Genomic DNA, 115,343 nt, shown 5'->3' on the forward strand with positions numbered 1-115,343 from the left:
TTACATGGATTTACTGACATATCACCTTCACGGCTATTTTCACCAATGATCAAGCCTCCATAAACCTGCACACCTGGACTTACAAATAACACACCTCGTTGTTGTAAGTTATCTAAAGCATAACCAGTTGTGCTACCTGGCTCCATTGAAACAATAGCACCTTTAGTACGGGTCGGAATATCACCTTTATATGGTTGATAACCAGAAAAATGACAATTAAACAAACCAGTTCCTCGTGTATCGGTTAAAAATTGGCTACGAAATCCGAGTAATCCACGAGATGGCACTTCAAACTCCATACGTAAACGGTTATTTTTAAGCGGCTCCATATGCTTTAATTCAGCTTTCTTTCTGCCTAACTTTTCCATTACGACACCTTGATGATCATTATCTACTTCGATCATTACAAATTCTACAGGCTCATGCTTGGTGCCATCAATAGTTTTATAAATCACTTCTGGTGCAGAAAGTTGAAACTCAAAGCCTTCACGACGCATATTTTCAAATAAAATACCAAGATGCAGCTGACCTCGCCCAGATACTTTAAATGTTTCTGGTGAATCAGTTGGTTCTACGCGTAATGCCACGTTTGTTTTTAATTCTTTTTCTAAACGTTCCTTAATTTGACGAGACGTCAATAAAGAACCATCTTTTCCGCTAAATGGTGAATCGTTAACTGATAGAAATACTGATAATGTCGGTTCATCAATTGATACATAATCACACGGAGTCGGGTTTTCCGGCATACAAATAGTAGAACCAATCATAACCGGATCATTAAATCCAGTTACTGCTACAATATTACCATATTCTGCGGTTTCTACTTCTTTTTTGCTTAAACCATCAAATACATACATTTTGGTAATTTTTGTTGGTCTGCCAATTTTGCCATCTCTGCAACATACAATTTGTTGGCCAACTGATAATGAACCACTAAATATTCTACCAATTGCAATAGTTCCCAAAAAATCTGAATAATCGAGGTTGGTTACCAATAATTGCAAATATTCTGCACGGGGTTTTGGTGCTGGTACTTGCTTGATAATGGCATCCAATAAAGGAGACATATCGCCACTCATCAGAGTAGAATCTTGATTTACAAAGCCTAATTTAGCCGAACCATATAAAATAGGGAATTCTAGTTGGCTTTCATCAGTTGCATAATCTAAAAATAAGTCATTAATTTCATTTTCTACGCGATCAATTTCTGCATCGGGACGGTCAATCTTATTAATAAGAACTAAAGGCTTAAGATTTAATTCCAAAGCTTTACGGAGTACAAATCGGGTACCAGGCAATACACCTTCTGCCGCATCAACTAAAAGCAAGAAGCCTTCAACCATCTGCAGAGTACGTTCTACTTCGCCACCAAAGTCAGTATGCCCCGGTGTATCAACAATGTTGATCCGGTGATCATTATAAGCAATACCAGTTTGTTTGGCTAAAATCGTAATCCCACGTTCTTTTTCCAAATCATTTGAATCCATCACTCGATCAGCAGATGCATCAAATTGCATTCCTGCTTGCTTTAAAAGCTTATCTACCAGTGTGGTTTTTCCATGATCAACATGGGCAATAATGGCTATATTTCGTATTTTTTCTGACATAATCCCTATCCAATGTTTTATAAAAGTTTTCTATTTGTAAAATTACCCTTGTTCTTAGCTTATCAATTCTTTTCTAAAAGTCTAGCAAAATATTTCGTGATAGTCACCCCAAAAATGAGCATAAATTAAAACCTTATTTACAGATAGAAATGGTATTTGATATACTTAAAAAAGAGAAAAGGAGCTTAAAAATGAAAAAAATCATGAGCCTAATTCCTATTTTGCTCGGGCTAATCTTGTTCAATACTGCTATTTTGAACATCCAGGCTCAAGAAAGAAGTCCCCAAACCTATAAGCAAGTGAAAGAAAAGATTCTTGACTATAAAGATACGTTTGCAAATGATATAGCAACATTTGCAGTTCATGTACTTACAGTACTCCCCCCGCTTACTGATAGCCAAAAAAAATCGTTGAAAAATATACAGAGCCTTCTTGGTGAGCTTGCCACAATGAATTGGGAAAAAGAATATAAAGATATTCAAAGAATCCCGCAAACCTTGCAAGGCTCAGGAACTTTAAAAGAATTAACTAAAAAATTAGATAAATTAGAGGAACAAAAAGAAGAGTTATACATCGATTGGTCATCAAAAATTGCAGTTAAATACCCTGCCGCGCAATTAGTTGAACAATTGATTTCAGGAAAAATTCCTGAGCAAGAAAAAATCACCCTCAATTTAAATGAGCTCCATTCTTTTTTTAATGAACTCAATAAAGAACAAAAAAGGATAGAAAAACAACTATCAGAGATAAGCAAAAAGCTAGGAAAATTAGCAAAAAAAGAGCTGGTATCACAACCAAGAATAATAGAAATTTATAATGAACTAACTCAAAACCAGGAAAATTTGATTCGTGAAATTTTTGAAAATGATTTGCAGAGCAAATTATATTATGATTATTCATTATGGCAATCAATTTTCAAAACAATTATTGAAAAAGTAAACAAGGCTATTTCTATTCCCAAGGCTCAAGAAGCATCCTCAAAAATCTATGAACAAGCACGAGAAAAAATCCTTAATTACAAAGAGAAGTTCGCGAATGATATCGCTATACTTGCAAGCCATGTACGTGAGGTGCTTCCACCACTCACCAATCAACAAAAGCAAAGCTTAGAAAATATCGGCCATCTTCTTAATGAGCTTGCCGAAACAAACTGGAAAAAAATATATCGAGAAGAAACTCAACAAAGACCACCGCAAAAGAAGGGCGAAAGTTTTGAAGAATTATTTGAAAAAATGAAAAAATTAAAAATAAAAAAAATAAAAGTTTATGATTGGTCAAATCAAATTGCCAAAAAATATCCTGCTGCACAATTAGTTGAACAATTGATTTCAGGAAAAATACCTAATCAAGAAAAAATCACTATCAATTTAAATGAACTTCGCTCTTTTTTTAATGAACTTAACAAAGAACAGAAGCTCATTGAACAGCAAATTTTTGAAATTGAAAAAAAGCAGAGTGAAATTAGAAAAAAACAACTTACAACAAAACCGAGAATATCTGTGATACTTTGGGACATAGACCAAAATATGACATCTTTAACTAATGAAGTTTTTGAAAATGACTTACAAAACAAGCTTTATTATAACTTTGCTTTATGGCAATCAATGTATAAAGCTATATTAGAACAAGCTAAGAAACATATCCCATTCTAAAAAAAATAAGAGCTAATCAAAACTTTTAAGAATTGATCAGCTCTTATAAATTTACTTATGCCAAATTATTTAAAATTCAGGCGCATAATATGGTAATAACGCCATCACGCGTGCTTTTTTAATTACATGCGAAAGCGCACGTTGATGACGCGCACAAACGCCAGATATACGCGAAGGTAAAATTTTACCTCGCTCAGTTAAAAAGCTTTTTAACACTGGTACATTTTTATAATCCAACACAGTTTCTACTTGTTTCGCTCCACAAAAGCGGCAATGCTTACGAGGTGCAAAAGATAATCTACGTGCTTTTTTACGTAATAAACGACTGCTAATTTTTAATTTTGATGTTCTTTTTTTTACCATTTTATTCCTCAGTTTCTTCTAAATCTGCGTCATTTTCATCATCTTCTTCTACTGATTTGGCAACCTTGGGCATTGGCGCTTCTAACGTACCAGTTGTTTTAAGTAATCCTTCCATTTTGTTTTCTCTTAAAAAAGTATCGACATCTTGTGAAGGAATATCTTCGAGAGATTCAGGTTTGTAATATGTTAGTGATTGATCCATATCAAGACGAGAATTCATAAAACGCATGATCATTTGAGGATATTTAACCGTAAACAATGAATGAATATCCTTAGTTAATTCATCAACATTATTAAGATTAGTTTCAAAACGAGTTAAAAAATAGACACCGTATTCATTATTTTGAACAGGATAGGCAAGTCTGTATTTACCCCATCGTTCAAAAGAAGTTATTGAACCGCCACTTTTCTTTACTAAGCGTTCAAACTCATTTTCTAACGCAGATGTTTCATCCGCGGTAATTTCGGGAATGGATAAAATAAGGGTTTCGTAACGAACCATAAAAAGAACTCCTACTAATTGGAAATGCTTTAAAGCATTATAAAACATTGGTTTTATTTAGTTATCTAAAAAAACACCCTAGAAATGGGCATTCTTAAAAAGAATATAACAAAAAAAAAGCTTTTCTGCTAGCTTGAAAAAAAAATAGCCGCTCATAAGAGCGGCTTAATTTAATTTTTAGATCAATTTTTGGTGACGTTGAATAACACGGCCAATAATTCTGAAATGATCTTTGCCACGAACTAACGCAACTGGTGCTTGTTTATGATTAACCGATTCTAAGACTATGAAGTCTTCAGTATAAGTCACTTGCATAATCGCACGAGTAGCCGTATCGTTGCCATATTCAACAGCCGCAATATCTCCTGAACGCGTCCATGTTTCTGGTGAAATAATTAACAAATCACCTTTTACAAAAATCGGCGCCATAAGATTATTATCAACTGAAAAAGAAAACATTGCATTATCTGTGGTATTTAAGATTGGTACGAACTCATCTTTATGTCCGCTTGTAATTTGCATAAGTTGATTATTATAAGGAGATGGGTTAGCAGGAATTTCTCCAACAACCGGAATAATTTGTACTTTCAACTCAACATCAGATTTTTCTGGCATGCTTACATTACTGTCTATGTTATCAGTACGCTGCTTGCGTTGTGCAAAAAGATCAACTGGATTTACTTCAAAAGCGTTAGCTAGCTTTCTTAATGAATCTTCATTCCAGCGCCTGGTTCCATTTTTTATATGCGTTAAGTAACTCTCGGACATCCCAGTCTTTTCTGCTAAGACTTTTGTGGTCCATCCTTTTTCCCTGAGCAACTCTTTAACACGCAATTCTGTCAAGGAAGACATAATGAGCTCCTCTTACTAATTTGTATTAAATGTGATAGTATGGTTATACAACTATAATTAATTCTAATTGTACACACTTAAATATTCTTGTCAAATGGAAAAGAAAACCCCATGCCCACGATAAAATACAAGCAGCGCTTCAACAAAGATTTTTTTGAAACTCAAAATTGGCAAGAAAATCAATTAGTCTGTGGTATTGATGAGGTTGGACGTGGCTGTTTAGCCGGTCCTGTTGTGACGGCCGCCGTTATTTTATTTCCTAATAAGAAAAGTCGCTTACTTAAAGATTCCAAATTACTTGACCAAGAAGAACGTGAAAAAGGCTTTGCATGGATTCGTAAAAATGCATGGTTTTCATATGGCATTATAAATCATAGAGATATTGATACATATAATATTTATCATGCAACGCTTCGTGCGATGAAGAGAACCTTAATGCAATTATTTGCTCACTGCCCCAATCTGCCTCAAAAAATTTTAGTTGATGCAATGCCCGTTAATCTTGAAAAAACAGCGTATAGCAATTTAGAAGTTATCTATTTTCCATTTGGCGAACGCAAATCAAGTTCGATTGCTGCTGCTTCAATTGTTGCAAAAAACATTCGTGATGAAATTATGCGCAAACTCGATCCAGTATTTCCGCACTATAAATTTGCGCGCCATAAAGGATATAGCACCAAGGTTCATCAACAAGCAATAAGAGAACACGGTCATTCAATTATTCATCGTCTGCGCTTTTTAGATAATAAGTACTGGCTTTCGGATGAACAAGCTACGCTGCCTTTTGAAAAAAATGATGAACATACATTAAAAATAGAATAAATTATTAATTAAGGATTTTCTCGTGCAAACAAAATCTTTTGCTGAGGTTATTGAAAGTTCATTAACTGGTTGGCTCGCACAAAGTTGGGAGTGGAATAATTTCCCTGCATTTGGCTCATTAGTGGTTATTGAACAAAAAAAAAGAATGCTATTCGGCATTGTTCATCAAATTCAAACTGGCTCCATGGATCCGGTTCGTTACCCATTTGCTTATCAAAAAAGCGAAGAAGAATTGCTGCTGGAACAACCACAAATTTTTGAATTTTTAAAAACTACGTTTTCTTGCCTTATTATTGGGTATCGAGAACGTGGTAATATTATTTATCAATTAGCTCCTGAGCCACCTAAAATTCACTCATTTATCACTTTACTCCAAAAAGATTTATATAAAGAGTTTTTTAGCACACATAAATATCTCCATCTCCTTTTTAGTCTTTCTAATCAATTATTTAGTCTTGATGAATTATTACTCGCTATCCTCAAGCAATTAAAAGATCATCAGATACTGAATGAAGATTATCTTGAGGAATTAATTGATCAATTTTGTTTATTAAATGGTAACGACTATAGACGGCTCAAGCTGCTGCTACAAAGAATCGAACAAATCCATTCTTCTTAATAAAGCACTTGGCATTAAAAAAATAGAAAAAAACTGATATACTATAAAAAATTAACCTTTTTTTAGAAAATAATTACCATGTTTAATATTTTAAAAAATACATTTGGCACTATTTTTTCTCAGTTTAATAAGATTCAAGGGCTATTTTCTCGCACTTCCATTGATGAAAAAACAATGCAAGAGTTGGAGCAACTATTAATTGAAGCAGATACGGGCATTCAAACGACCCGTGTTATTTTAACCAATCTTAAAGAAAAATTTCGCCAAGGCATTATTAAACAAGGTGAGGATTTAAAAAAAGCACTCGAACTAGAACTTGTTAATCTATTAAAGCCATTTACTCATTCTGAAAATCGTATTTATTTATTAGTTGGTATTAATGGCAGTGGCAAAACCACCGGTGCAGCAAAACTAGCCTATCAATACCAGCAACAAGGAAAAAAAGTTTTATTAGTAGCTGGTGATACATTCCGTGCTGCGGCAAGTGATCAACTTAAACAATGGGCAGAAAAAGTTGGCGTTAATATTGTATGTGGCAAAGAAAATCAAGATCCGGGATCTGTTGTGTTTGCTGGCTGCGAACAATTTAAAAAAGATAATTATGATATTCTTATTATTGACACCGCTGGGCGCTTACAAACAAAAATTAATTTAATGCATGAGCTTGCTAAGATTAAAAAAATTATTCTCAAGCAATTTCCTACTGAACCGATCACTACCCTGCTCACGCTTGATGCAATGCTCGGGCAAAATTCACTCGAGCAAGCAAAAGTTTTCCACGATTGCACTAAAATTAATGGCATTGTGTTATCTAAAATGGATGGCACTGGAAAAGGTGGCATTGTTTTTGCAATTAATGAAACGCTCCAAATTCCAGTAGCATATATCGCTCATGGTGAAAAAAAAGAAGATCTCAAACAATTTAACCCTCCTGAATATGTGCAGCAATTAATTGCCGAATAAATTTATTTTTTTTCTAATTTCTGTTTGTTTTGTGGAGCACTATTTTTTTCATTTTCTTGTTTTGATTGTGTCGCCTGTGCCGCTTGCTGCTCTTTAATTATCTGTTCATGACGTCTTGCTTGCTGTAATTGATAATTTTTTTTACTCCAACCACTCATTGCACATAAATTATTCAAGCAAAGGATTACACAAAAAACTAAGTTTTTTTTCATACAACTTCTCCATACATTTTATTTTTCTTTATCGGCTCTCAAAAAATTGTTAGGTTTAATGTAATCAAAAATCCTTAGAGATTAGAAGTATATATGAAATATAATGTTATTATTCTCATACAAGAAATCGCCGACCAACTCAAACATATTTATGAAGACGTTGTTGAGCAACAGCAAGTAGCCTGGTGGTTATTACAAGCAGTTACTCAAAAAACAAAAGTACAATTAATTGCCCAAGAAACCGTAGATTTAACCGAAATACAAGAAGCAACATTAAAAAAATGGATTCAGGAACATAGTCAAGATTTAAAACCATTACAATATATTCTTGGCTCAGTTCCTTTTTGCAATCTTGAAATTTTGGTAGAGCCACCAGTACTAATACCGCGCCCTGAAACTGAAGAGTGGTGTTGTGAGCTCATTGAACAATTAAAACAACTTCCTGATAAAAATATAATGATTCTTGATTTATGTAGTGGTTCAGGATGCATTGCATTGGCATTAGCAAAAGCATTACCACAAGCAACAGTAATTGGTACTGATATTTCAGAGCATGCTTTAGCTTTAGCGCAAAAAAATGCGCAGCATAATAAGCTTTTAAATATTAAATTTTTGCATTCAGATATTTATGATAAAATTCCTCAAGAATATAAATTTGATTTAATTGTAAGTAATCCACCTTATATTGCGCCCGAGGAATGGCAAAATCTTTCACCGATGGTTAAAAAATGGGAAGAAAAAATAGCATTAGTGGCCGATGATCAAGGACTTACAATAATCAGAAAAATTATTGATAATGCACATAATTGGTTACGACAAAATCCTGCTTTAACTTCTTTAAAAATTCCACAACTCATCATTGAAATAGGCTACAAACAAGGACAAGTAGTAAAAAGCTATATGGAAAATGCAACATTCAAAAATGTACAAATTAAAAAAGATTTATCAGGAAAAGACCGAATTGTTACCGGAAGGCTATAATAAATGTTTTCTTTGCGTGAAAAACGTAAGCATATTATTTCAGTCCATCTTAATCAAAACCATCTAGCATGCTATTGGCTTGAAAAATTAAAACAAAATCAATTTGAAGTAAGAGCCTATCAAGCAACAATATTGAAACGATTTGAATTTAAAAATCTAATTACTTTCAATAGTTTATTTATTAAAAGTACACTACAAAATTTTATTAAAAAGCATAATTTAAAAAAATCGGATGCTGTACTTTCTTTAGGTGGTCCCGGTTTTATTGAACAAATTATTAATCTTGGCACCGAAATACCACAAATATATCATCTTAATTGCGCAAAGAATGTTCCTATTTTTTGGGATTATCAACCAATGAGCTATGTAAAACAATCGAATAAAACCTATTATTATTGTTGTGCAATTACCAAAGAATTACTTTTCCAACAACAATTAATCGCATTAATGGTACCGATTACTTACACTAAAATACTTTCTCAACGTATATCTTTATTACACGCATGCAATTATTTTTTCCCTGATCAGCTGGCTCATGCAGTGATAAACAATCACGCTTCATTGCAAAATAGTATTCGTTATTGTATTGATCAATGGGATGTTGAATCACATATCATTAACTTTACTTCTTCACTCATACAATATAAACAGCAATTATTTGAAGCAATTGGCGCTTATTTGGCAGGAATTTCAGCATATGAAAGAATTTAATTTAATAAAGACGCTTTCTCCGCAAAAAAAACAGCGTTTAATATACTGGCTCTACCTGACAATTATTGCTTTTGTTTTAATATTTAGCTTAATAACAATCTATGCTATACATGGCATATATAGCTTATGGCAATATAAAACAAAATATAGAAATTTAAAAAACACCATTGCATATGAACAAACACTTTTAAATGAAATTAAATCTTTTAATGATCAACATAGTATTCTTAAAAAAAAATTAGCAAAAATAGATAAATTTTTACACAAACCGGCAAATCCTTGCCATTATTTGCAAATAATTTCTTCTTTAATTCCAGAAGAAGTTGCATTAACAACATATAAACAAGAAAAAAAATCCATGCAGCTTGAAGGACATGCTTTTGGTATGCAACAAGTAATTGCATTTTCACAAGCACTAAAAACTACTGATGTTTTTGATAAAATTCAATTAACTTCATTAACACATCAAGCTTCAAATAAGTCTACTCATGCCCCATTACGATTTGTTATTAAAGGAACTATTAAAAAGAATTTCATTCTTTCTTAATTTATAAATTGAGTAACGCCAAGACTTAAAAAGCCATGAGCATTACTTCTTAAAATATTAATCTAATATAAACTGTTAGATTTTTTATGTTCTGCTTCCAAATCATTCTGATTAAAAATATTCTTAATTTGTATAAATTCAATTTTGCAGCCGTAATTATCTGTAGTTTTAGTTGACATTTTATTAATTTTAAATTCTTCATCAACCCAATCATTTAGTGAACTACATTTTTTCCAATCGTTTTTAAGTTGAATATTATGTAATTCTTTTAAATCATTTTCATTTTTAATATGAGAAGCCTTAAAACCAATAAAGGGGATTACCTCTGGCAATTTATGATTTTTTTTATATCTTAAAAACATATCTAAATCTAATTTTATGTCTGAGATATTAATTGAACATTCACTATTTTCGCTACCTTTAATGTCTAAATTAGCAACACAACTATTCGCAACATGAGCAGGGTATTCACGATATAATTTGGTCAAAATTTCCGGCAGAAATATTAAAGTATCTGCTATTTCCGGATGACCGGTTCTTCTTATATCAGAATGTCCTGGATCCTTTCCATTTATTTTTGTTTTTAAACCAATAATGATCGCATTATCTTGTCGCTCAAAATAATTATCAATGCAAAGATGGTAAAGATATTTATTCATAATCATAAAAGAAGTTCCTATTGCCACACTTTTAATTAGTTTTGATTTAATTGATTCTGAAGAATTGTTAATCAAAGGATATGCTACTTGGCCAATTTCAGTTAAAGCGAATAATTTAAGCATCCATTCTGGATACCTTCCGAGCGGCTCTACTGCATCACCTTCTGAATAAAAATGAATAAGCTGTTTAAAATTTTTGGGGCCATATTTTTTTCCCTCGAGGCCTCTTATTGGACATGCTAGATGAATTATCATATCAATTGGTAGCAATAATTTTTGAGAAAGATTATTAATAACATTACAACCATGACTATGACTGATAAATGAGGTTTTTGTATCAATTTCATAATTTTCTTCTAAATATTTTTTGAGAAAATCAGCTGCATTTATACGTTCCTGATCAGATAATTCTCCACTCCAAAGAAATGATATTAAGTCTACGGTTTTTTTATGAGCAAAAGCATACCAGGTTGCAAATCGTTTAATATCAAGATAATTTTGTTTTTCTTTATCTTTAAATTCTCTCTCTTTAAAATATTGTGTTGATTCAGTACCCCAAGTACCATGCGTTACCACAATAACCGCTTTATTTTTATTATCTACATTATTAAAAGGTCGAAACTCATCTATTTTTCTGATACGCTTTTTATCTAATGAAGAAAATTCATTTCCAGAAATTGATTCATCCATTATATTAATCCAAATACCAGCATGATTTAAAGAATCTGGCCTTAAAAAATCATTTTCCATTCCATTTAACTGAACTATAGACCCCAAAGACAAAAGTAAAAACCATAACTTTTTCATAATTCATTCCTAATAAAAATTTTTAAGTTTTAATTTTTTACATAAATATATACTTAAAACATACTAGCTTCCAAATAGAAATAAGACAAGCAAATATTGATCTACTATGAAAAATCTCTTTACATTACTTTTAAAAAATGATCACAAAATTTGTAAAAATTACTTATTAGAATTCAAAAAAACAACATGATAAGATTATAATTTTTTGTAAAATGTAATTCATGTTATTCTATTATTTGGAATATCTTAAATTTTTTTAATTCGATTTTAGGTCATGCAAAAAATAAAACAGTTACCATTACATGAAGCACAAAAAATAGCGGCTGGTGAAGTTGTTGAACGCCCTGCAAATGCTATCAAAGAATTGATAGAAAATAGTATTGATGCACAAGCGCAACAAGTTCAAATTTATATTGAAAATGGTGGTCAATCATTAATTCGTGTGGTGGATAATGGATATGGCATGTCATCCAAAGATGCCCAAATTTGTTTTGATCATCATGCGACAAGCAAAATTAATACTGTAGAAGATTTATTAACACTGCAAAGCTTTGGTTTTCGTGGAGAAGCGCTTGCGAGTATTGCAGCAGTTAGTACCATTTGCCTGATCACCAAAGAAAAAAATACGTTGTTTGGCACGCAAGTTAACCGTGACGCACAAACAATCGTTGATATTAAAGAAGTTTCGTGCGCAGAAGGTACTGATATCACTATCAAAAATTTATTTTATAATGTACCGGCACGTAAAAAATTTTTAAAAACCGTTCCAACAGAAGTGCGTCAAATTACTCAATTATTCCAAGCCTTTTGTTTTGATTATCCTACTATTCATTTTTCATTGTATTCAGAAAATAAACTTGTTTATAATTGCCCTCCCGTTAAAACATTATTAGAACGAGTTTTTCAATTTTGGGATAGACAAGAAGCTGAACATATGATCAGTTTAGATTCCGCTGAAAATAAAGAGATCAACATATCAGGCATCATATCCAACCATCAATCGTTCCGATATGATAGATATCATCAATTTTTCTTTGTAAATCAGCGCTGGATAAAAAATCATCAACTTGCAAAAGCACTCCTTAAAGGCTACTTAAATGTTATTCCACAAAATCGATACCCCGCTGCCGTTATTTCTATTCAGATAAATAGTGCAGAAGTTGACATTAATATTCATCCAAGAAAACAAGAAGTACAATTTTTACATCCACGCATTATTGAGCAATTGATACAAAAAACGGTAAAACAAACCTTAGAAAATCATTTATCCCAGCACATACAAAAACCGGTTACATTTTCTTCAACACAAGAAAATGAACACAACTATTCTGTTGATCAACCATTCAAGCCCGCAACATTAAGGAATAATGAATTCATTCCTTCTTTCAGCTCATCGGCTATTGAGTTTGAATCTTTATCCATACCAGAACCAATAACGTATAGCGGCCAAGATAAGGAAATAAAACCGGCTCATAAAACTGATGAGAATCTTACTATTACGGTAGAAAAGCCATCGCCACTTTCTATGCAGAATATTCAATTGCTTGGACAATTGAAAAAAACTTATATTTTGGCGCAAGATAAAGATGGCTTATTTATTATTGATCAACATGCCGCTCATGAACGTATTTTATATGAACAATTTCGCACCCGTTTCAACGCGCTTGAAACTATTAATTTAATAACACCGCATATTGTTAGCCTCTCAGAAGATGAATATCAAACGATCCATCCCCATCTTGAACATATTGGTGAATATGGATTAGCACTCGAGCCGTTCGGCAATAAACAATTAATTATCCAATCAACTCTTGGGTATCTTAAAAAGGTTTCGTTTGAAACATTAATAAAAGAAATTATTAGTTTAATAAAAGAATATGCGCAATTACCACACGAAGAATTTCATAAAATGTTACATGAAAAAATACATGCGCAAATGGCATGCAAAGCAGCCGTAAAAGCGGGTGACACTTTATCAAACGAACAAATGCAACAATTGCTCAATGATTTATATGAAACAAAAAACCGGTTTGCATGCCCTCATGGCAGACCAACCGGCTGGCTTTTAACTACATATGAAATAGAAAAAAAATTCAAACGGAAGCTATAAACTAAACTTCCTGTTCGGGATGTTGTTGTATTAATAATGTGCGATATACATATGCATAGGCTAATGCAAAGAATGGAAAAGCAAATAAAACAAACCCCATGTGGAATGGTTGCGTAATTATGACCAATAAAAGAATTAATGCAAACAAATGCCAACGTATATTGCGTGTAAGCTTTGCACTTTTTTTAAATGATTCAATAATACCTGCATTTTGATCAACAATAAATAAGTGATAAAATCCAAAAACAATAGCAAAATAAATACCAGGAACTATAAATAAAAGTAATCCTAGAATGGTTCCCAACATATAAAGTAATGCAGCGATCGCATCTTTGAAAATTAAGTTATAGCAAGAAAAAAGCGTACTTACTTGATTTGGCTTATTATCATAAAAATTTAATGCTATTTTGCTCCATCCTAATGCTAAATAGCGATACGTTAAATAAAGAATAAGGACCAAAATAAAACTTGCAGCAGGCGCTTGCCAAGTTATATTTTGAAAGAATATTTTTTTTATTACTTCTTGATTTATTTCATTTTCTTGAAAAACGGCTTTAATTTTATCCAAAAAAAGAAGACTACTAACTATTAATGCAATAAAAAAACTTCCTATTAATGCCCCAAAGGCACTAAATTCTATTAAAATAAAATAACCAAAACGCTCAAACAACGTAAAAATACTAAACTTCAATGTTTCTAAATTTGAAAATCTTTTATTATTCACAATTATGTCCTTAATATTGCATTGTTCTTTTCCAGTTGTATTGATTTCATTATACGTATTATACAATCTGAAAACAAGCTTTTAATACCAAAAGCGATTACGTATTTGATTAATAAACATAATAAGTGGTGGTTCCCCACGCAACCGTAAACCATAATTAATCATGCCAAGCGCAATGAGCATTAGTATCACACGCGCTAATAACTCTCCGGCAGAAAGTACGAGCAAAATAATACCGCCAATAAGAAATAATAATCCCTGAAATTGATGTTGACGCATATCAATTCCTTTCTGTTTTAAATAACTCATAAGCATGCGACCTTTACATATTCAATTTTCCAATATACAATAAAATATCAATATCTAGCAGTAGATATAAAATAGAGGAAAAATATTAGAAAATTAACGGCTATTTCTATTTTATTCTGTTTTTTTGTTTCATACAATCATGTATATCAACCAAATTATCAAAATTTTTTTGATTCGCTATTGCAAAAAAACTATAATCAAACTAATTTGCCGCAAAAAAAGCCCTCTTTTAATAATGCAATGTTTTTGCAAAACACTAAAAAAAATAGCCGCTTAAGAAAAGCTTTCTCTGAAGATTATGAAAAGCAAAATAAATTATTAGCCACTATTATTGAATCAATTTTAAATCCTGACGATAAAAGAACAATTGCTGATTTTTCTGATCAACTTAAATCTTGCAGCCAAATTTATAAAAAATACCCCTCTCTAGGAAAAATTATTAAAAAACAACTTGAAGTACCAAGTTTTAAAAGTTTCATGAGCGAATTTAATAATTTATCAAAAAATGATATGCCAGAAAAAATTTATACAAAAACAGAAGTCATAGAAAGAAAACTTGATCATTGTAGCTGTTGGGAAAAAATACAATTTGTGCATACCATTTCACAAAAGTTTAAATAGCCTCTTTTTGAGCTCATCTAATTTTACACAATATTTGATTCATCAAAGCTCTTGTAAAAAACTTCTATACATAATAAAATTTATTTTATTAACAATAATTTTATAAAAAAATAGATAAATTCTAGATTTTTTTTCATTAATCAATTAAAGTTGCTAAACAACATGTAAATTCTTAACGAGGAGTTTTTAAAACCATGGCTTATAGTGTTAAATCTAAAAAAAGTGGCAAAACCTATTATCTGCATACAAAAGAAGTAGAACTTGCTGGTGGTCGTAAGCAAAGAATTTATTATTTTGCCGGCGCTGAGAGTAAAAATACTCTTGATGCAATACCTGAAGGTTATGAGGTTATGGAAAATAAACGTACCGGCCTTCCAATGTTACGCAAGAAAAAGTAAATTGCCGGAATTTATTTTTTAAAATAATTTCTCAAAAAAAATAAGTATTTGTTTTGCATTTCTCTGCGCATAGCAAGGAATATAAAACAAATACTTATTTTTTTGTGTTTATTTTCTATCTTCTGCGACCACGACGTTTCTCGTCGCCTCTTCCTTTTCTTCCTCGTTCATCTCTTCTTCGTTCACCTTTAAACTTATCCGGTCTTGGACGAGTAGGTTTTTTTCTTTTCTCACGATACACATCTTCAACTAAGTAAACCTTATGAGATTCGGTCGAAATTGGTGTTGATTGCATTGCACCTATACAATCTCGTAAACGATTTTCAGGAATTGAAATAAATGTTTTTTCTTTTAATACCCGAACTTTGGTCACTTCTTGTGGAAGTACTTTGCAAACTTGATATAGATAATTACGCACTATGTCTTCATCAAGGCCTGATTGTTGACCTAATTCCATACAAATTTCTTGTGGACCTACATCGGCGCTCACCCGTTTTAAATCTTCATGAATAATATCTTTGAAAAATTTATCTTCTAATGCTACCGCTAAAGAATTTTTTACTTCATCTTCGCTAAACGAATTTATGAGTTCTTTTACTACTTCATGTACACGTGATAATTTGCTATCTGGCTTCTTTGATTGCTCAATAAAATCTGATACCGCTCCCATTTTGGCATTAATAATTGCATCCAATGGTGGCACCGGCACTTCTTGTAAATTAGTACGAGCAATTTTTTCTAACCTACGAATTTTATGAAGTTCAGATCCCGAAACAAATACAATTGCTATTCCTTCCTTTCCAGCACGTCCGGTTCTGCCAATCCGATGAATATAGCTTTCCATTTCATCGGGAATAGAATAGTTAATAACATGGGTAAGATCTGAAACATCAATACCACGTGCAGCTACATCAGTTGCAATTAAAATATTAAAATCTTTATTTTTAAAGCCCTTGATCACTTGATTACGTAACGCTTGCCGCATATCACCATGTAAACAATTAGCTTTAAATCCTTTACTTGCTAATTCTTCCATAACTTGATTGGTAAGATCTTTAGTACGACAAAAAACAATACCATAAAAATCAGGTGCGGCTTCGATAAACCGAGCAAGTGCTTCCGTGCGTTGCCGCATAGGTACTACACAATAATATTGTTTAACTTGTGGCGCTAAAATATCTTTTTCTGCAGCTCTTACTGATAATACATCTTTCATGTGTGATTTGATAAGTTGTTTAATACCAGGCAAAACCGTAGCAGAAAATAACCAAATATTTCGATTTTTTGGCGCATATTCTAAAACACTATTAATTTCTTCTTTAAAGCCCATATCAAGCATGATATCAGCCTCATCAAGCACTAATACTTTAAGTGAGGAGAGCGTTAGTGTCTTGCGCCGTAGGTGATCATTAAGCCGCCCGGGCGTACCAACAATAATTTGAGCACCACGTTTGATATTAGTGATTTGACGATTTATGGGCATCCCGCCATAAATTGGCTCAATTATTATATTCGTATTACGAGAAACATCTTTTAAGCTTTCATAAATTTGTAATACCAGTTCACGGGTCGGTGCTATTATCAATCCCTGCACCGCTTTTAATGATGGATCAATGACTTGCAGCAATGGAATGCCAAATGCCAATGTTTTACCAGTACCAGTCTGTGCTTGTGCATGGACATCCTGTTTTGGATCTTCAAGTAGTTTCGGAATAACTTTTGCTTGAACTTCGGTTGGCTTGGTAAACCCAAGCATCTCTAAAGATTTTTGAATTGCGGGCAATAAGGGAAAATCAGAAAATGTGTTCACAAAAATCCTTTCATATGATAATTTTCTTTTAGTATATCAATTAAGCAAAATAACGCTCAATAATCATAAAAAAAACCACAAATTTGGTTAAATTAATAATTTATAGCAACCCTTTTTTATTTTACTTACCTCAATTTTATTACAAAAATATATTTTGAAACAAGAAACAGCTTTTAGATATCAAAAATTTTTTTAGCAAAAACTAAAAAAATCACTTAAAACACAGAGGTAATATTTAACCAAACAGAATAAATTTTTGCATCAAAGCGTTTTGATCTACCGATTGAAAATCCAGCTCCAAAAATAAATGGTTTTTTTAAAGACAAAATATGCTTACTTACTAAATTTATACGAGCATATGCATTGTGGCGCACAAATCCTGGAGTTTTAATAGTTTGCGTGCTAAAAATTATTGCTTGATTGGTAAAAAAAGTAGGATTATAACCTGCCTCAATAATTGTCCTTCTTTTCCTGTATTGAATTGCCCCCAGCAAATCAGTTACATTTCCTGGTTGTACCCGCGCATCTGCCGGTAAAATTGGTTGAAAATTGCGCGAAAAAAAATGAATAAATCTATTTTGAAAAATTATACCTAATGATTTTTTTAATGAATTGATAATACTATAAGAAATTTCTGATCCAACACCAACACCAAAAAAACGTGTTCCCACGAGTGTGCCAAAATTTTCGAACGGCTCAACTTTTCTTCTAGTAGGAGACCCAACTAATCCATAAAGAACGCCTTGCGTATCTTTTGTTAAAAACTTATTAAATCCACCAGTTACTACCACATCATCAAATCCCGTTCGAGAAATTGAAAATGTAGGAATTCCTTTTGCTTTTGCCCGTTCATTTTCAATCCCAGTCGTTGCTTCAAGCCAAAAAGATCTTGATGGAATAAAACGAATATTGAATAATGAACCAACTGATAATCTTTTTTGATTAATATTAATATTAGAAACGCTATCAATAATACTGTTATCTTGTTTTTGTATAATTGGTACTACACTGGCAGCCCATAAAGGCCCTTTGATATTCATTTTTTCAACTATATTAGCTGGCGCAAATGTTCTGCGAATGCGCATATTATAAACCAGCGTTATCGCATCAAGTTGATTAAAAAAGATGATAAAATGTGTAAGCAACAGAAATTTACGCATTATACTGCTCTTTTAAAAGCTTTTTAGTGTAATTTTTTATAAGCAAAAATTATAATGCAGTAGAAAATAATTCAATCATGGCTTCATTAAAAGCGGGAATATCATCTGGTTTGCGACTTGTTACGAGATTATCATCAACGACAACTTCTCTATCAACCCATTGTGCACCAGCATTCATAAGATCGGTACGAATAGAAGGCCAAGAAGTAACCGTCTTTCCTTGTACCGCATTCGCATCAATAAGCGTCCAAGGCCCATGACAAATTGCGGCAATAGGCTTACCCGCTTTTGCGATTCGAATAATAAAATCTATTGCTTGCGGCACCATGCGCAACTTATCAGGATTCATTACACCACCTGGCAATAATAAAGTATCGTAATCTTCAGGATTTGCTTTTTCAATTGATAAATCAACGGGATATTCATCAGACCATTGACCATGCTTCCAAGCCTTAACTTTATTTTTTTGCGGAGAAATTAATATCGTTTGTGCACCAGCCTCATTTAAAGCTTTTCTTGGTTGAACTAATTCCGATTCTTCAAATCCATCAGCAACTAAAATCGCGACTTTCAGATTTTCTAAGTTCTTTGCCATAACCCAATCTCCTTTTTTTGTTTGGTTATAGCATGCGAATAGCTCATAATACAATACAAGAAAAAATCTTAAGAATTAAAATAAGGATTTCGTCGTAATTGATTTTGATAACCTACTGACCCAAATTCATAGCTTGGTACTTCAGCAAATGATTGTTGATTTCCTGAAAGTTGCTGTAATGGTTGTGGCCGATTATCAAAGGTTTGATGATATTGAGGAAATCTATTGTTTCTCTTTTCATTATCATTTGATTGTTGTTTTTTTTCTTTAATAAAAGATGGTAAAATACTATAAATTAAACTTTCATTAAGTCTATACATTGAAAGAGATTTTTGCTTCTCTAATTCTTGTTCTATCTTCTCTTTTAATTCTTCTTCTGTTTCATTAGTTGTGAAACGTGAAAAATCTATTAATCTTGATAGATTGGGATTATTATTTAGTTTCTCATTTAATAGTTTATCTCTACATTTTTCTATTAATACATTACAGTCAGCAGCACTAAAACCTTCAGTTAATGCTACAAGTTTTTCAATATTTAATTTGCCTATATCTAAATCAACTCTTTTGAGTTTTTCTTCCAAAATTATCCAGCGTTTTTCTGGATCAGGATTATTTATTTTTATTTTTGTATCAAATCTACCCGTACGAATAAATGCATGATCGATTTTATCTTTTTTATTGGTTGCAATAATCACTGTTGTATTTTTTAATTTCTCTATGCCATCCAGTCTTGTTAACAAAGTATTTAAAGCTTCTTGAGTTCCACCATTTTGTAAATGCTCAGCACCATTTCTGTTTTGAGTCAGCACTTCTGCTTCATCAATAAAAATAATTGCATGTTTATATATCTTAGCTTGTTGTTTTGCTTCTTCAAAACAGGCATTTATATTCTTTGCGGTCTCACCTACATATTTTGCTACCGTTTTAGCTATGGAAATCTCCACTATAGGAATGTTACATAACTCTGCCAAAATTCGTATCGATAATGTTTTACCATTTCCTGGAGGGCCATATAACATCATTCCTTTTTCAATGTTTGCACAAACCTGTTCATTTTTTTTTCTAATAATATTGCAAGCAAAATTTTCAAATTCGGCAGGAATATCTCCATAATAGCCATTACTAGTAAATGCAAAATTAATTAACTTTTGTGTTTTTGAAAAACCGTCTGGCTCCTTCAAGCTTTTTACGATCTCTTTATAAATTTTAGTTTCTGGCTTAAGTTTAGTAAGTTGAAAATCATCTTTTTTTGAAAAATAACTCTTTATCTGAGAACCCGTATTGGCAAAAAGAGAAAATGCTCCTAAACATTGAGCTGCTATCATAATACCTTGATAAGTATAAGAATATATGCTGCTTGGGCTTTCATACATTCCTTGTACAAAACCGCCGCAAAGCTTTACGATGTCCAATCCTAATTCTTTTCCACCAGGTGTTTGCGTAAAATAGCCAGCTAACAAACCAGCACAGAGTATTTTTTTATAATTATTTGTGGTCCATCTGCCGGTAGCACATATTTTTTCAGTAACCGTAGTAATTTTTTTTCTCAAATTAAATGGGCTGGCATGAAGATTAGAGTTAATTGGCAAAACAATTAATATTGATAAAATTATTTTTATTGTATTTATTTTCAAGTTAGCAACCTCTATTTATAAAATTCTATTAAGTAAGAGCAATACTTTTATTATATTTTTTTTGCCTAATTTGTCAATGCTATGCCCATAAAATTTCAATATGAAAATAATATAAAAAAATATAATCTTAACTGAATTTTACATGATCAAATAAATAATAAAAACGCAATCTATTAGGTTTTTATTGCAACAAGAAAACTAAATGCGACAGGGCTTATTAAAAACACCCATGATATAGCCACTTATTGCACAAATCGCCAAATGTAGTATAATTTCCATATAATTAATTTTCTATATTACTATGGAGGAATTTCCAATGAAAGTTATACGTTATATTGTTTTATTAACATTATTATTCCAGAACACACCAAAAACAGAATGCTCTTTTTTAGAATCATTAAGCCAATCAGATAATAGTTATTTTGTGCCTGCACTTGTTGTTGGCGGTTTAGCTACTGCAGTTGTTGGTGGTGAATTCTTGGCTAAGAGGTATAATAACTCACAAGTTAATGCTGAACTTTCTCAAAAAGTTACCAAACTTAACATGGAATCTATACAGTTGCAAACAGCATCAAATATTATTAATAATCCGCAAAATTCAGAAACTGAAATTGCAAAAACATACAATCAGCTAGATTATCGTAACGCGAAAAACCAATTAGCTGAGTTACCAACTTTCAAAGAACCACAAAAAATAATTGCCCCTAAAATCGAAGTGGTTGAAAAAAAAGGATGGTTTAGCGGCTTAAGAAGTTTCTTTAAGAATAAACTAACTATTAAAGAAACTGATCCTAGAAAACAAGCACTCTTTGATTTGAAAGATAAGATCAATAATTATAACAATGATTTTAATAACAAGATTAAATTAATAAAAGACTATAGCCAAATGGCTCGTTTAAATAATGATTTTTATGGACTTTATTCTAAGCATACAAATTCAGTGGCTACTTTTGTAAATGAAAATAATAAAGCAAGCAACAATTTAAACTATCCTTTATTATATAATCAACAGCAACAACCACAAAAAGATGAATCTTTAGTATTATCAAATGGGGTAACCAATCAATTATTAAATGAATTAGATTGTTGTTACGATACATACCCCTATGTAGAAGGCGCTGAAAAATTTAATAATGAAATTGATCGGGTAAATAATGCATTATATGGTAATCCAAGAGTTATTGATCATACCTTTCCAAAAAATCCAGCACAATCAACAATAATTGAGAAAATTAAAGAAGGCTTAAATTATTTTAATCGAATGCTTCTTGGTTTAAAAAGTAACCATATCTATTCTAAGCAACTGGAAGCATTTGATAAAGAAAAACAAATAAAAGAACAGCTCGAACTAGAAAAACGTAGAGTACAAGCAGAAGAAGAAAAAGTACGTTTAGAACGAAAAATAGCAGAGTCGCAAATAAAAAAAGACCGAGAAGAAAGATTGCTAGCAGAAAGTAAGAATGAAGCATTAAGAGAAAAACATGGCCTTGGAATTCAATGGTCTGGTTTTTTTAGCTAACATAAAATGAGGGAGGCTTTAAAAGCCTCCCTTTAAATTTTAAAACTCACTACAACAAAAGCAGCTTAATAATAATATTTTATCGGCCCCGCGCCAGAACGTTTATCCCAATAATGCATTTTATATTCCATGCCTGAAGAATTTTCTGGATTACCTTCAATTACATATAAACTACCAGTATCGCTTAATGGATCTAACTTAATCCACCAACTACGGGTTGTAATGCCTTCTAGATCTATACCAATTTTTGGATAGCGCATTGCTTCTTGTTGAGAAACTATTTTATGTTCACCTGGCATTATTTTAACTGTTTTAATAGGGCTATCAATTTCTTGCGCAAATTTTAGAATAACAGCATTTGTTGGATCATCATTATAAAAAATATGTGCGGTATCGGTGTTTGCTTTAGAAATTATCTCTTTTACACCGCGTTCATCAATTGCCATTAAACTGCATAGACTAAATATTAATAATAAAATACTCAAAAATTTTTTCATAGTTTACAACCTCACACTAATCTATTTTTTCTTTGATGGAACTTTCGCTCCCTCTTTTCGGGCTTCGGAAAGGCCAATGGCAATTGCTTGTTTTCTACTTTTAACCTGTTCTCCACTTTTGCCACTTTCTAATTCACCTTTTTTATATTTTCGCATGGCTTTTTCAACACTTTCTTCTGCTTTTTTTCCATATTTTTTATTATTCTTTTTTTTAGCCATTTTTATCCTTCCAAGTGTTTAAAGATTAAAAAAAGGGAGTGCCTATAAGACACTCCCTATAAATTTCAAAAAAAGAGGTTACTCGTCATTACCTTCTTCGGCTTTACCTTTACCTTCTTTTTTTTGCTGACCAGCTTGGCCTTGCTGAGTTTGACCCCATTTTTGACCTTGTTGCTGTTGTTGACCTTTACCGGCTTCTTTTTGGAAACCTTGCTTTTTTTCTTGGCCTTGTTGTTGACCTTTTTTGAATTCAGCCATGGTTTTCTCCTTTTTTAATTAAAAAGTGATTCTTCTTTAACACTAATAGTAACTTATTTTCATATAAGAAAACAATAATTATCATTGTTTTTCACGCAATAATATGGCTATTATAAAACTATAGACAAAGAATAAAGGGATTAATTATGAAAAAATATGTATTATTTTTACTTGTTTTTAGCAGTTTTTTGTTTATAAATGCACAAAATGACTTTGTATTAGAAGAAGAGGAGCAAACGTATCAAATAGCAGTGCCTTGCCAATGTTATTGCTCAGATGTATGTGGGCCAAGAGATGTAAAACTAACCGACACTCCATTCATAAATGAAGAAACTGGTGTTTGCTTTTGTGCGCCAAGAGATCAAGCTAATTATTATCGCAATGGCTGTCATTTAAAATTAAATAAAGATTTTGAAAACAGCTGCTGCTCAAAATAGCTTAGGGATGATGGGGCGGTGTAAAAAAGAAATGTCTTACTACTGAAATAACCAAGGAAATAACAAAAATAAAAAATAAAATTTGTAAAACTAATATAATACCGGCCCCTGCTATAAAACCGCCAAATCCCAGAATACCCGTTATTAAAGCAAGTATCAGAAAAGCCAAAATAATATTCAACATATACTTTTCTCCGATTTAATATTAATACTCATACATTAGATTTATTTGGAATATAGCGATTGAGTTATCTATTTTGCAATAATTTAAATTTTTTGAGAAAAAAAGTTTTTTAAACAATTATGTAATGGCCAAAAAATTAACAACGGCACACTGATCATCAGAATGGCAAGCCATGCTAATGATGGCATCCATTGCCAATTATCTATTTCTGGCATAAAAACCCAATTTATATTTTTATGAGAATTGCTAAATAAATATGTTAAAAGCAATACAATCCAAAATAAAATAGTTGAAAATACTAGAGATTGTTTATGGTAACCCCATTTTAAAAGATACCAAATCCAGAGTATTGGCATCACAAGATGAAATAAAGAAAGAATTTTTAAAAATAATGGCAAAGCCGGATCAAACATATAATGAGCAATGCCAAAAATACTATATCCAGTTAATAGTTGTAAAAAAAAATCAACATTCCATGTTATCTCTACCGGCATAACAGCAAGAACCGCAATGCTTATTAATAAAGAAGATTCAAACCAAAGTGCAAATAGGGTTATGAATAAGCCAATATCAGATAGCCACAAAAAATTCTGTAATCCATAATACTGCCAATAAACGGGAACCAAGATCATCATGAAAAAAGTAAATAAAATTTTAATAATACTTGAAGCTTTGGTTTGATCCATTATATAGCTCTTTGATATTTTATAAGTTATACATTTTCCTATTCATAAACCCTTCTTAATCTCAATCCAAAAAGTTGTAACAATAATTATTATTACTATTTCTATCCATAAAGATAATGGTAACCATGTTGTATGTAAGTATGGATAAAAATATGGCACTGATGTTATAAAAATTGAAAATGCAATCATGCTACCACACCATAATAAGCCAAAATAATCAGTAAAGAACTCTTTCCCGATGAGAGGCTTTTTTCTTTGCTTCAAATTCAGTGCTAACAAAATATGCCCTATCAACCAAGCAACAAATGCAGCCGTTTGTGCGGTAATTAAGCTATAAAATAAATAAAAATGTATATAAATAAATAGAATACCAATCGCTAGAGCGATTCCATCTTTCATAATATTGAGCACGAGGGGTAACCCAAGAAAATCTTTTATTTTTTGCATAGGTTTTTGCATAATATCAGGCTCTGCTGGCTGCGTGACAAAAATAGTTGAGGAAGCTAAATCCATTAAAAGTTCAATCAATATAATCTGAATAGGAACGAAAGGAAATGGGATACCAAATATAAGCGGCACAATAAAGATAAAAAGCAATATACTTTTTGCGGATAAATAATAAGAAAGTCCTTTTTTAAAATTATCAAGAGCTCTTCTACCAATTGCAACAGCATCGGGAATATGAATATAATTATCATCAGTTAAAACAAGGTCCGAAACTTCTTTTGCAAGATCAGTACCAATCTGCCCCATTGCAATGCCAACTTGTGCAGTTTTTAATGCCGGCGTATCGTTAACGCCATCGCCAATAACTGCAACAATTTCTTCATGCTTTTGCAATATTTTGACTAAACGGACTTTTTGTGAAGGCGTCATACGCGCAAAAATGCGTGATCGATTTGCTTGCTGTGTCAGCTCCTTATCATTCATTTTTTCAAGTTGATTGCCACTAATAACTTCACCTGATATACCAATTTCGCGTGCTATGTTTTGAGCAGTTGCTGCATGATCTCCAGTAACAATAAATGTAATCACTCCCGCTTGTGTTAAAGTATTAATTGCTTCTTTTACACCAGGTCTTACCGGGTCATGCAATATCGCTAAAGCCAAAAATTGCACTTCATGAAGCTTTGTTATATTTTTTTCTGTTGATTTTAAAAAAGCATATGCTACTACTCTTTTACCTAAACTTGCTTCTTGTGTTACAAGTTTTTCAAATTTTTGTTTTTGTTCAGCAGACAAGGTTGAGCTATTAATTAAGACTTCTGGGCTTCCAGCAATTGCATGTATTGTTTGTTCATTATATTGATATATTAAATCACGCCACGGTTTTTTATCTGAAAATCCAATAAAATTTATTTGATTATACTCTTTTTTTATAGATGAAAATGATTTTAATATTTCAATTACCGCCTTATCAGTTGGATCATTGGAATATTCAGGAATCGCCAATGCTATTTTTTCTTGTAAATCTGCGGGCAATTGTTTCGTTTCATTTTCATCAGCAAGAATAAATTTTTCTACTGACATTTTATTTTCAGTAATAGTTCCTGTTTTATCGCTTATTACCATCGTAATTTGTCCAATAATTTCAACCCCACGCAAACGCTTTACAATAACTTGTTTTTTTGCCAACGTAAATGCTGCAAATGCCAAAGCCATTGTTATAATAATAGGCGGTTGGCCAGGAACCATTAAAAAAGTAAGCGCTAACCAAGTAATAACCATTGCATGAAAATCAAACCCTCTTAAAAATCCAATAGTCGGTATTAATACACTTATAAAAAGTGCAAAAATCGCTAAAATTTTTGCTAATTTGGTCATTGATTCTTGCAACAATGTTTTTTCTTTTTGTGCTTGTTGTACCTCGCGCGCAATTTTTCCAAATTCACTCTTTTGGCCAACTGCCATTACAATTGCTTTTGCTTGGCCATGCAATACCGTAGTGCCAGAAAAAACACAATTAATACGATCAGCTAAAGAGATATCTGGATCAAGTTTAATTTCAGCATTTTTTTCAACAGGAAGAGATTCTCCGGTCAATGAAGCTTCATTAACAATAAGGCCATATGCCTCCAAAAGTCGTGCATCGGCTGGAATAAGAGATCCTTCAATTAAAATTAAAATATCGCCTACTACTACCTGCTCCATTTTTATTTGATGTTCTTTTCCATCACGTAGAACAGCTGTAGTTGGTGAAGTAAGTTCTTGAAGCTGTTTCATAATACGATCTGCGCGAAATTTATTAATTAATTCAACTACTATATAAGCGATAACAATAAATATCATGGTAATCGCTTCACCATACTTACCAAAAAATAAAGAGAGGGCTGCTATACTTAAGAGCAAAATCATCATTGGTTCTTTAATACCCTCGATAATTAATGATGCAATTGTCTTTTTTTCATACTCAGCAAAAGTATTGATCCCCCATTTCAATCGATTTTCTGCTATTTGTTTATTAGTTAAACCAATAGCAGGATCAACTGATAACGTATCAAGAAGCTTTTCTTTAGGAATGCTCCACCATGATAATTCTTGGATATTTAAATTTTTCATAAATTAATCTTTCTTTATTACATAACAATATTAATTATATTTAGGCTTTTATAACAATAATATTGATAGAATCATTAATTTAGCCGTACGCTAATAAATAGGGATATTTTAAAAAAGGGGTTTTTTATGAATAAGAAATTACTTATTTTTTTATTATTATTAGGAAAAATAATGACTGCTGAAGAATCAAATAAAAAATTAGAAATCGCAACTTTTGCCGGTGGTTGTTTTTGGTGCATGGAACCACCTTTTGAAAAGTTAGATGGTGTAAAAAGTGTGATATCCGGTTATATGGGTGGCACCGGAGCAAATCCTACTTATCAAGATTATGCACAAAAAGGGCACATTGAAGTTGTACAAATTACTTATGATCCTGAAAAAGTATCTTATGATACCTTGCTTGATGTTTTTTGGCGCCAAATAGACCCGACCGATTCAGCTGGTCAATTTGTAGACCAGGGTCCTCAATATCGTTCCGCTATTTTTTATCATAATGATGAACAAAAACAAAAAGCAGAAGCTTCAAAAGAACAATTGCAAAAGTCTGATCGATTTTCAAAACCAATTGTAACTGAAATTATTCCGGTAACAACATTTTATAAAGCAGAAGACTACCATCAGGACTATTACAAAAATTATCCATGGAAATATAAATGGTACCGTTCACGTTCTGGTCGTGATACGTTTTTAAACACAAAGTGGGCAAAAAATATGATCAATTCAAATCCTCATAATAATCCAAACTCTAACAAAAAGTATAGTAAGCCTTCTGATGAAGAATTACGTAAACGATTAACTCCTTTACAATATCAAGTTACTCAGCAAGATGGTACGGAAAAACCTTTTGCTAATAAATACTGGGATAATAAAAAACCAGGTATTTATGTAGATATTGTTTCTGGCGAACCTTTATTTAGTTCATTAGATAAGTATGAATCTCATACCGGTTGGCCAAGTTTTACTAAACCGCTTGAACCAGGAAATATAATTGAAAAAGAAGATCGTGGTTGGTTTACCACTCGTATTGAAGTCCGCAGCAAACATGGTGATTCCCATTTAGGACATGTATTTAAAGATGGACCCGCTCCTACAGGATTACGCTATTGTATTAATTCAGCGGCATTGCGTTTTATTCCAGTCGAAGATTTGCAAAAAGAAGATTATGCACAATATAAAAATCTTTTTGAATAAACTACTCGTAATACTATCCAATTTAAATTATAATAAGTTCGCTATTTACAATCGAGCATTTAATCGTGTAAATCTACTTTCTGGCGACGGATGAGTTCCATCGAATGTATTTTGCCAATCAAGCTCAGGTTTATTTTTATAAAGGTTAATCATATTGGTGAAAAATTGCATACCACCCTTTATTACCTCTTTGTTATATACTGCATCATCTGCATTATACTCTTGTGCCTTACATAATTTTCCAAAAGTTAATTGCCCGATAAGGCTTAATACAAAAAAACTAATTAATTTATGATATTTAAACTCCGATTGATTTTTTAATGATTCATAAAGAACAGATTGACTGATCGCTATAAAAATTGATGCTATTAATCTCTTTTTAAGATCTGTATTTTTTAAATGAGAAGATTCATGTTGCAAAATAAAGCGCAAAATATTCAAAGTTTTTTGATCAACTTCAGTTAAATTTTCTTTATTAAATAGTTCTTCTAATAAAACATAATACTCTTGAGAAATAACAATGTTATTGTTTCGAACCACAAAGGCGAGCTCCTGATTGCTTAATCCAAAATGATAACTACTTCCAACATAAAAATTTATTTTTTCATCAGTAATTTCAGCGCAAGTTTCTTTAAAAAAAGCCAACATTTTTTCGTGTTCTATTTTTTTAAAATTTTTCAAAATATTATCTGTATTTAAATATAAATTAAGCGTCAAGCAGGGTTCCGTAAAAATCATTGCATGAGGTAAAACATTTAAGCTTTTGCTATAAAAAGTATCTAATAATGATGCTTTTGCACTACCGATGATTAATAAAATTGAAATAAAAAGTTTTTTCATAATTTTCCTGATAATTTTCACTTAAATAATATCGGCTGATAAAGACCGAGGTTTTAGAAATTTCATATAATCCTAATTTTATCTCAATATTTGTTAATGTCCATGCTTTAGGAATTCTTAAATTTTTATAAAAGCTTGAATTTTTTCTGCTACATACTTTGTATTAACAACCCGCAATTTATGGAAAAATAGAAATAATAATATGCGAATTTATCATAAAATTATATCGAAAATATATTTAATCTAAAGTTTGGAACTTGATAAGTCTATTTCAATAAATTAATCTCTTTGACTAAAAAGGAATTTTTATGAAAATAATTGATATCAGCTGGCCGGTCCATGAAGGAATGCCTGAATATGGCGGCCGCAAACTGTGTACTTTTACTTCTTATGGTAATGAAACTCATAAAATAATATGTTTTGATACCGACACTGAAAAAACTGCCAAATTAATAAGTAAAAATTTATATATTTATGAACCTCAATTAGAAGATTTACTATTTAACTCTTTGTGCAGCAAAAATATAAGTTTTACTCATAATTTCAATCATGCAATGGATTCTGAAATATTTTTTATTTGTGTACCTACGCCAACCAATTTAAATGGTGATTGTGATTGCTCTTATCTTTATTCGGCTTTTAATACTGCATTTTAAATTGGTAAAATTTAAATAAATAAGAGGAAAAAGGATGACAATAAAAAAAATAATTTTTATCTTTGCCATAAAATTATCACTATCTAATACCATCTGTCCACTCAATTCTGAAGAAGCACAAAAAATTGGTATGTTAATTTGGCAAAATGAAGCCTCTGGTCGCACTGATTTGTTAGTATTTTGGAATCAACATGAATCGTTCCCATCATTAGGGATAGGGAACTGTATTTGGTATCCAGAGGGCCAAGAAGCCTCTTACACTCAACAATTTCCTGCCTTATGCGATTATTTACAAAAACATGATATTCAATTACCTAAATGGCTAGAAAAAGCAAAACTTACTGGAGCACCATGGAAATCGCGCGATGAATTTTTACAAGATCAACGGCGGACTGAAGAATTACGCCTTTTACTATCTTCAACAATCGACCTACAAACAAATTTTATGATTAAAAGGTTGGATGAACAATGGCCCTTAATCTTGCAGGTGATCCCTAATGAAAAAAAAGAACAAATTGAATATTTTTTCCAATTAATGAAAACTTCCCCTCTTGGATCTTACGCGCTTATTGATTATCTCAACTTCAAAGGAAGTGGCTTAAACCCCCGTGAATCAATTAATGAACAAGGTTGGGGATTATTACAGGTACTGCTTGGTATACCTAGCGAAGCAACACAAGAAAATATTTCCCAAGCATTTGCGGTATCGGCAGCAAAAATATTATTAAAACGCATAGAAAATTCTGCACCCGAATACCCCTTAATTAAATTTCTCCATGGATGGATAAAACGTGTTAGCACATATACCAATCCAAATAGTTTTGACAACAATAAACTTTAAAAATTTTGCTTAACAAGAAATCCTTTCTTTTGAGGAAATAATGTTCATCCATAAATTAATCATTGAGATAATTAAAGAAATTTTCTTATTCTAAAACTAGAAAAATATAAGGGAGTCTTCATGTTAAAAAAATTTTTTGAAATATTTTTATTGATTAGTTTATTTACAAATTATATTTCTTGCACAAACAAATCAATTCCTTATCTTAAAGGCAAAAGCTCATGGGCTGAAAAAACGCTCAAATCGCTATCATTGCGTGAAAAAATAGGACAACTTTTTATAGTGGCAGCCGCTTCAAATTTTAGTCAACCTACTGAAATGTTAGCAAGTGCAATGAGAAAATGTCCTTATAATATGGATCCCAATCATGTTGAAAAAATGATTAAAGAACAAAAAGTTGGCGGTTTAATTTTTTTATTTAAAAGTGATCCTAAAACACAAAAATCTTTTATTGAACGATATCAAGAAAAATCAAAACTTCCTCTTATCATTGCACAAGATAGCGAATGGGGATTGAGCATGCGTCTTGATGCTGATCCAAAACAAGTAGTACGCTATCCTCGCAATATGACACTTGGTGCTTTAGTTGATGAACAATTAGTATATGATATGGGCTATGAAGTCGGCAAACAATGCGCTGCTCTTGGAGTGCATATAAATCTTGCTCCCGTTGTTGATGTAAATAATAATCCCAAAAATCCGGTTATTCATGATCGTTCATTTGGTGATGATCCTGAACGAGTCTCTCGATTAGCTATTTTATACGCTAAAGGCTTACAAGATGCTGGCGTCATTGCATTTGCAAAACATTTTCCAGGACATGGTGATACCGATGTTGATTCTCACCTAGATTTACCAGTAATCAAACATGATAAAACAAGACTCAATGAAATTGAGCTTCAACCATTCAAAAAAATTATTCAGGAAGGAATTGGCGGTATCATGAGTGCTCACTTATCAGTACCTGCTTTTGATAGCACTCCTAATTTGGCCTCTACTCTTTCTTATCCAATTATTACCGAAGAATTAAAAAATAATCTTGATTTTCATGGTTTAGTAGCAACTGATGGTTTAGGCATGGATGCAATTGCAAAACATTTCAAACCAGGAGAAATAGAATTTAAAGCGTATTTAGCCGGTAATGATATTTTGCTTTGCCCTCTTGATGTACCACGCGCTGTTGAGCTTATTGAGCAAGCTATTAAAAATGGCCAATTAAGTGAAGAAGATCTTAATCAACGAGTTTTGAAAGTACTAAAAGCTAAAGAATGGGCCTTTGACAAACAAAAAAATTTTAAAAAAAATAATGAGATTAAAAGTCTTGATTTATATCTAGTTCGTAAAAAAGCTTATGATTTACAAAGCAAATTATATCATAATGCTATTACTCTTGCTAAAAACAACGCAAATCAATCATTTGATTCTTTCATGCTTAAAAATAGCCACATCATCCAAATAGGAACATTGCCCGATAATAGATTTGCTGAAACGTTGAAAAATTATAATTGCATTGTACATAACTATTCTGCCATGCTCGATAATAAAGAACTGGAAACCTGTCTAAAAAATATAAAAGAAAAAAATAAAATAATTATTGGTGTTTGTGAAATGAATAAATTTGCCCAACAAAAATTTGGCATATCTTCTAATACCGTTTCACTTATTAGTAAACTAAAAGAGATAGGTAAAACGGTGACAGTATTAATTTTTGGAACACCATATAGCTTACCATATTTTAAGGCAGCAGATAATTTGCTTGTTGCCTATGAAGACGCTCCAACAGCGCAAGAAGCTATGGTAAATATTTTATGTGGTCAAATGCAGGCGATGGGCAAATTACCAGTGCAAGTTATATAAAACTTTTGCTTATAATATTGCTAGCGAGTCATTCTTTATTAAAAAAAAATTAAAAATTTCGCATTCCTTGTAAATCAATATATATTTTTTCTATCTTGGTAAAAATATGTAAATTTATCTTTAAAAAGTGAGTAAAAAATGAGATATGATTTATTTTCAGTAAAACAAATCAAAGAAAATGCTCCTTGGTACTTTGTCTTAGGAATAGGACTTATAGTTTTAGGTATTCTTGCATTCTTTTATTCTTTTCTTGCCACAATCTTTTCAGTTGTTTACTTAGGGGTAATGTTAATAGCTGCAAGTGCTTTTGAAGGTTTCAAAGCATTCACTATGAATAAATGGAAAGATTTATTTTTACATCTTTTTCTTGGTATTCTTTATTTTGCAACCGGTTTTTTTATAATTGCCAGACCAATTTTGAATGCCGTAACTTTAACCTTATTACTTGCAATATTTTTTATAGTGGTGGGCATATCACGCATTATTTTTTCGATTATTTACGAGGCGCCTCATAGAGGATTAACCTTATTTAACGGCATAATAACGTTAATTTTAGGAATTCTAATTTGGCTTCAGTGGCCTTATTCTGGTCTTTGGGTAATTGGTATGTTTTTAGGTATAGATCTCATTTTTACTGGTATAATGTGGGTCAGATTATCAACTATGGGTAAAATGATGCATATTGATGATCAAAATATTTAAAGCTCGGTAATTTCAACTTCAGTACCAATTTCATCTAAATTTGCTTTCATTTCTTGAGCAAGCTCAAGCGGCATACCATAATAAAGCGTTGCTGGAAGCGCCGATTCAATTTTTTCTTTAGCTTCAATTAAACTTAAATCAATATAATCTCTGATTATTTTAATATTTTTTATTTTTTTAGGGCCAACTGAAATAATTTTAACTACACATTTTTTTTCTGGTTGTGCATAAATCTTTTGAAGTTTTTTTTCTTGCTCAATTTTTTCTTGCTTAAAATATAATCCTAAACAAAAAAGAGCTATTCCGATTATTCCCGCAATTAATAAAATAAAGGCTACTATTTTTAGCACAAAAATAAAAATATGTATCATAAGAAAATTTCCACTATTGTTACGTACAAATATAAAATGTTTACTTTTCTATATACTAGGATTAGATTAATTTTATCATTCTTTTTTTATAATTCAATAAATCTTAAGAAAAATTACAAATGAGTATTGCGATCTCAACTCTATCACCACTTGCATTTGAATCATACATTCAAAAAAATATTATTATTCATAATTACTATCAAACAAATGCAGGTATTTTAAAAGTCTTTTCTATTAATGAAGAAATTTATAAAGCAGAATTTTGTGATGTGCCAGATCATTTATCAATAAAAAACATCACATTACTTGAAAGTTTTAATCTTTTATTAGTTGGTACCAATTTTCAAATCAAAGTATGGAAAGCTCTTTTACAAACTTCTGAAAACAAAACTATCAGCTATCAAGAACTTGCAACTATAATTGACCATCCTAACTCATGGCGTGCAGTTGCCAATGTAATGGCACACAATAAAATTGCTTTTTTTATTCCATGTCACAAAGTTATTCGTAAAAATGGTAGCCTCGGTGGCTATAAATGGGGTTTAGAAAGAAAAAAACTTTTATTAGCCGTTAAATAAAAAACCAACACTTGCTTTTTTCATTTCATAAATTGATTAATAACCGGGCATTGCGCAAGCTTTTCTTTACCATCGCAAAATTCAATAATTTCACCATTCTCAATATAATAAATCCGATCCAATAATTTATTTGCAAAATGCATATCCTGTGTTGAAAGACCAATAGTCAACCCCTGCTTTGATAATCTTTTTAAAATAGTAATTAGTAAATCAGTGTTAAACGGATCAAGAGATGCCGTTGGTTCATCAAGCAAAAGCACTTGTGGATTTAAACATAAACCACGAGCAATAGCCACCCGTTGTTGTTGCCCTCCAGAAAGCTCAAAAGGATATTTATCAATAAATTCATGCATATCAAATTCTTTTAATTGTTCTAATGCTCGTTTATGAGCATCTGTAAAAGAAATACCATATACAAGCAATGGATCAACACAATTTTGCAAAACCGTTAAATGGGGAAAAAGATTAAAATCTTGAAAAATATATCCAATTTTTTCTGCCCGCTGGCTTGGTGTTAAAATATTTAATTCTTTGTTATTAATAAAAATCTCACCTTCTATTTTTGGTATTAAGCCAATTAATGATTTTAAGAGAGTTGTTTTACCGGCACCACTTTTGCCAATAAACGTTGTTATGCGGCCTGGCAATAATAAACAGGAAATTTTTTTCAATAATATTTGGCTTTTTATACGTACAAAAAGTTTATTAACGATAATCATGATTAACCTTTATTTCGATATATATCAAAATAAGTTGTAAAATCGCTGAAAATAATAAATATATACAGGCAATTGCTAAGTAAACTGGCAATGGATTTAACTCTCTTGAGATTATATTCATGCCAGTTCGTGTTAATTCAGTAACTCCAATTGTTGCAAGTAAAGAGGTACTTTTGAGTAGTTGCTCAAGCTCTCCAAATAATGGTGGTAATACATTGCGCATTACTTGAGGCATTATAATACGGTATAATGTTGCATGCATCGAATATCCTAACACAAAACAAGCATCCCATTGGCCTCGCGAAATAGTATTTATTCCTGCACGTGTAATTTCAACAATATAACCGCTTGAACAAAATGCCAATGCAATTGTTGCAGCAATAAAACCAGAAATATTAATGCCAATCAATGATGGTAATATAAAATAGGCAATCAAAATTTGAACATATGCTGGAATACCTTTTGCAATAAAGACATATCCTTTTATTACCATAGAAATTCCTAATAAACCAATCTGACGACAACTGATTATTCCTAATAAGGTTCCTAATGAAAAACTTATGCAACCTGCCATAACCCATGATGCAAAAGTAATGGCAGTTCCTTTAATTAATAAGGGAATATATCCAATGAAATTCATATGACATCCCATTTTTCTTCATATTGTTTAATAATACCGTCACGCTTGAGCTCATTAATCGCTTTTTTTATTTGTTTGATTAAAAAATTATTTTCTTTTTTGATTGCAATACCTATTCCTTGCTCCTGCTCTTCTTTATTAAGATTGACATTCAGCATTTGTATTTGTGAGTATCTATTTTTAAATTTTTTTGCTATTGCTGGTTCAACCAAAGCAGCATCTGCCTTGTGATACTGAATGCTTAGCAAAGCATCATCTATTTGTTCTATTGGTTTTTTAATAATGAAAGCATATTTACTTAAAACTGCATCCTGGCTTGAATTTGGCTCAACGCAAATTGTCATTCCGCGCATATCATTAATACATGTAATGCCTGCAGGAATATTTTCCCAGAATAAAAGAGGATATGAAGTTATTAGTTTTTCTTGATAGTTAATAAGAACAACTTTTTTGAGGCGATCTGGTGTAATTGATAATCCCCACATAATCGCATCAATACTGCCTTGATTTAAAGCCATAAAAAGTCCAGTCATTGAACCCAAATCTTTGAGTATTAATTTTTTACCCAATTTTTGTGTAAGTAATTTTGCAACATCAATATCAAAACCTTCATATTCTCCTTGCTCATTAATACTAACAAAAGGCGCATATCCTGCTGTAGTACCAACGATAAAAACATTATCTTGTATTTGAGCGTCATTACGATACAAGAAATAAGCTCCAATAAAACTAAATAATAGGAGCATGCTTAAAGCTATTTTAAAATTCATGTAAAACCCTTTTTAGCATTTTCTAAAAAAATGCATAATATTAAAAATCAAATAATTAGTTACTTAATAAATAATCATTCAATTAAATATAATGGTGCTGAGAAAAACCATTATATCTACCTATTTAAAGGGATATAATCCGTAAAAAATAAAAATAAAAAATATATTAATGAGAATGATGATGAAGATGAGAAAGGAAATGAGAAAAAATAAGAGTAGATACTTTAGATTGTATCAGATTAAATTTTTGACTAAGGATACTGAAAAAATTCATTTGGATAGGTATCATATTTAACTCCTTTAGATACAACTACCATAAATAGTAATATTATATATTAGTATACCCATTAATAATCCTAATTGTCAACTCATGCTTTCTTAATAAGAAATATTTTTCAGGGCAATATTCACTTATAGTTCCAAACAACTTACCAACCACCTACTTGTTCATATAATGCTTTGGTAAAACCTACAAATAATGGTTTCCAATATTTTTTTTGTTTTCTTTGTTGCACCCATGCAGGGTTATACCAATTTTCATTATAGAGTTTAGATCTATTTTCTAAATAATCTTTCGCTTGAGGCGTAAACTTTATTTGAAATGTATTAACTTTATGAAAAATGATCGCTTTTTCTTGATATTCATTTTCAAGATCTCGACCAATATAATCTAACTTGGTATCTGGCAATCCAATTTTATTATCAGCCACTTTAATAAAGTTCCCAGCATCAGGGTCAATCCATTGTAATTTTTTTGCTAATCGCATGAACTCTTTAAGTTCTTTTAAAGTTATATTTTTTTTACTATCAGCTAAAAACTCTGAAACAATATAATGTTTCCCATTTGGTGCTTGATAACTATATTGCTTTGGCACTACTAACCTTTTACAGTTTAATTCATTAATAGCAGCAGAAAATCGTTGTCCGCCTTTAATTCTTGGATAATCTTCATTTGATGCTTTTATGATCCAATCAGAAAGCCAATTGAAATGATTCACTGATTGTTTTACTTTGTTGAGCTCATAGATATGCTCATCAAGAATATTTTTTATTTCTTGTGGTAATGATGCATTACAATCATATTGTTTGAGCGAATTTTGCCATGGCCAACTATACATATTTAAAAAACTTAACAAACATAAAGAAAAATAATACTTCACAAAAGTCCTTTATACCGTTCTAGTTAAACCAAAATAGCTTTTTTATTGATTTGATCTTGATAAATTATCTCGCCTATCGGCCAAAGTAAAGTAATTAATAAAAAGTATGCTGCTATTTGTGTCTTATCTTTAAGTACATAAATAGCAAATGCTTCTGCAAATTTATACAAAAAATATAAGTTCACGAATGGAATAATCAATAACCATGCGGTAGGAATTTGGGCACCTAGCTTATTTAACTCAATTTTAGTAGCTACTAACCAATATATTGGATAGATACCAAGTGTTATGAGTATTAGTATAATCATTTGCCATAAGTTTCTGGATGTCATTATAAATCTCCTAAAAATATTAACTTATTTATTCTTAATACTAATTTCTATTCAATATTATCAATAAAAATTAATAATTCAGCGTTTTTATATATTTAAGAAGTAAAAAAAATGTATTTAACTTGTTTTAAAATTAAGCTTTTTGTTATAATTTTTTATTATGAGTTTATTTGTCAAAAATGGTATTATTATTCCTGATAATGAAATCGAAATAACTACTAGCCGAGCCGGTGGGCCTGGCGGGCAGCATGTTAATAAAACAAGCTCAAAAGTAACCTTACGTTGGAATGTTAAAGCAACTACCGCATTAACTGATGAACAAAAAAATCGCGTACTTAATAACTTGCAATCACAATTAACTACCGAAGGTGACCTAATTATTCATAGCCGTACATCGCGCAGCCAACAACAAAATAAAAAAGATGCTCTCACTCGGCTTGCGCAAGAAATACGCAAAGCGTTATATATTCCTAAAAAGCGCAAAAAAACTCGTATACCAAAATCAGTACAAGAAGCACGACTAAAAGAAAAAACAAAAAAAAGTGAATTGAAGAAATTAAGAAGTAAAAAAGTTTTTGATTAAATATTTTTTGATCATATCTTTATGAATGTGTGATCTTATATCGATAATTTTCAAAATTATAATTCTTTGAATCCATTTGCATTAAATGCCACCTTTAGTAATGGCATTTAATGAATTATTTTTAAACTAAAAAAAATTTTTAAATATTTATTTCATTTCAGAAAGTTGCTTACGACATTCGCCTAATACTTCTTGTCGCTTTTTTTTGCATTCTTCAGAAGAAAAAACCAATGAGTCTGAAGATCCAAGAAATTGACCAGTTGTTTGTTTTTTCTGAACCCAATCTACTTGTTGAGAAAATATTTTTCTTATTTCTTCTTTTTTCAATTTTTGATTCATTTCATTCAATTTTGGATTCTCACAACCTCTAATCATTATCTTATCCATTGCAGCAGTAACAGATAAAGCATCACATGCGGCATCCTGTGTTACTCGAATTTTGAATCTTACAAGCCATTTAAATGCTGTTTTCAATTTATTTGCTTCCAATGCATCTTCCATCATGAATACCATTGGCTCAGGGTTTCCACTTTTAGCTGCATTAACTATAGGCTTATTTGATTCTGACTTTAAAAATACTGGATCATTTTCCATTGATTGCAAAGAAGAAAAAATACAAAATAATCCTAATAGATTTAGAAAACTATTTTTATTCATGCTTGTCCCTTGTTGGTAATAAATTAATTTTTAACTATTGTATCTTTTTATTAAACTTTACACAAATTATTCTGGAAAATAGAAAAGCTCTTCGTTTTGATTAAATTTTTTTGCTACAAGCAATGAGTACTTTTTAAATTTCTTTGCCATTACAATGGCTTTTAAGAATTTTAGTTTTGAAGATCAAATGCTTTAATAATTTCATCAGCATGATTATTGACATCAATATTACGTAAAATAGTAATAACTTTCCCTTTATCAATAAGCACCGTAATGCGCTTGGTATAAAGAGTAGAATATACGCCATATACCTTAATTACTGCGCATGTCGGATCACTGAGTAATGTAAATGGCAAATGATGTTTTTCTTTAAATGCAGCGTGGCTTTTAACTGATTCATGGTTAATGCCAAACAACTGAATATTATTTTTTTGTAATAATCTATAACCTTGCGAAAGACTACATACTTGCTTAGTACAATAATAAGAGTTATCCAGTGGATAAAAAAATAAAACAACTTTTTGATTATTAAAATCTGACAGCGTATAAGTTTTACCATCATCTCCCGTTAAAGTAAATGCTGGCGCAGGATCTCCCGGTCTAAGTTTTGATTTTTTTGACCGAGCAGAAAGATGAACAGTTGCTACACACAAAAAAGCTATTGTAAGCAACATAAGAGAATTTTTTAAGTAAATCATAGAAAATCCTTTATTTTCATCATAAATCAAATACCATTATGTCCATTTAGCAGATTACTTAAAATCAGCTAAAATCATATATCTTATACTTTGATTATCCGCATGTGCGTAATTGAAAGAAAGATACCATTTTTATAGTAGTAATACATACTAAAGGACATAAAGAGATATTGGAATTAAGTGAGAAGGCAGGTTGCCAGTCAATATAAAGACCAACTTCATTTAATTACAGTTTAGCAACTTTTTTATAAAAGTCAAGCCTGCAATGTAGGTCTAAAAAGCGTAGAAAGCTCAACACAACTTGTTTTTCACAATTATTTAATTTTTAATCAAACATCTTCTAGTCAATTGAACTAATTTTTGTCCATTTTTGATTTCATTTGCTTGCTCATTATTGCAAACGCCAACAAACGATATTTCGCGGATTTTAATTTTGCAACCAAGTTTGCAATAGCTCTCTTTTAAATTGTTCAGCTTGTCCACAGCTCCATGTATACAAAACAGGAAACCCCCAAACAATTTAAATTTTTGATCTAGACATATATTCAAAAAAAAGAGACTTCCTAAGAAAACCCTTGCAATCGCAAGTAACAATATATTTCACTTATTGCATAAAATTATAGGTAAATAGTATGCAATTAAATTGTTATATGCTTATGTTGACTGCCCTCTTTTTTAAATTCCTTTATGGAGTACAATCAAATAATCTATTAGAACAGCCAGCATTACGCAATATCAGACAGGTAACTTTTCCTTCTATGGGCTTTGAAAAAGCAGGAGAATCTTATTTTTCTCCAGATGGAAAAATATTACTATTTCAGGCTGTTCCCAAAGGTAAAACTGGATATCAAATTTATAGTATTGATATTAATAAGAAAAAACCTCGTTTAATAAGCACTGGCAAAGGAGCATGCACTTGTGCTTTTTTTAGACCGGATGGTAAAAAAATAATATTTGCATCTAATCATGAAGCACCTGATGATTTTGAGAATGAACAAAAAATTTCTGGGTATCAAAGAGAGGGAAAAAAGTATCTTTGGGAATTTACCCCTTATATGAATATTTATGAGGCGAACCCGGATAGTTCAGATTTAAAAGCGCTCACCTATGGCCCTGCATATAAAGCAGAATGTGCTTATTCGAGAGATGGTTCACATATAGTATTTGCAAGCAATATTTCAGGAAATATGAATCTTTATATCATGCGATCAGATGGTTCTAATATACACCAAGTTACTTTTACTGATACCGGCTATAATGGTGGTCCATTCTTTTCACCTGATAATAGTAAAATTTTATTTCGGGCTGATTATGAAAAAAAACATTACTTACAAATCTATTCTATAGATTACAAAAACGGTAACATCGAGCAATTAACTAATAATGGTGCAATTAATTGGGCGCCTTTTTGGCATCCTAATGGAAAAGTTATTGTTTTTACTACTTCTTTGCATGGTCATCACCAATACGAACTTTATTTACTAAATATTGAAACCAATAGTACACATCGTTTAACTTATAATGCAAGTTTTGATGGATTGGCAAGCTTTAATAAAGAAGGCACACAAATAACATGGACTTCAAAAAGAGGATCCGATCAGACGTGCCAGATTTTTATAGCTGACTTTGAAATGCCAGAAAAATTATGTATTTCATAAATAAATACGAAAAATATATGAAAAAATTATTTTTAATTGTTCTTTTTATCACCCAAATATACGCAGGTCCTAATCAAACTGATACCGTAACATCCGTATTAGTGAATACAGTACTCCCTTTTAAAATAACTATTGAATTGACTGATTTTCAGATACCGGATGGTATACAATCAATGGCAGTGGGACAAGATGGATATAACTATCTTTTTATAACCGGCCGCACCAATGGTTTGCATGGCTTTGCTAATAGTGATGATTTTCCTCCCTCAAAACAAAACACAACCGTTTTTGTGGTAAATACCAATACAAGAACAGTATTCTGCCGTTCACTGTTCGATCGATCAGGATTATCGCAACATCAAATCGACTTACTTTCTGTAGTAAGCGCGCAATCATATCAATCAGGCAATACCTTATACATCACGGGTGGTTATGGAATAGATACCCAATCAGGTATGTTCTCCACTAAAGATACGTTAACCGCAATTAATATCCCAGGTCTTATCAATTGGGTAACACAACCTAATTGTTGTTCTTGTGCATCAGCTTATATTCGCCAAATTTCTAATCCAGTTTTTCAGGTAACCGGAGGCGAAATGGTTCAATATGGCCAATGCCCAACATTGCTCATATTTGGCCAAAATTTTATAGGAAATTATGATACATCAGCTAATGGCATTTATACCAAACAAGTACGAAGATTTAATATTATTGATGATGGTAATCATTTAAATGTAGAAGTATTAAACCCTTCTGCTCCTGAAGAATCTTTTCGGCGTAGAGATCTTAATATTATTCCCATCATAAAAACTAATTCAGGAAAAAAAATTCCTGCATATGTAGCTCTTTCTGGAGTATTTACCTTAGATACAGGAATCTGGACAGTTCCGGTTGAAATCACTGCGGGTGGAAATTCTATTATGTCTGAACCAAATTTTGCAAGCACCTTCAAACAAGCCATGAATAATTACAATTCAGCACATATTGAGCTGCTTACAGGCAATGGCGATATGTATTCAATTTTATTTGGAGGTCTTACTTTTGGATTTTTTGAAGATAATCAATTTAAAACTGATACTAGTATTCCATTCACTAATCAAATAACTGCAATAAAACGAAGCCCTATTGGAGAATATCAACAAATTTTGTTGCCAATAGAATTTCCCACTATTTTATCAACCGAATCAAATCCAGGAAACACACTTCGTTTTGGAGCTGGTGCTCGCTTTATTATTGAACCTAACATTCCTGTTTTTTCTAATCGTGTTTTGGATTTGAAATCCATTAAAACCACCACCATTATTGGATATATTGTTGGAGGAATTCAAAGTACAGTGCCCAATACGAGTACAATTACAGATTCAGCAGCATCACCTTATATTTTTAAAGTGACACTCACACCCCCATAATAAAATCAATTAAAAATGATACCCTAAACTACCCCCAAAAATTGCTCCACTTAGATTCGTTCTTTTAGGAGTTACGGTAGGTCCAAAAAAATTAGTTTTATGGGTCCATACAAAACTATAATCAAAAAACAAATCTAATAAAAAATTATGAGGAAGATCGATATAGGTGCCAATTTTTCCTATACCACCAAAACCCCATAAAGTCTTTTTTGAAATCACAAATGCTCGCTTACTTTTTTTCCTTATATACTCTGATTGCAAACCTAAACCAAGATAAAAATGAGCACGGCAAGCAATGGGCACAAAATATTTTATACCGATTGCTAGAGGAAGTAATTGTACTGTAGTAGAATCACATATACTTAAAAGGCGTCCCTTTTGCTTAAAATAATCAATGCTGAAAAATGCATACCAATTTTTATATTCGCGTAATTGAAATGTAAACTCGGGGCCATAAAGTGCGCTTCCTTTATAGCAATCCTTAAATCGAGAATCTGTGGGTAAAAAGTAGGAACCTTTAAATTCTAGAATTTTATCTCTAGGAAAAAGAAAAAAAACAAAGAAAGCTCCTATCAAAGCAGGTATGATTTGAAATTTTGGCATAATTTACTCACTTCTCATAATTTTAAATAAAAAAATGATTAATTAAATCGAAAAACTAATCCCTGCTCTTAAATCATATCCTCCAACCATTACTCTTTGGTAGTTGTGAGATTGTCGTGGAAAAAGATAACGAAATGCACTAGTTAGCCCAACACCATGACAAATTGTATAGCATAATCCAACTTCAGCCTCACCAATACCTTTATTGAATTTCACCTCACCAAGATAACTTTTTTCTTTAGTCCATATAATGCCACCACCAAGTGACGCATAAAGTTGCAGACCACAATCAAACTCTTTTCTTCTTCGTAGGTAGAGGGTAAATGGCATTTGCTGTACAATGGAGCCTAGTTGTAAAAAAGATGTTCGTCCTTTCCTGCGCCAATAACTGAACTTAACACCTAAGCCCCAACGTTCCCATGGATAATAACAACCATCGGCAGTGATGGCATTTATTATACCATGTCCATACACATCTTTAAATTTACTTTCATTCTTAAAAACGAATCCCGAAGAAAATGCACCATCAAAGCATGAATCATACTTTTCAAATTTTTTACCAAAAAGTTGTATTGATTGCAGAAACATTAAAGTAAAAAAAGAAAAAAATAATTTTTTTTTCATTTGATGCCTCACTTCTAGCCACAAGACAAATTAAGCCACATGTTATCAACAATATTAATCACGCTCACATTATTAGAACTATAATTAGTCACATATGCGCGTTTACCATCTGGTGAAATCGCAATTGCACTTGGCGATGAGCCAACTATTATTTCAGGGCATAATACTGTATTGGTACACACATCGATAATATTCACTGTTCCTGGACCCGGAGTTAAATTGGTAAAATTTGGACCAAGATAAAACGTATTGTAATTAGTCACATACACAAAACGACCATCTGGTGTAATTGCAACACCTGCTGGTTGATTTCCTAGTGTAATAGTTGCCACTATCATATTAGAACTTAAGTTTACAACACTTACCGTTGTTCCAGAAACTACATTAGGAGCAATTCCTCCTGATATCGGTGAAAAGTTATTACTCCCAAAATTAGTTACATACGCATAATTACCATTGGGCGTAATTGTGATACCAAATGGACCAAAAAAACCTGTTATGGTTCCAACTACAGTATTATCAGATGTACGTATGATACTCATGGTACCAGTACCCGGATTACCATTTACATAGTTAATTGTATATACCATTGTACCATCAGGTGCTATTGCTAATGATGCCGGAGCCTGCCCTACAGTAATAGTTCCAGTAATGGTATTCGTATTTAAATTTACTACGCTTACAGTAGTCCCATTCCCACTACCCACACCTGCAGCACTTCCATAATTATTGACATACCCAGTATTGCCATCTGGCGAAATAACGAAACCCGATGGACCATCAAAGCCAGTAATTGTACCAATAATTGTATTAGTAGCTATATCGATAATCGAAACGGTAGTACCACCGCTATTAGTAATATAAGCTTTGGTGCCTTCTGCATTAATCGTTACAGTATATAGTTCATTAAAACCGGCATCACTAATAGTTTTAATTATCGTATTCGTATTAAGATTTATTACGCTTACAGTACTTCCACCAGCAACACCATCATTATTATTATTGACAACATATGCAAATTTACCATTAGGTGTAATAGCAATTCCTGCAGGAGAATTACCCTGTGTAATAGGAATAGTTGCAACTATTCTACTTGATTGACATGTACAACTAGAAGATTGCATTAAAAACAAAAAAATGAAGAAACAAAATACTCTAATTTTTCTTCTCATGATGAGTACCCTCTCCTATGAGCATATAAGAATTAAATTAGTCTAATCATTTGATTCAAAGCATGTCAACAAATAAAATTGCTGTTTAGATATGCTTTAGTATAAATGAAAACCTGAATTATGTGCCTCTAATTTTTCTTTAAGATCATCTTGACTAATATATTTTAGATTGGAGAAATTAATTGAATTGATTTTAGAAATCATTAAAAAAAACTGGCCATGCCAGCCGAAGCCTTGGCATAATCTGGCGCCTACAGCCGACTATTTTAGAACTTTTTAGCCTCTTTGATAAAAAGGCTTTTATTTTATTCCAAAGTTCTGAATGAAACCCAACATGCCCTATCTGCGTACCAATAGTAATATTAAAAATATCTTTTTCATAAATTTTATTTTTTTTCACATATGATTAATCTAAATGTCGATACCTGTCCAGTCAAAAGGAGAATTGTAAAGATCTACTATATAAATTTAATTCTAATTTTAAGTAGTTTTAACTACGTTGTTCCAAATCAACAGGAAAATTCTTTAAAAACTGTAAGCAAAGATCTTTTTGTAGGTACTGCAGCCGGCGCTAGTGGTATGGTAGTGTATACTCCCTTTCATTATTTTCAAAACAGAACAATTCAAAAACTGCCTATTATAAAAAATCCATTTGTTTGATTTCGTGGATTACCTTCTCTCGCACGACTATTGCTCTTGAAATGGCTACATATGGATTAATAATAAGAACTATGAAAAAAAACCAAAAATGATCTTTATGAATGTTTTCATGGTTCTTTTAAAAGATATGAAAGATAAAATTAATACAAAACTGGATAACTAAACGCTATCTTCTGTTGCTGCAAGGCTTGCTTTCTGGTGGAACTATTGTACTAACAACTCAGCCTTTTATGGTACTTATTACAAAGCTTTATGCTAATTTAAAAAAAGAAAAATATAAACATGGCTTTGATGCTGCATATAAAATTTTACGCAATGAAGGAGTGCGAGGATTTTATAAAGGTTGTGGCTATAGAGCAATGGGCATAATTGCAGCTTTACCAGTAATAAATGCTTCTCGTGATTTTTTTAATAAAAGAATAAGTTAATTAATTTATGGTTAACACTCAACAACTGAAGATTATTTTTTTATAAATCTATAATCTTGCAAAAGATTACATACTTGCTTAGTACAATAATAAAAGTTATCCAAAAATCAGCTTTTTTCATTATTAAAATCTTTTTAACAAATAATCTAAAGCTACCGATAATGAAAAAACCTTAGAATTTTTATTTTCTAAATATAAACAAATCTATTATGCCCATTGAGTACCTGCTTCAGATGTTAAGCAATAGAAAAGTAAAAAGCTTTCTGGCAATAATATTTACGATTTGCCTGAAGATACAAGAGCAAATTTAACAAGCAAAGATTTATTGGATGTTTCTAAAAGAATCTTTATGCTTTAATTTGTACTCAGTAAAGTAATGAAGTTAAAAATTTTATTGTAGGTTAAAATGTTGAAAATTTTAAAACCAAAAATATTCCATCTGCATCTTTTAGTGCAATTTTTTTTATTGTTTTCTTATATTATGAGCAACCAATCAAATCATCACTTTGCTTGGAATGGTGAAAATTATGACAAGGTTTCATCATTCCAATATAAAGCCGGTGTAGAAGCGATAGAATCGTTCAATTTGTGCGGCGATGAGAAAATTTTAGATATCGGATGTGGCAATGGAAAAACTGCTGCTTTATGTGCTAGAAAATTAACATCCGGTTCATTAACAGCAATCGACGCATCTTCTAGCATGATAAATTTTGCACTCGAGCATTATGGAAATACCTCAAATTTAACTTTTTTGCTGCAAGATGTTGTTACTATGTCCTTTGATCAGGAATTCGACTTAGTATATTCGCTATTTTGTTTACACTGGGTTAAAGATCAAGAAATTGCTATGAAAAATATTGCAAAAAGCCTTAAGCCTGGTGGCAAAGCAGTTTTGTATATTTCACTGCCAAACAAATTTAATAAAACTTTTAAAGACGAATTTAATAAAATAATAAACTCTACTCTTTGGAGCCCTTATAAAGACCTTTTGCATTATAATCATTTTCCAATTCCAAAAAAAACATGGTTTAAATATGCAAAGAATAATAATTTTGAAGTAAAGTTCAAAACTATCCAAGATAGCAATTTCTATGAGAACTACGATAAATTCAAGCAAAGATATATAGCTTATGGTTTAGGAGCAGAAATACTCCAGGTTATGGGGCACGAAATTGGCAATCAGTTTGTCGATTGCTATCTTGAAAATGTTTATAAAACCTTGGGTTTAACTAAGGAGCAATCTATCGTATGGAAAATGGATATATTAATTCTCATACTATCGACACAACATTAAACCAACAGATAACAATGTAAAGCCCTAAAATGATAACTTTTCTTAGAACCTATTCAAAAAGCTGAGCAACGCGGTAATATTATCCCAGTTATTACGGTCATTTATTATTGACCCCGATAGATGGAGAATCGAAGCAATTTCATCATTTAATAAGCAAAAGTTAATTTAAAAATCTTTTAATTTAAGTCTTTAAGTTGTTGTTTTGTTTTTTGTTAAAAATAACTGACCTACTAGGCGAAGCTTTTATATGAAGCAGGTACTCCTAATGGGTTCCAAATCCCTGTTTTGAAACATTTGTAGTTTAACATTTTATTGGTTATTGCAATAATTTTGTGATATATAATAATCAAAACTATCTATTAACTTTATTACTTATAATTTATTAATGCATAAAATTAAAGGATCGTCTTATGAAAATTAATCTATTGTTAGCATCACTTTGTATAACGCAAATGCATATTTTTGCTATGGAATCAAAAAAATTAACTATTTCCTATATAGAAAAAAAAATTAATAGTGCTTCTCAAAAGAATAACTACATAAAAGCACGTCAATGGTTTGATCGGTTATCATTACTTGCTGGTGCAGATTGGAAATATTTTAATCTAGATCAGAAAGAAAAATATGGCGATATATATTCAAATCTTTATGATATTATAGAAAAATTAAAATCTTCAAATCGTCAGTCAACTACAAATACAGATGTTTTGGATGTTATTGCTGTTAATATATCAGCAATAAAGAAAGAAGCTTCATGGTTAATAGAGAAGTTAAATCAGAACCAGTGTGATATTGAATGGTCAGAAATGTTGGATAATAAAGTTTCTTTTCCTTCACCTGAAGAGTTAAAAAAGAATCGCATAGAAAATCTAGCCCAAACTGGTCTTATAAAAAAAATGAATAACGATAACTAAGAATCTATCTCAAAATTCAAGAATTTGAAATAACACTTTAAAAAAAGAGATTAATAGTAAAAAAAACTGTAACAACCCTTATTAAATAGTTTAATGGATAATAAGAAATTAAAGAAGATCTTAATCCCCAACTTATGAACCATATAAAATTTCCCCAAGCAAGAGGGGCACATGACCAACTTTTAATAGGCGTCATTTTTTGAGTGTCACTTTTATCCATTGATAGGCAGAAAAATAGTATGAAAAATATAAAAAAATAACCACTTTTTAAACATAAAAATATCCTTATTTTTTGAAGATTACGTGATCAAAATTATTTTTAGTAAAGTTTCTTCCAGTATTTTATCAAGTTTCAAAAGGCAATTTAATCTACCTCAACCTTTGTGAGCGTAACGCCGGGAAATAATTCTTGGAGCTTTTCTTGAGAAAATATAAACATTGATGGTAGAAACAGTTCCATGATAGTCTTTTTGCATTCTGTTTTCGATATTTCTTTAGTTCTCCATTTAATTAATGTTTGGCGTATTTCTTCTTTTAAATTCATTTCAATTTTATCTAGTTCGTGATTTGTACTTCTTACCTCATGATTTGATGGTCTGAAAAAGTTCAACACAGAACGCAAGTCAAAACATGCTGATGAACTAATGGAAAAGCATAACAAGTAAAATACAAATATTTGTTTCACACTATCTCCTCAAAAAAAGAATTCTATTACATGAATACGACTAAAAACCAGTTTACGTAGTAATCTACTTCAATGTACAGAGCAACTGTTTTTATATTTGAAAAAATTATGCTTAAAGCCTATCCGAAAATTAATTAAAATTTAAAAGACCCTTTAAAACCGGCTATACTAGCTGGTTTTAAAGGGCTAATATGAAGCATATGCCAGATTCATTGTAGTGTGAACTAAAAAAATTATTTCCGCAAAAAACAAGTAAAGTTGAACGACCAGAGTTTGATAAAAAGCACAAGAACATTATCCCAAACGAAATAGTAAATATTCGATACCATTTCAAGAAAAGCTCCATTTGCAGCATTTGGAAGGAAAGACCCCCTGATCGATCAAAAATAGTCATAAATAACATGCAATACTTGAAGATCGGAAAGCGGATAGCGCTTTTGTGATGTAAAAAAACTTTACAAGTTTTGTAATAACATCGAAAAATAATTTTAGTTTTCTTTAGTTTGCTTGTTCCTTACGGCTTTTTGATATGATTGCAATTTATGGATAAGCTCTAAATTATTGACTCAACATTATTAATTATTTTAGTATCCTCAATAGTTACTTTTATGAATTATAATAAGGTATTTGGTGGTAAAAATTTTTTTTAAAAATATTTCAAATCATATAGTTATATTATTCTTCTGTATTCTTTTACTTTCTGGATGCCGAAGAAAGGTATACGTAACTAGCAATACTTTTGCTGATGTAAAAACAATACCAAAAGGATTTTCTATTGACAGTTCTTTTTACATTACATCCCTGAATCAAATTAATAAATTATTATCCAATGAGATATCTCAGAAAATTTCGGTAATTCTTACAGATAAAGGATATGTTATTCGCGATGCTAAAGATGCAGATTTCCTTCTAGTATTTAATTTTGCAATAGAAGAATCAAAGCAAATTATTAATATTCCTCAGTATATTCCAGGTCAGACATCAACAACGACAGGAACAGTTAGGAATCCCTATGGGTTTACAGCTGCTCAATATCAGCAACAAACTACATCATCAGGAAACATAATATATATCCCTGTAGAGCGCATGTTCTATTCAAAAGGAATTGTTATTTATGTTTACGATGCGAATGAATATAGAAAAACAAAAAAAGAAGAATTAATATGGCAAGGCTCAGCTGTTACCTGCGATGAAAGTAATGATCTTAGAGAAGCAATAGATTATCTTTTAGTGGCAGCTTCCCAAGATTTTGGACGAAGCACTGGAAGAAATAAGCAAATCCAAATTAATGTTGATAATAAACTTATTGAAAAATTGAGCCAAGGAATATATTCTGCTCTTTCTCAACAGTTTAAAGAGTGTATAATTGCATAATATCTTTCTGTAAAAAATATAAAAATCGCAAAACATCAAAGATCCAAAATGATAAAGTGTTTTGACTTTTTTTAGAAAAAGGAGAAAATGCCATTTTAGTAGCTTATTTAAAGTAGCTTTTAGTGGCATCCCATACAGGACTATTTTATAACTAGTAGGATATAAACTTTTGGCAAGCTACTCTAAACTGCCTGAGATTGTTCTTCTATAAAGTAATTTACATGCATAGATCAGTACAGAAGAACAAAAAGAAATGGGGCATTCGCTTCCCGCTCAAGTAGCTTGTCTTGAAAAATATTGTCAGAGCAAAGGCTTTGTCATAATCAAAAGTTGTAGCTTTGATGAAAGCGCTTATAAAAGCCAACGCGATGAATTCGATACTATTCTTGATTTTGTACTCGAACAAAAAGATAAAATCGCAGTTTGCTTTGATAAAGTAGACCGTCTTACACGCGACAATTTGATAGACGGATAGGAATACTCTATGACAAAGCTTTACGCGATGAACTAGAATTACACTTTGTATCTGATGGATAGGTTGTTACGAGTAAAATTTCCGCTGCACAAAAATTTCAATTCGGTATAACTCTTAACTTAGCCAAATATTATTCTGATGCAATAAGCGATAATGTTAACCGTGCAAATGAACAAAAATGGCGTAAAGGTAAATGGACGAGTAAGGCTCCTTACGGTTACAAAAATATTGTAAGACCTAATGGAAAAAGAGATATAGTAGTAGATGATCATGAAGCTCATATCGTAAAAAAAACATTCGAATGGTACGCAACTGGTATATACTCCATGGAATTATTGCGTGCAAAGCTTAAATCCGAATACGGCGTTCAATGGATTAGGAGCTTTGTAGACAAACTACTCAAGCGTCATTTTCTATTACGGGATTATGGAAATTAAAGGGAAAATGTTTCCCCACTGTTACCCTCCGTTAATCTCAAAAGCCTTATTTGATCAAGTCCAAAAAAGTGAAACTGGTTTTAATAAGAGCAACAAATATAAATATGCAGGACTTCCATTTATGTATAGAGGATTATTGCGTTGTGGAGATTGCGGCTTAGCAATAACACCAGAAAGACACAAAGGCTATTATCACTGTACTCAATACAATGGGAAGCATGGGGCTAAATGGCTGCGAGAAGAAGAAATCACAGAGCAAATTGGAAAAGTATTTCAACAGATACAACTACCTCCTGAAATTTTTCAGGAAATAACCAACACATTGAATAAGGTCCATCAGGACAAAATTGAGTTTCATAATAAACACTTTGATAAACTTACCGCTGAGCAAAAATCTATCACCAAGATGATGGATAACTTGTATTTAGACAAACTGAAGGGAGAAATTAACGATGAAAAATATAACAGATTTCATACTTCCTTGCGTAGCCAGATGGATGATGTTACTACGCGTTTGAGTCGTTTACAAGAAGCTGAAGATAACTACTATATAATTACCAAATATGTCCTGGAATTATCTAAGAAAGCTGATGGCTTATTTAAAAGTTCAGAAGTTGAGAAAAAACGCCAATTAATCAAACTGGTACTTTCGAACTTACGAATTGAAGGCGATAAAGTGCTCTACGACGCACAAAAGCCTTTTGATTTGTTATTGAAAAACGCTGATTGTGTAAGCTGGCGTCCCTAAGGGGATTCGAACCCCTGTTTTCGCCGTGAAAGGGCGATGTCCTAGACCAGGCTAGACGATAGGGACATATAATGTAAAAGAACTTTTGATACCAATTCTTAACTGATTGCCTAAAGCATATCGCACAGAATTGGCTTGCCAGGCGTAATTGCTTATAACAAAAACCTGGTGAGCCGGGTTGGATTCGAACCAACGACCCACAGCTTAAAAGGCTGTTGCTCTACCAACTGAGCTACCGGCTCTTTATCTGAAAAGACGTTAATTATCGTATAAGTTTACGCAATTTTTGTCAAGAAAAAGGCAAAAATTTAAAATAAAATTAATTTACTTATATAGCAGTATATCAATAATCCAAGAATATCCATAATAGTAGCTAAAAATGGCCCGGCTGCATAGGCCGGATCAATATTAATTTTTTTTAATAATAAAGGTATACCACTGCCTAATAATACTGAAACTAAAACAATTATAGCTAGCGATAGGCTTACCGCAAAACTTCCTAATAAATCGCCATAAGTCAGATAGACGCGAATAAATGAAAAAACTCCTAAAATTATTGCCATCAAAATAGCCATAAAAAATTCTCTTCTAAGAAATTTAAAAATATTTCCCGGTGTAATTTGCCCAGAAGCGACGCCTTGAATTACAACTGCTGAAGTCTGGCTACTTGAATTCCCACCTGTACTGATTAACATCGTTATAAAATACATCAAAAAACCAGCAAGGGTAACTTCATACCGCTTTATAATCATAGAAGATAAAGACTGTGCTAAAAGCAAAATAATTAGAATGTAACTGCGTTCATATAAAATTCTAAAAAAAGAAGTTTCAAAATATGGATATTTAATCGGCGTCATAGCTGAAATACGATATACATCCTCACTTGCTTCTTGTTCAATAATATCAACCAATGTATCGCTAGAGATTACCCCTAAAAAATAATTCTGTTCACCGACAACAGGAACCGTCATCAAATTGTAATGAATCATCTTTTTTGCCACTTGCTCACGGTCTTCATCTACCGTAACTATTAATTCATTTTTTCTTAAAAATGATGAAAGTCGAGTTTGTGGAGATTTTAAGACTAAGTCTTCTAGTCTGATCTGCCCAACCAAAATGTTATCTTGATTGGTTACATAAATTTGCTGATGTAAATCACGCCGTGGTTGCAAGCGCTGTAAAATTTGAATACTTTTTTCCACCGTGAAATTCTGCATGAGCGTTAATACATCGGTATCCATGATACCGCCAGCAGATTCGGGATCAAATTTTAATAATGAAAGAACCTTTTGCCGATCTTGCGTACTTAATAAAATAAGATATTTTTTTAATTCTTGATCTGATAAAGGATCAAATAAATCGGTTAACTCATCAATAGGAGTTTTACTTAAAATTGCTGCTTTATCCCGATCATCCAAAAAAGAAAGCACAAAAACTTTCATTGAATCCGAAAGTTCTCCAAATACCGCAAGCTGTAAATCATTCGGAAATTTTTCAAAAAGTTGCTGTATTTCGTCACGATTAATAAAGGAAAAGAAAATCTCAATATCTGCAGGATGCATCTCGAGCAACTGTTGCCACAACTGCTTGCCCGTTGGTGTTTCCTGCTTTATAACATCTTGAATATTTTGCTGAAGTTGCCTAATCAACTCTTTGGTATCATCTATCATACCGCCCCTTTGACTGATATTTCAATTTTGAGCAACTTTTTTAGCATAGCATGTCTCGATTTGTTCTAATAGTCATCATAATTAATTCTTGACCCGTTGTCCATTTGACTTTAAAAAAAATTGCCTTATCATCGATATATAAGGTTTTTTTATAAAAATCTTTTCAATTAATCACAAATTACTCGTTTTAAATAAAAAAGGAAAAATGAGAAATGGCAAGCACTCAACATTCTGAACCAACTCATTATCAATTTATTGTGCCACAAGAGACCGAACCGATACGCCTTGATACATTTATTTCAAAGCAATTACCAAATTATTCACGTACTTTTATTCAAAAACTTATTGAAGATAAACATATTACCATCAATGATAAAACGGCAAAACCAAGTACATTAATAAAATCAGATGATGTTATCAATATTCACATACCGCCGGTAACACCATTCTATGAAACTGAACTTACTGCAGAGACCAAAGAAAAACTCAATGCATTAGGCATAGAAATTGTCTACACACATCCAGACTTTTTTATTATTAATAAACCGGCTGGCGTCATAGTGCATAAGCCTTCAACAAAAAGTAATAAATTAACACTTGTCGATTGGCTCATGTTTCATGCACAAGAACTTGCAAATGTTGGTCATCCTGAACGCCCTGGCATTGTACATCGTCTTGATAAAGATACTTCTGGACTTATGATCGTACCAAGAAATAATTACGCACATAATATTTTTAGTGATATGTTTAAAAATAGACAAATAAAAAAAACATATTTAGCTATCGTACAAGGACATCCCGATCCTAAAGGAATTATTGATTTGCCGATCGGTAGAGATCCAGTTACCCGTAATAAAATGACCGTAAATGGTATCAAAGCACGCCCATCAAAAACAAACTATAAAGTTATAGAATATTTAAAAGATGCTACTTTAGTAGAAGCATATCCAGTTACTGGCCGTACCCATCAAATTCGGGTTCATTTTAATGCAATTGGCCATCCATTAATTGGTGATCAATTATATGGAAAAAAATCAAAACACATAAAAAGGCATGCGTTGCATGCTACGCAATTATCATTTACTTACAATAACAATCTTTTTAATTTTACGAGCGAAATGCCGCAAGATTTACGGAATTTAGTCGATACATTAAAATAATCTTGCTCTACCATATCTTTTTTTACGTTATAATTTTTCTTGATTTTTTTTTTAAAGCACAATACGCTGAACCCAGCTAAGAAGGAATTGTAGTAATGAAGCGTCTCTTTATAAAATTATATTTTCTCTTTAATTTTTATCCTAAATTGCCATTTTATATTCTGGGTTAATAATCACTGGCATTTTAATTTCTTGAAATGGCGTTGTTTGATTCCAGAGTGTTGTAAATTTGTTTTTATATTTTTCAATCACAAATTGAGATTCAGTTATAAAAACATTTTCTTGGTTTCTTGCAAGTCCAGCATAGGTTACATTGGCTGATCCTGTCCAAGTTATTGCTTTATGTTCAAAGTTTTGTCCAAAAATAAAAAACTTATTATGCATTATGGTATAACCAGTATACACATGAACCGGTATACCTTCGGCATGTACAATTTTAACTTTATGGAAACGATCTTCTAAAGCACTTGAATCAACAATAATATAAAGCCGTACGCCTCGCTTATGTGCCTCTATCAGTGCTTGTACCACATCTTTATCATTTAATCGATACTGAGCAGTAAAAATATATTTTTTTTCATTATTAATAAGCCCAAGCAAAATATTTTTTACTTTATCATCAGGAACAAAAAAAACTGATAAAATACGGCCATTGGTGAATATTGATTGTCGAGCAAATTCAATATAATCGATACTAACTAAACGAAAAAAACAAATGGGGAACAACAGAATAGTAAGAAATCGCATTCTTGCCATAATCACTACGCCTTTTAAAATAAAAGCACAAAAAACTATATTAAAACTTCCATCTCATTTCAACTTCACCTCCTAAATCACTGCGCTCATCTTTTATACCACGAATAGTGATATCATCTGATAACAGATATTCTACTTCAAATTTAGTATCTTCAGTTAAACTAAAATTTTTCTGTATTAAAGCACGGAGCCGTTCTGAAACTTCTATTTCAATGCCGCCACGAAATCCACCACGCCCCATTTGATCTACAAAACTCGGTACAATGCGAATATGTTTTAAAGGGCTTAAAATCGCATTAAAGTAACTTTCAACTTTTGATAATGATTGATCTGAGCCAAACATTAACTGTTGTAAATTCTGCATTACCATTGTAGGCATTGCCAATGCAAATGATCCTTCCTCTGAGCCTGCGAGTAATAAAGTTATAATTTGTTCTTCAGTCAATGGCGGCGTAGCTTCAAAGACAATATGCGGATGCTTTAATGAACCAGTTATACGTAAAGTAATATGATATTTTTTGATTTTTCCTTTGGCAATTAATTCAATCGCCGGATCATCAAGCTGATGAGGTAAAAAATAAACATGTGCTCGCGTAATGTATAATGGTTTATAAGGAAAATTTAATATACCTGATGTTAATGAAATAGAGCCTAAAATTTCAGGATTATTAATGCGATTTTTTATAGATAATCCAACATTTACATCAGTTGTTAAAAAAAAAGTCTTAATATGTAATGGATCATGCGTTGTAAGTGCAATATCACACAAAATATTATAACCACTTACTGGGCGAAATAATTTACTTGTAATACTTTGTTGCGCATCTATAGAAAAAATATTTTTTTTGCATTCACTTTTATCTATAGAAATATTTCCCTTACAAGTTAAGCCATTTGCATCATTGGTACATAATAATAAAGCACCAGAAAGTACCGCAAATAATTCTCTTTCTAAATTTAAAAAAACATTTTCAAGTAAAAATGGCGCATGCATAAAAAATTTCTGCAGCTTATCATCCCACAAAATGGTTGCACGATGCATGCGCATAACTCCTTCAGTAAGCTCTGCGCTTCCATCCGATACAATCAACGTTTTTTTATCTAAATTGAATGCAATATTGCCATTGAGTTGATGAATAAAATTATATGTTTGCGGCACTTGGATATGGCCATCTTTCATACTAATGTTACCCATTATTTGATGGTCATTTTCCAAACCTAGGTTTATTTCAACAATCCCTTTTCCACGAATATCCTGATCAAGCCAATAAGCAAGTAATGATCGAATCGCTTGATAATCAATTAACAGTGTTATATTATTTTTTTCTTTAAAATTTGTTGTTACTAAAATATTATTATTTTCATCAGTACAAAAAAACTTTTGCAATATAAAATTGGGTGTTAACAGTGCTTCAATTGCATAATTATATTTATTTAAAGTTCCAGTAAGAGTTAATAATGCATCTTTAAGTGAAATGTTCCCTTTTGTTTCAATATAATCATGCAGTTTCTTATGGGTACATTTTATCTTATAGTTACCAGTCATACTTTCTGAATTTGATAAAATATTAAAGGTAAAATCATATGGTTCAATAACCCAACTACCGGTAGCTTTTGCAGCAATCTGTGAAGAATTATGCAATGAAAGAGAAACTTCTTTATTTGATTGATTATATGTCCAGTCACCCGTATATTGCATTTCATCATTTATCAATCTAATAGTGCCAGTCCAATTCGTACTTTCTTTATGAAAGGTTAATGTTAATGATCCAATGGGCATATTATTATAATATATATCTTGAATCGTAAGAGAACCATTCATAATATTATCATTAGTATGATCAATATGCATATCAAATTGCGCAACACCATTTACAGGACTAGAAATAGGCCATATATTCTGTAAATAATTAAGTGGTATAAGCCCTTTGACTCTTGTCTGATTATTATCAGTATTATGATTAAGTTCACATAAAAATTTATGTGCTTTATTGCGCAACAGCAGCGTAGCGTCACCATGTTTTACATGGGTAGAAATATAACATTTTTGATATCCTTTTGGAAAAATCGGCAAATGCATATTGCCTTCGGCAAAAATCGATAATCCTTTTTTTGGTATTACTGCAGGACGCTTTTCAATATTTGCGTGCAAAGTTAATGCTTGTAATATCGGCATTGATTTAATAGATAAATTACCGTCAGTTATATATAAAGTAGACCTAAACTGATCTGCAATGACCGCTGATTCACTAGAAAAAGCAAGTATTCCCTCTATTGATTTGTTATTTCCAATAATATGCAATAATCCTTTACGAATTATTAAACTTTTTAAAGATACAGGAATATCTTCTGCATCTAAAATAAATTTTTTTAGATGTTCAACAATAGCAAGTGAATTATTATCAATTGTTGATTGAGCACGAACTGAATCTAGAATTATTTCAAGTCCCAAATTGCTCGATAATAAAAAATTAATCCAAGAGCTTTTGAGCGAAAAACTTTCCGCTTGCCACTCCCACGAAGTTTTATCAGGCGCCTTAACTTTTATTTGATTCGCGGTCAAAAGTAATGGAAGAATACTGAGTTCTTTTAAGGTACATTGGCTTTCACAATCAAACATTGAATCAAATAATGTTTGTAATTTTTGCTGGGTAGTTATTTTGAATTGCTCATTATGTTGTAACAAATAGATACTTGCACTAAATCCTAACAAGATAGCTAACAGAGCCATCAATAGAAATCTCATGATAATAAAACCCACGAATCCTTACGATATGCATATGTTCTCAAATATGAAATATGTGCTACTGGACTTGTTAATGCGTACATTAAAGAATTATTCTGATCTTTAAGATACAGCGTTCCCGCGCTCATTGTGCCATCTGGATAGAAATGAACACAATCTTGAGAAAAAGTAACTGGTTTTGAAATTAATTCTTTTGGCGCAGATGGTGGCCCAGCAGATCCAAATAAAAAACCAAAAAATATCCCTGAAGGTAATTTTTCTGAACGATTTAATACGGTATAGTTATTTTGATGAACATCAATTTTAAGCACATGTTCTTGTTGCGTGATAATTGCTCGTTTTTGTAAATAAAAAAAAAGCGCATATATTTTATTCAATTCTGCACGTAAAAAGTAATTGTGCATAAAATGAGAAGTATTCACACATAAAGTATAAAAAAACATCAATATGACTAAAACTAATGCACATTCAATAAGCAAAAAGCCGCGTTGTTGCTGAATCATATTATTTCTTCTTCCTCCACCGCTGCAACACGAGCAACTTCTGCTATAGTTGTAATACCTTCTTTTATTTTACGAATACCATCACTTACCAATAAAGTCATACCATCAGCAACTGCTTGTTTTCGAATAACTGACATATCGGCTTGTTCCATAGTAAGCTTTGCAATATCGTGTGTCATTTCCATAATTTCAAAAATGGCAATACGTCCTTTATAACCGGTATTCATACATTCTTCACAACCTACTGCTTTATAAAAAGTAATCTGTTCCGCTTGCGCAGGACTTATACCGATACTTTCTAACTCTTCAGTAGTTGGTTTATAAACTTGTTTGCATAGCGGACACAAAGTACGAACTAGTCGTTGTGCAACCACACAAATAACCGAAGAAGCTATTAAGAATGGTTCAATGCCCATATCAATTAAACGGGTAATACTTGCTGGCGCATTATTGGTATGAATAGTACTTAAAACAAGATGTCCAGTGAGTGCTGCTTGAATTGCAATTTGAGCCGTTTCTTGATCACGGGTTTCACCAATCATAATAATATCAGGATCTTGACGTAAAATAGATCTTAAAGCTGCTGCGAAAGTTAACCCAATTTTTTCTCGTACTTGAACTTGCCCTACACCTTTCATTTGATATTCAACCGGATCTTCGACAGTAACAATATTTACCTCAGGCGTATTTAATTTATTAAGCACCGAATACAACGTAGATGTTTTACCAGAACCGGTTGGCCCTGAAACAAAAATAATACCATTTGGCCTAGCAATATTACGTTCAATAACTTCATAATCACGCTCACTAAATCCAAGATCTTTTAATTTTTTAAACGTACGTGTTTTATCAAGTAAACGCATTACTATACGTTCACCAAATTGTGTTGGTAAAACTGAAACACGAATATCAATAGCTTTATCAGCAACTTTAATCTCAATACGGCCATCTTGTGGAATCCGTTTTTCGGCAATATTTAAGTTCGCCATAATTTTTATACGTGAAATAAGTGCCGCTTGTGCACGCTTGGGCGGCGTAAAAGCAGGATACATAACCCCATCAATACGATACCGTACGCGCATTTCTTTTTCGAATGGTTCAATATGAATATCAGAAGCGCCTCGTTTAACTGCTTGCACTAAAATATGATTTACTAATTTAATAATTGGCGCTTCAGCGGCCATTGCCAAAATATCTTTTTCCTCGATTTCTGCTAATTCAACCGCTTCAGGAAATCCTTTTTCTTCTTCAAGCTCCTCAATCATCTGCTTGGCACCCTCTAACGGGTAATACCTATTGATCGCATCAATAATTATTTCTTTGGTAGATACTGCGGTATTCGTATCACCGCCAAGCAATAAATTTAATTCATCAATAGGTTGAAATTCATGAGGATTGGCAGTAAGAATAGTAATGCGGTCATCCATCATAACAGGTATGATGATATGCTGACGCAAAAAACGTAACGGTATGCGCGCAAGTAATGCTGGTTCTGCCATTTTTTCAGTAATTTTATTAATAAAAGAAATATCAAGAAACTGGGCAAATGCTTGTCCAATATCTTCGGTAGTTGCATATCCCTTTTCAATGAAACAACGTGATAAATCTTTACCTGTTTTTTCTACCGATTGCACACATTCATCAAACTGCTGTTGCGTTATTTTTTTTTGTTCTAATAAAATTTTACCAATATCATGTTTTGCCATATTAACTCCAAGCACCCCAGGCGGTTCACATAACTTATTTTAACCATATCATAGTTGCTATTCTTTTAATAGCACTCGCCAATTTTATACATTTGCATGCTCAATGCAATTATGGTATCTTACTTAGTATATTTTCAAATTTCATCATGATAATATTCAAAAGCATAAGAGTTCCTTATGATAATCTACAATAGATCCTTTTTGTTTGCGTTACTTGCTTTCTGTTTCATTTCAACTCAAAACACTTTTAGCGATCAATTATCGCCCGTTTTGCTTAAAAATGATGCTTCTGTTCAAGCAATAAAACCAATAGAACAATCGGTTTTTATTAAAAAAACAGCACCGCAAGAAAAAAAATCTGATCAAGAACTAACAGTACAAATTACTAATAAAAGATATCCAAAAAAAGTAGTAATGAAAAAACCGATAAAAAAGCCGCAACCAATTGTGCTTAAAGATCCCGCAAAAGACCGTCTTTTAAAAAAAACTATTCGCGATATGACAATTGATGAATTGATCATTGCTAAAGAGTATGCAAGTTTACATAGTCTTCAAGATCTCGTCTTAAAATATATTGAACGGCTTATTGTGCTTGCTAAAGATCCAGACTTACTTTCTTCATTGCGTCTTGAACTTGCTGATATTTATTTTGAAAAAGCTGAAATGAAAAAAGCAGGAAAATTATACTTAGAATATGTTAAATTTTATCCTGGCAGTAAAAAACGTGATTATGCAGAATATAAAGCAGTATTAACACGATTTTATGCTCGTCTTAAGCCGCCATTAGATCAATCGAAAACAAGAAAAACTATTATATTGGCTAATCATTATCTTGAACGTTCTAACGCAACAATAAAAGAATACACCCAAGAAATAGAAAAAATGCGTATTGAATGCTATCAAGATTTATATGAATATGAAGTAGGCATTTTTTATCAATATCTAAATCGCGAACGATGGATAGCAGCACAAACACGATTGAAAAATATTAAAGAAGAATTATTGCCTGCTATGCATGATATTGAACCACATTTATTAGAACTTGAGGGATTGCTTGCGCAAAAACAAGGAAATGAAACATTGGTTAATGAAATGTTGGCAAAATTGCAAACAAATTTTCCAAAACATACACCAACGGTATTCATTGCTCACAATAAAACAAAAAAATCATATGTTGATCGCTTCTGAAAATTGTAGCTCAAGTGCATCCAAAAAGATTGCTTTAGGAATATACGGTGAAAAACTTATAGCTACTTATTTAAAAAAAAATGGCTATAGTATTTTGAAGCAAAACTACCGTATTCGCGGTGGTGAAGTTGATATTATTGCACAACAAAATAATACGATTATTTTTGTAGAAGTAAAGACACGCAGAAATAGCTATTTCAATCTTTCGCAAGTAATTGTGCCTGCAAAACAGCAAGCTATTATACGTACCGCAGAACACTTTTTATTAATGCATCACATAAAAAATTGTGTTATTCGGTTTGATTTAGCATTAATCGATAATCTTAATAATGTAACCTATATTCCAAATGCATTCACTAAATCGAGTAAAATTTAACCATGGAATGGAATTTTTTTTTACGAGCATTAACTGGATTTATTTTTGCTTTAACCGTATTTTCTACTTTCTTTTTATTACCTTCTTATTGTTTTTCATTATTACTTACCATTTTCTTTTTCTATATATTCCTTTTCGAATGGCCGCAATTAACAAATAATAATCCTTTTCTGTATTGGTTGGGTCTCATATTTTATCTAATAATACCTTTTATATGTCTTATCATATTAAATGAATCAACCGCATATCGTCCCTTGGTGGCATTAACTTTTGTTATCGCTTTTAGTAATGATACGGTAGCCTATTTGGTAGGAAAGCATTGGGGTATCCATAAAATATCTCCTCAGGTTAGCCCAAAAAAGACTTGGGAGGGTTTTTTTGCTGGCTGTAGCGCTTCCATAATAAGTTTTGGCTTATTTCATAAATTAGCTCTTGGCTATTTTGATGTAGTTTTTACTCTTTTTCTTGGTTTTTTATTAGCAGTTACTGCTTTTTTGAGTGATTTGCTTGAATCATACCTTAAGCGTAAAGCCAATATCAAAGACAGCGGGCATATATTACCAGGGCATGGAGGCTTACTTGATAGGCTTGATAGCAGTTTATTTTTGGCCATAATTATATTTATACTCAAAAATTTTTTAATTTAACTTGACGATTCTAAAAAATAATGAAAAAACTTTTCAGCTTGAAAATCTCCAATTGAATATTTTCTTTTTTTGTACTGTTTTTCAGGCAATTTGGAGCCAAATAATAAATAATCTAAAGATACTATTTATCATTCTATTTGAATAATTTAAACACTACATTTCATGAAATACATATTAATCATTTGAATTATTTTTTATTTTTTATTGTGTTTATTGACAAAATAATATTTTTATTTAAATTAGATAATGATAATGTCTTGTAATGGTTACAAGATAAACAGAATAATAAGAAGTATTATTTTTAATCTAATTATGGAGGTCATTCATGAATACTTCACGAATCTTATCTATTTTCATGTTTCTTAGTTTAGCTGGTGCGCAAGTATCTGCAATGGAACCAACCAAGCAGGCGCTTAGCATAAGTTTCCAGTGGATGAAAGAAAACTGTTCTAATGTTATAACAATTGCCAAAAATCATCCGCTTTATGCAGCAGGTTTAACCGCAGTCGGTGTAACAACTACAGGTACTTACTTTTGGTTAACTAAAAAAGATAAAGTTAAGCAAACAGAAGAACTTTCAGAAAAAAAACAAAACGCTGCTAAAAAGTTTTTAGCAAATCATAAGCTTAGCTTAGGATTAGGAACAGCTGCTCTAATAACAACTGGTGGTCTTTATGCAGCTAACAGTCATGGTTACTTAGAAGGTGCTAAGGAAAAAGCACAAGGTCTTTGGAATTATGTACCAAGCATGACAACTGTAAAAAGCTATGTACCATCATTCGGTTGGAAATCTGGCGTAACTGCAGCAGCAGTAGTTGGTGCAGGTTTTGGTTATAAGTATTTGAAATCTGACGCTAAAAAATCAGAAATCAAAGATACTAAAACTGATACAACAGTAGTTACAAAGAAAAATAATCCATCAGCTACTGGAACTTTTACTAGACCAGGAAAAGCTAATGACGCTGTCACCATGGTAAAAAAATCAACTAAAGAAATAGCTCTACAGTACATAGCATTTCTTAGTAATATGAAAAGCAACTTTCTTAACAATGCTAAAGCACAATTTGAAATTAGCTTTCCTAGCTAAAGCGATTGATAATGAATAGTTTATAACAAATAAAGAATACACCAAAAAATTTGTTTTTGGTGTATTCTTTATTTAAACATTTCTGTTTGCTTAACTCGTTCTTCTTTTCCCGTGATCATATTTTTTATAACAACTTCTCCTTTTTCTTGCTCTTCAGATCCAATAATGATTATATGCTGCGCACCTAATTTATGAGCTTTGCGCATCATACTTTTTAATGAACCACCGTCTAAAAAAACTTCAATGCACAAACCTTTAGTTTGTAATTCATCGGCAATTAATAACGCGAGATTATATTGCTCTTGTTCTAACGGCATAATAACTTGCAATGCCAGTGGCCTTGGAATTTGCAACTTTTCTTGTATTGGCTCAAGCAAAAGTAATAATCGTTCAATACCTATTGCCGCCCCTAATGATGGATAATCTTTTTTATATCCCAAATGCGAAGCTAAATGATTATAACGTCCACCACCGCAAAAAGCACTTTGCGCACCAAGCGAGCTACTCGTAAATTCAAATACTGTTTTATCATAATAATCGAGCCCACGTACTAACGTTGGCATATGCGTGTAAGAAACTGATAACATATCTAATACTTCTTTTAATTGCTGCCATTCTTGTGCACATGATTTGCATAGTACATCTGTGATTTGTGGCGCCTTACGATATAGCTCTTGGCATGTAGAATTTTTACAATCAAACACGCGTAAAATATTTTTTTCTTTTCGTTGCTGACATGTCTCACATAATATTTCAATATTATTAGTCAAAAATTCATCTAATATTTTTTTAAATTTTTGGCGATCTTCTGGACAACCCAAAAAGTTAATCAATAATGCATAATTTTCAAGCAAAAATTTTTGAGCAAACAATCGATCCAACATAATAATAAAGTAAGCATCTTGCCAAATTGAATCCGTATCTATAATTTCAACATTTACCTGATGAAATTGTCGATAACGTCCTTTTTGCGGTCGCTCATATCTGAATATCGGCCCGTAAGAAAATACTTTCCATGGTAATTGAGTAATATTATGTTCTAAAAATGCACGCATTGTAGAAGCAGTTACTTCTGGACGCAAACAAATATTTTCACTCGAATCTTGCGTAGCGATAGTAAACATTTGCTTAGTAACCACATCAGTTTCTAAACCCAGAGATCTTTTAAATAGTTCAATAGGTTCTAATATTGGGGTAGCAATTTGAGTAAATTGATGACATCTCAAATAAGTACTTGCCGTATCAATAATAAAATTAAATAATGTTAAATCTAAAAAATCTTGTGTGCCTCGAATCTTAGTTATCATTTGAAGACCTTTATTATTGATTGTAACAATATAATTTTTTTTTACTCAGTTTAGCAAATTTTTGAAAAAGTTTTATAGAATTTTTTGAAAATAGTTGACTTTTATTAGAGTCTGATGGTAGAACTTTGTAAAGTATAGCACACTTAAAAGAAAGGAGGCATCTATGGAATGATTACAAGCTATTGGTAATGATAATCAAGCTCAAAAAATTTTTTTTAAAAAAAGATTTGACTATTTCTACTTAAAATTGGTAGAACTCAAAATGATATGTCGGAGTGTCGGTAATGTATAACACTTCTAAAAAGGGAGTGACTCTTATGAGAAAGCACGTCAAGATTTCTCTTCTATTGTTAACTGCAGGAGCGTATGCTCATGCAAGTGATGGAACCGCGTTTAATGATTCAAAAACATTCATGTATATTCGCCCACCGTTTCATAGCGCCTTTCCAGAAAAAGAAGCTGGTTGGTATGATCGAGCGCTTGCACGTGAATGTGGTTGGGGTGGTGCATTTCAAATAGTACCATTTGGTGGCCGTTCAACCCATAGCAGTGATATTGGAAAATATTTCATGTTCTGTGGCAAATCTGAATTGATAGTTGCTGAAGATTTAGCTGCAGGAAGCCAAAGTATTGGAGCTGAGGCAATCGGTGGATCTGCTAATCCTAATTTCAGAGATGTAAATGCTGTTCACTTTAATATCCACACAACAGGCCGCGATTTCAAAAGTACTATTCGTTTCCGCCCACGCCATTCATATGCAGGTGTTGGTTTAGATTATAAACAATATCTACACCGCCGTGATGCGTGTGAAAAGAAATGGTGGTTTGAAATTTCCACACCACTTCTTTGGGTACAAAATGATATGAGATTAACGGAAAGTGTTATAACTGCAGGAACACCAATAAGTGTTGCAAATACTAATGCTAATATGGTCGAAGCATTTAAAGGTGAAAAGCCATTCTTCCGTCCAGCTGGTGCAGATAGTCTTGCTGCTGCAATAACTGGTTCTGGTTGGAACTTTGGTAAAATTAATAACAAAAGAGATCGATTCCGACCAGCTGATATTGAAGTTAAAATCGGATATGATTATCTTTGTGAAGATATGTGCCATGCAGAAGGGTATATTGGTGGTGTAATTCCTACTGGTAACCGACCAAACGCAGAATATGTATTTGAACCAATCGTTGGTGACAACTTCCATGGCGGCTTGATGTGGGGCGGTTCATGGGGCTGGGAAATCTGGTCTAGCTGTGATCGCTATCTCCATATCGAAATGGCAACAAATGGCCGTTACTTATTCAGAAACACACAAAATCGTAGCATGGATGTGAAGTTCAAACCATGGAGCCGTTACCAGTTAGTATATCGTAGCTTCACTGATGCATTAAGTGCCGCTGCACAAGAAGGTATTAATGTATTCACCCGTAAAGTTGAAGTGCGTCCACGCTTTAATAAAGCACTTTTATCTTCATTAGTATATACACATTGTAGCTTCCAAGCAGAAGCTGGTTATACCTTCTGGGCAAAAACAGCTGAAAAAATCAAGCTTGATAATGATTTTGAAACTGGCGTAACGTTTGCATCTGTAGGACAAGGAGCTGCTTCTAATTTAAGTTTGGGTGGTATAAATCGTGCGATTACTATTAAAGAAAACTTTGATGGTTCTACCATTAATGTAACAGCAGATCAAGCAACTTTATACAATAACTTTGCTTTAAGAGAACAAGATTTAGACTTTGAATCTGCTTCTTCACCATGTGCACTTACTCATACTTTCTATGGCTCATTAAGCTATCGTTGGGATGACCTTTGCTACCCAATATTCATAAATGCTGGTGGCTCTTATGAAGTTTCCTCAAGTATAGGTGCTATCAATCGTTGGATGGTCTGGGGTAAATTCGGTCTATCAATTTAGCCGCCTACTTAAAAGGATAATTTAATGAAAAGATACTTAATAATCTTAAGTATCCTAGGCTTGCTCATTACTGAGCAAGCCTATGGAATGGAATTCCCTTTACCTAGAAAAGCAGGAGATGCAACCTCTCAAGTAAGAAGTTCAAATAAGGAAGAAGCTGAAAGATATATACAATTTCTTAGGGAAAAAAGGAACCGTTTTCTTCCAAATGCTGAAGCACAATTTAAAATTAGCTTTCCGACTGCGCCAGCACCTTCACCTAAACCGAAGCCTGCACCTGCTCCAGAAAAAAAAGGTGTTAATTTCGACGAAGTAAAAAAACAAGCACAAGCAGTAAGAACTCAAGGACAAATGGTAGTTAAACAAGCAGAAACAGCAAAATTACTTGATAAACAGAAAGAAGAATTAGCAACTGCAATTGGTTTTCCAGATTTTGCCTCAATGAAAAATGCCTGGCAATAACCATAATTTGTTCTAATTGATAAAAAAAATCCTCGGAAAAATCCGGGGATTTTTTTGTTTCTTTATTTTTTAAATCTCTACGATATACTCAACATAACTATTCATATAAAAAAATAAAAAGGGAATAGATGTTGCCAACTATTCTTATTACTGGTGGTGCCGGATATATTGGATCACATACGGCATATCTTTTAGCACAACGTGGTTATCAAGTAATTGTTCTCGATTCATTTATGCATAATCAATATTTTAATCCACAATGGGCAACAGTAATTAAAGAAGATTTTGCTGATAAATCAGTACTTGAAAATATTTTTACTAGTTATAATATTCAAGCCGTTATGCATTTTGCAGCATGTATTGAAGTTGGTGAATCGGTTAAAAATCCTCACAAGTTTTATGAAAATAATATCGCGAAATCGCTCGTTTTATTAAATTCTATGATTGAACATAACATTAAAAAATTTATTTTCTCTTCAAGCTGCGCAGTATATGGCTTGCCAGAAACAATACCATTAACGGAAGAACATTCTAAAAACCCAATAAGCCCATATGGCAAAACAAAGCAAATGCTTGAAACGATTTTAGAAGATTTTCATAATGCTTATGATTTGGAATACATAAATTTACGTTATTTTAATGCGGGAGGCGCCTTGCCAGAAGAATATTTAGGTGAGCAACATAAACCTGAAACGCATATTATTCCTTTATTATTGCGTGCAGCTCAAAATAAAATGCCTTTTACTATTTTTGGGTATGATTATGATACCAAAGATGGCACTGCAATTCGTGATTATTTACACGTTCTCGATATCGCTCAAGCGCATATCTGTGCATTGCAGCACCTAGAAAATGGTAATCCATCCGATTCATTTAATCTTGGTACTGGAAATGGTATTTCAGTAAAGGAAATGGTTCATACAGTCGAAAACATTACACGACAAAAACTTAAACTACAATGGGAAAAAAGACGCGCAGGCGATCCTGCGATACTTGTAGCTGATGCCAATAAAGCACGTACTATTTTAAATTGGCAACCACATTATTCTGACATTGAATTTATTATAAAATCAGCATTAGCATTTATATTGACAGCGCTACCAACAAAAATAATTACTGAAAAAAATATTGAGTTAATTTAAAGATTATATCTTTATTTCATACAACATTTTTTATATTTTTTTCCAGAACCACATGGGCAAGGGTCATTGCGACCAACTTTTTCTTCTTCGCGTGTCATGGTAACTGAAGAGCCATCGCCTGATTGATCACCAGAAATAAGATTAAGTTGCGCTAATTCTTGCTCACGCTTTTGTTCTAGCTCTTGTTGATTAAATCGCTCAACATTGAGATGGAAAATATTATGAACAATATCAAAACGAATATGCCGCATCATATCTTGGAACATAAAAAAAGCTTCTCGTTTATATTCGATTAATGGATTCTTTTGGCCCCAACCTCGTAACCCTATACCCTCTTTTAAATGATCCAAATTGAGCATATGTTGCTTCCATGCTTGATCAATAGTTTCAAGCATCAACCATTTTTCAGCATCTTGAATCATAGAAAGATTTTGTTGATTTTTACGATAGAGATCATACTTTAACATTAAGAAATTGATACAATCATCCGCCAGTGAAGCTGCAGTATTTTTACTTAAATTTTCCTGTTCAATTTCTTTTTGAGACAAACCAGTAATTGCACTCAATACTTGCATTAAACGTTCATAACCTTCTTGAGGCACCGTACGTTTTGGAATAAATTGCTCAATTAAATCTTGTACCGTTGCTACAATTAAATCCCGAAAAAGTGCTGCTATTTGTTGCTCACCCTCTAAAATTTCACGACGATAACGATAGATAACCATTCGTTGTTGATTTAATACATCATCATACTCTAAAAGATGCTTACGTATTTCAAAATTATTTTTTTCAACCCGTTCTTGCGACCACTCAATATTTTTTGACATAAACTTAGATTCAATACGCTCATCTTCACCCATCCCAACGCGCTGCATATTTGCTCTGATTTTATCACCAGGCGCAAAAATACGAATGAGATCATCTTCTAATGAAATATAAAATCGTGATTCACCAGAATCACCTTGGCGGCCCGAACGTCCGCGTAACTGATTATCTATACGCCTACTTTCATGGCGCTCAGTACCTAAAATATATAAGCCACCTGCTTGCAATGCTTCGGGTGTCAATTTTATATCAGTACCACGACCTGCCATATTGGTAGCAATAGTCACACGGCCCGCTTCTCCAGCATGCGCTACAATATCAGCTTCTCGTTCATGTTGTTTTGCATTTAACACCTCATGAGGTACACCGCTTTTACGCAATATATCACTTAATAATTCAGATGTTTCAATAGCAATAGTACCAATTAAAACTGGTTGCCCATTTGTATGCCGTTCTTTAATATCTTCCACGATCGCGCGATATTTTCCCTGTTTTCCTAAAAATATAACATCCGGTTGATCAATACGAATCATTGGCTTATTGGTTGGAATAGAAACAACATCTAAACCATAAATTTTATGAAATTCTTCTGCTTCAGTGGTTGCGGTACCAGTCATACCTGCTAACTTTTTATATAATCGGAAATAATTTTGTAGAGTAATTGAAGCCAGTGTTTGACTCTCCCGTTCAACTTTTACTCGTTCTTTTGCTTCTAAAGCTTGATGTAATCCATCACTAAAACGACGACCCGGCATAATGCGACCAGTAAATTCATCGACAATAAGTACTTGATCATCTTTTACTACATAATCGACATCGCGTTTAAATAGAACGTGTGCACGTAATGCTTGATTAACATGATGCAAAATATTAATATTTTTTATATCGTATAGATTTTCAATATTTAATGCTTCTTCTACTTTGTCATTACCATCTTCAGTTAATTGTATGGTACGTTGTTTTTCATCAACTTCATAATCTTCATCTTTTTTTAATCGTGGGACAATACGATCAATTTCGGTATATAATTTACTTCCTTCATCAGAAGCACCAGAAATAATAAGTGGAGTACGCGCTTCATCAATTAAGATAGAATCCACTTCATCCACAATCGCATAGTTAAGATCTCTTTGCACATAATCTTCTAATCTGAATTTCATATTATCGCGTAAATAATCGAATCCAAGTTCATTATTGGTAGCATACAAAATATCATTTTGATATGCCTTTTTTCGTTCAGTATCACTCATAGCATTTTGTAATACACCAACACTTAATCCAAGAAAATTATAAATAGGTGCCATCCAGGCCGCATCACGACGTGCAAGGTAATCATTTACGGTAACTAAATGTGCTCCTTTGCCAGTTAATGCATTTAAATAAAGAGGTAGTGTAGCTGTTAATGTTTTACCTTCCCCTGTTTTCATTTCTGCAATTCTTCCTTGGTGCAATACTATGCCCCCAACTAACTGAACATCATAATGCCGTTGCCCAAGTACCCGTTTTGATGTTTCACGGACTACGGCAAATGCTTCTGGTAAAATATCTTCTAAACTGCTACCTCGGCTCAATTTCTCACGAAATTCATTCGTTTTTGCGGCAAGCTGCTCATCGGTTAAACTACTTATTTTAGGTTCAAAAGAATTAATTTGCCTTACTAAAGGCTCAATACGACGCAATTGGCGCGCATTGTTAGTGCCCAAAATTATGGCTAAGATTCGTGCTATCATTTTTTAATTCCTACAAATAGTAAATTTCATTATAAAGATCTATATAATTAATGTATCATATATAGTTCATTGGCTCAACTCAATACTACCTGAGAAAAGCAATCGTCATATGACGGTTTGCCGTTTTCTCTCGGCGATATGAATGATAGTGTAAGTTACAAATAGTACAGTCGTTATAGTTATAATTAAATGCCTGACTTGCAATACCTATTTTCTCAAGCAATAATTGATTTAAATAGGGTAAATCGAGAAATCGATTATCAGCTCCACTTAATACGTCCTTTTTAAATTCTTTGGGAATTTTATTTATTACTTCAGCCCCTACCTGATAACAGCAAGATTTAGCTGACGGGCCAAAAAAAACGCGAATTTCTTCTTCATGAATACCAAATGAGTTTTTCATTACATTTAATGCTGCTTTCGCCACGCCATTCACCGAACCACGCCACCCAGCATGCACAATACCTATTACATTTTTTTTTGAACAATACAAAATAATTGGCAAACAATCAGCAGTTGCAACTGCAATACCTACTAAATTTAAATTTGTTACTAAAAAATCACCAGAATAAAAAAACGCAGGAAATGATAACAACTCGTTTTCTAAAGAAATTGTTACCCCTTCCGTACTATGTATCTGATGAAGAAATAAAAGATCTCTTATATTATTTTTACATTTCAATTGTGTAAATGGATTTTGTAATAACAAAGATTGCTTATTTTTATATATTAATGGTTCAAATCCAGTTAAAGCATCACCAAAAATAATTTGAAATGCTGGCTCGATATATTCTTTCATATTTTTCTAAACTTGTTTTTGAACTACTGAATTAAACTAGGCTTATAGTTTATAAAGTACACGCTATTGCTGATTCAAAAAAAATACCTGCTTGCTCTAAATCAATCGTTGTTGATTGCCATCGTTCAACCATTGTTTGTATTGAATCGCCGTCCTGATAATACAATTGATCTAAAATATCTTTTTTTCTATATAAAGTCATAAAACTATTATTAAAAGTATTCCACATTTTTTTTCCATGCTTAAATTTCCAACCATATACTTTTTTTTGAATCATCTGGCATGGCGTACTTTTAAAATCTTTAAAAGGATATTCATTACTATCCAAGCATAAATAAAAACCATAGGCAAAAGTTTTTTCTAACAAACGAATACATTCATTAGCATCAAATGATTGATTAATAATACATAAATCAGAAGCAATAAAAACGTGATCAGTCAAAAAATCAGTTAATATTTGCCATGCATATTTTTTAATCTCAGTGGTTATATTTTCTGAAAAATCTAAAAAATAAATGCCCGGATATTGTGCTTTAATAGCATCATACAAGGACAGATTATCTGTTTTATACACAACATAAATGGTGCCAATATTTGAAGCATGGCCATTTAATGAATCAATAGTTTTTTGAAGGCTTGATGGATTATTTGAAAAAATAATTATATCACTGCATGCAGTATCATATTGCTGCAATCTATTTTTAATAGGTTTTTCAAGTATAGAATATGATTTTTTCAGAGTTGTTTCTCTTTGAGTTGATGCTTGCAGCCCAATGGCAGTTTTAAAACCAGACAAAGGATTAGTTGTATTAAAAGTGTAAAATACTTCAGGAATAAATCCTACATGATGTTTAGCCATTTCTAACATTGGAAAACACAAAGCACCTTCATCACACTGTGGATAAAATTTACCGATATACCCCTGAATTTCATCAGTTAAAAGATCTTGTAATTTTACAAGCTTTGGAAGCCATGCATAAAATGTTCTTAAATGAGTAAAGGAAAAATCAATATGAGAACGCAAATTATCAGAATTCATTGCTTCCAATGAAGGTCGTTTTGATTTTATAATAGTACCATCTAAAAATTGATATTCACTATAAACAAACCAAACTTGCTCTTCTATATATTTCTTATTTAATTTTTTAAAAATATCTCTTTTACCATCAGGAAACCAATCATCACCATCGTGCTGCACAATTATATGATTATCAGGAACAGAATGATATGCATTATAAAGATTATAAAGTTTTAACTGTTGTTGATTATTTCTTATTAAGGTAATTTTATTTTCAAGATTATTTTTTTTTCGATATCTTTCCACAACATCAGCAGTACCATCAGTTGAACCATCATCCACACATAAAATATTAAAATTCTGATAATCTTGTGCAAAAATATTATCAAAGCATTTTTCAATCCATGGTGCATTATTAAATGCAGTAACAACCACAGTTATTGGTTTTTCAAAAGCAATAACTGATATTAATTGACATGTTAGAAATATAAAAAGAGAAATTTTTTTTAGTTTCTTCATTACAACTCCATAAGTAATTATTTATATGAAGTTATACTATATTTTTTTTTTACTGCCAACAATATTAATAGATCCTCTGCCTTAAAAAGCAAAGGATCTACAATTTATTTAATATTTATTATTTCTCATACTGATCGTTACGCATAAAAGTAGGCACATCTAGATTATGAATATCAAGAAGCTCATATGGTTTTTTTAGCGATTTTTCATTTTCTTTTGTGGCATTATCCAGATCGCTTTTCACCTCTGATTTAACTAATTCTTTTTCTTTTTGATCTATTTTTATAGAAGCTTTAATTATTTCTGGCATATCATTTTCTTTTGTTTTATTATCAAAGCCAGTTGCTATAACCGTAACAATAACTTCATCAGTCAATTCAGGATTTATCACTGAACCCAAGATAATATTCGCTTGCTCATCTGCTCGTTCATAAATAACCAATGCTGCCGTATTAATTTCATGCAATCCCAAGTTAGTACCGCCTGTAATATTGAACAAGACACTTCGTGCACCAGAAATATTCATATTTTCTAATAATGGTGATGCAATAGCTTGCAATGCAGCTTGTTGGGCTCGATCTTGCCCGCATGCTTTTCCGGTACCCATAACCGCTAAGCCCATATCTTTCATAATGGTTCGCACATCTGCAAAGTCAACATTTATATGACCAGGCTTTGATATGATATCAGCAATTGATTTTACCGATTGATTTAATACATCATTAATCATTGCAAAAGCATCAATCATTGAAACATGCTCATCAGCTACTTCAAGCAATTTTTGATTAGGAATTACAATAAGCGTATCCACTTCTTTGCGTAATAATTCCAATGAAGTTTCTGCCACTTGTGCCCGACGTTTACCTTCAAATAAAAACGGTTTCGTAACAACAGCTACGGTTAAAATACCTTTTTCTTTTAATGCACGCGCAATTACCGGCAAACCACCAGAACCAGTACCACCACCTAAACCACCAGTTAAAAAAACAATATCGGCATCAGCTAAGATTTCCATTACTTTTTCAATATCTTCTTCTGCAGCTCGTTTACCAAGATCAGGATTTGCACCAGTGCCTAATCCTTTTGTTGATTTAATACCGAGTTGAATAAGATGATGCGCTTTTGAAAGGTTTAGTGCTTGAGCATCCGTATTTGCCGCAATAAGTTCTATATTGGCACAATCAGCATCAATCATAGTATTGATACGGTTGCCACCAGCACCGCCAATACCTATTACTTTAATTGAAACCGCAGGCATTATTTGCTTTTTTTCCATTTCTAATTCTATCATTACTACTCCTTTTTATATTGATTCAAAAGAAATCAGATACCCAACTTTTCATACGTGATACTACACGCTTTGAAAATGTATGAGTAAATTTATTTTTTAAAAGTGTTTCATGTTTTTTTAATGCATGAAGTAACAAACCATATCCAGTTGCATAGATAGGACTATTGAGCAATTGTAATAGTGAATATTTAATACCGGGATTTCCAATTCGCACTGGTATTTTAAATGTTTCTTGCGCCAATTCTTGCATACCTTCAAGCAAAGAACCACCACCGGTAAGTACTAATCCTGATGGCATAAATGATTTGAATTCATAACTATTTAACTTTTCGTTTACTAATACAAACAATTCTTGAGCTCTTGGCCTTAAAATACGCGTTAAATTTGTTAATAAAATTTTTTTTGATGAAGTTCCCTCAATTGATTCAACTAAAATGTTTTTATCAAATTCTTCTGAAATTTCATAAACAAACCCATGTTCTTTTTTTACCCGTTCTGCATCTTCTAGGGTAGTACACAATCCTAAAGCTAAATCATTGGTAAAGTGATTACCTGCTACCGGAATAACACTTGTATAGAAAATACTTTTATTATAATACAACGCTAAATCTGATGTGCCACCACCAATATCAAGAATGCTCACTCCTAATTGTTGCTCATCGGATGATAATACTGCTAATGCAGAAGCTAATTGTTCTAATACAATATCAGTTGCTTGTACACCAGCTATCTGGCAACATTTAATTAAATTTTGCACGCAAGAAATAGATCCCGTAATAATATGTACTTGTACTTCCAAACGTACTCCATGCATGCCAATTGGATCTTGTACACGCTCTTGCCCATCAACCATGAAATATTGCGGGAGTACATGTAAAATTTGTTTTCCTTCTGATATTGGTATTGCTTGCGCTGAAATAATAACATTATTAATATCTTGCTGCGTAACTTCTGATCTTTTTATTGGCACTACTCCTTGGGAATTAATAGATTGAATATGACTACCAGAAATACCAATAATTGCCGAATCTATTTTACAACCTGCCATCAGTTCTGCATCTTGTACTGCTTTTTTTATTGAATAAACTGTTTTATTAATATCAACTACAATTCCTTTACGCAAACCTTCTGAAGGGGTTTTTCCGATACCAATAATTTCAAGCTCATCTGCAGAAATCGCTTGCGCAACTAATACACATATTTTGGTAGTACCAACATCAATCGCTATAATTGGTTCATTATGAAATATACTGCGCTTCATTATTCCCCCTTTTACTATAAATAATGACTTGATCGTCAAATCTTAAATCAGCAATAATCTGCGCTGATTTAGCTATATTGTTAATTTTCTTTGTTATCAATTGTTGTATATTTTCACAAAAAGATATTGATATCGATTTATTTGCCTGCACTAACAAATTAATTTGGTTATTAGATTTATGAAAAAGAATAATCTTTGTTTGATCTATCCAGCGAATCTTATACTCGACAAATATATCTTGGCAATTATTAATCCATTGTACCAATGCAATTTCTGGTTTTTTAGTGTCTACCTGGCCCATTGATATATGATATAATTGTTCTTTACTAAAAACTTCAAAAAAATCTGAATCAACAATAAAACCATTGTGTAACAAAACATAGTTATTATTAATATTAGCAATCGGTTCATATGAAATAATAAAAATAGTTGCTTTTGCTAATGTTGATCGTTTTATAATTATTTTTTTTAGTAAAGAAAAACTTTCTAAAACTTCAATTGGTTTTATATGCCAATCAGAATGATTTTCCAGGTAATACTTTATTTGATTACATGCTTTTGTAGATAAAATCGGATCAAAACTAATATCAAAATGCGTAGAATAAAAAGATAAGTAGAGTATTCTGCCTACTATTGCAGGCATCATAAAACATATTATATAAAGTAGGTAATTTTTAACCAATTGCATACCACCCCTTAATGTGATTCATCTTGCTTTTTTCATACTATTTAATAGCTAAAATAGTCAATGATTTAAGTATTAGGCTAGGAACTTGCTTTATCTTGCATGCTTCACTTAAAATCATAAAAAGGAGTTAACTAATGAATACCTTAATTGCAGCGTTAATAAGTACTTTTTTAGTAAGTCTTTTGTCATTTATAGGCATTCTATCGTTATTAAGCAAAAGAACTTATTTGAATATTATTCTTACTTATCTAATCAGCTTTGCTGCAGGTGTTCTCCTTGGTAATGCATTTTTACATTTAATTCCTACAGCAGCAGAAAAAATTTCATGCCAAATTGTTGGCACTTTTACACTCTATGGCATGATGTTATTTTTTATTTTAGAAAAATTTTTACGGCATCAACATCATATAAATCATCACTTGAATATCAAACCACTAGGATTTATGAATTTAATAAGTGATGCTTTGCATAATATTATTGATGGTATAGCCATTGCTACCAGTTATTTAATTTCATTTGAATTGGGCATTACCACTACAATCGCAGTTATGATGCATGAAATACCGCAAGAATTTGCCGATTTTGGAATTTTATTACATGCAGGATTCAGCCCACTTTTTGCGTTACTTTATAATTTTTTTTCAGGACTAGCTGCCCTTATTGGCGTTGCTATTGTTTTTATTTTTTTTGCTCAGACTCAATTAATATTAATATACCTAATTCCATTAACTGCCGGTGGCTTTATTTATATTGCGGCGAGTAATTTAATTCCTGAATTACATGAATATAAATCTTTACGACAGTCAATTATACAGACATTATTTTTTATAGCCGGTATTGGTATTATGAAATTACTTTAATCAAATTTTTGTATATTGTTTTGCAATAATAAATAATAAAATACCTGCAGCTACTGAAGCATTGTATGATATGTCAGCTGTTTTTTGTGGCAAAGTAATTAACGTACCACTTGAGCGAATTTCTTTTGATATACCTATCCCTTCACCACCAATTACTAAACATGATGGCTTTTTATACGTAATACTTGAAGCATCTTGGCCTTTTTCAAGCACAGCCAAGTATAATGCATAGTTAGCTTTATCAAGCATTTGTATTCCTGCTTTAGCAGTAGGTACCTGTAGAATTTCCAAATATTCGGCCAAACCAGCTGATGCTTTAAGAGCCACCGCGTTTAATGGTGCACTTCCCTTTTGAGTTAATATAACGCCATCAACATTTGTGCAATAGGCAGACCGTAAAATGGCACCTAAATTACGCGGATCCTGCACACCATCAAGCATTAAAAGAAATGTTTGTTTTTCCGCATCAAATAATTTTTTTCTGAATGCAAATGGTGCGGCATATCCAACTACGCCTTGATGATCAGTAGTTCCGGCTAACTTATGTAATACATCTCGTTGCACGTACTGAATTTGCAAACCCTTAGGCAATAATGGCTCTAATTGCTGCCATGCCTTAGGAGTCGGTTTAGTTGTATATAATATTGCAAGCTTACGTCGTTTTGCTTTAAGAAGTTCAATTATGGGATGAATGCCATAAATGAGATCAGTACCTTTTTGTTTTGTTTTTTTTTCCATAATCTTTCTTTTTGTTTTCTTTTAATAAAGAATAGCTTAAAACAAGTTGTAAAACAATCAATATTACCTTTAAGCCATTGAATTCAACCATTATTCATGGTAAATTATTATTAATTAAAAACAACCTAAATTCAATACAGGAGGTGTTTTATGAAAAATAAATTATTACTTGGATTCGCCCTTAGCACAATGTGCACACAACCGGGATATGGCAAAAACCGTCTCTTCATTGATTTTGATGAAATGTTTTCATCAATGCGTGAAGAAATGGATAAAACATTCAAAAATCTAGAAGAAACACTTAAAGACGTTCCTGGTGTTTCTATATCTAGTCAGGCAATTACAAGTCCAGAAATTTCTGAAAATGATAAATGTGTCATTATTGAAATGAAAGTTAATGCCGTTGATGCTGAAAAAATTCAAGCAAAAGTAATAAAAAAGAAAAATGAAAATCACTTATTAATTACCGTACCGCAGGATAATCAATCAATAGAGATGATAATCGGTGAGCGAAATATGCAATTTTCCACAAAACAAGAAACAAAAGAAAAGGATGAAAAAAAAGCAGCTTTTTATACATTCGGCACCACAAATATAGTAAAAAGTTTGCCAAGTGCGGTTGTATTTGATGATGTAAAAATTGAATGTGAACGCATAGAAACTGAAAAAGATAAGTCAGCTGAAAGCATGCTCTCGATTACTTTACATAAACTAGAACCAACTGAAACTGAGATTATTCCGGTTATTAAAAAGTAAATTATTCATTTAAACTTAATTTATATATAAAAAGGCCTGGTCTTAAGCACCAGGCCTTTTTATTCACTCATTGCTTTAAAATAGGAACTTTATGTATATCGTTGAAGGAAACATTGGTGCTGGTAAATCCACCTTTTTACAATTAATTAAAAAGCGATTACCAGAAATTATGGTGGCATTAGAACCACTGCATAATTGGCAAAAAGATATACATGGACAATCATTACTCGCAAATTTTTATAAAAATCCACAACGATGGGCTTTTAGTATTGAAACATTTACCATGATTTGCCGCATGCGCGAGCATCAAAAAGATCAAAATAATTTAGAACCAAATTTTATTGTTGAACGATCCATTTACTCTGGACATTATTGTTTTGCACTCAATGGCTATAAAAATGGTGCTTTAAGTAATTTGGAATGGGAAATTTATAATAGTTTATTTAATTTATTAATCCCCGGCAAATGCAAACTACCTAAAGGCTTTATTTACTTGCGCACTAACCCTGAGACAGTTTATCAACGCATTCAAAAACGCAATCGCTCCGGAGAAAATATCATTCCGCTTACCTATCTAGAACAAATTCATCAGCATCATGAGGCTTTTCTTATAGAAAAGAAAAACATTTTACCAGAATTACAAAATATACCAGTCTTAATTCTTGATGTTAATGATGATTTTGAAATGAATAAAGAATTGCTCAATCAGCATATTGAAGCGTTACAATTATTTTGTAATAAAAAGTAGCTTTTATTGTTTTTATAAAATTACTTTCTTTCTACTTTTACTTTACTTGCTTTTGTTGCCTTTTTCTTTGGCAAATAGATTGAAAGAATGCCATCTTCAAATTCAGCACGCGTTTCTTCAGGAACTACAGCTGTAGGTAATGCAACATAACGTTCAAATGAACCACGTTTAATTTCTTTACGATAATAATTTCTGTCTTCGACTTCTTCTTTTTCTTCGCGTTCTCCAGCAATTCTTAAAGAGTTGTCTTCTACAGAAATCTCTACTTTGTCTGGATCGATACCTGCAACCGCCATTTCAACAATTACCGCATCATTTTGATCATATAAATCGACTGCTAAATCACTATTTGAGGGTAAATTTTCTAATAAGCTTTCCATTGCTTCATCTAATGGGCGCCAACGAATTATAGCCATGTCTTTCTCCTTTTAATATTTCTTTAATCTTAACAAAAAAGAAGCTTTATTTTCAAGGAATTTAAGGATTAGGCTAATTTATAGATACGATGCTTTCCAACTCGAATTGTCATTCCTGATTGCCATACAATATTTGCTTTAAAATCCGTTATTTTATCATCATCGATATGTACTGCACCTTCTTCAATAAGTCTTTTTGCTTGAGAAGTAGATTCAACTGCTCCTAACTCTTTGAGCAAGGTCACTATCCATAATGGATTTTCGGTTTCACCTGGCAATGAAATTGGCGTCGCTTTTTCATAATTTTTTTGTTGAAACAATGCTTCAAATTGTTCTTGAGCTTGTGCCGCTTGTTCTTCGCCCCAAAATTTTTCCACTATATCAAAAGCCATTTGTTTTTTTAATGCCATTGGATGCGTAGTCCCATACGCAACACGAGCTTGCAATTCGCAAATAGTTTCCTCACTCGTATGCAAAAGTATTTGCATATAGCGCCACATAAGCATATCAGAAATAGACATTAACTTACCATATGCTTGATCGGCAGATTCATTAAGGCTTACATAATTGCCTAACGATTTTGACATTTTTGCTACGCCATCAAGCCCTTCTAATAATGGCATAGTCATAATAACTTGTGGGTCTTGACCATATTGTTCTTGAATATACCGTCCCATTAACAAATTTACTGTCTGATCAGTACCACCTAATTCAACATCTGCTTGCAATGCAACCGAATCATAAGCCTGAAAAAGTGGGTATAATAATTCATGAAAATTTATTGGCTCATGTTGCTCTACACGCTTGGTAAAGTCTTCACGCTCAATTAAACGAGCCAAAGTAATTTTTGCACACAAATCAACAATATCTTTACTTGTAAGCTTATCAAGCCATTCTGCATTAAAACGAATTTCAATTTTTTTAGGATCTAAAATTCGGGATACTTGCTCAAAATAGGTTGCTGTATTTGTAGCAATTTCTTGTTCAGTTAACGGTGGACGTGTTTTTGATTTACCAGTTGGATCTCCAATGCGAGCAGTAAAATCACCAATAAGAAAAATAACCGTATGGCCTAAATCCTGAAATTGTTTCAACTTTTCTAAAACAACAGTATGCCCTAAATGCAAATCAGGCGCCGTAGGATCTGCACCTAATTTTACTTTTAGTTTTTTACCACTTTGTAGTTTTTTCTTAAATTCATCTTTAGGTAAAACTTGTATGGTATTGGAAATTAATAACTCATAAGCTTTTTTAAAATCTTTCATATTTTCCTTAAGAAGCACCAATGAATGGCGCTATCAGATGAGCACTATATGTTATACCATATACCACTATAATTTTGAGCGGACGCGCACATAAAACCATTAAAATAAAAGGTATAAAAAACATAAGTAAATCATTTTCTGCTCTATGCAAAAAAAATGGTGCAAAAGCTAATGTTATATAACGAAAAATATTCATAATAAAGTTTAATACCGCAAACATGACACCAATATAAATTAACATAACTAAAATTAGTGCAACTGCGAGAACTAATGAAGAACTTTCAGGGTAAATCTTTGTAAACGTCGCCAAAGAAATATAATCAGATAAAACCATCATCATAGCTAAATTTAAAACATCGATGCCAAATAATGGTAATAAAGCAAGCAAAGAGAGAAATGCAATACCAATATAGGTAAATGGCTTTGCTAAAAATAATAATAAAAGACGAAAATTACCTTGTATGGATTCAGGATGCATTGGAATAAACTTACCCCATCCAATACCCAAAAAAAACAAACAAAATGCACCAATGGGATCAATATGCACCAAAGGATTCCACGTTAAAAAGCCCATTTTTTCAGGAGTATCATCGCCAAGTTTTTTTGCGGCCCATGCTTGCATATATCCAGCAGTTGTTGCACTAAAAACATATGCTACTGCAATAGTCAAAATACTTATAAGATATTCAATTGTTCTAATATTAATCATTTTTATTACTTTTTTTATTGAAAAAAACGTTACTTTCAGTGTAAAACAAAACAAAGCACTGTCAAATGAATTCTTACGAATATACTCGACAAGATGATTTATTGAAGTACAATAAGCACATCATAACCCACTAAATGAGTAGTAGAATAAAAGGAGAAAAAGTTATGAAAAAAAATAAAGTGATAACTTTAAAAAAAACATTAAGCCCTACAACTAATAAACTAAATCAACGAGAAATACATTGGTCTGAATGGCTTATTCCGCCCTTTTTATTATCTTTTATTACCGGCCTTTTTTATTATCCATCACTTCATTACAATTTTCAATTTGATGATGTTGCCAATATTCAAAAATTTTATAATATTCGTTACTTAACATTGAAAGATGCTTGGTTAACAAGCTCACGCTGGATTCCTTTTTGGCTTAATGCCGTTAATCATCGATTAGGACAATTTGATCCATTTTATTATCGATTATTTAATATCAGTTTTCATATTGCAGCTGGCATCCTTTTATTTTTTATAATATTGTTTATACTTTCAAATTTAAAATCTAATTCTTTTTTTAAACAACATTGCACTGCAATAGCATATTTAACTACCGGGTTATTTTTACTTCACCCGGTTCAAACACAAACAGTTTCGTATGTTATTCAAGGGCGCATGGAAGGATTAGCAACTTTATTTATCCTAAGTATGATTTTATGCTTTTTAGCGATAACACGCGTAAAAAACAAAATTTTTAAAATATTATTAATTTTATTGCTTTTTTGTATCGCTTTCGTAGGGTGTGGTACAAAAGAAATTGTTATTGTTGCCCCACTATTAATTTTAGCAATAGATTGGTTTTTTGTAGCACAAGGCGATTGGCCTTCTTTAAAACAACGATTGCTATTGCATGGTTTTCTTAGTGGAATCATTTTCTGCTCTTATTTATATTTTTTAAAACCTTCTTTTTTTGCCAATATTTTTGGTCTTAAAATGGAAGCCCGTAACAACATTGGCAATCTGTTAACTGAAATACCTGGTCAAAAAATTCTTCCTCTGCATTTTTTTATTTCACAATTTAAAGTTATTTTGCATTACATAGTTATGTTTATTTGGCCATTTATGATTAGTGTTGAATATGATTGGAAATTGGTTTCTAACTTTTTTGCTCCTGATTGTATTTTACCGCTTTGCGCTTTACTACTGATTAGCGCTATACTTATTTATCGTCTACGAAAAAATTGCATTGATCCTATTGTATTTGCTGCCTTATGGTTTTTTATTGCTATTGCTCCTCGATCAACTATTATTCCATCTTCTGAACTTCTTGTCGATTATAAAACATACCTTGCTTCTTTTGGCATTTTATTTTTAATGGCAAGCTTTATTATTAAATTATTGAGTGAATTAATTCCAAAAATTATTAAACCTATTCCATTTATTTCGCATGCTTTTGCTCAATTCGTATTTATTACTATACTTGCAGTCCCAACTGGCTTTTTAACTTATAGTCGCAATAAAGTATGGCGTTCTGCTGAAGAATTTTGGAGCAATATCATCGAAAATGCACCAGGAAAAGCCCGTGCATACAATAATTTAGGCGTAGCATTATCAGAAAAAGGACGTATGCAAGAAGCAATTCCTCTTTACAAAAAAGCCATTAGCATGGATAAAAATTATCCTGACCCATGCAATAATCTTGCTGTTGCTTACTCAATGACTGGCAAAATGAACTTAGCAATTGATACCTTAAAAAAAGCAATTCAAATGCATCCTTACTACCCCGAAGCGTATAATAATCTTGCTTCTTTTTATATTACGCAAAAAGATTTTGATCGTGCTGTAAAAATTCTTGATATCGCGATCCAACTACGTCCTCACTATGGTAAAGCCTACTATAATCTAGGTAAACTTTATGTAGAAAAAGGTAATTATGAAAAAGCGTTTGAATGTTTTAAAACAGCTTGCACAAAAGCAGATTTAGATAATGAAGCTGGATTTGGTGTTTATGCAAGTATCGCTATGCATTTAAGAAAGTTTGAAGATGCTATTATTGCATATTCACATCTAGTCAGAATTGCGCCACATTCCATAGATTATGCATATAAATTAGCTAATTCTTATTTAGGCTGTAGCAAATATATAAATGCAGCACAAATTTATGAAGAAATTCTAAAAAAAGAACAAAAAAATCCACAAGTTTGGTGTAATTTGGGGGAATGTAATTTATTTATGAAAAAGCCAGATAAAGCTTTAAAGTGCTTTAGTCAAGCACAAGCATTAAAAATGAGTTCTCCTCAGCTAACATTACGCATTATCACCTGTTTAGAACAGATGGGAGAATTATCAATTGCTAAATTTCAGCTAGAAGACTTTATAAAAGATAACTCAACACCAGATCAACTTAAATTTGCAGCAAAATCAACATTAGATAGAATTAATACGAAAGAACAGAATAAAAATCACGCATAATTTTGACCAATACTCGCTTAAAAGGTAAGCTAGATGAAGATAATAACTATAAAATAATTAATTTGAAAATACTAATGGAAAAACAATACAACGCTAAAAAATCTGAGCCAGAAGCGCAAAAAAAATGGCTCTTAGAGCAAACATATTCTCGCAAAAAGCATCCTGGCCAGCTATATAGTATTGACACACCACCACCAACGGTATCCGGTGCTTTACATATTGGGCACATTTTTTCATATACACAAACTGATATTTTAGCACGATACAAACGATTAAAGGGATATTCTGTTTTTTATCCTTTTGGTTTTGATGATAACGGATTGCCTACTGAACGATTTGTAGAAAAAAAGCATAAAGTTAGTCCACAAAAACTCGGGCGATCAGCTTTTATTGACTTATGTTTACAAGAAACAAAACAAACGCAAGAACAATTCAAGCATTTATGGCAACGGATGGGACTTTCTGCCGATTGGAATCATACTTATTCCACTATTTCTGCTCCAGTACGAAAAATATCGCAAGAATCATTTATTCGTCTTTATAAAAATAATTTTATTTATCGCAAGTTTGAGCCCGCTTTATATTGTACTACTTGCCGCACTGCTGTTGCACAAGCAGAATTAGATGATGCAGAAAAACCATCTTTATTTAATTATATTGAATTTAGTACTGAAGAAAATATTCCCTTGTTAATAGCTACAACACGTCCAGAGCTTTTATCTTCATGTGTAGCCCTTTTCTATCATCCTGAGGATAAACGATACAAACATCTTACAGATAAAAAAGCCATTGTTCCTATTTTTGAATATAAAGTACCTATTTATCCTGATGAGCAAGTTAATCCTGAAAAAGGAACCGGTCTGGTTATGTGTTGCTCATTTGGTGATAAAACTGATGTGTATTGGATAAAAAAACACGTATTACCATACATACAATCAATTGGAGCCGATGGCAAATGGATTGAAAGTACTGGTCCTCTAGCTGGCTTAAAATCACATGAAGCACGCGAAAAAATCCTAGAACTTTTAAAAGAAAAAAAAATTCTTAAAGAACAAAAGCCTTTGACACATACGGTGAATGTCCACGAGCGTTGCAAAAAAGAAATTGAGTATGTTGCGCTTTCACAGTGGTTTTTAAAAATTTTGGAATTTAAAAAAGAATTTTTAACACTTGCTGAGCAAATTACTTGGTATCCAGCTTTTATGAAATCTCGTTATCTTAATTGGGTAGAGAATATTAGCTGGGATTGGTGTCTTTCTCGCCAACGTTTTTATGGCATTCCATTTCCTGCCTGGCATTGTAAAAATTGTGATGAAATTATATTAGCTGATATTAAAGATTTACCTATTGATCCGCAAGAAACTCCATATCCAGGCAAAGCATGTCCTTCATGCGCGAGCAGCGATATAGTACCTGATACTGATGTGATGGATACATGGAATACTTCTTCACTTACGCCTTATATTTGTTATAGCTTATACAATCCAGAAGCAACTTCACCATTTACGGATGAATTTATTGCTTCTTATTTACCAATGAGTATGCGTCCACAAGCACATGATATTATTAGGACATGGGCCTTTTATACCATAGTAAAAACTTATATGCATAATCAAAGTATTCCATGGAATGATATTGTTATATCTGGCCATGTACTCAGTGATAGTAAAGAAAAACTATCAAAATCAAAAGATCAGAAAAAAATGGATCCTGAATATTTATTAAATTCCTATCCTGCAGATGTTATTCGCTATTGGACTGCATCAGCAAGCCTTGGAAATGATGTAATGTTTTCTGAAACACAACTTAAAATTGGCCAGCGATTATTAACTAAATTATGGAATGCATTCAAGTTTATTAAAGAACATACTGCTGATGTTGATAGAAATGATAATTCAGAACAATTTGGTGCGGTAAATGAATGGTTATTGCATCAAATTAGTATTACTTTTCAATCATATCAAAAACATCTTGATCGATACGATTTTAATTTAGCACTCGATACAATTGAAACATTTTTTTGGCAAACATTTTGTGATAATTATTTAGAACTTATAAAAGATTTACTCTTTAATCCAAATCTTTATTCTGAAAAAGAAGTAAAGTATACTCATTGGACATTATATACTGCTGGCTTACGCATTCTGCAGATGTATGCTGCGTTTTTACCACATATTACCGAAGAAATATATCGCATTATTTATTGCAAAAAAGAAGAAATCAATTCTATTCATGAAACTAAATTCTCTACATTCCAAAGTATATTTAATTTTTCACAAAGTAATCAAACATTAAATATCGTAATTGATTTAATTGGGCAAGTAAGAAAATTAAAAACCGAACATCAACTTTCTTTAAAAACAGAGATTTCTCAATTAATTATTTATACTCAAAACGAGGAAATCAAAAATCTCTTACAACCTTTGGAGCAATTAATTAAAGGAATTTCTCGCACAAAAGCCCTTTTCTTCGTACCAGAAAAACATAAGATGAGCGCATTAACTAAAAGCGATGAAGCTATAATCATTCAAATTGGTATTAGTGAATAATCGAGCTATCTTAATAATTTTTTAGGATGCAATGATAACTATACGTAATACACAACGCAAAATTCAGATTAATGAAAAAAAAATTAGAGAGAATGTGCAACAGATTCTTGATATTCTAGATTATAGTGATTTTGATATTGGGATTTGGTTAACTACTAATAAAACAATTCAAGCTTATAATCGTGATTATCGTAATAAAGATAAGCCAACTGACATTCTTTCTTTTCCTTTTTATCCTGATCTAAAGCCACCTAAACGTATCTATCCAAAAAATGAAGACGAAAAAAACCTCGGCGATATAATTATTTCTCTTGAATACGTGAAAAAAGATGCACAGCGCTTAGGCATCTCATTTGAAAAAAGAATACAAATACTTTTAGTACATGGTATTTGCCATCTACTTGGCTATGATCATCAAACAGATGACGATTACAAAATTATGAGAAAAAAAGAAGCATTTTTATTAAAAAAATTAAATTCTGCATAACTTATTTTTACTTGTTTATAAAAATTTATACAAATAATTGAAATATAGTAACAAATAATAGTATGTTGGCTAAGAAAGCCAGGAGGTAGCTTTGAAGCCGTATACTAAAATGCTATTATTATTTGCAGTTATTTTTATCTCTTTTTATTTGAAGCCAGAAGAATCATCACCTAAACCAACCAATATACATTCTACTGGGCCAACAAGTGTTTTTGTAAATGTACATAATACCAACAACAATAATAACAATAATTCTAATCAACAAAACCAGCACAATGATCCCAAAATTCATAATTCAATTGCTCATGTTTGTTCGTACATAATCCCTAGTTTTATAATGAAAAAAATTCAAAATAAAGAATTATCAGCTGCAAAAACACAAGAAAATTTGATAACTTTGCGCAATTTTATAATCAAGTATTTGATTCTAAATCAATATAAAATTATATTTGGTAGTTGTTTTACTGCTTATGGCTCGTTATGGGGTAATCTTTTATTATCTGCATATTATGTAGCACAAGATCATGGATGGGCTAATTGGAAGAACAATATTGCTTTTGAAATGCTCCGGGCTATTCCACAACAAGAGCTGGGTAAGGAATTGCTCTATGCAATACAAAAAAAATATCAATCACCCACGAATTTAACTGATTTTTTAACACCGCTTATGCTATTTTTAAAAGATATAGAAAAAGAAAAAAAAAAGCTCAATAAATTTTTAAACACACATAAATTAATTAAAGCTATATATTTAAAAAGAATATTTCCTACCCAAGAAAATCTTATTAAAAAAACGCAAGAAAGAATTATGCGATTAGATTATTTAAAAGATGTATTCCTTCATTGGATAACTGATTATAAAATTGCGCTTAATACGCAAAGTCCTGGATCATGAAACTAAATATTTTTATTTTTTGTATTATTTTTGTATTTCAAGTTCATGGTATTTTCTCACCAGAATTTATTAGTACATTTACCAATCCACAACAACCACAGTTTTATGAAAAATATTATACACCTCCACCATCAGAAGCTGATCCGGGTATTTTATTGCCTGCTTGTTTATTAGCAACTATGCTTAATTATGTTTCAATAGGTATTGCGATATATTTGTTTGTTAATAGAGCATATCAATTGCAAAACGAACTTTCTGAAATTCAATCAACTCATTTTTGGCAAGCTCCAATGAATGCCCTTAGAAAATTAAATCGCTATACCCATTGTTTATGGGATATTGGCAAAACTGCATTACAAATTACAATCATCAGATTAATAACAAAATGTTTTATGCAAAATGCGTGTCCAAAAGATTTACGATCACATAGAAATAATAAAAAGCTTGAAATATACGTAACTAATAATCAATTAAAGCCAGCAAATCCTAATTGAGCAAAAAGATATTTTATATCTTCATCACAGAATCTGATACCGGCTCCAAAAAATCCATTTGCATTTTCTTTACTTATAAAATCATCTGCACCAAAAGCCATATATAAATTACGCAACAAGAAAAGTCTATTTATCCATTTGAGATGTGGCCGCTTATCATCAAATCTATCTCGTCCTTTAAAATCAAAAGCTTCAAAAGTAGTAATCCATCTAAATTTATCAGTACCAAAAGGAATGTGAAAATCAACACCAAAACCAGCACTACTTTCAATAAACCCAATTCTAAATGCAAAATCTTTATAAATTTTACCTACTTGCGCACCAAATTTTGCTTTATCCAATGTGCGTTTCCTACGTTCAATTTTTCCAACAAGTTCTGGAATTGCAACACCTTGTTTAATCAATTCACTTGGTAAAAATTCTACACATTGTTCATCATACCAACGTACATCTTGAATACTTCTTTTTATATTTCCTCTTTGTGTCATCACATATTGAAAAAGATAAAAATGATCATCATTTGGATGAATACGAATATCCAGATAGCCTTTTGCATCTTCAAAATTTACATTTTCTGCTGGCCGATACATATATTCACCATGGCTATCAAAAACAATATTTAAATTATCAACTTTATGGAAATATTTTTTTAATGATTGTACGGTTACTTTAATATCATGATAGGTCTCATCTTCATTAATCAGTTTTCCTATCAATCCAGTACCGTTATCTATTTTCTGGGCAACTGAACCGATATTTTTAAAACCATTTCGCGCTTCAACTGCAGCATCTTCTAATGCTAACGCAGTACTTTCTAATCGATTAGCTACTGTTCCTAAATCTTTGTCTATACGACCAGAAACACGTTCAATACTTTCTTTAATTGAAGGTACGGCTTCCTTCATATGATGAATCATATCTTTAAAATCAGTAATCATTACATTAAGATTTTTTTTACCTTGTAGGCCTCCAAAATTTTCTTGTAATGAGTCAGTAACTCCTTCAAGGTTATGTGCTATTTTTGCTACTGTGTGTAAAATACTATCAATAGATGCAGGCGACTTTCCGGGAGTTATTAATGATTTTCCAATAGATAATTGCGGCAATGCTGGATTTCCTGGAAGCAATTCAACATATTTCGCACCAAGTAATCCTTCTTGTCTAACAACCGCCTGAGCATCAAGATATAACAAATAATATTTATGAACCATAATAGTTGCTCGAGCTTGATATGAATTATCGTCAACTAATATAATTTTTTCAACCCAGCCAACTTTTACTCCAGCAATTTTTACATCAGCTTTTTTTTCCAGTCCAGAAACATCGTTAAAAAAAACAGTATATGGATGATATTGCCAACGATCTGGCCTAAATATCCCTAAAAAAATTGTCATATAAAAAAAAATGCTTATAGCGCTGAGAACAAACAGGCCTACTGCCGTCTCTGTTTTAATCTGCAAGATAATGTCCTTTAAAGCCAATATAATTTCTGTATAATAAATTCTTCTTGCGCATCAGTTTTTTTTGCGCGTCTTTCTATAATAGCAAAAATTTTTTGAGTTATCGCGCCAATTTTACCGAAAGATAAAACAGAAAACATCGTTGGCTCAAATGGATTTTGCAATAATTCCTGTGCAAACTTAGGAAGACCTTTGAAATCTTTTCCATAAAAAGGTTGTAATTGTTTTTCCCAAATTTGTGCTGCTGGAGCAGTAAATCCTTTAAATTCCTTTGCAATATCTGTGGCATATTTTAGACGTTTTTCAATATCACCAGATTCTGCTCGTTTTAAATTAAAAAGTGCGCAAATAGAATCTGATAAAAACCATGGTTGCAATGTTTTTTTATTTGAATAAACCGTAAAAATATCAGTTAAATAAATAGGCCGTTTTGCTTTAATTCCTTTTATAGGGGGTTCATAAAATAAAATTTGTGAAAAACTACGTTGAAATTCAGGGATAGTTAGTAACTCAGTTACATCAGTTAATTTATAGTTACGTTGTTTTAAAAATTTCTCAAATGAACTAAACAAATCTTTATCGCTATCAAATTTTCTCATGCTATTAAAAATTTCTTGGAAAAGCTTTTTAGCATCGCCAGCTTGCTTGCCTTCATTTATAAATTTTTTCTGTTCAAAATCAAAAAATTGATTAATATCTATTTTCCCTTGTTCACACATGATAACAATACTTACACTGCCATCAATGCCATCTACTTTTTTATTCAAAGAAAACTCTTGCACTCGATTCAAAACAGGAATTACTCGTTTAAAAATTTCTTTATTATCCTGTTTACCTTCACCAGTTCCTGTTTTGCTTAAAGAGAGTTGACTAAAAGCTAATTGAATACCACCTAACGCTAAAGTTTTTGCTTTTTCTCGTTCGATCATTGTTTGATCAAAATGAATATGAACAGTACCACGATTAAATAATTGTGTCGCAATTATAGTAATAATTGAAAGAATCATAAGTGTTAAAACAAGAATATAGCCTTCTGATTTTTTTATATCATTCATTATGTTTTTTGACCTAACAAATTAATAATTTCTTTAACCGATTGTTTTATTTCTGCTAAAGTCGGTAATTTTTGTCCTTGTGCTTTTTGTTTTTTTTCAGCTTGTTCTTTTGATGGTTCCGGTGGTTTGACCGTTTCCGTTGGCTTTAATTCTAAGCTAGCTTGAAAACATGGCACTTGATACATAAATTCAAACGTACGTGATTCTTCAAATTGATTATCCCAAAAAGTAACCGTGCATTGTATGAAATTAGGAATTTTTGGTTTTTTTTGATCAGGCTTATCGATAGTAGGTTTCCATTCTGAAAGTGTTTCAAATGTAACGGTTTCTTGCTTCGCTTTTTCATCGCTTTTTTTTGGAACCTTAAATATTATTTTGAATTCTTTAATATTATCAATAAGTTTATATTTTTTAATTTTTTTTGGTGCAGTTGGTTTGTAAGCAGAAAATTCAAGCTCTCCTCCTTCTTGCCTTGTTAGGTTAAATGAGCCTTTTTTTTCAGGGTCAGCTTCTAATCGATAGACAACCCGCACTATACGTGGATTAATAATTGCATTTTCTGCATGTTCATAAACACGAATTGGATTAGTTGTTATAAAAGTTAATTCTGCTAAATTGCCTGCTTGATTAGTACTTACAAATACATCTTTTAGCGGCTTTGGTTTTTCTTTTGTTGCCACTTCTTTTTTCTGGAGTCCAGCCTTTTTTTTCTCTTGATCGACCTTTTTTTCAGGTTCTTTTTTTAACTCTTCAATAGCTTGTAGTGGCACAAAAATACCCGTAAAATCTTTTTCTAATTGATTGTTTAATATACTAATACGTGTATTGAGATCCATTATATCTTCAGCAACAACTGAAGTGCGATTTATTTGAAAAAAACTCGTAAACAAAACACTGAGCAATAATGAGCCTAAAAGGAGAACAAGTATTAATTCAATAATGGTATATCCTGGTTTCATGATTTTTGCTTTTCTGGTTTAAATAAAAAGCTAATTAATGTTTCTTCTTCTTTTGCAGATCGCGAATCCCATTGGGCGGTAATATTTTCGATCATAATATTTTTAAATTCTTTAAGTGAGGACTCTTTTGGTGGTCTTTTTGTTGAATAACGAATAGTAGTTTCTGGTTCTTTAATAATTGTTTCCTTAGAAGGTTCTTTTTTTTGTGCCCGCTCAAAAAATACTTGCTGAATTTTATTTTTTAATAAAATAATACGTTCCATTCGTGCCGAAAATTGTACTATGCCTGAAAATGCAGTTGTTTGCAGCAAAATATTGGCCGTTAACAAAGAACCAAGCATAAATACGGCAAGCATAATCTCCATAAAACTTATGCCTGATTGTTTATGGTTTTTGAAATGTATCATATTCTCTAAATTGTGCGCTAAAGGGATTTAAAACTAAACTTATTGTTGTTGGCCTACCAGCATCTAATTGGGCGGTATCAACAAAATTTATAATAACTTCTTGTGCGAGCCCATCAGGAGCAATATAAAACCAAACTTGTTCGGTTTTAATACCAGGCCGCGCAATTAATTCTTTACCTTCAACAAAAAATTGCTTGATTTCAATATTTTCAGTCCATTGATAGGTACTATTTAAGTATGAAATTTTTATTGGCTCAAACAGTGGTTTTGCTTTTTTATCTTTCTTTTCAGATTCGATTTCGACTTGTACTATTCTTTTTTCTAAATCAAATAATACCCGATGTGCTCGTTGGGTAATCAAAGCTTGTTGCCATGATAAACGAACTAATCCAGTAAGCCTACTTAAAAATTCTTTTCTTTTATAGCCTGGTATCACGTTTTGTAAATTAGGAACAACAATGGTTGCCAAAAGCCCAATTAGCATAATGACAACCACCAATTCTAAAAACGTAAAACCTTTTTTTACAGATCCCATACACTTATACGTTCTTCTGCTGACCCTTCAGGACCTTCTGATCCATAGGAATATAATTCATACGGATGTTTTTTACCTGGAGTTACCTTATAATAAAATTCATTGCCCCAACCATCTTTTGGCATTTTTTCAAAGGCAGGTTTCCATCCTTTTATTTCACCTTTAGGCCGTTCAACTAAATCTCTTAAACGGGTTGGATATTTATTATGTTGAATATGATATAAATCAATTGCACTTTTTACTGATTTTAAACTAGCCTTAGTAGCACTTTCTTTTGCTGTACCAACAAATTGCAAGTAAGCAAATCCAGCAACAGAAGCCAATATCCCTAAAATCAATACCGCTACAACCAATTCCATAAAAGTAAATCCTGGTTGCACTATGCGTTTTTCTTGCTCTGCGTAAGTCATAATAATTCCTTTCTTAGAATTGTATTTGCGTTAAATTTACTATCGGTTGTACTACCGATAATACAATAAAGCCAACCACAACACCCATAACAATAAGCATAATTGGTTCTAATAATGCAGATAACGTATCTGAGTATTCGGTTAAATCATCTTCATAATTTTTTGCAACCGTTAATAACATAAAATCTAACTGCCCACTCTGTTCACCAGTATTTATTAAATAAATAGCAATCGGCGGAAAAATATTAGTCTGTTTTAAATACTCAGCAATACGCCCTTGCTTGATAATTTTATCGCGCGCTTCTTCAAGCGCATCAGATAAAATACGATTATCAATGATATTAACCACAATATCAAGTGATTCTGCTAAGTTAACGCCACTTTCTACAAGCATGCCAAGTGTTCGTGAAAATTGCACGACTGCACTCATGCGTGCAAAATAACCTACTATTGGTAGTTTTAATTTTATTTGATCATATAATCGTGCGCCTGCTGGCGTTGATCGCCAATAACGAAAAGCCAATATCAAAATAATAATTATACCTATAAGAATATACCAATAATTAATAAGAAAATCAGACAATCCCATTAAGAATCGTGTCGTTAATGGTAATTCAGCACCTTGCGCGGCAAATGTTTGTACTAAATTGGGTAACACTAAAGTAAGCAATGCAATTACTACTAAAACAACAACGCTTAATTGAATTATTGGATAACGCAATGCTGCTTTAACTTTTTTAGTTACCTCTTCGCGCCGTTCCATGTATTCAATAAGACGTTCTAAGATAATTTCTAATCTTCCAGTAGCTTCACCGGCACGCACCAGTTGAATATAAATGTTATCAAAAACTTTAGGAAATTGGGCTAACCCGTGTGCAAGCGACTGCCCTTCTTTAATGTTATCTCGTAAATCAATAATAATACGTTTTAAACGTCCTTCAAATTGTTCTACCAATAATTCTAATGCTTGCAATAACGGAACGCCAGATTTGAGCAAAACAGCTAATTGCTTAGTAAATAATATTTTATCTTTACTGGATACGCCACGCATAAAAAATTGCAAATAACGTCTCCAACCAACAACCATTTGCTCACGCGTCTGCTCAATTAATGTTGGATAAAGCCCCCTTTTAGTAAGTTGTTCCCGTGCGCTTTCAACCGTTGACGCATCAATGGTTCCACGAGTACGTTTGCCATCTTTTGATAAAGCTTGATACAAAAAAAGAGCCATTAAATCCTTAAATCAGTTAATAATTTTTTCTTTTCAATTCTTTAGTTGCACATTACTATTTTCTTGATAGAATACTTTTTAAGTATTGTATACCTTTCTTGTTACAAGGAGTAGCGCATGAAGGTAAAATTTTTTCAAGCATTATTTATTATAGCATTATTATTCATTCATAATGCAAAAGCAAATAGTAATCAATATTTTATTGATTCAGTCAATGAAAGTTCTTTAACTGAGACTGATGAAGCATTAAACTTGTTTTGCATTCCCATAAAATTTACTAAATCTGGTATTAAATGCTTTTTAAAGCATACATTTTCACGTAATGAATATTCGGAATTTTTATCTCATGACTTTTTTCATTTAATAGAATTTTTGCAATATGGTAAAGATAGTCATCAAAATACTATATTTTTACAATCAACTATTCGCCTTTTTTGCAATAAGGTAAAAGGCTGTAATTATGTAAGTGCTGATGCATTCTCGAATACCATTGAACGCTTTCCAGCATTATTAGAAACATATTTTGTTAGAAAACCAACTTCTATATTTACTGAAGCAAAAAATACGATAAAACGATTATTATATTCTACTTTTCTTTCCAAATTTGTTTTCTTTAAAGAAGATCCTGATAATTTTTTTGATGGGTTATCAGGCGATATTATTGAAGCATTAAATAATACAAGTTTTATACAAAAGCATATTGATAACGAGCAATTAAGACAAAGTGTTCTTAAGTTTTTAGAAATTACATTAAATAAAGTTATTTGGACACCGTTAGATCAAGAAGAAGTATGGCACTCCGTTAAAAATATTTCTTATAAACTTGAAGAGCTTGAAAAAAGTAATATCATCAATCAAGATGAATTAGATGACCTTTTTCAATCATTGCTTTGTCGTTTTATTCACTTCCTTGATATCGCTGGTTCCGATCTTTCGACTGATGCTATTGCATTGATAAAAAAAGATATTGATGAAGGTAAATTATTGTTTTTAACACTTGAAGAACAAGAAGAATTTATTGAACCTAAAATAGCGCGTCTTAAACGAACATTGCAAATGGTGGAAACTCGTATTATTGCGCAAAGCCGAGGTTTGGTACCTTGTGCTTCAATTTAAATTTTATTCTATCACACAAGCAAAAAATCATATCTTTTAGAAAGTATGAATAACTAATAGAGCCTCCAGACATTACGCTCTTTATTTTTGATCTAAAGTAGGAATTTCACTGAGATCCAGTCGCACCCAAAGTTGTTGTAATTCTTCATAAGTTAATTGCGCAAAACCCTTATGCAAATAACCATTTGTAGGATCAATATAAAGACCTTTCGCTAATGTTTCTTTTTTTTTGTTTTTTGGTAACTGATTGAATTGTGCAATAAAATGATCAATATATTCTTGTTTAGACTTAGCTGTCTTTTTAATGATAATTATTTTCCATGGATCAATAGCTTTACTATTATTATCTTTCATTGCCATCATAACATTTATGGAATTGTATAAAGTTAATCCAAGAATAGTTATATACAATCGACTCATAGGTCCCCTTTAAAAGTTTAAAGTAAACGTTGCACCATAAGTGTTTAATAGTAATGCACGTTCGCCATTAAATGGTAGCTTATAAAACAATGATAATTGTGGTTTTATAGCACTTTTTTCACTTATATCACATTGAAAATCATATGACAATTGAAAAATCACATGATGAATTGTCCATTCCTGCAAGCTTTCTGCCGTATTGGCTATCTCATTTGAAAATTCATTTGTGCATACTGATAATGTATCCTCGCTATGCTTCCAAAATTGATAAGTAGCGCGCGCTGATAATCCATGGAATACCCGATATGCTTCTAAATATAAATTGAAACGTTGCGTGAATCCAAAATCTTTATAAGTTGGCACTTTTGCAAGTAATAAAAATTCAGTCTGATCTTGTTGTACTTTTATGCGACGATCACGAGTATTACCAAATAAGGTAAGAAATTCGATATCAATACCACCACGAAAAACATTAAACCAGTTCAAATTAATACCGCCAGCAAAAAGTAAGCCAGCAGAACCATCAAAACCAAAAGGCACAGTCAGTATATCATCTTCATCTTTTTTTATTCCTGTTGGAAAACTAAATCCAACACGAGCATTTAATGAAACATTTTTTAAAATTGGTTTACCTTGTGGAAAATTACGATACCATTCTGCAAGGAAAAATAAATCTCCTGGCCCAATTTTTTCCCAACCCATAATATTTAAATTAGGGTCAAATTCTCTAATGCGCTCTTTTAACTGACTTGTAAGTTCTTCGCGCACAATCATATCTGCTGCATTGTTATTGTAAGTTAAGTCTACAAAATTAACATTTTTAAGCCGCATTTGATAAAAAGGTAAATGCAAACCTACTGTTAAATTATGTGGTAAATGATAACGAGCACCAATCCCAAATCCTTTGGCTTTAAAATCTCCCGTTACTCTAAAATTACCACGTACGCCATTATCAGGTGGATTACCTAAATCATTTATTAAAAATTGGGTAATAGGGCTCGATGAATTAAATCCTTTTAACATCGCCAAAGCATCTTGTGTTGGTGTCCATAGTTGCATTACGTTTACTTCATTCCCTTCTGGATTATAACCACGTGCTTTATAGCCAATTTCCACCCAATCAGTCCATTGAAAGTTTTCACCGCACCAAATTGGCGGTCGTAAATTAATATCATATGGCCGAAAAAGATTAATGCCAAAAATAGTAAAACTCTCTTTTGAAGCGCATAAAAAAATAAAAACTAATAAAATATATATTCGATTTTTAACATGCATAGCTGCGATCCTTATTATTGATAAATACACAGGCCAAAATCACCAGCTATAAGCCAGTTGCCTGTCAAAGAACTTTTTAAAATTGGTTGAATCCAGTTATTGCCAGACCATTTCAATCTAACGGTATATCCTCGAGAAGAAGGAATAAGTTTGCCTCCAACAAAACCAGGAATGACGTGTAACAATGGAAATCTATCATTTCGACAACTAACATGAAGTAATCCATCCGTCGCAAAATTATTTCGATATCCACCAAAATTTATAAAACTCGTTTCTTGATCTTTAAAACAATAATCCCCAACCAATTGCACTGTTTCATTGTTAACACCATAGATTGACACATCTTTGATAAACAATCTAAAAACTTGCGAATTATTCTGGGAAGCTACATTGCTTAAAACATACACTTGACCATTAAGCCCGACATCAGCTTGATTATTCGAACAGCATAGTGGATATAACTTGGTGATGAATAAATTATCAATAGGCAAATGTACTGGTACCCAATTAGCTTCCTGATGATTTTTTATAGAACGAATATCTTTGCCATTTCCAATACGTATTAAACCTCTAGTAGTTCCTAGTAAGCCTAAGCTTTTTGAAACAAGCACATCGGTAAATTTTACCTGCAATTGTTTGGCATCTGCGAGTAAAACAGACTTAGATAAAGTCCCTAATTGAGAATGTATACATCTTTCAAGAGAATTCCGTGTTAAAATATAAAGATGTTCATTATCATGTATAATTTTTTGTACATAACGACAGTCGCCAATCTTATCAAATACAATTCGTGTAGAATCTACAGAATTTTCTGCTTGACTTTCTAATAATGGATATAAATTAGAAGAAATTGCCACACCATTAACACCACCAACTAACAACCTAATGCCGCAATCATCTTCTATCATGTCTGCAGCTAGAATCGGCCCTAGCTGATCAAGAACTGGATTTTGTAATGTAAAAATGGATTGATGTGTACCAATAGTTGTTAATATAACTTTTTTATTGCCAGTCGCTACTAAAATTGCAGATTCTTTGCAAAAACTAGGAATAAATTCAAATAAATTTTGTACACCACCAGTTTCTTTTGGAAATTCAGTAGTTATTTTACTTTGTAAAATTCTTAACTGGTTATCTTCAATTTGATCTTGCTCACATACCCAACTAGATTTTGTCAAATTGATAAAATTGTTTTCAGTCTTTTCTAAAAAAACTAGTGCACTATTGTCTTGATCATATTCAATTCCTAAAATATTTCTTGATCCAGTGGGCATAGGTAACCATGAAGTCCATGATACAATTTTCCCTTCTCCATCAAATAATGCTTGAGAATATACAATACTTGTGATTCTTTTTCCATCTCCCCTAAGAGCTACAACACAATCCCATAATGAAAATATTTCTACTATATCAGGAAGCTCAATACCGGCACCAACTTGTACTGACTGATCTAAATCTGAATAAAAATCTTCTGGTGCTTGTACCGAATCATATAGTAAACGACCACGAAAGCGTGAATATTTTTCGCGATAAAAACGAATATCTGGTACACATTGTTTTTGCGCAATTGCACCATGATCTTTATCTAACAATAACTTTTTAGAAAGATTTTTCGTACTTTTATTAATTAATGGTAATGCAAATATTTTTTTCTTTGCTTGTTCCGGCTCACCATTGCCACCATGAATAATTAAATATGGCAAACCAGTACTTGTATGTAATGTGTTTACTTTAAATAATGAAACTGATTTATTAGGACCAACAGCACCTATAATATTATTATATTGTTCACTAAATGCATCTGAGTTCACTATTGGATAAATATAAAGCTTATCTTCATAAATAGTACCCACCAACAATGCACATGCCCCTTGGTGGTTTTGTGCATTGTTTTTTGTTTTTATCTGTAAAGGAATGTAGAGCCGACTAAAGATTTCATCCCAATAAAGATTAACTTCCGAACCAATTATTTCTTCAAGCCCACCTGAAATATCAATGGGATTATGATCAAGCGTATAAGCATCAATTGGATATGGTTTATTTTCTCTTGAAGCACCCGTTCGCGCATTTAAAATATTAAGGAAAAATCGCCGTTCATATTCATCTTCTTTATTTTCTTCTTTTGCACTTTCATCTTTCTTTTTTTGCTCTTCTTTTTCTTTTTCAGATTTTTCTTTTTTTACTACTTCAATATCAAATTTAACTACAGAAATTCCGCTGCCATATTCACCCCATTGGCCGTCATGTGGTTTTACAGCAGTAAAAATATAATGTCCTATCCTATCTGGTGAGGTACCAGTCATACCCCAAGAGATACCAACTATTTCGCTTGTTTTCAAACTAGAGTTTAGGTCTTTTGATTCTTTAGCATCATGTATATCATCAGTTGAAAGAATTGCCATACTTTTTTCTTTAGTTTGGAATTGATCAACAAAATGTAATTTTGAACTATTTTGCGTTACTACTATAGGATTATTATTATGCATCATTAAATAAGAGATTGCTTTATTATAAAATGGATTTATTTGATTTTCGCAATGATTCAGCGTGACTTTTTCAGATGCCAAAGGAGTTAAAACGCCTTTTGTATAATGTGAAAGTGAAAGCTCTTTCATGCCAGATTGATCTGATGCTAAATAAATAAAATAAGGAGACATGAATGCACATTTACCAACATCAAAAGCAATTGGTTCGATTTGCTGTACGGATTTTTCTGGTTGATTCTCTTGATCAGCTATTGCTAAACCAGTAATTAAAAAATTTATGAGTAAAATTTGTACAATTTTTTGTTTCATGAAAGCTACCTATTTATTATCAATTATTAACTTGTCTTTGTAGCGCTTTAGTTTACGATAAATTTTAAAAAGTATCACGGCTTATCAATCATATTATAATACACGAAAAAACTATTTATTTCCAAATAATAAAAGTTATGGTATATATTAGTATATTAATGCATAATATTTTTTGAATTTTGTTGCTAAGGATGCAATATGCATGCAAAAATTTTTTCTGCCACAACTATCGGCGTTGATGCCCATTTAGTGCAAGTCGAAGTTGATTTATCTCTCGGCATGCTTCAGTTTTTTATTGTTGGTTTGCCTGATACTGCGATCAAAGAAAGCAAACAACGCATTTCAACCGCGCTCAAAAATAGTGGCATTCGCTTACCTGAACGAAAAATAACTGTGAACTTAGCTCCCGCAGATTTAAAAAAAGAAGGTACTTTGTTTGATTTACCAATCGCTGTCGGTATTTTGCAAGCTGGCAACTTTCTTGAATTAAATGCACAACTTCTCAATGAAACGCTTTTCTTAGGAGAACTTTCACTTGATGGCACAATTCGCTCTATAAAAGGAGCATTACCAATTGCTTATGATGCACACCGTTTACAAAAAAAACGTATTATTGTGCCAAAAGAAAATGCTCCTGAAGCAGCGTTAATTAAAAATATTGAAGTTATCGGCGTTTCACATTTAGTTGAGCTAATTGGTTATTTACGCAATGAATTAACGATCAATCCCACTATCAATTCTTTAAAAGAATATACCACTAACCAGAAGATTCATTCTATTGATTTTGCACAAGTTAAAGGACAACATCAAGCAAAGCGAGCGCTATCAATTACAGCTGCAGGTAGGCATAATATTTTATTTATCGGACCGCCTGGATCTGGTAAAACTATGCTTGCCAAACGATTACCAACTATCATGCCTCCAATGGAATTTGAAGAAATTCTTGAGACCAGCAAAGTTTATTCCATCAGCGGAAAATTAAATGGTAAAGCTTTAATAACTGAACGGCCATTTCGCAACCCACATCATACTATATCACAAGCAGGACTTGTTGGTGGTGGTTCATTTCCACAGCCAGGCGAAATTAGCTTAACACATAATGGTATTTTATTTTTAGATGAACTGACTGAGTTTAAACGCACCACGCTTGAAGTAATGCGTCAGCCACTCGAAAATAAAACCGTATGTATTTCACGTGCAATGCATACCATAAATTTTCCTGCTTCATTTTTATTAGTAGCCGCACTCAATCCATGCCCGTGCGGATTTTTAGGTGATAACAAACGAGTATGCCAATGTTCAAGCCATGCGGTACAAAAATATTTAGAAAAACTCTCAGGACCATTGCTCGATCGTATTGATTTGCAAATTAATATTCAATCCATCGAATATGATACTATTAAAGAAAAAAATGCCAGTGGACCAACTTCAGTAGAACTATATAATAAAATAGAAAAAGCAGTTATGGCACAACGCAACCGATTCGGTACTACTTCAATGTGGAATGCTTTTATGACACCAGATCTAATCGAAAAACATTGTATATTAACTGAAAAAGCAGAAGACTTAATAAAAAAAGCTTTTGATAAACTTAATATGAGCATGCGTGGATATCATAAAATTTTAAAAGTCGCGCGAACGATTGCTGATTTACATGAAAGTGAACATATCGAAGCCGACCATATTAAAGAAGCAATATTTTATCGATCACTAGATCAAACCCTTGAAAGAATTAAAAAATGATTCTCGCCATTGGGATCGATTCTGTAGAATGTGCAAGATTTGCTCATTGGCATCAATATTCTTTAAAGTGTTTATCTTCAATATTTACCTCCGAAGAAATAGCTTATTGTTTGAACAATGAAAAAAAACAACAAGAGCGGCTTGCTGCACGCTTTGCCGCTAAAGAAGCTTTTTATAAAGCATGGAGCACGGCCTTTCTGCAAGAAAAAATCCCTTTAAGAAAAATTATGCGAAATACAGAAGTTATTAAAAATCCTAATGGATCAGCAGGACTTTCAATTCATTTACCAGAAATTTCAATAATTGTAGAAAAAAGTCAAATTAAATTTCATCTTTCGCTTACACATACTAATCATTATGCAACTGCTTTTGTTATTTTAGAAAAAAATACGAAGTAGCTTCTTATAAAACACATAAAAATTATTTCTCAATTTTTTTTTGTGCTTGTTCTAGCAATGAAATAATATCCTGAGCGTTTTTTGTTTTTGCAATACCTAATGCAGTTAATTCACGAGAATTTTTTAAATTAATATTAATATTTGGCTGCGCTAATAAAAATTTGACCAATTCGAGGAAATTATAGCGCACAGCCCACATTAAAAAGGTATTATTACCAATAGCTTGAAAATTGACATCAAAGTCACTTTTTAACTTAAAAAGAATTTTTATCATATTGAGTATATGTTTTTCCTGTAAGTTTAATTTTTTTATAGCAGTTGAACCAAAAAAAATTCTAAACAACTGTGCTTTAAATTCTGTTGCATTTTTTTCTTTTTCTTCTGTAGTCTTCTTCAATAAAAAATTTCGAGCTTTAGGAATACATGCGGTAAGAAGAAAAATTGGAGATAATTCAAATATTTTTAATGATTCTTCAAAATATTCTGCTAATTTTTCAACTGATTCTCGATTATTTATAAACTTATTAAATTCCTTGTTAACTTTAGCAAAGGAAGATAAATCTTCAAGAGATGATCCAATATCATTTAGATTAACTAATTGATTAACAATGCATCGCTTTAACTCAATCGGCAATTTACTTAAATAATCTTTGTTTTGTTTTTCTTGCCCATTTAAATAAGATTGCGTAGCAGCAATAAAGCTAAAAATAAAAATAACTTTAATAAAATTTCGGATTTCCAACAATATATCCTTATCAATAAAACTTTTTTTGCTTTAATGATAAGGATATATTTTTTTTAAATTTAAAATAGGCTCATTGAAGATTATTCTTCTATAACAATTACCTTACTAGGTTTTGCTTTATAGATTGCTTTCACAATCTCTTGATTCCCTTTTTCCTCTGCAATATCTAACGCTGTTTTAAAGTCATTATTTCTCAGTTCTACATTGATGCCTGGCTGCTTTAATATAAATTCTGCTACTTTTGGTAAATTATATTCTGCAGCATAGTGGAGCAATCGATTGCCGTTAAATTGCACGGTTCCAGTGTTAATATCAAAGCCCAAACTTAATAAAACAAACTGCATGAGATTTATAATTTGATTTTCATCTAATTTTAAATCTTTTAGTACTCCCGATTCAAAAGTTTGAAATAATACTGGTTCTATGTTTTCAAGAAGGAATATTTCTGCAATCTCTTCCCCATATTTCTTTTTATCGGCAGCAAATTTATTCAGAAAATATGAACGTGCTCCTGCAAGTTCTGATGAAAACAACAGCATTAAAGCATCAAATGGTAGAGTTGCAAGCTTTTCATCCTTTTCTTGCAAACTAGTTATAATTGCACTTAACGCTCTTGAATCTCCAATTAATTCATTCAATTGCCTATTGACCTGTGAAATATTTTTTAAGCATTTAAGTGATTGACCAAAATCTTCTGTACCAACGAGTAATGAGACAATTTTTTGTTGAATTTCTAGAGGTAAACCCTCAAAGCTAATACCCTGGCAACTTTCTTCAGTTTCCACTGAGGAAATAGAAAAAGTTAAAACAACAAGAAAAAATAAAACAATTAATTTATTATTAAAAAACTTCATTACAATTTTCCTTTTCAACCTATTAGGGGTATTGCCCTTCTGCAACTATTTTTTCACTTCTGCTTGCTCTATTAATTTCACAATTTCTTGATATCCTTTTTCTTTGGCTATATCTAACGCTGTTTGTGCTTCATCATATTCAATAATATTAATATCAATATTTGATTGCGCTAGAATAAAACTAACAACTTTAGGTAAATTATACTTTGCTGCATAATGTAATAATGTATTATTATCTATTCCAGTAGAGTTAATATCCATACCTAAATTTAAAAGAAGTCTTATAAGATTAACAATTTGATCTTCAGTTAATTGTAAACCTTTTATCATACCTAATGAAAAAACTTGAAGTAATCCACCTTCTAGATGCCGTTTAATAATATATTCCCCAAAAATACTGTGTTGCTCTAAAAGATATTTACGAGCTCCTGGCAATTCTGCAGCAAGCAAGAAAATCCATTTATCCACAGAAAGAAAATATTTTTTATCCTTATTATCCAAAGCTTTTGCAATTGCCTTGAGTGTTCTTTTATCATTCAGCATTTCATGCCATTGCTTATTGACTTGGGAAAGATTGGCTAAACACTTAAGTGCTTGACCAAAATTATCGGAACTAGCAAGAAAAGTTGCTATTTTTTCTTTTGTCTCTGAAGGCAATCCTTCAAAAAGCCCCACTTCACATTGCTCGTATTTCTCTGCCTCCATAGCATTGATAGAAATGGTTAAAACTGCAAGAAAAAACAAAACAATTAACTGCTTATTAAAAAATTTCATAAAACGCCCTCTTTTTAAACCATATTCAGCTAAACAATATACACCACGCTTTATAATTAACCATATCGCTCTTAACTATCATTATAATTCTTTTTGAGTTTAAACAGCAATAAAACAGCTCTGTTACTACAAACTTACCCCAAATCCTCCCTAGGACGCTATCTGGCATTACCCTTAGATCTGGATATTCCCTATCAGATTTACTCAGATTTTAAAAATTAGTCGAAAAATACAGTATTTTAATGTTGACAAAGGAAAAAAAACCTTTACCCTGATTATTAATAATCTTGAGCTCATTCATAAAAAAAGCTTAGAAAATTATTCATCTCAATTTACTTTTGAAAAAAAATTGACGCGGGGTAGAGCAGTCTGGTAGCTCGTTGGGCTCATAACCCAAAGGTCGCTGGTTCGAATCCAGCCCCCGCCACCAAAATTACCTTTTATAACTTTAGGGGGTTATAAGATGTTATCTTTCCAATTTAAAACTATTTACTTGTTTTTAATATTTATTCCATATACTGCTATGGGTTTTGCTTATGGCAATTCAAAACTAAATGTTTTGGAACAATCCATAGAAGATATGAAAAAAATGTATGATGCTATTGATCCTGATCCTAAAATTAAAAAAATTACTGAAAAAGCAATAAAAAATTGCGGTATAAAAACATCGCCAATTATTTTACAAAGAAATAATGGAGATAATAGTTATGCTATACATCATTTAGACAATTCTTCTCAACCATTTATGCTTATTGGTGTTGACAATCAAACACTTGCTCAGATTAAGTTTGCTACTTATCACGAATGTGGTCATCTCTATTTTCAAGACTCTAACCATAATGAACAGTCATTTGAAAAATTTAAAAAAATCAGAAACTTAAGTGTTTTGGGTGGCTTAGCAAGTTCTTATGGGATGTTTAAATATTTAAAACCAAGAATTAACAATCCTTTCATATCTGTTAGTGCCGCTTTAGCAAGTGGTTTTGTTTCTTTTGTTGGATTAATTCTCAAGCCGGTTCACTGGCAAAGAAGTGAACGTAGAAATCAAGAAATTAAAGCAGATCTATTTGCTTATAAAAATTTATTGAAAATAAATCGTCCGGACATTGCTTTGACATGGATATTAGACTGTGCTCAAGATTATGAATGTACCGGAATACAAAAAGCAACACCATTTGATGAATATCCATGTAGCTATGAACGAGCTAAAATTGGCCTTGAATTCCTCAAAGCAAATGGTGTAAATATTGAAAATCCTAATCTGCCAACTAAAAGCGATCCTGCTATAAAACAATATTTATCAAAAATTTTAAAGCATTTCTCTATTAAATAAAATATCGCAAAAGCACTCGCTAATTGTTCCAATAATTTCTTTTAGTGATAGAATACTTACACTATGAAAAAAAATTTAGTATTTCTATCCATTATATTTTTGCATTGTTCAATATTGAAGCCTTGGTTACGATTACCAGCAACCCTTTCTCCCGCTTTTAAAAAAAAGGTAAGCGCGCAAAGCGTTTCAGCAGTAAGAATACTCATCCAAAAATTTTCTGATTTACAATCAGTTGAAATTACGAGTTTAAAAGGATTTACAGTCAAAACCAATTTAGATCGTTATCCACAACCTACTTTGAAAATTACTTTTAAAAATAATGCTCTTTACCTTAATAACAAAAAACAAGTTGGCGATCGTATTTTTATAATACCAAAAAATGGTCTTTTTTCTTTACAATCAAGCGCTTACCAAGGGTCGCTTGAAATAAAAGTTAATAATGGTGAAGCATTATTAATCAATCACATTTCATTAGAAGATTATATTTATTCAGTATTAAAAACCGAAAGTTGGCCGGGTTGGCCCTTAGAAGTAAATAAAGTTCTTGCCGTTGCATGCCGTACCTATGCAGTACGCATGATATTAGAAGCACAATCAGTAAAAAGATTGTATGATATGACTAATAATAATACCCATCAAACGTATAGTGGTCATCACACTACTGATATTTTAAAACAAGCAGTTACACAAACAAAAGGTATTATTATCTCTGATGGCAATGAACCAATTCTTGCGATGTTTGATTCATGTTGCGGCAACATTCTTCCTTCAAAAACAACGCACTTTGATTTTTCAAAAGCTCAGTATCTTGCCCGCAATTATAAATGTAGTTACTGCAAAAAATATCCAATTTATTCTTGGCAAGCAGAATTTCCACTTACTGAATTTCTCCAAAAAGTATGTCCTGATTGGCAAAATCGAAGAATTGCAAAAGTTTTTTTAAAAAAAGATAATGCTGGTATCGTAAAAGAAGTTATTTTAAAGTCTGGCAACCAAAAAAAATTAATTGATGGCTCTATATTTTACGCTACATTCAAAGAGATAAAAAGTTATTGTTTTGATGTTTATAAAAAAAATAATATGGTCAGAATAAAAGGGCGTGGTTATGGTCACCATATCGGTTTATGCCAATGGGGCGCATGCGAGATGATTAAAAGAGGTTTCAATTATAAACGCGTGTTGCTCTTTTATTACCCAAAAACAGTACTTACTTCAATTGAGCAAAACTCTTTTTAAGTGTTTAACTTAACATTCCTACCACTTTCCGCTACATTCTTTTTACTTAAAAAATTTAAATTTAGGAAATTATGTCAAACCATAAAGGTCATATTGGTGGTGGAATTGTTGCTTATATTATTACTTTTTGCGGTATTATTGCTTTTTCATCATTCACCGGAAAATTTCCAACTATATTTGCTTGTGCTACTAATACGCTTTTAATCCAAACACCAGAACTCTTGGCAAATATTGAATACGCAGTACGTATGTATATCCCACCAATCATTGAAATTTTACAGGCATTTTTAAAAGTCTGTTGGCCATGGCTCATTATTGTTACTGAATGGTTTTTATTTTCCCTTGCGGGCGCAATGTTCCCTGATGTTGATATTAAAAGCAAATCACAGAAATATTTATATTCTTTTTTGTTACTAATGGTTCTTGTGCTAATCGGTAAAAAACAATTTAAAGTAGTTGCTCTATTAAGCGCAATATCATTTATGCCTATCTTTTCTAACCACCGCGGCTTATTTCATCGCTTATGGTTTGTCATCGCTCTGCCATTTGGCTTGTGGTGTTGGATAAGTATTTTATTCCCTTATTTAAGCACACCATTATTTTATAACATGTTATTTTTTATTGGGGGAGCGATCTCCCATCTCTGGCTTGATATGGGTCTGCGAAAAATGCTGCGCATTTAGCCCGAGCAAATCTATGCATTATTTCATCCTATCTGTAAAAAGTTAAAAAATCCTTAAATTATTGCCTATTTAGGCAAAAGTATATTACAATTAGAAATATATAAGGATGGCATCGATTTATTAATGTAAAATAAAAAGCTTAAATTATGGAATTTAAAAAAAACCTTACTCTAGCATTAGTGATTATCTTCACTGGAACTCAGTTAATTGCTCAAAATATTCAAAATTTCTATATTTCTCCGAGCAATCCTGAACCCGTTGATATACGAATAGTATATTATAAGCCAAATAATCCACTTCCAAGAAATATAATAAAAAATAATATCAATCCAAATGATTCGGTAAAATTATTAGTTCCTTTTTGTATTACACAAATTGATGTTCGTTTTTCTGCTGATAAAGGAGCACAACAATGGTCACGATTTTGGGGGCTAAAAACAACTAAGTCACTAGATAATGCAACACATACTTTCATTAATCTTTGTGGTAATAATGATTTTCAAATTATCTGGGACCCTAAAAACAAAGTTTGGCATCTTAAACGCTTAGGTATAACAGCATACGAAGAAGTTGCTAACCCACAACACCCTAAAGGTCGAAGATGGAATTAAAAAAAAAGGACAAACAAATGAGGTTTAAAAATTTTTTCATACTTATCTTGACAGTAATGATTGTTAGCCCAACTCAAATTTTTATTGCCTCTAACGATATCCAACTCATTTATATTGACAGGATTAAACCAAAAAAATCACTTTTGGATGTGAAAATAACATTTAAGCATTCTATACATAGAGATCACTCGACAATAAAAGAAAATCTACCTTCAGAAGCAAAAACCGTAATAGGTAACCCGCATGTTCTAGATTGCATCAAAGATATTGAAGTTCGGTATTCTAATACTCGTAAATGGCAACGTGTAGAAACTCTTCCTGGCTATACACGTCTGGATAAATGTGGCAATAACAATATTACAATTAAACAGGATGGTACTGGAAAATTTTATATATCTGTTAATCCATAAAATAACAACAAATTAAATTATTAACTCGCTATCTTTTTAAAACTTTTTTTCATCCAACTAAAATAAAAAACCACACTACAAAGCATTACAAATAAATTTAAGAAATAAAGAACCAATTGGATATTTAAATACGGTTTTAACATTTCAAATGTAGGTATATATTCAGCAGTTTTCATCAATTGCACATGTTGCTCTTTGGAGATAGTCGCTAAAATAATACCTATTTTTTTCAAAAATAATATATTCGTTATTTGTGGTAGAAAAATAAACGTAATAATTAAACTTATTACTGAGAAAATTAAAAGCAAAATTTGCCAAGTAATATACATGCGAATAAAAGCCGGAAAGTTCAAACAAACAAACCGTTCAATGAAGTTTTTTCCATTACCTTTCTGATTTATTTTCCAGCAATTATAAATGCCATATAAAAATAACACTATTGCTAATATATTAAAAACAACAATCGCTTTTCCAAAAAAAATTATTTGATATACATCTTTAGCGATAGGCGGCTTACATAATTGCCAAAACCAATTAAATAATAAAATGCCACCAACTAAATATTTAAATTTTTCCCATTCGGTTACTACATTATTTTTTAAATCATGCGCAAGCTTATACATATTCAAATAGTACATAAAATTAACTCTCTGGCTAAAACATTAATCTTTCTTTATTTTATTATATAGATAAGAAGCAAAAATGAGAAGACCACCTACCACTAAAAATGCTATAATTTTATAGATTAAATGCGTGGATTGCATAATCATATAAAGCAGCCTAATAACGGTAAAGCCAATAATCGTCAAACCTAAAATACGAATCTGACTGCTTTTCTGCCATAATCCTATAAAAATAAGTGCTATTGAATAGAAAATGTAATAAATAATTAATAATATATTCGTAAATTCTGTTCTCACTAACTTATCATTTTTCATAGAATAACCCATTAATCGTTTTGCAAAAAAAGAACTATGCATGCTCAATTCATCAAAATTAATGATAATAAGCGCACGAATCCAAGAAAAAATAAAAAAAGCGGCACCAACATCTGATGCAATAGTTATTATTTGATATTCTTTAGCACCAAATACTGAAAACCATTTTCTGACCGCATAACAATAAGTAAAAGAAATAATCGTAAAAACCAAAAATAATATATTTAAACGAATTATCCAATAAGGATTTACGAGATTATGAAAAAAATATACGAGCCCAAAATAAAATAGCGACAAACCAAAAACCATATAAGCACATTGGCGAATAATTTTTCGTTGATCATAAATACCAATTAAAAACACCAGCAAAGAAAAGAACGCTAACCCTAGAATATGATAAGGTGATTGCCATACTTTTGTATGCAACCAATAGATAATTACAAAAATTAATCCTATTTCTAACAAACCTGACGCACGCATTTCATAACCAGTTAGATACATTTTATATCGACGACTTAGCCAAATTGCACTCAATAAAGAAATTACAATTATTCCGATACTAATATTTATTTCATTCAATGTTATTAATGCTGGCCATCTATAGAGCAATAATGTTGCTAAATGATATCCAACATAAATCCAGATAATATAAGGAATTACACGCATTAGTCTTAAATTAACCATGAAGCTTAATGCCAACAAGAGTACGGCAAAAAAAGAAAGCATTGCATTTTGATAGTATCCAGAAAAAGAAATTAGAATACTATAAATAGTACTTCCAGAAGCTAAAAACTGTAGCGTATTAAATAATAATGATAATTTATATATCAAGGAACGGGAATGTCTTGCATAGAAATATAAAATACCAAATAACCCAAAATATATTCCGGCAAAAAATATTAACAAATAATTTAAAATTGATTGATCTGAAAGAGACTTAAGTATTGTTATGTAGCTTTTTTTGTGGCAAAGCAATAAATACAATGCAAATATAGTAAATAAAGAACTTAAAATAATTAGTAATACATTGCGAATTTGTATTTTACTTTGAATAAAAAAACTCGATAAATAAGGAATTATCGTATACAACAGCCAAATATTTAAAATAAATATTACTTGGTATAGCCCGGACATGCTAAAAATAAATCGATGATAATACCAAATCAAAAAAAATAGACTTACATATGAATAACTTACCCAATTTTTTATTGCACTAAATAGCGATGCAATAAAACCTAATAAACTTAAATAGCTAATTAAATAAAGAGGCCTGACTAATACGGGATGAACAATAAGAGGCATTAAAAAGCCTCCGAACAAAGCAAATAGACCAATTAAATTTGATTGGTATCTTATTGATAAAAATAATCCGGTAACCATAGTAAGTATTTCTAAAATAAAAACCCACCATTCAGATAACAATGTAGTTGTCGTAATTCCCAAGTACCATGCACTATAAAAAAGGATAAGGCTACTTATTGTAGAACCTACTATTAAACGTGGATATTGATTGCGAAAATATTCTCCCAAAAATAATAATAAACTTGCAGTAGTTATAAGCATACCTAAAATTAATGATGGATTTAATAAATGCTGTTCAATCACAAATTTTAAAAGATAACCGATGCCAATTAAAAAAATGGCAAGACCTAAAATAGGAAGCAAAAATGAGCCAATTTTAACTTCAAGAATTGGCCATTTTGTTTTTTTTTCTGCAATAAAATCTTCTGGTATATTGCCATTCGGCGCTGCTTCTTTTTCTTGTTTATTTAAGAAGAGTTTGATTTTTGCCCATACATTCATCATTTTTTTATCCTTTTTTGAATCACTATACTTAATTCAGAATAAATGGAGCAATAAATCAAAAAAATGTATTATTTATCTATTTGTATGCTTTTTGATTATTTAAAAAAGTTTCAACTTTTTTGAGCATCTCTTTTGCATTATCATATGTTAACTTTTTCAATGCTTTATCATATGGCATCCATGCATAATCGATATGTTCATGTGATAATTGCACGTTTTTTTCTTTTACAACACCAACAAAAAAACATACTACTTTAAAAGCTAATTCATTTGTTTTTGGCAAATGATGAAAATACGATAATGATTCTTCAAAACCATCTATTATATGCGCTTCAAGATTGGTTTCTTCTTTTAATTCTCGTTTTGCTGCTTCTTTTTTTGATTCATCATTTTCGATATGGCCTTTTGGGAAATCCCAATGTCCTGATTGATAATGTAATAATAAATATTCACGATCTTTATCTGGTTGCTGAAAAAAAACAATTAATCCTGCAGAAAATTCTTTTATCATTGTGCTTGATTTTCTAGTTGATTTATTTGGCTTTGTAATAAACTAACAATAAGATTAAGCCTTTTTTGCTCACAAAAAGAAAAATTATATTTACTATGAAGAATTTCAACAATTATATTCTTTGTTTCTTGGCAAGCTTGTGGTATATCAGTAGTAGTATTTATTTGCGATATCTTTTTATTTTCTTGATATCGTTTTTCAATTTTACCGTAAATTAAATGTCGCTCATACCCTCCATAAATAATATTCATAAAGCTAAAAACTATTATTAAAATTAAATGTTTTTTCATAAAAAAACCCTTAATCTAAAAAATAAAGATGAATACCAAAAAAACGCCTACTTTTATACAACCCTAAAAATAAAATGCTAGCCAAAGGCAAAAACCATAACCAAAAACCAATTTTTGTTAATAAAAATGTCGATAAATGTATTTTGCTCAATAGCTTTATTATTCCTAAATAGCAAACTAAAAATAGAGAACCAAACACAAGCCATTGTATAGAACAATAAAAAAGAAATTCAAAAAAACGCTTAATATATAAAATAAAATCAAATGAATATTGTAAAAAGAAAACAAATAACAAGGTTTGAATGACACCACATAAGGTTGTTGCCATTGCTATACCGTATGCTCCCCATATTTTCATAAGTAAATAACTAAAAATAAAATTGCTAACTGTTGCAATAATCGATATGTACATTGGTATTTTTGTTTCATGCAACGCATAAAATAAATTTAACAAAATTTTATTCAACGAAAAAAATACTAAACCATATAAAAACGCAATAAATATAATGCTTGTTTGATGAACATCAAAGAGAGTAAATTTTTCTGAAAGGAATAAAGTAAAAAAAATCTTATGCGAGACCATCGCCATAACTAAACTTATTGGAATCATCGTCCAAAAAATGAGCTTTGATGATTCAAGTAAATAAAATCCTAATCGTTTTGGAGCATAAACCCCAATACGTGAAAAATGAGGCAATAAAATAGTTGATAATGCGGTAGCAATCACTCCTAGTGGAATCTGCATAAATCGATTTGCATAATAAAGATGTGCAATAGCACCTGGTAAATAAGAACCAAAACTCGTATCAATAAATAAGTAAATCTCCATCACACTCATACTAAACAAGCAAGGCAAAAATTTTCTCCATACATCTTTAAAATACTGCCAAGTTTTATAATCAATCTTACCAAGGCCAAATCCAAGTTTTACATATACAATTATATGTAGAATCAATTGAATAATGCCGCCGCCAATAATAAATAAGCATAAATAAATTGGTGATAGCTTAAAAGTCACACAAACAAAAAGACCAAAAATATATACAATATTTAATAATACTGGAGAAAAAGCTGGTACAAAAAAATGATGCATTGATTGTAATACGCCAGCAATTAATGCACTTGTTGATAAAAATAAAATAAAACTCATCAAAATACGCAAAAAAGATATTGCATGCGCTACATACCATGTTGGCTCTACTGATTTATCAACAAATACTGACCAAATCGAATTAAAACCCTCAGTAAATACATCAATAAATTGAATACCGGTTGCAGGAATTAAGGTAACTTTATCAATTGAAAACCATCCTGGAGCGACTAAACGTATTACCCAGTCAGCTTTCCAAATTGCCAATAAACAAATAATTAAGAGTGCGCCTTCAAATAATATTAATGCTAAGCTCATTAATTTATTTATTTGTTCTTTACCATCTTTTTTTGCAATGGTGACAAATGTAGGAATGAATGCAACACTTAATGCACCTTCTGCAAAAATTTTTCGTAATGAATTAGGTATTTTATAAGCGGTAATAAAAGCTTCAGCCAAAGGCCCGGCTCCTAAATAATTAGCCATAAGCACTTCTCTTATGAGCCCTAATGCTCTACTAAAGATGGTTGAGCCACCTACTTGCAGTGTTTTTTTGAGTATGGTTTGTTTTGTCAGCACGTTATATTTCCTTTTCTCGCATAGAATTTTTCAAATTCTCTTGTGTAATCTTACCTTTATGCAATAAAAATACGGTATTTATGTAGTGAGCAATAGTACTATCATGAGTATTGATAACTAAGCCCATTTTATAAGTGCGATGTAGCGTTATTAAGAGAGTAATAATATCGAGTGCTGTGCTTTGATCCAAATTTCCTGTTGGTTCATCAGCAAATAAAAAATCTGGTTGTGAGATTAAGGCTCGCGCTAATGCTACGCGCTGCTGCTGCCCTCCTGATAGTGTGTAGGGAAATTGATCTTTTTCTTTTAAAAGGCCTACAAGCTCAAGCAAGCTATGTGCACGCTCTGTACATTCTTTTTTTTCCATTCTGCCAATCAACCCTTTTAGCATCACATTTTCAATAATTGTAAGC

Annotated in this window: 119 protein-coding genes and 3 tRNA genes (1 of these 122 running past the window's edge); 53 read left to right on the forward strand and 69 right to left on the reverse strand. The window is 31.7% G+C overall.

The genetic code is table 11. The features are described 5' to 3' along the window. A partial coding sequence (gene typA / locus WDZ41_02360; GenBank protein ID MEX0940176.1) for a translational GTPase TypA occupies positions 1-1,607 on the reverse strand: 1,607 nt, incomplete at its 3' end. Positions 1,608-1,798: 191 nt separating this feature from the next. Here typA and WDZ41_02365 point away from each other — a divergent pair. After that, on the forward strand, positions 1,799-3,259 hold the full coding sequence (locus WDZ41_02365; protein ID MEX0940177.1) for a hypothetical protein: 1,461 nt from the start codon (positions 1,799-1,801) through the stop codon (positions 3,257-3,259). A gap of 69 nt (positions 3,260-3,328) precedes the next feature. Here the strand turns inward: WDZ41_02365 and rpsR are convergent, their stop codons facing one another. From rpsR to WDZ41_02380, 3 genes are all read right to left on the reverse strand, one after another. After that, positions 3,329-3,622, reverse strand: coding sequence for a 30S ribosomal protein S18 (gene rpsR / locus WDZ41_02370; GenBank protein MEX0940178.1), 294 nt, complete (start codon positions 3,620-3,622; stop codon positions 3,329-3,331). 1 nt (position 3,623) lies between these two features. Beyond that, positions 3,624-4,124 (reverse strand): 30S ribosomal protein S6, encoded by a 501-nt coding sequence (locus WDZ41_02375; protein MEX0940179.1) that lies wholly within the window; start codon positions 4,122-4,124, stop codon positions 3,624-3,626. 177 nt (positions 4,125-4,301) lie between these two features. Beyond that, on the reverse strand, positions 4,302-4,976 hold the full coding sequence (locus tag WDZ41_02380) for an XRE family transcriptional regulator (protein ID MEX0940180.1): 675 nt from the start codon (positions 4,974-4,976) through the stop codon (positions 4,302-4,304). Positions 4,977-5,087: 111 nt separating this feature from the next. On the opposite strand from WDZ41_02380, the gene WDZ41_02385 reads away from it, so the two are divergent. From WDZ41_02385 to ftsY, 3 genes are all read left to right on the forward strand, one after another. Further along, positions 5,088-5,798, forward strand: a complete 711-nt coding sequence (locus WDZ41_02385; protein ID MEX0940181.1) for a ribonuclease HII — start codon at positions 5,088-5,090, stop codon at positions 5,796-5,798. A gap of 22 nt (positions 5,799-5,820) precedes the next feature. Continuing rightward, positions 5,821-6,417 carry a hypothetical protein gene (locus WDZ41_02390; protein ID MEX0940182.1) on the forward strand — a complete coding sequence of 199 codons (597 nt, stop codon included), beginning with the start codon at positions 5,821-5,823 and terminating at the stop codon, positions 6,415-6,417. 78 nt (positions 6,418-6,495) lie between these two features. Beyond that, positions 6,496-7,380: a signal recognition particle-docking protein FtsY gene (ftsY, locus tag WDZ41_02395; protein ID MEX0940183.1), complete on the forward strand. Its 885-nt coding sequence runs from the start codon at positions 6,496-6,498 to the stop codon at positions 7,378-7,380. 2 nt (positions 7,381-7,382) lie between these two features. Here ftsY and WDZ41_02400 read toward each other — a convergent pair whose 3' ends face one another. Further along, positions 7,383-7,592: a hypothetical protein gene (locus WDZ41_02400; protein ID MEX0940184.1), complete on the reverse strand. Its 210-nt coding sequence runs from the start codon at positions 7,590-7,592 to the stop codon at positions 7,383-7,385. A 93-nt stretch (positions 7,593-7,685) separates the two neighbouring features. Between WDZ41_02400 and prmC the strand changes: the two genes are divergently transcribed. The 3 genes from prmC to WDZ41_02415 are packed head-to-tail and all read left to right on the forward strand — an operon-like array spanning position 7,686 to position 9,831. Further along, positions 7,686-8,573, forward strand: a complete 888-nt coding sequence (gene prmC / locus WDZ41_02405; protein MEX0940185.1) for a peptide chain release factor N(5)-glutamine methyltransferase — start codon at positions 7,686-7,688, stop codon at positions 8,571-8,573. Between the two features lie 3 nt (positions 8,574-8,576). Further along, positions 8,577-9,284, forward strand: coding sequence for a hypothetical protein (locus tag WDZ41_02410; GenBank protein MEX0940186.1), 708 nt, complete (start codon positions 8,577-8,579; stop codon positions 9,282-9,284). Beyond that, positions 9,271-9,831 (forward strand): PilN domain-containing protein, encoded by a 561-nt coding sequence (locus tag WDZ41_02415; GenBank protein ID MEX0940187.1) that lies wholly within the window; start codon positions 9,271-9,273, stop codon positions 9,829-9,831. The genes WDZ41_02410 and WDZ41_02415 overlap by 14 nt, the downstream gene beginning before the upstream one ends. 62 nt (positions 9,832-9,893) lie before the next feature. Here the strand turns inward: WDZ41_02415 and WDZ41_02420 are convergent, their stop codons facing one another. Then, positions 9,894-11,297 (reverse strand): hypothetical protein, encoded by a 1,404-nt coding sequence (locus tag WDZ41_02420; protein MEX0940188.1) that lies wholly within the window; start codon positions 11,295-11,297, stop codon positions 9,894-9,896. A gap of 274 nt (positions 11,298-11,571) precedes the next feature. Here WDZ41_02420 and mutL point away from each other — a divergent pair, with 274 nt between their 5' ends. Next, a complete protein-coding gene (mutL, locus tag WDZ41_02425) occupies positions 11,572-13,407 on the forward strand; it encodes a DNA mismatch repair endonuclease MutL (GenBank protein ID MEX0940189.1) in 1,836 nt (611 codons plus the stop codon). Between the two features lies 1 nt (position 13,408). Here the strand turns inward: mutL and WDZ41_02430 are convergent, their stop codons facing one another. Continuing rightward, on the reverse strand, positions 13,409-14,131 hold the full coding sequence (locus tag WDZ41_02430) for a hypothetical protein (protein ID MEX0940190.1): 723 nt from the start codon (positions 14,129-14,131) through the stop codon (positions 13,409-13,411). Positions 14,132-14,212: 81 nt separating this feature from the next. Next, a complete protein-coding gene (locus tag WDZ41_02435; protein MEX0940191.1) occupies positions 14,213-14,440 on the reverse strand; it encodes a hypothetical protein in 228 nt (75 codons plus the stop codon). 180 nt (positions 14,441-14,620) lie between these two features. On the opposite strand from WDZ41_02435, the gene WDZ41_02440 reads away from it, so the two are divergent. After that, positions 14,621-15,061, forward strand: coding sequence for a hypothetical protein (locus WDZ41_02440; protein ID MEX0940192.1), 441 nt, complete (start codon positions 14,621-14,623; stop codon positions 15,059-15,061). 194 nt (positions 15,062-15,255) lie between these two features. Next, positions 15,256-15,459, forward strand: coding sequence for a hypothetical protein (locus WDZ41_02445; protein ID MEX0940193.1), 204 nt, complete (start codon positions 15,256-15,258; stop codon positions 15,457-15,459). 115 nt (positions 15,460-15,574) lie between these two features. Here WDZ41_02445 and WDZ41_02450 read toward each other — a convergent pair whose 3' ends face one another. From WDZ41_02450 to WDZ41_02465, 4 genes are all read right to left on the reverse strand, one after another. Beyond that, positions 15,575-17,269 carry a DEAD/DEAH box helicase gene (locus WDZ41_02450; GenBank protein MEX0940194.1) on the reverse strand — a complete coding sequence of 565 codons (1,695 nt, stop codon included), beginning with the start codon at positions 17,267-17,269 and terminating at the stop codon, positions 15,575-15,577. 215 nt (positions 17,270-17,484) lie between these two features. Further along, complete coding sequence (locus tag WDZ41_02455) at positions 17,485-18,429, reverse strand: hypothetical protein (protein MEX0940195.1); 945 nt, start codon at positions 18,427-18,429, stop codon at positions 17,485-17,487. 49 nt (positions 18,430-18,478) lie between these two features. Beyond that, entirely contained in the window at positions 18,479-19,024 is a 546-nt protein-coding gene (locus WDZ41_02460) for a type 1 glutamine amidotransferase domain-containing protein (GenBank protein MEX0940196.1), read from the reverse strand. A gap of 68 nt (positions 19,025-19,092) precedes the next feature. After that, positions 19,093-20,658: an ATP-binding protein gene (locus WDZ41_02465; protein ID MEX0940197.1), complete on the reverse strand. Its 1,566-nt coding sequence runs from the start codon at positions 20,656-20,658 to the stop codon at positions 19,093-19,095. A gap of 316 nt (positions 20,659-20,974) precedes the next feature. Between WDZ41_02465 and WDZ41_02470 the strand changes: the two genes are divergently transcribed. After that, complete coding sequence (locus WDZ41_02470; protein ID MEX0940198.1) at positions 20,975-22,177, forward strand: hypothetical protein; 1,203 nt, start codon at positions 20,975-20,977, stop codon at positions 22,175-22,177. Between the two features lie 65 nt (positions 22,178-22,242). Here WDZ41_02470 and WDZ41_02475 read toward each other — a convergent pair whose 3' ends face one another. From WDZ41_02475 to WDZ41_02485, 3 genes are all read right to left on the reverse strand, one after another. After that, a complete protein-coding gene (locus tag WDZ41_02475; GenBank protein ID MEX0940199.1) occupies positions 22,243-22,674 on the reverse strand; it encodes a hypothetical protein in 432 nt (143 codons plus the stop codon). 21 nt (positions 22,675-22,695) lie between these two features. Further along, entirely contained in the window at positions 22,696-22,893 is a 198-nt protein-coding gene (locus tag WDZ41_02480; GenBank protein ID MEX0940200.1) for a DUF6496 domain-containing protein, read from the reverse strand. Between the two features lie 78 nt (positions 22,894-22,971). Next, positions 22,972-23,151: a hypothetical protein gene (locus WDZ41_02485; protein MEX0940201.1), complete on the reverse strand. Its 180-nt coding sequence runs from the start codon at positions 23,149-23,151 to the stop codon at positions 22,972-22,974. Positions 23,152-23,297: 146 nt separating this feature from the next. Here WDZ41_02485 and WDZ41_02490 point away from each other — a divergent pair, with 146 nt between their 5' ends. Continuing rightward, on the forward strand, positions 23,298-23,588 hold the full coding sequence (locus WDZ41_02490) for a hypothetical protein (protein MEX0940202.1): 291 nt from the start codon (positions 23,298-23,300) through the stop codon (positions 23,586-23,588). Between the two features lies 1 nt (position 23,589). Here WDZ41_02490 and WDZ41_02495 read toward each other — a convergent pair whose 3' ends face one another. From WDZ41_02495 to WDZ41_02505, 3 genes are all read right to left on the reverse strand, one after another. After that, entirely contained in the window at positions 23,590-23,772 is a 183-nt protein-coding gene (locus WDZ41_02495; protein ID MEX0940203.1) for a hypothetical protein, read from the reverse strand. Positions 23,773-23,855: 83 nt separating this feature from the next. Next, a complete protein-coding gene (locus WDZ41_02500) occupies positions 23,856-24,458 on the reverse strand; it encodes a hypothetical protein (GenBank protein ID MEX0940204.1) in 603 nt (200 codons plus the stop codon). 42 nt (positions 24,459-24,500) lie between these two features. Then, complete coding sequence (locus tag WDZ41_02505) at positions 24,501-27,017, reverse strand: cation-transporting P-type ATPase (GenBank protein ID MEX0940205.1); 2,517 nt, start codon at positions 27,015-27,017, stop codon at positions 24,501-24,503. 126 nt (positions 27,018-27,143) lie between these two features. Between WDZ41_02505 and msrB the strand changes: the two genes are divergently transcribed. Then, complete coding sequence (gene msrB, locus WDZ41_02510; GenBank protein MEX0940206.1) at positions 27,144-28,208, forward strand: peptide-methionine (R)-S-oxide reductase MsrB; 1,065 nt, start codon at positions 27,144-27,146, stop codon at positions 28,206-28,208. A gap of 45 nt (positions 28,209-28,253) precedes the next feature. Here the strand turns inward: msrB and WDZ41_02515 are convergent, their stop codons facing one another. Then, complete coding sequence (locus WDZ41_02515) at positions 28,254-29,048, reverse strand: M48 family metalloprotease (GenBank protein ID MEX0940207.1); 795 nt, start codon at positions 29,046-29,048, stop codon at positions 28,254-28,256. A 308-nt stretch (positions 29,049-29,356) separates the two neighbouring features. Between WDZ41_02515 and WDZ41_02520 the strand changes: the two genes are divergently transcribed. The 4 genes from WDZ41_02520 (at position 29,357) to WDZ41_02535 (ending at position 33,104) form a co-directional block, all read left to right on the forward strand. Then, complete coding sequence (locus WDZ41_02520) at positions 29,357-29,704, forward strand: hypothetical protein (GenBank protein ID MEX0940208.1); 348 nt, start codon at positions 29,357-29,359, stop codon at positions 29,702-29,704. 34 nt (positions 29,705-29,738) lie between these two features. Beyond that, positions 29,739-30,545, forward strand: coding sequence for a hypothetical protein (locus WDZ41_02525; protein ID MEX0940209.1), 807 nt, complete (start codon positions 29,739-29,741; stop codon positions 30,543-30,545). Between the two features lie 120 nt (positions 30,546-30,665). Continuing rightward, positions 30,666-32,402, forward strand: a complete 1,737-nt coding sequence (locus WDZ41_02530) for a glycoside hydrolase family 3 N-terminal domain-containing protein (protein ID MEX0940210.1) — start codon at positions 30,666-30,668, stop codon at positions 32,400-32,402. A 138-nt stretch (positions 32,403-32,540) separates the two neighbouring features. Then, complete coding sequence (locus tag WDZ41_02535; protein ID MEX0940211.1) at positions 32,541-33,104, forward strand: DUF308 domain-containing protein; 564 nt, start codon at positions 32,541-32,543, stop codon at positions 33,102-33,104. Here the strand turns inward: WDZ41_02535 and WDZ41_02540 are convergent. Continuing rightward, the gene (locus WDZ41_02540; protein ID MEX0940212.1) at positions 33,101-33,475 is read right to left on the reverse strand and encodes a ribosomal protein L7/L12; all 375 of its coding nucleotides are present in this window, start codon (positions 33,473-33,475) and stop codon (positions 33,101-33,103) included. The two genes, WDZ41_02535 and WDZ41_02540, sit on opposite strands and share 4 nt — an antisense overlap. Before the next feature lie 119 nt (positions 33,476-33,594). Between WDZ41_02540 and WDZ41_02545 the strand changes: the two genes are divergently transcribed. Next, positions 33,595-34,053: an MGMT family protein gene (locus WDZ41_02545; protein ID MEX0940213.1), complete on the forward strand. Its 459-nt coding sequence runs from the start codon at positions 33,595-33,597 to the stop codon at positions 34,051-34,053. 20 nt (positions 34,054-34,073) lie between these two features. Here WDZ41_02545 and WDZ41_02550 read toward each other — a convergent pair whose 3' ends face one another. The 5 genes from WDZ41_02550 to WDZ41_02570 form a co-directional block, all read right to left on the reverse strand. After that, positions 34,074-34,772 carry an ATP-binding cassette domain-containing protein gene (locus WDZ41_02550; GenBank protein MEX0940214.1) on the reverse strand — a complete coding sequence of 233 codons (699 nt, stop codon included), beginning with the start codon at positions 34,770-34,772 and terminating at the stop codon, positions 34,074-34,076. Then, positions 34,759-35,412: an amino acid ABC transporter permease gene (locus WDZ41_02555; GenBank protein ID MEX0940215.1), complete on the reverse strand. Its 654-nt coding sequence runs from the start codon at positions 35,410-35,412 to the stop codon at positions 34,759-34,761. Before WDZ41_02555 ends, WDZ41_02550 begins: the two co-directional genes overlap by 14 nt. Continuing rightward, positions 35,409-36,182 carry a transporter substrate-binding domain-containing protein gene (locus tag WDZ41_02560; protein ID MEX0940216.1) on the reverse strand — a complete coding sequence of 258 codons (774 nt, stop codon included), beginning with the start codon at positions 36,180-36,182 and terminating at the stop codon, positions 35,409-35,411. Before WDZ41_02560 ends, WDZ41_02555 begins: the two co-directional genes overlap by 4 nt. A gap of 428 nt (positions 36,183-36,610) precedes the next feature. Continuing rightward, the gene (locus tag WDZ41_02565) at positions 36,611-37,342 is read right to left on the reverse strand and encodes a hypothetical protein (GenBank protein MEX0940217.1); all 732 of its coding nucleotides are present in this window, start codon (positions 37,340-37,342) and stop codon (positions 36,611-36,613) included. Positions 37,343-37,365: 23 nt separating this feature from the next. After that, a complete protein-coding gene (locus WDZ41_02570) occupies positions 37,366-37,674 on the reverse strand; it encodes a DUF4234 domain-containing protein (protein MEX0940218.1) in 309 nt (102 codons plus the stop codon). A 157-nt stretch (positions 37,675-37,831) separates the two neighbouring features. Between WDZ41_02570 and arfB the strand changes: the two genes are divergently transcribed. After that, positions 37,832-38,257: an alternative ribosome rescue aminoacyl-tRNA hydrolase ArfB gene (gene arfB / locus WDZ41_02575; protein MEX0940219.1), complete on the forward strand. Its 426-nt coding sequence runs from the start codon at positions 37,832-37,834 to the stop codon at positions 38,255-38,257. 147 nt (positions 38,258-38,404) lie between these two features. Here arfB and WDZ41_02580 read toward each other — a convergent pair whose 3' ends face one another. Both WDZ41_02580 and WDZ41_02585 read right to left on the reverse strand, forming a co-directional pair. Beyond that, a complete protein-coding gene (locus tag WDZ41_02580) occupies positions 38,405-38,914 on the reverse strand; it encodes a hypothetical protein (GenBank protein MEX0940220.1) in 510 nt (169 codons plus the stop codon). A gap of 170 nt (positions 38,915-39,084) precedes the next feature. Then, the gene (locus tag WDZ41_02585) at positions 39,085-39,612 is read right to left on the reverse strand and encodes a peroxiredoxin (GenBank protein ID MEX0940221.1); all 528 of its coding nucleotides are present in this window, start codon (positions 39,610-39,612) and stop codon (positions 39,085-39,087) included. Between the two features lie 632 nt (positions 39,613-40,244). On the opposite strand from WDZ41_02585, the gene WDZ41_02590 reads away from it, so the two are divergent. Together WDZ41_02590 and WDZ41_02595 are read left to right on the forward strand one after the other, a co-directional pair. Beyond that, positions 40,245-41,270 (forward strand): DPP IV N-terminal domain-containing protein, encoded by a 1,026-nt coding sequence (locus WDZ41_02590; GenBank protein MEX0940222.1) that lies wholly within the window; start codon positions 40,245-40,247, stop codon positions 41,268-41,270. Between the two features lie 17 nt (positions 41,271-41,287). Next, on the forward strand, positions 41,288-42,679 hold the full coding sequence (locus tag WDZ41_02595) for a hypothetical protein (GenBank protein ID MEX0940223.1): 1,392 nt from the start codon (positions 41,288-41,290) through the stop codon (positions 42,677-42,679). Positions 42,680-42,688: 9 nt separating this feature from the next. Here WDZ41_02595 and WDZ41_02600 read toward each other — a convergent pair whose 3' ends face one another. Genes WDZ41_02600 through WDZ41_02610 form a run of 3 tightly spaced genes read right to left on the reverse strand, consistent with a single transcriptional unit; the run spans position 42,689 to position 44,613 of the window. Further along, positions 42,689-43,282, reverse strand: coding sequence for a hypothetical protein (locus tag WDZ41_02600; GenBank protein MEX0940224.1), 594 nt, complete (start codon positions 43,280-43,282; stop codon positions 42,689-42,691). A gap of 42 nt (positions 43,283-43,324) precedes the next feature. Further along, positions 43,325-43,906 (reverse strand): hypothetical protein, encoded by a 582-nt coding sequence (locus WDZ41_02605; protein ID MEX0940225.1) that lies wholly within the window; start codon positions 43,904-43,906, stop codon positions 43,325-43,327. Positions 43,907-43,920: 14 nt separating this feature from the next. Continuing rightward, on the reverse strand, positions 43,921-44,613 hold the full coding sequence (locus WDZ41_02610; GenBank protein MEX0940226.1) for a YncE family protein: 693 nt from the start codon (positions 44,611-44,613) through the stop codon (positions 43,921-43,923). 163 nt (positions 44,614-44,776) lie between these two features. Here WDZ41_02610 and WDZ41_02615 point away from each other — a divergent pair, with 163 nt between their 5' ends. Then, positions 44,777-45,007: a hypothetical protein gene (locus WDZ41_02615; GenBank protein ID MEX0940227.1), complete on the forward strand. Its 231-nt coding sequence runs from the start codon at positions 44,777-44,779 to the stop codon at positions 45,005-45,007. Between the two features lie 264 nt (positions 45,008-45,271). Here WDZ41_02615 and WDZ41_02620 read toward each other — a convergent pair whose 3' ends face one another. Continuing rightward, positions 45,272-45,478 (reverse strand): hypothetical protein, encoded by a 207-nt coding sequence (locus WDZ41_02620; protein ID MEX0940228.1) that lies wholly within the window; start codon positions 45,476-45,478, stop codon positions 45,272-45,274. Between the two features lie 436 nt (positions 45,479-45,914). On the opposite strand from WDZ41_02620, the gene WDZ41_02625 reads away from it, so the two are divergent. The 3 genes from WDZ41_02625 (at position 45,915) to WDZ41_02635 (ending at position 48,374) form a co-directional block, all read left to right on the forward strand. Beyond that, a complete protein-coding gene (locus tag WDZ41_02625; protein ID MEX0940229.1) occupies positions 45,915-46,166 on the forward strand; it encodes an MC/SLC25 family protein in 252 nt (83 codons plus the stop codon). Positions 46,167-46,572: 406 nt separating this feature from the next. After that, complete coding sequence (locus WDZ41_02630) at positions 46,573-47,460, forward strand: methyltransferase domain-containing protein (GenBank protein ID MEX0940230.1); 888 nt, start codon at positions 46,573-46,575, stop codon at positions 47,458-47,460. A gap of 410 nt (positions 47,461-47,870) precedes the next feature. After that, on the forward strand, positions 47,871-48,374 hold the full coding sequence (locus WDZ41_02635; protein ID MEX0940231.1) for a hypothetical protein: 504 nt from the start codon (positions 47,871-47,873) through the stop codon (positions 48,372-48,374). Positions 48,375-48,738: 364 nt separating this feature from the next. Here WDZ41_02635 and WDZ41_02640 read toward each other — a convergent pair whose 3' ends face one another. Beyond that, positions 48,739-49,059 carry a hypothetical protein gene (locus WDZ41_02640; GenBank protein MEX0940232.1) on the reverse strand — a complete coding sequence of 107 codons (321 nt, stop codon included), beginning with the start codon at positions 49,057-49,059 and terminating at the stop codon, positions 48,739-48,741. Between the two features lie 630 nt (positions 49,060-49,689). Here WDZ41_02640 and WDZ41_02645 point away from each other — a divergent pair. The 3 genes from WDZ41_02645 to WDZ41_02655 all read left to right on the forward strand — a co-directional run bounded on the left by WDZ41_02645 (position 49,690) and on the right by WDZ41_02655 (position 52,093). After that, entirely contained in the window at positions 49,690-50,433 is a 744-nt protein-coding gene (locus tag WDZ41_02645) for a hypothetical protein (GenBank protein MEX0940233.1), read from the forward strand. A 229-nt stretch (positions 50,434-50,662) separates the two neighbouring features. Then, positions 50,663-50,908, forward strand: coding sequence for a recombinase family protein (locus WDZ41_02650; protein MEX0940234.1), 246 nt, complete (start codon positions 50,663-50,665; stop codon positions 50,906-50,908). Positions 50,909-51,334: 426 nt separating this feature from the next. Then, positions 51,335-52,093 (forward strand): zinc ribbon domain-containing protein, encoded by a 759-nt coding sequence (locus WDZ41_02655; protein ID MEX0940235.1) that lies wholly within the window; start codon positions 51,335-51,337, stop codon positions 52,091-52,093. Here WDZ41_02655 and WDZ41_02660 read toward each other — a convergent pair. The 3 genes from WDZ41_02660 to mgtE all read right to left on the reverse strand — a co-directional run bounded on the left by WDZ41_02660 (position 52,082) and on the right by mgtE (position 53,763). Continuing rightward, positions 52,082-52,159, reverse strand: a tRNA-Glu gene (locus WDZ41_02660). The genes WDZ41_02655 and WDZ41_02660 overlap by 12 nt on opposite strands. Before the next feature lie 100 nt (positions 52,160-52,259). After that, a tRNA-Lys gene (locus WDZ41_02665) sits at positions 52,260-52,335 on the reverse strand. A gap of 66 nt (positions 52,336-52,401) precedes the next feature. Then, positions 52,402-53,763: a magnesium transporter gene (mgtE, locus tag WDZ41_02670; protein ID MEX0940236.1), complete on the reverse strand. Its 1,362-nt coding sequence runs from the start codon at positions 53,761-53,763 to the stop codon at positions 52,402-52,404. A gap of 212 nt (positions 53,764-53,975) precedes the next feature. On the opposite strand from mgtE, the gene WDZ41_02675 reads away from it, so the two are divergent. Continuing rightward, positions 53,976-54,923 (forward strand): RluA family pseudouridine synthase, encoded by a 948-nt coding sequence (locus tag WDZ41_02675; GenBank protein MEX0940237.1) that lies wholly within the window; start codon positions 53,976-53,978, stop codon positions 54,921-54,923. Positions 54,924-55,064: 141 nt separating this feature from the next. Here WDZ41_02675 and WDZ41_02680 read toward each other — a convergent pair whose 3' ends face one another. From WDZ41_02680 to gspE, 4 genes are read right to left on the reverse strand one after another with little or no spacing between them, the layout of a single operon-like run. Beyond that, positions 55,065-55,679 carry a phospholipase D-like domain-containing protein gene (locus WDZ41_02680; GenBank protein ID MEX0940238.1) on the reverse strand — a complete coding sequence of 205 codons (615 nt, stop codon included), beginning with the start codon at positions 55,677-55,679 and terminating at the stop codon, positions 55,065-55,067. Positions 55,680-55,719: 40 nt separating this feature from the next. Beyond that, the gene (locus tag WDZ41_02685; protein ID MEX0940239.1) at positions 55,720-58,425 is read right to left on the reverse strand and encodes a translocation/assembly module TamB domain-containing protein; all 2,706 of its coding nucleotides are present in this window, start codon (positions 58,423-58,425) and stop codon (positions 55,720-55,722) included. Further along, on the reverse strand, positions 58,422-58,928 hold the full coding sequence (locus tag WDZ41_02690) for a hypothetical protein (protein ID MEX0940240.1): 507 nt from the start codon (positions 58,926-58,928) through the stop codon (positions 58,422-58,424). The genes WDZ41_02685 and WDZ41_02690 overlap by 4 nt, the downstream gene beginning before the upstream one ends. Next, a complete protein-coding gene (gene gspE, locus WDZ41_02695; GenBank protein MEX0940241.1) occupies positions 58,925-60,634 on the reverse strand; it encodes a type II secretion system ATPase GspE in 1,710 nt (569 codons plus the stop codon). The genes WDZ41_02690 and gspE overlap by 4 nt, the downstream gene beginning before the upstream one ends. A gap of 177 nt (positions 60,635-60,811) precedes the next feature. On the opposite strand from gspE, the gene bamD reads away from it, so the two are divergent. The 4 genes from bamD (at position 60,812) to WDZ41_02715 (ending at position 63,932) form a co-directional block, all read left to right on the forward strand. Next, positions 60,812-61,822, forward strand: coding sequence for an outer membrane protein assembly factor BamD (gene bamD, locus WDZ41_02700; GenBank protein MEX0940242.1), 1,011 nt, complete (start codon positions 60,812-60,814; stop codon positions 61,820-61,822). Next, positions 61,806-62,198: a YraN family protein gene (locus WDZ41_02705; protein MEX0940243.1), complete on the forward strand. Its 393-nt coding sequence runs from the start codon at positions 61,806-61,808 to the stop codon at positions 62,196-62,198. Before bamD ends, WDZ41_02705 begins: the two co-directional genes overlap by 17 nt. A gap of 2 nt (positions 62,199-62,200) precedes the next feature. After that, complete coding sequence (locus tag WDZ41_02710; GenBank protein MEX0940244.1) at positions 62,201-62,845, forward strand: phosphatidate cytidylyltransferase; 645 nt, start codon at positions 62,201-62,203, stop codon at positions 62,843-62,845. Positions 62,846-63,170: 325 nt separating this feature from the next. Next, complete coding sequence (locus WDZ41_02715; protein MEX0940245.1) at positions 63,171-63,932, forward strand: hypothetical protein; 762 nt, start codon at positions 63,171-63,173, stop codon at positions 63,930-63,932. A 68-nt stretch (positions 63,933-64,000) separates the two neighbouring features. Here WDZ41_02715 and hisS read toward each other — a convergent pair whose 3' ends face one another. After that, on the reverse strand, positions 64,001-65,239 hold the full coding sequence (gene hisS / locus WDZ41_02720; GenBank protein MEX0940246.1) for a histidine--tRNA ligase: 1,239 nt from the start codon (positions 65,237-65,239) through the stop codon (positions 64,001-64,003). Positions 65,240-65,556: 317 nt separating this feature from the next. Between hisS and WDZ41_02725 the strand changes: the two genes are divergently transcribed. The 3 genes from WDZ41_02725 to galE all read left to right on the forward strand — a co-directional run bounded on the left by WDZ41_02725 (position 65,557) and on the right by galE (position 68,759). Continuing rightward, positions 65,557-67,155, forward strand: coding sequence for a hypothetical protein (locus tag WDZ41_02725; GenBank protein MEX0940247.1), 1,599 nt, complete (start codon positions 65,557-65,559; stop codon positions 67,153-67,155). A gap of 24 nt (positions 67,156-67,179) precedes the next feature. Beyond that, complete coding sequence (locus WDZ41_02730) at positions 67,180-67,617, forward strand: hypothetical protein (GenBank protein ID MEX0940248.1); 438 nt, start codon at positions 67,180-67,182, stop codon at positions 67,615-67,617. A 128-nt stretch (positions 67,618-67,745) separates the two neighbouring features. Beyond that, positions 67,746-68,759 (forward strand): UDP-glucose 4-epimerase GalE, encoded by a 1,014-nt coding sequence (gene galE, locus WDZ41_02735; protein MEX0940249.1) that lies wholly within the window; start codon positions 67,746-67,748, stop codon positions 68,757-68,759. 11 nt (positions 68,760-68,770) lie between these two features. Here the strand turns inward: galE and secA are convergent, their stop codons facing one another. From secA to WDZ41_02765, 6 genes are all read right to left on the reverse strand, one after another. Further along, complete coding sequence (secA, locus tag WDZ41_02740; protein ID MEX0940250.1) at positions 68,771-71,314, reverse strand: preprotein translocase subunit SecA; 2,544 nt, start codon at positions 71,312-71,314, stop codon at positions 68,771-68,773. Positions 71,315-71,399: 85 nt separating this feature from the next. Then, positions 71,400-72,113: a polyphenol oxidase family protein gene (locus tag WDZ41_02745; protein MEX0940251.1), complete on the reverse strand. Its 714-nt coding sequence runs from the start codon at positions 72,111-72,113 to the stop codon at positions 71,400-71,402. Positions 72,114-72,162: 49 nt separating this feature from the next. After that, entirely contained in the window at positions 72,163-73,650 is a 1,488-nt protein-coding gene (locus WDZ41_02750) for a glycosyltransferase family A protein (GenBank protein ID MEX0940252.1), read from the reverse strand. Between the two features lie 118 nt (positions 73,651-73,768). After that, positions 73,769-74,941, reverse strand: a complete 1,173-nt coding sequence (gene ftsZ / locus WDZ41_02755; protein MEX0940253.1) for a cell division protein FtsZ — start codon at positions 74,939-74,941, stop codon at positions 73,769-73,771. A gap of 22 nt (positions 74,942-74,963) precedes the next feature. Then, a complete protein-coding gene (ftsA, locus tag WDZ41_02760) occupies positions 74,964-76,202 on the reverse strand; it encodes a cell division protein FtsA (protein ID MEX0940254.1) in 1,239 nt (412 codons plus the stop codon). Then, on the reverse strand, positions 76,180-76,890 hold the full coding sequence (locus WDZ41_02765; GenBank protein MEX0940255.1) for a hypothetical protein: 711 nt from the start codon (positions 76,888-76,890) through the stop codon (positions 76,180-76,182). The genes ftsA and WDZ41_02765 overlap by 23 nt, the downstream gene beginning before the upstream one ends. A 134-nt stretch (positions 76,891-77,024) precedes the next feature. Here WDZ41_02765 and WDZ41_02770 point away from each other — a divergent pair, with 134 nt between their 5' ends. Then, a complete protein-coding gene (locus tag WDZ41_02770) occupies positions 77,025-77,750 on the forward strand; it encodes a ZIP family metal transporter (protein ID MEX0940256.1) in 726 nt (241 codons plus the stop codon). On the opposite strand, the gene rlmB is transcribed toward WDZ41_02770, so the two are convergent. Beyond that, entirely contained in the window at positions 77,751-78,488 is a 738-nt protein-coding gene (gene rlmB / locus WDZ41_02775) for a 23S rRNA (guanosine(2251)-2'-O)-methyltransferase RlmB (GenBank protein MEX0940257.1), read from the reverse strand. A 150-nt stretch (positions 78,489-78,638) separates the two neighbouring features. Between rlmB and WDZ41_02780 the strand changes: the two genes are divergently transcribed. Further along, entirely contained in the window at positions 78,639-79,244 is a 606-nt protein-coding gene (locus tag WDZ41_02780) for a hypothetical protein (GenBank protein MEX0940258.1), read from the forward strand. A 91-nt stretch (positions 79,245-79,335) separates the two neighbouring features. Further along, positions 79,336-79,992, forward strand: coding sequence for a deoxynucleoside kinase (locus WDZ41_02785; GenBank protein MEX0940259.1), 657 nt, complete (start codon positions 79,336-79,338; stop codon positions 79,990-79,992). Between the two features lie 20 nt (positions 79,993-80,012). Here the strand turns inward: WDZ41_02785 and WDZ41_02790 are convergent, their stop codons facing one another. The 3 genes from WDZ41_02790 to WDZ41_02800 all read right to left on the reverse strand — a co-directional run bounded on the left by WDZ41_02790 (position 80,013) and on the right by WDZ41_02800 (position 82,382). Continuing rightward, positions 80,013-80,408 (reverse strand): Hsp20/alpha crystallin family protein, encoded by a 396-nt coding sequence (locus WDZ41_02790; GenBank protein ID MEX0940260.1) that lies wholly within the window; start codon positions 80,406-80,408, stop codon positions 80,013-80,015. Between the two features lie 68 nt (positions 80,409-80,476). Further along, positions 80,477-81,673: a tyrosine--tRNA ligase gene (tyrS, locus tag WDZ41_02795; protein ID MEX0940261.1), complete on the reverse strand. Its 1,197-nt coding sequence runs from the start codon at positions 81,671-81,673 to the stop codon at positions 80,477-80,479. Positions 81,674-81,680: 7 nt separating this feature from the next. Then, a complete protein-coding gene (locus WDZ41_02800) occupies positions 81,681-82,382 on the reverse strand; it encodes a hypothetical protein (GenBank protein MEX0940262.1) in 702 nt (233 codons plus the stop codon). Positions 82,383-82,546: 164 nt separating this feature from the next. Here WDZ41_02800 and WDZ41_02805 point away from each other — a divergent pair, with 164 nt between their 5' ends. The 5 genes from WDZ41_02805 (at position 82,547) to WDZ41_02825 (ending at position 89,266) form a co-directional block, all read left to right on the forward strand. Continuing rightward, on the forward strand, positions 82,547-84,841 hold the full coding sequence (locus WDZ41_02805) for a tetratricopeptide repeat protein (protein MEX0940263.1): 2,295 nt from the start codon (positions 82,547-82,549) through the stop codon (positions 84,839-84,841). Between the two features lie 74 nt (positions 84,842-84,915). Beyond that, positions 84,916-87,390 (forward strand): valine--tRNA ligase, encoded by a 2,475-nt coding sequence (locus WDZ41_02810; GenBank protein MEX0940264.1) that lies wholly within the window; start codon positions 84,916-84,918, stop codon positions 87,388-87,390. Between the two features lie 31 nt (positions 87,391-87,421). Then, positions 87,422-87,877, forward strand: coding sequence for an rRNA maturation RNase YbeY (gene ybeY / locus WDZ41_02815; protein ID MEX0940265.1), 456 nt, complete (start codon positions 87,422-87,424; stop codon positions 87,875-87,877). 91 nt (positions 87,878-87,968) lie between these two features. Beyond that, on the forward strand, positions 87,969-88,772 hold the full coding sequence (locus WDZ41_02820) for a hypothetical protein (protein ID MEX0940266.1): 804 nt from the start codon (positions 87,969-87,971) through the stop codon (positions 88,770-88,772). Then, positions 88,769-89,266, forward strand: a complete 498-nt coding sequence (locus WDZ41_02825; GenBank protein MEX0940267.1) for a hypothetical protein — start codon at positions 88,769-88,771, stop codon at positions 89,264-89,266. Before WDZ41_02820 ends, WDZ41_02825 begins: the two co-directional genes overlap by 4 nt. Here WDZ41_02825 and WDZ41_02830 read toward each other — a convergent pair. The 7 genes from WDZ41_02830 to WDZ41_02860 all read right to left on the reverse strand — a co-directional run bounded on the left by WDZ41_02830 (position 89,239) and on the right by WDZ41_02860 (position 95,323). After that, a complete protein-coding gene (locus tag WDZ41_02830; protein MEX0940268.1) occupies positions 89,239-90,660 on the reverse strand; it encodes an MlaD family protein in 1,422 nt (473 codons plus the stop codon). The two genes, WDZ41_02825 and WDZ41_02830, sit on opposite strands and share 28 nt — an antisense overlap. A 77-nt stretch (positions 90,661-90,737) precedes the next feature. Then, positions 90,738-91,781 carry a hypothetical protein gene (locus tag WDZ41_02835; GenBank protein MEX0940269.1) on the reverse strand — a complete coding sequence of 348 codons (1,044 nt, stop codon included), beginning with the start codon at positions 91,779-91,781 and terminating at the stop codon, positions 90,738-90,740. Further along, positions 91,781-92,740: a hypothetical protein gene (locus WDZ41_02840; protein ID MEX0940270.1), complete on the reverse strand. Its 960-nt coding sequence runs from the start codon at positions 92,738-92,740 to the stop codon at positions 91,781-91,783. The genes WDZ41_02835 and WDZ41_02840 overlap by 1 nt, the downstream gene beginning before the upstream one ends. Then, positions 92,737-93,147: a hypothetical protein gene (locus tag WDZ41_02845; protein MEX0940271.1), complete on the reverse strand. Its 411-nt coding sequence runs from the start codon at positions 93,145-93,147 to the stop codon at positions 92,737-92,739. Before WDZ41_02845 ends, WDZ41_02840 begins: the two co-directional genes overlap by 4 nt. Continuing rightward, positions 93,125-93,682 (reverse strand): type II secretion system protein, encoded by a 558-nt coding sequence (locus WDZ41_02850; protein ID MEX0940272.1) that lies wholly within the window; start codon positions 93,680-93,682, stop codon positions 93,125-93,127. The genes WDZ41_02845 and WDZ41_02850 overlap by 23 nt, the downstream gene beginning before the upstream one ends. Next, positions 93,670-94,092, reverse strand: coding sequence for a type II secretion system major pseudopilin GspG (gspG, locus tag WDZ41_02855; protein ID MEX0940273.1), 423 nt, complete (start codon positions 94,090-94,092; stop codon positions 93,670-93,672). The genes WDZ41_02850 and gspG overlap by 13 nt, the downstream gene beginning before the upstream one ends. Before the next feature lie 13 nt (positions 94,093-94,105). Beyond that, complete coding sequence (locus WDZ41_02860) at positions 94,106-95,323, reverse strand: type II secretion system F family protein (GenBank protein MEX0940274.1); 1,218 nt, start codon at positions 95,321-95,323, stop codon at positions 94,106-94,108. A 117-nt stretch (positions 95,324-95,440) separates the two neighbouring features. Here WDZ41_02860 and WDZ41_02865 point away from each other — a divergent pair, with 117 nt between their 5' ends. Next, positions 95,441-96,439, forward strand: a complete 999-nt coding sequence (locus WDZ41_02865; protein ID MEX0940275.1) for a hypothetical protein — start codon at positions 95,441-95,443, stop codon at positions 96,437-96,439. Between the two features lie 81 nt (positions 96,440-96,520). On the opposite strand, the gene WDZ41_02870 is transcribed toward WDZ41_02865, so the two are convergent. Genes WDZ41_02870 through WDZ41_02880 form a run of 3 tightly spaced genes read right to left on the reverse strand, consistent with a single transcriptional unit; the run spans position 96,521 to position 100,929 of the window. Further along, the gene (locus tag WDZ41_02870) at positions 96,521-96,859 is read right to left on the reverse strand and encodes a hypothetical protein (protein MEX0940276.1); all 339 of its coding nucleotides are present in this window, start codon (positions 96,857-96,859) and stop codon (positions 96,521-96,523) included. Between the two features lie 9 nt (positions 96,860-96,868). Continuing rightward, complete coding sequence (locus WDZ41_02875; protein ID MEX0940277.1) at positions 96,869-98,134, reverse strand: hypothetical protein; 1,266 nt, start codon at positions 98,132-98,134, stop codon at positions 96,869-96,871. A gap of 14 nt (positions 98,135-98,148) precedes the next feature. After that, positions 98,149-100,929 (reverse strand): hypothetical protein, encoded by a 2,781-nt coding sequence (locus WDZ41_02880; GenBank protein ID MEX0940278.1) that lies wholly within the window; start codon positions 100,927-100,929, stop codon positions 98,149-98,151. Between the two features lie 198 nt (positions 100,930-101,127). Here WDZ41_02880 and WDZ41_02885 point away from each other — a divergent pair, with 198 nt between their 5' ends. Next, positions 101,128-102,672: a YifB family Mg chelatase-like AAA ATPase gene (locus WDZ41_02885; GenBank protein ID MEX0940279.1), complete on the forward strand. Its 1,545-nt coding sequence runs from the start codon at positions 101,128-101,130 to the stop codon at positions 102,670-102,672. Further along, positions 102,669-103,070: a holo-ACP synthase gene (acpS, locus tag WDZ41_02890; GenBank protein ID MEX0940280.1), complete on the forward strand. Its 402-nt coding sequence runs from the start codon at positions 102,669-102,671 to the stop codon at positions 103,068-103,070. The genes WDZ41_02885 and acpS overlap by 4 nt, the downstream gene beginning before the upstream one ends. Before the next feature lie 22 nt (positions 103,071-103,092). On the opposite strand, the gene WDZ41_02895 is transcribed toward acpS, so the two are convergent. The 3 genes from WDZ41_02895 to WDZ41_02905 all read right to left on the reverse strand — a co-directional run bounded on the left by WDZ41_02895 (position 103,093) and on the right by WDZ41_02905 (position 105,443). Further along, complete coding sequence (locus tag WDZ41_02895; GenBank protein MEX0940281.1) at positions 103,093-103,812, reverse strand: ankyrin repeat domain-containing protein; 720 nt, start codon at positions 103,810-103,812, stop codon at positions 103,093-103,095. Between the two features lie 83 nt (positions 103,813-103,895). Continuing rightward, positions 103,896-104,669, reverse strand: a complete 774-nt coding sequence (locus tag WDZ41_02900) for an ankyrin repeat domain-containing protein (protein ID MEX0940282.1) — start codon at positions 104,667-104,669, stop codon at positions 103,896-103,898. Positions 104,670-104,714: 45 nt separating this feature from the next. Further along, complete coding sequence (locus WDZ41_02905; protein ID MEX0940283.1) at positions 104,715-105,443, reverse strand: ankyrin repeat domain-containing protein; 729 nt, start codon at positions 105,441-105,443, stop codon at positions 104,715-104,717. A 353-nt stretch (positions 105,444-105,796) separates the two neighbouring features. Between WDZ41_02905 and WDZ41_02910 the strand changes: the two genes are divergently transcribed. The 6 genes from WDZ41_02910 to WDZ41_02935 all read left to right on the forward strand — a co-directional run bounded on the left by WDZ41_02910 (position 105,797) and on the right by WDZ41_02935 (position 109,716). Then, positions 105,797-105,873 (forward strand) — tRNA-Met (locus tag WDZ41_02910). Positions 105,874-105,906: 33 nt separating this feature from the next. After that, on the forward strand, positions 105,907-106,776 hold the full coding sequence (locus WDZ41_02915) for a hypothetical protein (protein MEX0940284.1): 870 nt from the start codon (positions 105,907-105,909) through the stop codon (positions 106,774-106,776). A gap of 63 nt (positions 106,777-106,839) precedes the next feature. Then, entirely contained in the window at positions 106,840-108,012 is a 1,173-nt protein-coding gene (locus WDZ41_02920) for a SpoIID/LytB domain-containing protein (GenBank protein MEX0940285.1), read from the forward strand. Between the two features lie 71 nt (positions 108,013-108,083). Further along, positions 108,084-108,695: a metal-dependent hydrolase gene (locus WDZ41_02925; GenBank protein MEX0940286.1), complete on the forward strand. Its 612-nt coding sequence runs from the start codon at positions 108,084-108,086 to the stop codon at positions 108,693-108,695. Positions 108,696-108,841: 146 nt separating this feature from the next. Continuing rightward, a complete protein-coding gene (locus WDZ41_02930) occupies positions 108,842-109,306 on the forward strand; it encodes a hypothetical protein (protein MEX0940287.1) in 465 nt (154 codons plus the stop codon). Further along, the gene (locus WDZ41_02935; GenBank protein MEX0940288.1) at positions 109,297-109,716 is read left to right on the forward strand and encodes a hypothetical protein; all 420 of its coding nucleotides are present in this window, start codon (positions 109,297-109,299) and stop codon (positions 109,714-109,716) included. The genes WDZ41_02930 and WDZ41_02935 overlap by 10 nt, the downstream gene beginning before the upstream one ends. A 20-nt stretch (positions 109,717-109,736) precedes the next feature. On the opposite strand, the gene WDZ41_02940 is transcribed toward WDZ41_02935, so the two are convergent. From WDZ41_02940 to WDZ41_02965, 6 genes are all read right to left on the reverse strand, one after another. Next, complete coding sequence (locus tag WDZ41_02940; protein ID MEX0940289.1) at positions 109,737-110,354, reverse strand: hypothetical protein; 618 nt, start codon at positions 110,352-110,354, stop codon at positions 109,737-109,739. A 24-nt stretch (positions 110,355-110,378) separates the two neighbouring features. Continuing rightward, entirely contained in the window at positions 110,379-112,460 is a 2,082-nt protein-coding gene (locus WDZ41_02945) for a DUF2339 domain-containing protein (protein MEX0940290.1), read from the reverse strand. A gap of 76 nt (positions 112,461-112,536) precedes the next feature. Then, on the reverse strand, positions 112,537-112,971 hold the full coding sequence (locus WDZ41_02950; GenBank protein MEX0940291.1) for an NUDIX domain-containing protein: 435 nt from the start codon (positions 112,969-112,971) through the stop codon (positions 112,537-112,539). Continuing rightward, positions 112,968-113,261 carry a hypothetical protein gene (locus WDZ41_02955; GenBank protein MEX0940292.1) on the reverse strand — a complete coding sequence of 98 codons (294 nt, stop codon included), beginning with the start codon at positions 113,259-113,261 and terminating at the stop codon, positions 112,968-112,970. Before WDZ41_02955 ends, WDZ41_02950 begins: the two co-directional genes overlap by 4 nt. A 10-nt stretch (positions 113,262-113,271) precedes the next feature. Then, positions 113,272-114,930: a murein biosynthesis integral membrane protein MurJ gene (gene murJ / locus WDZ41_02960; protein MEX0940293.1), complete on the reverse strand. Its 1,659-nt coding sequence runs from the start codon at positions 114,928-114,930 to the stop codon at positions 113,272-113,274. Between the two features lies 1 nt (position 114,931). Then, positions 114,932-115,343, reverse strand: the 3' portion of a protein-coding gene (locus WDZ41_02965; protein MEX0940294.1) for an ABC transporter ATP-binding protein. Its footprint extends 305 nt past the window's final position; the window shows 412 of its 717 coding nt (coding positions 306-717); its start codon lies beyond the right edge, outside the window — the gene reads right to left on this strand; it ends in the stop codon at positions 114,932-114,934.

The organism is Candidatus Babeliales bacterium (genome assembly GCA_040879965.1).
Classification (GTDB): Bacteria; Babelota; Babeliae; order Babelales; family JACPOV01; genus JBBDJI01.

Coding starts and splice junctions, on each gene's coding strand:
- ftsY (MEX0940183.1), top strand. CDS start 6,496: ATGTTTAATATTTTAAAAAATACATTTGGCACTATTTTTTCTCAGTTT.
- mutL (MEX0940189.1), top strand. CDS start 11,572: ATGCAAAAAATAAAACAGTTACCATTACATGAAGCACAAAAAATAGCG.
- WDZ41_02555 (MEX0940215.1), bottom strand. CDS start 35,412: ATGAATTTCATTGGATATATTCCCTTATTAATTAAAGGAACTGCCATT.
- ybeY (MEX0940265.1), top strand. CDS start 87,422: ATGATAACTATACGTAATACACAACGCAAAATTCAGATTAATGAAAAA.
- WDZ41_02915 (MEX0940284.1), top strand. CDS start 105,907: ATGTTATCTTTCCAATTTAAAACTATTTACTTGTTTTTAATATTTATT.
- WDZ41_02715 (MEX0940245.1), top strand. CDS start 63,171: ATGAATACTTCACGAATCTTATCTATTTTCATGTTTCTTAGTTTAGCT.
- WDZ41_02725 (MEX0940247.1), top strand. CDS start 65,557: ATGAGAAAGCACGTCAAGATTTCTCTTCTATTGTTAACTGCAGGAGCG.
- ftsA (MEX0940254.1), bottom strand. CDS start 76,202: ATGAAGCGCAGTATATTTCATAATGAACCAATTATAGCGATTGATGTT.
- WDZ41_02770 (MEX0940256.1), top strand. CDS start 77,025: ATGAATACCTTAATTGCAGCGTTAATAAGTACTTTTTTAGTAAGTCTT.
- WDZ41_02955 (MEX0940292.1), bottom strand. CDS start 113,261: ATGAAAAAACATTTAATTTTAATAATAGTTTTTAGCTTTATGAATATT.
- WDZ41_02710 (MEX0940244.1), top strand. CDS start 62,201: ATGGAATGGAATTTTTTTTTACGAGCATTAACTGGATTTATTTTTGCT.
- WDZ41_02460 (MEX0940196.1), bottom strand. CDS start 19,024: ATGGCAAAGAACTTAGAAAATCTGAAAGTCGCGATTTTAGTTGCTGAT.
- WDZ41_02445 (MEX0940193.1), top strand. CDS start 15,256: ATGGCTTATAGTGTTAAATCTAAAAAAAGTGGCAAAACCTATTATCTG.
- msrB (MEX0940206.1), top strand. CDS start 27,144: ATGAATAAGAAATTACTTATTTTTTTATTATTATTAGGAAAAATAATG.
- WDZ41_02950 (MEX0940291.1), bottom strand. CDS start 112,971: ATGATAAAAGAATTTTCTGCAGGATTAATTGTTTTTTTTCAGCAACCA.
- WDZ41_02870 (MEX0940276.1), bottom strand. CDS start 96,859: ATGAGTCGATTGTATATAACTATTCTTGGATTAACTTTATACAATTCC.
- WDZ41_02800 (MEX0940262.1), bottom strand. CDS start 82,382: ATGATTAATATTAGAACAATTGAATATCTTATAAGTATTTTGACTATT.
- WDZ41_02655 (MEX0940235.1), top strand. CDS start 51,335: ATGGAAATTAAAGGGAAAATGTTTCCCCACTGTTACCCTCCGTTAATC.
- acpS (MEX0940280.1), top strand. CDS start 102,669: ATGATTCTCGCCATTGGGATCGATTCTGTAGAATGTGCAAGATTTGCT.
- WDZ41_02905 (MEX0940283.1), bottom strand. CDS start 105,443: ATGAAATTTTTTAATAAGCAGTTAATTGTTTTGTTTTTTCTTGCAGTT.
- WDZ41_02930 (MEX0940287.1), top strand. CDS start 108,842: ATGGAATTTAAAAAAAACCTTACTCTAGCATTAGTGATTATCTTCACT.
- secA (MEX0940250.1), bottom strand. CDS start 71,314: ATGATAGCACGAATCTTAGCCATAATTTTGGGCACTAACAATGCGCGC.
- bamD (MEX0940242.1), top strand. CDS start 60,812: ATGATAATCTACAATAGATCCTTTTTGTTTGCGTTACTTGCTTTCTGT.
- WDZ41_02730 (MEX0940248.1), top strand. CDS start 67,180: ATGAAAAGATACTTAATAATCTTAAGTATCCTAGGCTTGCTCATTACT.
- WDZ41_02380 (MEX0940180.1), bottom strand. CDS start 4,976: ATGTCTTCCTTGACAGAATTGCGTGTTAAAGAGTTGCTCAGGGAAAAA.
- WDZ41_02935 (MEX0940288.1), top strand. CDS start 109,297: ATGGAATTAAAAAAAAAGGACAAACAAATGAGGTTTAAAAATTTTTTC.
- WDZ41_02790 (MEX0940260.1), bottom strand. CDS start 80,408: ATGGCTATAATTCGTTGGCGCCCATTAGATGAAGCAATGGAAAGCTTA.
- WDZ41_02520 (MEX0940208.1), top strand. CDS start 29,357: ATGAAAATAATTGATATCAGCTGGCCGGTCCATGAAGGAATGCCTGAA.
- WDZ41_02570 (MEX0940218.1), bottom strand. CDS start 37,674: ATGACATCCAGAAACTTATGGCAAATGATTATACTAATACTCATAACA.
- WDZ41_02540 (MEX0940212.1), bottom strand. CDS start 33,475: ATGATACATATTTTTATTTTTGTGCTAAAAATAGTAGCCTTTATTTTA.
- WDZ41_02600 (MEX0940224.1), bottom strand. CDS start 43,282: ATGCCAAAATTTCAAATCATACCTGCTTTGATAGGAGCTTTCTTTGTT.
- WDZ41_02470 (MEX0940198.1), top strand. CDS start 20,975: ATGAAAGTTATACGTTATATTGTTTTATTAACATTATTATTCCAGAAC.
- WDZ41_02500 (MEX0940204.1), bottom strand. CDS start 24,458: ATGGATCAAACCAAAGCTTCAAGTATTATTAAAATTTTATTTACTTTT.
- WDZ41_02765 (MEX0940255.1), bottom strand. CDS start 76,890: ATGCAATTGGTTAAAAATTACCTACTTTATATAATATGTTTTATGATG.
- WDZ41_02545 (MEX0940213.1), top strand. CDS start 33,595: ATGAGTATTGCGATCTCAACTCTATCACCACTTGCATTTGAATCATAC.
- WDZ41_02595 (MEX0940223.1), top strand. CDS start 41,288: ATGAAAAAATTATTTTTAATTGTTCTTTTTATCACCCAAATATACGCA.
- WDZ41_02785 (MEX0940259.1), top strand. CDS start 79,336: ATGTATATCGTTGAAGGAAACATTGGTGCTGGTAAATCCACCTTTTTA.
- WDZ41_02550 (MEX0940214.1), bottom strand. CDS start 34,772: ATGATTATCGTTAATAAACTTTTTGTACGTATAAAAAGCCAAATATTA.
- WDZ41_02850 (MEX0940272.1), bottom strand. CDS start 93,682: ATGGGATCTGTAAAAAAAGGTTTTACGTTTTTAGAATTGGTGGTTGTC.
- WDZ41_02435 (MEX0940191.1), bottom strand. CDS start 14,440: ATGAGTTATTTAAAACAGAAAGGAATTGATATGCGTCAACATCAATTT.
- WDZ41_02490 (MEX0940202.1), top strand. CDS start 23,298: ATGAAAAAATATGTATTATTTTTACTTGTTTTTAGCAGTTTTTTGTTT.
- WDZ41_02415 (MEX0940187.1), top strand. CDS start 9,271: ATGAAAGAATTTAATTTAATAAAGACGCTTTCTCCGCAAAAAAAACAG.
- WDZ41_02875 (MEX0940277.1), bottom strand. CDS start 98,134: ATGCATGTTAAAAATCGAATATATATTTTATTAGTTTTTATTTTTTTA.
- tyrS (MEX0940261.1), bottom strand. CDS start 81,673: ATGAAAGATTTTAAAAAAGCTTATGAGTTATTAATTTCCAATACCATA.
- WDZ41_02400 (MEX0940184.1), bottom strand. CDS start 7,592: ATGAAAAAAAACTTAGTTTTTTGTGTAATCCTTTGCTTGAATAATTTA.
- ftsZ (MEX0940253.1), bottom strand. CDS start 74,941: ATGATAGAATTAGAAATGGAAAAAAAGCAAATAATGCCTGCGGTTTCA.
- WDZ41_02945 (MEX0940290.1), bottom strand. CDS start 112,460: ATGATGAATGTATGGGCAAAAATCAAACTCTTCTTAAATAAACAAGAA.
- WDZ41_02580 (MEX0940220.1), bottom strand. CDS start 38,914: ATGAATAAAAATAGTTTTCTAAATCTATTAGGATTATTTTGTATTTTT.
- WDZ41_02685 (MEX0940239.1), bottom strand. CDS start 58,425: ATGAGATTTCTATTGATGGCTCTGTTAGCTATCTTGTTAGGATTTAGT.
- WDZ41_02630 (MEX0940230.1), top strand. CDS start 46,573: ATGTTGAAAATTTTAAAACCAAAAATATTCCATCTGCATCTTTTAGTG.
- WDZ41_02375 (MEX0940179.1), bottom strand. CDS start 4,124: ATGGTTCGTTACGAAACCCTTATTTTATCCATTCCCGAAATTACCGCG.
- WDZ41_02900 (MEX0940282.1), bottom strand. CDS start 104,669: ATGAAGTTTTTTAATAATAAATTAATTGTTTTATTTTTTCTTGTTGTT.
- gspE (MEX0940241.1), bottom strand. CDS start 60,634: ATGGCAAAACATGATATTGGTAAAATTTTATTAGAACAAAAAAAAATA.
- WDZ41_02690 (MEX0940240.1), bottom strand. CDS start 58,928: ATGATTCAGCAACAACGCGGCTTTTTGCTTATTGAATGTGCATTAGTT.
- WDZ41_02535 (MEX0940211.1), top strand. CDS start 32,541: ATGAGATATGATTTATTTTCAGTAAAACAAATCAAAGAAAATGCTCCT.
- WDZ41_02560 (MEX0940216.1), bottom strand. CDS start 36,182: ATGAATTTTAAAATAGCTTTAAGCATGCTCCTATTATTTAGTTTTATT.
- WDZ41_02455 (MEX0940195.1), bottom strand. CDS start 18,429: ATGCGTAAATTTCTGTTGCTTACACATTTTATCATCTTTTTTAATCAA.
- WDZ41_02705 (MEX0940243.1), top strand. CDS start 61,806: ATGTTGATCGCTTCTGAAAATTGTAGCTCAAGTGCATCCAAAAAGATT.
- WDZ41_02860 (MEX0940274.1), bottom strand. CDS start 95,323: ATGGCTCTTTTTTTGTATCAAGCTTTATCAAAAGATGGCAAACGTACT.
- WDZ41_02920 (MEX0940285.1), top strand. CDS start 106,840: ATGAAAAAAAATTTAGTATTTCTATCCATTATATTTTTGCATTGTTCA.
- rlmB (MEX0940257.1), bottom strand. CDS start 78,488: ATGGAAAAAAAAACAAAACAAAAAGGTACTGATCTCATTTATGGCATT.
- WDZ41_02845 (MEX0940271.1), bottom strand. CDS start 93,147: ATGATACATTTCAAAAACCATAAACAATCAGGCATAAGTTTTATGGAG.
- WDZ41_02635 (MEX0940231.1), top strand. CDS start 47,871: ATGAAAATTAATCTATTGTTAGCATCACTTTGTATAACGCAAATGCAT.
- WDZ41_02675 (MEX0940237.1), top strand. CDS start 53,976: ATGGCAAGCACTCAACATTCTGAACCAACTCATTATCAATTTATTGTG.
- hisS (MEX0940246.1), bottom strand. CDS start 65,239: ATGATAACTAAGATTCGAGGCACACAAGATTTTTTAGATTTAACATTA.
- WDZ41_02515 (MEX0940207.1), bottom strand. CDS start 29,048: ATGAAAAAACTTTTTATTTCAATTTTATTAATCATCGGTAGTGCAAAA.
- WDZ41_02410 (MEX0940186.1), top strand. CDS start 8,577: ATGTTTTCTTTGCGTGAAAAACGTAAGCATATTATTTCAGTCCATCTT.
- WDZ41_02475 (MEX0940199.1), bottom strand. CDS start 22,674: ATGAAAAAATTTTTGAGTATTTTATTATTAATATTTAGTCTATGCAGT.
- WDZ41_02780 (MEX0940258.1), top strand. CDS start 78,639: ATGAAAAATAAATTATTACTTGGATTCGCCCTTAGCACAATGTGCACA.
- WDZ41_02495 (MEX0940203.1), bottom strand. CDS start 23,772: ATGTTGAATATTATTTTGGCTTTTCTGATACTTGCTTTAATAACGGGT.
- WDZ41_02805 (MEX0940263.1), top strand. CDS start 82,547: ATGAAAAAAAATAAAGTGATAACTTTAAAAAAAACATTAAGCCCTACA.
- WDZ41_02505 (MEX0940205.1), bottom strand. CDS start 27,017: ATGAAAAATTTAAATATCCAAGAATTATCATGGTGGAGCATTCCTAAA.
- WDZ41_02835 (MEX0940269.1), bottom strand. CDS start 91,781: ATGAATGATATAAAAAAATCAGAAGGCTATATTCTTGTTTTAACACTT.
- WDZ41_02880 (MEX0940278.1), bottom strand. CDS start 100,929: ATGAAACAAAAAATTGTACAAATTTTACTCATAAATTTTTTAATTACT.
- WDZ41_02680 (MEX0940238.1), bottom strand. CDS start 55,679: ATGGCAAGAATGCGATTTCTTACTATTCTGTTGTTCCCCATTTGTTTT.
- WDZ41_02585 (MEX0940221.1), bottom strand. CDS start 39,612: ATGATTTACTTAAAAAATTCTCTTATGTTGCTTACAATAGCTTTTTTG.
- WDZ41_02525 (MEX0940209.1), top strand. CDS start 29,739: ATGACAATAAAAAAAATAATTTTTATCTTTGCCATAAAATTATCACTA.
- WDZ41_02830 (MEX0940268.1), bottom strand. CDS start 90,660: ATGACAATTTTTTTAGGGATATTTAGGCCAGATCGTTGGCAATATCAT.
- WDZ41_02385 (MEX0940181.1), top strand. CDS start 5,088: ATGCCCACGATAAAATACAAGCAGCGCTTCAACAAAGATTTTTTTGAA.
- WDZ41_02605 (MEX0940225.1), bottom strand. CDS start 43,906: ATGAAAAAAAAATTATTTTTTTCTTTTTTTACTTTAATGTTTCTGCAA.
- mgtE (MEX0940236.1), bottom strand. CDS start 53,763: ATGATAGATGATACCAAAGAGTTGATTAGGCAACTTCAGCAAAATATT.
- WDZ41_02865 (MEX0940275.1), top strand. CDS start 95,441: ATGAAGGTAAAATTTTTTCAAGCATTATTTATTATAGCATTATTATTC.
- WDZ41_02885 (MEX0940279.1), top strand. CDS start 101,128: ATGCATGCAAAAATTTTTTCTGCCACAACTATCGGCGTTGATGCCCAT.
- prmC (MEX0940185.1), top strand. CDS start 7,686: ATGAAATATAATGTTATTATTCTCATACAAGAAATCGCCGACCAACTC.
- WDZ41_02590 (MEX0940222.1), top strand. CDS start 40,245: ATGCAATTAAATTGTTATATGCTTATGTTGACTGCCCTCTTTTTTAAA.
- gspG (MEX0940273.1), bottom strand. CDS start 94,092: ATGACTTACGCAGAGCAAGAAAAACGCATAGTGCAACCAGGATTTACT.
- WDZ41_02940 (MEX0940289.1), bottom strand. CDS start 110,354: ATGTACTATTTGAATATGTATAAGCTTGCGCATGATTTAAAAAATAAT.
- WDZ41_02925 (MEX0940286.1), top strand. CDS start 108,084: ATGTCAAACCATAAAGGTCATATTGGTGGTGGAATTGTTGCTTATATT.
- WDZ41_02420 (MEX0940188.1), bottom strand. CDS start 11,297: ATGAAAAAGTTATGGTTTTTACTTTTGTCTTTGGGGTCTATAGTTCAG.
- WDZ41_02825 (MEX0940267.1), top strand. CDS start 88,769: ATGAAACTAAATATTTTTATTTTTTGTATTATTTTTGTATTTCAAGTT.
- rpsR (MEX0940178.1), bottom strand. CDS start 3,622: ATGGTAAAAAAAAGAACATCAAAATTAAAAATTAGCAGTCGTTTATTA.
- WDZ41_02810 (MEX0940264.1), top strand. CDS start 84,916: ATGGAAAAACAATACAACGCTAAAAAATCTGAGCCAGAAGCGCAAAAA.
- WDZ41_02485 (MEX0940201.1), bottom strand. CDS start 23,151: ATGGCTGAATTCAAAAAAGGTCAACAACAAGGCCAAGAAAAAAAGCAA.
- WDZ41_02750 (MEX0940252.1), bottom strand. CDS start 73,650: ATGAAGAAACTAAAAAAAATTTCTCTTTTTATATTTCTAACATGTCAA.
- WDZ41_02840 (MEX0940270.1), bottom strand. CDS start 92,740: ATGAAACCAGGATATACCATTATTGAATTAATACTTGTTCTCCTTTTA.
- WDZ41_02745 (MEX0940251.1), bottom strand. CDS start 72,113: ATGAAAGAATATATCGAGCCAGCATTTCAAATTATTTTTGGTGATGCT.
- WDZ41_02530 (MEX0940210.1), top strand. CDS start 30,666: ATGTTAAAAAAATTTTTTGAAATATTTTTATTGATTAGTTTATTTACA.
- galE (MEX0940249.1), top strand. CDS start 67,746: ATGTTGCCAACTATTCTTATTACTGGTGGTGCCGGATATATTGGATCA.
- WDZ41_02365 (MEX0940177.1), top strand. CDS start 1,799: ATGAAAAAAATCATGAGCCTAATTCCTATTTTGCTCGGGCTAATCTTG.
- WDZ41_02480 (MEX0940200.1), bottom strand. CDS start 22,893: ATGGCTAAAAAAAAGAATAATAAAAAATATGGAAAAAAAGCAGAAGAA.